This is a genomic window from Streptomyces sp. NBC_00400, from assembly GCF_036048035.1.
GTDB lineage: Bacteria > Actinomycetota > Actinomycetes > Streptomycetales > Streptomycetaceae > Streptomyces.
The window spans coordinates 4383088-4482500 of the sequence record NZ_CP107940.1; the positions used below are offsets into that span (position 1 = coordinate 4383088).

The 99413-nt window shown below is 72.2% G+C and carries 77 protein-coding genes, 8 tRNA genes and 1 riboswitch (2 of these 86 only partly in view); of the genes, 48 read left to right on the forward strand and 37 right to left on the reverse strand.

Annotated elements, in window-relative coordinates:
- The 13 genes from OHS81_RS19090 to OHS81_RS19150 form a co-directional block, all read left to right on the forward strand.
- Positions 1 to 182, forward strand: the end of a protein-coding gene (locus tag OHS81_RS19090; RefSeq protein ID WP_129295538.1) for a DUF2617 family protein. 340 nt of this gene lie to the left of the window's left edge; 182 of the gene's 522 nt are visible here — the last part of the coding sequence; its start codon lies off the left edge, out of view; it ends in the stop codon at positions 180 to 182.
- Positions 183 to 446: 264 nt separating this feature from the next.
- Entirely contained in the window at positions 447 to 2171 is a 1725-nt protein-coding gene (locus OHS81_RS19095) for a polyamine aminopropyltransferase (protein ID WP_328385943.1), read from the forward strand.
- Between the two features lie 184 nt (positions 2172 to 2355).
- The gene (locus OHS81_RS19100) at positions 2356 to 3327 is read left to right on the forward strand and encodes an SRPBCC domain-containing protein (RefSeq protein ID WP_328385944.1); all 972 of its coding nucleotides are present in this window, start codon (positions 2356 to 2358) and stop codon (positions 3325 to 3327) included.
- 144 nt (positions 3328 to 3471) lie between these two features.
- Complete coding sequence (locus OHS81_RS19105) at positions 3472 to 4335, forward strand: aldose epimerase family protein (protein WP_328385945.1); 864 nt, start codon at positions 3472 to 3474, stop codon at positions 4333 to 4335.
- A 121-nt stretch (positions 4336 to 4456) separates the two neighbouring features.
- Complete coding sequence (pyrE, locus tag OHS81_RS19110; RefSeq protein WP_088798586.1) at positions 4457 to 4999, forward strand: orotate phosphoribosyltransferase; 543 nt, start codon at positions 4457 to 4459, stop codon at positions 4997 to 4999.
- Positions 5000 to 5217: 218 nt separating this feature from the next.
- Entirely contained in the window at positions 5218 to 6240 is a 1023-nt protein-coding gene (gene fbaA, locus OHS81_RS19115) for a class II fructose-bisphosphate aldolase (RefSeq protein WP_328385946.1), read from the forward strand.
- Positions 6241 to 6448: 208 nt separating this feature from the next.
- A complete protein-coding gene (locus OHS81_RS19120) occupies positions 6449 to 8023 on the forward strand; it encodes an MFS transporter (RefSeq protein ID WP_328385947.1) in 1575 nt (524 codons plus the stop codon).
- 187 nt (positions 8024 to 8210) lie between these two features.
- The gene (locus tag OHS81_RS19125; RefSeq protein ID WP_328385948.1) at positions 8211 to 8624 is read left to right on the forward strand and encodes a DUF3151 domain-containing protein; all 414 of its coding nucleotides are present in this window, start codon (positions 8211 to 8213) and stop codon (positions 8622 to 8624) included.
- Positions 8625 to 8855: 231 nt separating this feature from the next.
- Complete coding sequence (locus OHS81_RS19130; RefSeq protein ID WP_328385949.1) at positions 8856 to 9764, forward strand: tryptophan 2,3-dioxygenase family protein; 909 nt, start codon at positions 8856 to 8858, stop codon at positions 9762 to 9764.
- Positions 9757 to 11067 (forward strand): kynureninase, encoded by a 1311-nt coding sequence (gene kynU / locus OHS81_RS19135; protein ID WP_328385950.1) that lies wholly within the window; start codon positions 9757 to 9759, stop codon positions 11065 to 11067. The genes OHS81_RS19130 and kynU overlap by 8 nt, the downstream gene beginning before the upstream one ends.
- Complete coding sequence (locus OHS81_RS19140) at positions 11064 to 11936, forward strand: alpha/beta hydrolase (protein WP_328385951.1); 873 nt, start codon at positions 11064 to 11066, stop codon at positions 11934 to 11936. The genes kynU and OHS81_RS19140 overlap by 4 nt, the downstream gene beginning before the upstream one ends.
- Before the next feature lie 115 nt (positions 11937 to 12051).
- Positions 12052 to 13371 carry a sensor histidine kinase gene (locus tag OHS81_RS19145; RefSeq protein WP_328391259.1) on the forward strand — a complete coding sequence of 440 codons (1320 nt, stop codon included), beginning with the start codon at positions 12052 to 12054 and terminating at the stop codon, positions 13369 to 13371.
- Positions 13368 to 14024, forward strand: a complete 657-nt coding sequence (locus tag OHS81_RS19150; RefSeq protein WP_030989251.1) for a response regulator — start codon at positions 13368 to 13370, stop codon at positions 14022 to 14024. Before OHS81_RS19145 ends, OHS81_RS19150 begins: the two co-directional genes overlap by 4 nt.
- A 316-nt stretch (positions 14025 to 14340) precedes the next feature.
- On the opposite strand, the gene OHS81_RS19155 is transcribed toward OHS81_RS19150, so the two are convergent.
- From OHS81_RS19155 to OHS81_RS19165, 3 genes are all read right to left on the reverse strand, one after another.
- On the reverse strand, positions 14341 to 14805 hold the full coding sequence (locus OHS81_RS19155; RefSeq protein WP_328385952.1) for a BP74-related protein: 465 nt from the start codon (positions 14803 to 14805) through the stop codon (positions 14341 to 14343).
- A gap of 324 nt (positions 14806 to 15129) precedes the next feature.
- On the reverse strand, positions 15130 to 16770 hold the full coding sequence (locus OHS81_RS19160) for an ABC transporter permease (RefSeq protein ID WP_328385953.1): 1641 nt from the start codon (positions 16768 to 16770) through the stop codon (positions 15130 to 15132).
- Positions 16767 to 17714, reverse strand: coding sequence for an ABC transporter ATP-binding protein (locus tag OHS81_RS19165; protein WP_328385954.1), 948 nt, complete (start codon positions 17712 to 17714; stop codon positions 16767 to 16769). Before OHS81_RS19165 ends, OHS81_RS19160 begins: the two co-directional genes overlap by 4 nt.
- Positions 17715 to 17807: 93 nt before the next feature.
- Here OHS81_RS19165 and OHS81_RS19170 point away from each other — a divergent pair, with 93 nt between their 5' ends.
- Positions 17808 to 18353: a GbsR/MarR family transcriptional regulator gene (locus OHS81_RS19170; protein ID WP_328385955.1), complete on the forward strand. Its 546-nt coding sequence runs from the start codon at positions 17808 to 17810 to the stop codon at positions 18351 to 18353.
- Between the two features lie 39 nt (positions 18354 to 18392).
- Here the strand turns inward: OHS81_RS19170 and OHS81_RS19175 are convergent, their stop codons facing one another.
- Positions 18393 to 19373, reverse strand: a complete 981-nt coding sequence (locus OHS81_RS19175; RefSeq protein WP_328385956.1) for a hypothetical protein — start codon at positions 19371 to 19373, stop codon at positions 18393 to 18395.
- 206 nt (positions 19374 to 19579) lie between these two features.
- Here OHS81_RS19175 and OHS81_RS19180 point away from each other — a divergent pair, with 206 nt between their 5' ends.
- Positions 19580 to 20866 (forward strand): adenylosuccinate synthase, encoded by a 1287-nt coding sequence (locus tag OHS81_RS19180; protein ID WP_086717212.1) that lies wholly within the window; start codon positions 19580 to 19582, stop codon positions 20864 to 20866.
- Positions 20867 to 20918: 52 nt separating this feature from the next.
- Here the strand turns inward: OHS81_RS19180 and OHS81_RS19185 are convergent, their stop codons facing one another.
- Complete coding sequence (locus tag OHS81_RS19185) at positions 20919 to 22754, reverse strand: serine/threonine-protein kinase (protein WP_328385957.1); 1836 nt, start codon at positions 22752 to 22754, stop codon at positions 20919 to 20921.
- 279 nt (positions 22755 to 23033) lie between these two features.
- Positions 23034 to 24719, reverse strand: a complete 1686-nt coding sequence (locus OHS81_RS19190) for a protein kinase domain-containing protein (RefSeq protein WP_443058729.1) — start codon at positions 24717 to 24719, stop codon at positions 23034 to 23036.
- A gap of 455 nt (positions 24720 to 25174) precedes the next feature.
- Here OHS81_RS19190 and OHS81_RS19195 point away from each other — a divergent pair, with 455 nt between their 5' ends.
- From OHS81_RS19195 to OHS81_RS19210, 4 genes are all read left to right on the forward strand, one after another.
- Positions 25175 to 25987, forward strand: a complete 813-nt coding sequence (locus tag OHS81_RS19195; RefSeq protein ID WP_328385958.1) for a VTC domain-containing protein — start codon at positions 25175 to 25177, stop codon at positions 25985 to 25987.
- A 188-nt stretch (positions 25988 to 26175) separates the two neighbouring features.
- The gene (locus OHS81_RS19200) at positions 26176 to 27543 is read left to right on the forward strand and encodes an aspartate aminotransferase family protein (RefSeq protein WP_328385959.1); all 1368 of its coding nucleotides are present in this window, start codon (positions 26176 to 26178) and stop codon (positions 27541 to 27543) included.
- Between the two features lie 162 nt (positions 27544 to 27705).
- Positions 27706 to 28383, forward strand: a complete 678-nt coding sequence (locus OHS81_RS19205; RefSeq protein WP_328385960.1) for a GntR family transcriptional regulator — start codon at positions 27706 to 27708, stop codon at positions 28381 to 28383.
- Positions 28384 to 28478: 95 nt separating this feature from the next.
- Positions 28479 to 29129: a hypothetical protein gene (locus tag OHS81_RS19210; protein ID WP_328385961.1), complete on the forward strand. Its 651-nt coding sequence runs from the start codon at positions 28479 to 28481 to the stop codon at positions 29127 to 29129.
- Positions 29130 to 29455: 326 nt separating this feature from the next.
- Here OHS81_RS19210 and OHS81_RS19215 read toward each other — a convergent pair whose 3' ends face one another.
- Positions 29456 to 30223, reverse strand: coding sequence for an SLATT domain-containing protein (locus OHS81_RS19215; RefSeq protein ID WP_328385962.1), 768 nt, complete (start codon positions 30221 to 30223; stop codon positions 29456 to 29458).
- A 443-nt stretch (positions 30224 to 30666) separates the two neighbouring features.
- On the opposite strand from OHS81_RS19215, the gene purD reads away from it, so the two are divergent.
- From purD to OHS81_RS19230, 3 genes are all read left to right on the forward strand, one after another.
- Positions 30667 to 31947, forward strand: coding sequence for a phosphoribosylamine--glycine ligase (purD, locus tag OHS81_RS19220; protein ID WP_328385963.1), 1281 nt, complete (start codon positions 30667 to 30669; stop codon positions 31945 to 31947).
- Positions 31948 to 32430: 483 nt separating this feature from the next.
- On the forward strand, positions 32431 to 34260 hold the full coding sequence (locus OHS81_RS19225; protein WP_328385964.1) for a hypothetical protein: 1830 nt from the start codon (positions 32431 to 32433) through the stop codon (positions 34258 to 34260).
- 362 nt (positions 34261 to 34622) lie between these two features.
- Complete coding sequence (locus OHS81_RS19230; RefSeq protein ID WP_328385965.1) at positions 34623 to 36104, forward strand: N,N-dimethylformamidase beta subunit family domain-containing protein; 1482 nt, start codon at positions 34623 to 34625, stop codon at positions 36102 to 36104.
- A 36-nt stretch (positions 36105 to 36140) separates the two neighbouring features.
- On the opposite strand, the gene OHS81_RS19235 is transcribed toward OHS81_RS19230, so the two are convergent.
- Complete coding sequence (locus OHS81_RS19235) at positions 36141 to 37040, reverse strand: LysR substrate-binding domain-containing protein (protein WP_328385966.1); 900 nt, start codon at positions 37038 to 37040, stop codon at positions 36141 to 36143.
- A gap of 101 nt (positions 37041 to 37141) precedes the next feature.
- Between OHS81_RS19235 and OHS81_RS19240 the strand changes: the two genes are divergently transcribed.
- Both OHS81_RS19240 and OHS81_RS19245 read left to right on the forward strand, forming a co-directional pair.
- Positions 37142 to 38467 carry an MFS transporter gene (locus OHS81_RS19240; RefSeq protein ID WP_328385967.1) on the forward strand — a complete coding sequence of 442 codons (1326 nt, stop codon included), beginning with the start codon at positions 37142 to 37144 and terminating at the stop codon, positions 38465 to 38467.
- A 140-nt stretch (positions 38468 to 38607) separates the two neighbouring features.
- Entirely contained in the window at positions 38608 to 39507 is a 900-nt protein-coding gene (locus OHS81_RS19245) for a phosphoribosylaminoimidazolesuccinocarboxamide synthase (RefSeq protein ID WP_328385968.1), read from the forward strand.
- A 101-nt stretch (positions 39508 to 39608) separates the two neighbouring features.
- Here the strand turns inward: OHS81_RS19245 and OHS81_RS19250 are convergent.
- The 8 genes from OHS81_RS19250 to OHS81_RS19285 all read right to left on the reverse strand — a co-directional run bounded on the left by OHS81_RS19250 (position 39609) and on the right by OHS81_RS19285 (position 44622).
- Positions 39609 to 39681 (reverse strand) — tRNA-Gly (locus OHS81_RS19250).
- A gap of 53 nt (positions 39682 to 39734) precedes the next feature.
- Entirely contained in the window at positions 39735 to 40364 is a 630-nt protein-coding gene (locus OHS81_RS19255; RefSeq protein ID WP_328385969.1) for a response regulator transcription factor, read from the reverse strand.
- Between the two features lie 189 nt (positions 40365 to 40553).
- Positions 40554 to 41819, reverse strand: a complete 1266-nt coding sequence (locus OHS81_RS19260; protein ID WP_328385970.1) for a sensor histidine kinase — start codon at positions 41817 to 41819, stop codon at positions 40554 to 40556.
- 36 nt (positions 41820 to 41855) lie between these two features.
- Positions 41856 to 42674, reverse strand: a complete 819-nt coding sequence (locus OHS81_RS19265; protein ID WP_328385971.1) for an ABC transporter permease — start codon at positions 42672 to 42674, stop codon at positions 41856 to 41858.
- Positions 42671 to 43765 carry an ABC transporter ATP-binding protein gene (locus OHS81_RS19270; protein WP_328385972.1) on the reverse strand — a complete coding sequence of 365 codons (1095 nt, stop codon included), beginning with the start codon at positions 43763 to 43765 and terminating at the stop codon, positions 42671 to 42673. Before OHS81_RS19270 ends, OHS81_RS19265 begins: the two co-directional genes overlap by 4 nt.
- Before the next feature lie 193 nt (positions 43766 to 43958).
- A tRNA-Gly gene (locus OHS81_RS19275) sits at positions 43959 to 44031 on the reverse strand.
- Between the two features lie 79 nt (positions 44032 to 44110).
- Positions 44111 to 44182 (reverse strand) — tRNA-Gly (locus tag OHS81_RS19280).
- 119 nt (positions 44183 to 44301) lie between these two features.
- Positions 44302 to 44622: a histone-like nucleoid-structuring protein Lsr2 gene (locus OHS81_RS19285; RefSeq protein ID WP_328385973.1), complete on the reverse strand. Its 321-nt coding sequence runs from the start codon at positions 44620 to 44622 to the stop codon at positions 44302 to 44304.
- 300 nt (positions 44623 to 44922) lie between these two features.
- On the opposite strand from OHS81_RS19285, the gene purS reads away from it, so the two are divergent.
- The 8 genes from purS (at position 44923) to purM (ending at position 53501) form a co-directional block, all read left to right on the forward strand.
- A complete protein-coding gene (purS, locus tag OHS81_RS19290; RefSeq protein ID WP_006604673.1) occupies positions 44923 to 45168 on the forward strand; it encodes a phosphoribosylformylglycinamidine synthase subunit PurS in 246 nt (81 codons plus the stop codon).
- Complete coding sequence (purQ, locus tag OHS81_RS19295) at positions 45165 to 45848, forward strand: phosphoribosylformylglycinamidine synthase subunit PurQ (protein WP_328385974.1); 684 nt, start codon at positions 45165 to 45167, stop codon at positions 45846 to 45848. The genes purS and purQ overlap by 4 nt, the downstream gene beginning before the upstream one ends.
- On the forward strand, positions 45845 to 48094 hold the full coding sequence (gene purL / locus OHS81_RS19300) for a phosphoribosylformylglycinamidine synthase subunit PurL (RefSeq protein ID WP_328385975.1): 2250 nt from the start codon (positions 45845 to 45847) through the stop codon (positions 48092 to 48094). The genes purQ and purL overlap by 4 nt, the downstream gene beginning before the upstream one ends.
- Positions 48095 to 48254: 160 nt before the next feature.
- Complete coding sequence (locus OHS81_RS19305) at positions 48255 to 48770, forward strand: ArsR family transcriptional regulator (RefSeq protein WP_328385976.1); 516 nt, start codon at positions 48255 to 48257, stop codon at positions 48768 to 48770.
- Positions 48771 to 48803: 33 nt separating this feature from the next.
- Positions 48804 to 49649 carry a M23 family metallopeptidase gene (locus OHS81_RS19310; protein WP_328385977.1) on the forward strand — a complete coding sequence of 282 codons (846 nt, stop codon included), beginning with the start codon at positions 48804 to 48806 and terminating at the stop codon, positions 49647 to 49649.
- A gap of 71 nt (positions 49650 to 49720) precedes the next feature.
- Entirely contained in the window at positions 49721 to 50518 is a 798-nt protein-coding gene (locus OHS81_RS19315) for a maleylpyruvate isomerase family mycothiol-dependent enzyme (RefSeq protein ID WP_328385978.1), read from the forward strand.
- A 318-nt stretch (positions 50519 to 50836) separates the two neighbouring features.
- On the forward strand, positions 50837 to 52396 hold the full coding sequence (gene purF / locus OHS81_RS19320) for an amidophosphoribosyltransferase (RefSeq protein ID WP_311625794.1): 1560 nt from the start codon (positions 50837 to 50839) through the stop codon (positions 52394 to 52396).
- Between the two features lie 34 nt (positions 52397 to 52430).
- On the forward strand, positions 52431 to 53501 hold the full coding sequence (gene purM, locus OHS81_RS19325) for a phosphoribosylformylglycinamidine cyclo-ligase (protein WP_328385979.1): 1071 nt from the start codon (positions 52431 to 52433) through the stop codon (positions 53499 to 53501).
- A gap of 173 nt (positions 53502 to 53674) precedes the next feature.
- On the opposite strand, the gene OHS81_RS19330 is transcribed toward purM, so the two are convergent.
- A complete protein-coding gene (locus OHS81_RS19330) occupies positions 53675 to 53926 on the reverse strand; it encodes a DUF3073 domain-containing protein (protein ID WP_030086208.1) in 252 nt (83 codons plus the stop codon).
- Between the two features lie 319 nt (positions 53927 to 54245).
- Positions 54246 to 55364 (reverse strand): Leu/Phe/Val dehydrogenase, encoded by a 1119-nt coding sequence (locus OHS81_RS19335; protein ID WP_328385980.1) that lies wholly within the window; start codon positions 55362 to 55364, stop codon positions 54246 to 54248.
- Between the two features lie 197 nt (positions 55365 to 55561).
- Between OHS81_RS19335 and OHS81_RS19340 the strand changes: the two genes are divergently transcribed.
- Together OHS81_RS19340 and bldC are read left to right on the forward strand one after the other, a co-directional pair.
- Positions 55562 to 56398 (forward strand): hypothetical protein, encoded by an 837-nt coding sequence (locus OHS81_RS19340; protein WP_328385981.1) that lies wholly within the window; start codon positions 55562 to 55564, stop codon positions 56396 to 56398.
- Positions 56399 to 56910: 512 nt separating this feature from the next.
- Positions 56911 to 57117, forward strand: a complete 207-nt coding sequence (bldC, locus tag OHS81_RS19345; protein ID WP_003949541.1) for a developmental transcriptional regulator BldC — start codon at positions 56911 to 56913, stop codon at positions 57115 to 57117.
- A gap of 529 nt (positions 57118 to 57646) precedes the next feature.
- On the opposite strand, the gene OHS81_RS19350 is transcribed toward bldC, so the two are convergent.
- The 3 genes from OHS81_RS19350 to hrpA all read right to left on the reverse strand — a co-directional run bounded on the left by OHS81_RS19350 (position 57647) and on the right by hrpA (position 62504).
- Positions 57647 to 57880 (reverse strand): DUF6274 family protein, encoded by a 234-nt coding sequence (locus OHS81_RS19350; protein ID WP_328385982.1) that lies wholly within the window; start codon positions 57878 to 57880, stop codon positions 57647 to 57649.
- Positions 57881 to 58199: 319 nt separating this feature from the next.
- A tRNA-Asp gene (locus OHS81_RS19355) sits at positions 58200 to 58274 on the reverse strand.
- Between the two features lie 111 nt (positions 58275 to 58385).
- Positions 58386 to 62504 (reverse strand): ATP-dependent RNA helicase HrpA, encoded by a 4119-nt coding sequence (hrpA, locus tag OHS81_RS19360; protein ID WP_328385983.1) that lies wholly within the window; start codon positions 62502 to 62504, stop codon positions 58386 to 58388.
- Positions 62505 to 62650: 146 nt separating this feature from the next.
- Between hrpA and OHS81_RS19365 the strand changes: the two genes are divergently transcribed.
- A complete protein-coding gene (locus OHS81_RS19365; RefSeq protein ID WP_328385984.1) occupies positions 62651 to 63757 on the forward strand; it encodes an ABC transporter permease in 1107 nt (368 codons plus the stop codon).
- A gap of 122 nt (positions 63758 to 63879) precedes the next feature.
- Here OHS81_RS19365 and OHS81_RS19370 read toward each other — a convergent pair.
- The 4 genes from OHS81_RS19370 to OHS81_RS19385 all read right to left on the reverse strand — a co-directional run bounded on the left by OHS81_RS19370 (position 63880) and on the right by OHS81_RS19385 (position 65975).
- Positions 63880 to 63953 (reverse strand) — tRNA-Phe (locus tag OHS81_RS19370).
- A gap of 4 nt (positions 63954 to 63957) precedes the next feature.
- A tRNA-Asp gene (locus OHS81_RS19375) sits at positions 63958 to 64032 on the reverse strand.
- A 48-nt stretch (positions 64033 to 64080) separates the two neighbouring features.
- Positions 64081 to 64153: transfer RNA gene (locus OHS81_RS19380), tRNA-Glu, on the reverse strand.
- Between the two features lie 82 nt (positions 64154 to 64235).
- Positions 64236 to 65975 (reverse strand): metallophosphoesterase, encoded by a 1740-nt coding sequence (locus tag OHS81_RS19385; RefSeq protein ID WP_328385985.1) that lies wholly within the window; start codon positions 65973 to 65975, stop codon positions 64236 to 64238.
- A gap of 120 nt (positions 65976 to 66095) precedes the next feature.
- Between OHS81_RS19385 and OHS81_RS19390 the strand changes: the two genes are divergently transcribed.
- The 6 genes from OHS81_RS19390 (at position 66096) to OHS81_RS19415 (ending at position 72278) form a co-directional block, all read left to right on the forward strand.
- The gene (locus OHS81_RS19390; RefSeq protein WP_311625801.1) at positions 66096 to 66446 is read left to right on the forward strand and encodes a metallopeptidase family protein; all 351 of its coding nucleotides are present in this window, start codon (positions 66096 to 66098) and stop codon (positions 66444 to 66446) included.
- A 141-nt stretch (positions 66447 to 66587) separates the two neighbouring features.
- Positions 66588 to 67259, forward strand: coding sequence for a hypothetical protein (locus tag OHS81_RS19395; protein ID WP_328385986.1), 672 nt, complete (start codon positions 66588 to 66590; stop codon positions 67257 to 67259).
- A 347-nt stretch (positions 67260 to 67606) separates the two neighbouring features.
- A complete protein-coding gene (locus OHS81_RS19400; protein WP_328385987.1) occupies positions 67607 to 69787 on the forward strand; it encodes a DEAD/DEAH box helicase in 2181 nt (726 codons plus the stop codon).
- Positions 69788 to 69965: 178 nt separating this feature from the next.
- Positions 69966 to 70038 (forward strand) — tRNA-Lys (locus OHS81_RS19405).
- Between the two features lie 457 nt (positions 70039 to 70495).
- Positions 70496 to 70873, forward strand: a complete 378-nt coding sequence (locus OHS81_RS19410) for a hypothetical protein (protein WP_328385988.1) — start codon at positions 70496 to 70498, stop codon at positions 70871 to 70873.
- A gap of 259 nt (positions 70874 to 71132) precedes the next feature.
- Positions 71133 to 72278: a PP2C family protein-serine/threonine phosphatase gene (locus OHS81_RS19415; protein WP_328385989.1), complete on the forward strand. Its 1146-nt coding sequence runs from the start codon at positions 71133 to 71135 to the stop codon at positions 72276 to 72278.
- Between the two features lie 106 nt (positions 72279 to 72384).
- Here the strand turns inward: OHS81_RS19415 and OHS81_RS19420 are convergent, their stop codons facing one another.
- Positions 72385 to 73581, reverse strand: a complete 1197-nt coding sequence (locus OHS81_RS19420; protein WP_328385990.1) for a DUF2332 domain-containing protein — start codon at positions 73579 to 73581, stop codon at positions 72385 to 72387.
- A 292-nt stretch (positions 73582 to 73873) separates the two neighbouring features.
- A riboswitch (cyclic di-AMP (ydaO/yuaA leader) is annotated at positions 73874 to 74020 on the forward strand.
- An 11-nt stretch (positions 74021 to 74031) separates the two neighbouring features.
- Here OHS81_RS19420 and OHS81_RS19425 point away from each other — a divergent pair.
- Complete coding sequence (locus OHS81_RS19425; protein ID WP_328385991.1) at positions 74032 to 75114, forward strand: M23 family metallopeptidase; 1083 nt, start codon at positions 74032 to 74034, stop codon at positions 75112 to 75114.
- A 195-nt stretch (positions 75115 to 75309) separates the two neighbouring features.
- On the forward strand, positions 75310 to 76266 hold the full coding sequence (locus OHS81_RS19430) for an aldo/keto reductase (protein WP_328385993.1): 957 nt from the start codon (positions 75310 to 75312) through the stop codon (positions 76264 to 76266).
- A 109-nt stretch (positions 76267 to 76375) separates the two neighbouring features.
- Here the strand turns inward: OHS81_RS19430 and OHS81_RS19435 are convergent, their stop codons facing one another.
- The 3 genes from OHS81_RS19435 to OHS81_RS19445 form a co-directional block, all read right to left on the reverse strand.
- On the reverse strand, positions 76376 to 76678 hold the full coding sequence (locus OHS81_RS19435) for a hypothetical protein (RefSeq protein ID WP_328391263.1): 303 nt from the start codon (positions 76676 to 76678) through the stop codon (positions 76376 to 76378).
- A gap of 89 nt (positions 76679 to 76767) precedes the next feature.
- Positions 76768 to 76977 carry a DUF397 domain-containing protein gene (locus OHS81_RS19440; protein WP_328385994.1) on the reverse strand — a complete coding sequence of 70 codons (210 nt, stop codon included), beginning with the start codon at positions 76975 to 76977 and terminating at the stop codon, positions 76768 to 76770.
- Entirely contained in the window at positions 76977 to 77822 is an 846-nt protein-coding gene (locus OHS81_RS19445) for a helix-turn-helix domain-containing protein (RefSeq protein WP_328385995.1), read from the reverse strand. The genes OHS81_RS19440 and OHS81_RS19445 overlap by 1 nt, the downstream gene beginning before the upstream one ends.
- A gap of 200 nt (positions 77823 to 78022) precedes the next feature.
- Here OHS81_RS19445 and OHS81_RS19450 point away from each other — a divergent pair, with 200 nt between their 5' ends.
- The gene (locus OHS81_RS19450) at positions 78023 to 78673 is read left to right on the forward strand and encodes an ATP-binding protein (protein ID WP_328385996.1); all 651 of its coding nucleotides are present in this window, start codon (positions 78023 to 78025) and stop codon (positions 78671 to 78673) included.
- A gap of 76 nt (positions 78674 to 78749) precedes the next feature.
- Here the strand turns inward: OHS81_RS19450 and OHS81_RS19455 are convergent, their stop codons facing one another.
- From OHS81_RS19455 to trmB, 3 genes are all read right to left on the reverse strand, one after another.
- The gene (locus OHS81_RS19455; protein WP_328385997.1) at positions 78750 to 80138 is read right to left on the reverse strand and encodes a YDG/SRA domain-containing protein; all 1389 of its coding nucleotides are present in this window, start codon (positions 80136 to 80138) and stop codon (positions 78750 to 78752) included.
- A 167-nt stretch (positions 80139 to 80305) separates the two neighbouring features.
- A complete protein-coding gene (locus OHS81_RS19460; protein WP_328385998.1) occupies positions 80306 to 81604 on the reverse strand; it encodes a PrsW family intramembrane metalloprotease in 1299 nt (432 codons plus the stop codon).
- A 28-nt stretch (positions 81605 to 81632) separates the two neighbouring features.
- On the reverse strand, positions 81633 to 82541 hold the full coding sequence (gene trmB, locus OHS81_RS19465; RefSeq protein ID WP_328385999.1) for a tRNA (guanosine(46)-N7)-methyltransferase TrmB: 909 nt from the start codon (positions 82539 to 82541) through the stop codon (positions 81633 to 81635).
- A gap of 752 nt (positions 82542 to 83293) precedes the next feature.
- Here trmB and OHS81_RS19470 point away from each other — a divergent pair.
- On the forward strand, positions 83294 to 84553 hold the full coding sequence (locus OHS81_RS19470; RefSeq protein ID WP_328386000.1) for an outer membrane protein assembly factor BamB family protein: 1260 nt from the start codon (positions 83294 to 83296) through the stop codon (positions 84551 to 84553).
- Positions 84554 to 84747: 194 nt separating this feature from the next.
- On the opposite strand, the gene lhgO is transcribed toward OHS81_RS19470, so the two are convergent.
- Both lhgO and OHS81_RS19480 read right to left on the reverse strand, forming a co-directional pair.
- Positions 84748 to 85968, reverse strand: coding sequence for an L-2-hydroxyglutarate oxidase (gene lhgO / locus OHS81_RS19475; RefSeq protein WP_328386001.1), 1221 nt, complete (start codon positions 85966 to 85968; stop codon positions 84748 to 84750).
- A gap of 211 nt (positions 85969 to 86179) precedes the next feature.
- Positions 86180 to 87628 (reverse strand): MFS transporter, encoded by a 1449-nt coding sequence (locus OHS81_RS19480; RefSeq protein ID WP_088798536.1) that lies wholly within the window; start codon positions 87626 to 87628, stop codon positions 86180 to 86182.
- 856 nt (positions 87629 to 88484) lie between these two features.
- Here OHS81_RS19480 and OHS81_RS19485 point away from each other — a divergent pair.
- Positions 88485 to 90584 (forward strand): asparagine synthase-related protein, encoded by a 2100-nt coding sequence (locus OHS81_RS19485; protein WP_328386002.1) that lies wholly within the window; start codon positions 88485 to 88487, stop codon positions 90582 to 90584.
- 56 nt (positions 90585 to 90640) lie between these two features.
- Here the strand turns inward: OHS81_RS19485 and OHS81_RS19490 are convergent, their stop codons facing one another.
- On the reverse strand, positions 90641 to 92719 hold the full coding sequence (locus OHS81_RS19490; protein ID WP_328386003.1) for a sigma-70 family RNA polymerase sigma factor: 2079 nt from the start codon (positions 92717 to 92719) through the stop codon (positions 90641 to 90643).
- Between the two features lie 441 nt (positions 92720 to 93160).
- Entirely contained in the window at positions 93161 to 94123 is a 963-nt protein-coding gene (locus OHS81_RS19495; protein WP_328386004.1) for a TetR/AcrR family transcriptional regulator, read from the reverse strand.
- Between the two features lie 499 nt (positions 94124 to 94622).
- On the opposite strand from OHS81_RS19495, the gene OHS81_RS19500 reads away from it, so the two are divergent.
- Positions 94623 to 95948, forward strand: coding sequence for an NAD(P)/FAD-dependent oxidoreductase (locus tag OHS81_RS19500; protein WP_443058859.1), 1326 nt, complete (start codon positions 94623 to 94625; stop codon positions 95946 to 95948).
- 308 nt (positions 95949 to 96256) lie between these two features.
- The gene (locus tag OHS81_RS19505; protein ID WP_328386005.1) at positions 96257 to 98074 is read left to right on the forward strand and encodes an ATP-binding SpoIIE family protein phosphatase; all 1818 of its coding nucleotides are present in this window, start codon (positions 96257 to 96259) and stop codon (positions 98072 to 98074) included.
- A 111-nt stretch (positions 98075 to 98185) separates the two neighbouring features.
- Here the strand turns inward: OHS81_RS19505 and OHS81_RS19510 are convergent, their stop codons facing one another.
- On the reverse strand, positions 98186 to 99413 hold the 3' portion of the coding sequence (locus tag OHS81_RS19510; protein ID WP_328391267.1) for an MFS transporter. 71 nt of this gene lie beyond the right edge of the window; the window shows 1228 of its 1299 coding nt (coding positions 72–1299); its start codon lies off the right edge, out of view; it ends in the stop codon at positions 98186 to 98188.

Here is a 99413-nt window from a genome sequence, read left to right on the forward strand (position 1 = left end):
CCGAGCATCCGCACGGCCTCGCCGGGACGTTCCCCGGCTCGCCGCACGCCTTCACGGCGATGCTGGCGCAGTGCCAGCAGGGGCAGGTGCGCTGGCGGACCTGGCACGCGTATCCACAGGAGGGCCGCTTGGTGGCCACGCGCACCCGGGTGGGCGTACGGGCGGCGGTCGCGGCGGTCTAGCCGGGGTGGGCGAAAGGGGCCGGTCCGGCCGGCGGGAGGGGGTGCGGCCGTGGGCGGCGCGAGGGGCGTACGGGCTGTGCGCCGGGTGCGTCGGTGTCTGGAGGGGCGCGGGCGGTGCCGGGTGCGCGGGCCGGCCGGCCGGTGTGGTGCGGAAGCGCACCGGGCGCCCTGTGTGAGGAGGGTGCTCCGGCTGGCGGGTGTGGCCGCAGACTGCACCCGTGTGGGTGACGGAGGGGCACGGAACCGTCACGTAGCGTTCACTTTATGATCGACCCGCCAGAGCCCGTTCTCACCGGCGCCCCCGGGCCGCCGGAGGCCATGACGCCGGCGCGACTGCCCGTGCCGGCCGGGCCCGGCCGGCTGCTCGTCCTCGCCGTCGTCTTCGTCTGCGCCGCCTGCGGCCTGGTCTACGAACTCGAACTGGTCGCGCTGGCCACGTACCTGGTCGGCGACTCCGTCACCCAGGCGTCGGTGGTGCTGTCCGTCATGGTCTTCGCGATGGGCGTCGGCGCGCTGCTCGCCAAGCGGCTGCGCTGCCGGGCGGCGGTCGGCTTCGGCGCGGTCGAGGCCGGCCTGGCGCTGGTCGGCGGCAGCTCCGCCATGGCGCTCTACGCCTGCTTCGCCTGGTTCGGCCAGTCCCGCTCCGCGCTCGTCGGCTTCTCCCTGGCCATCGGCATCCTGATCGGCGCCGAGGTGCCGCTGCTGATGACGCTGATCCAGCGGGTGCGCCGGCAGGACGCGGGCGGCGCGGTCGCCGACCTCTTCGCGGCGGACTATGTCGGCGCGCTCGTCGGGGGCCTGGCCTTTCCCTTCCTGCTGCTGCCGGGCTTCGGCCAGCTGACCGGCGCCCTGCTCACCGGCGGTGTCAACGCGGTGGCCGGCGGCGTGCTGGTGCTGTGGCTCTTCCGCGACGATCTGAGCGCCCGCGCCCGCTGGGCACTGCTCGCCGGCAACGCCCTGGTCCTCGCGCTGCTGGCCGCGGGCGTGCTGCTGGCCGCGCCGTTCGAACGGGCCGCCCGGCAGGCGGTGTACGGCTCCTCGGCGCGGGTCGCGGTGCAGACCGGCATCCAGGAGGTGGTGATGACCGGCGGTACGGGGGACGGAGCCGGTGCGGGGCAGGGGAGGAAAGGTTTAGGCGGGCCGCTGGCGCTCTATCTGGACGGCCGGCTCCGGGTCAGCGCGGAGACCGAATACCGCTACCACGAAGCGCTGGTGCATCCGGCGATGGCGGCCGGCCCGCACCGCCGGGTACTGGTCCTCGGCGGCGGCGACGGCCTCGCGGTACGCGAGATCCTTCGCCACCGCTCGGTCCGCTCGGTGACCGTCGTCGAACTCGACCCCGGTGTCCTGCGGCTCGCGCGCAGCGACCCCGGCCTCTCCCGCCTCAACCATCACTCGCTCAGCGATCCGCGGGTGCGAGTGGTGACCGCTGATGCCTTCGAGTGGCTGCGCCAGCAGGGCCTGCGCGGCCGCGGCCGGCGGCAGGCGCCGTTCGACGTCATCGTCTCCGACCTTCCCGACCCCGGGATCGCCGCGAGCACCAAGCTCTACTCACAGGAGTTCTACGGTCTCGCGGCGCGGCTGCTGGCACCCGGCGGGCGGCTGGTGGTGCATGCCGGACCGCCGGTCGAGCGCGCGCGCCTGTACTGGACGGTGGAGTCGACGGTCCGGTCGGTGGGCCTGGCGACCGTGCCGTACCGGCTGGCCGGCCGGCCCGCGTCGTTCTACGGCGGCCCGGACCGCACGGCCGCCCCTGTGGCGTCGGTGGACGCGGAGGTGCCTGCCGCCGCACCGTCGGCCGGCCCGGACCGGTACTGGGGCTTCGTGCTGGCCGCGCGGCACCGGCCACGGCTCGGTCTGGCGCCCGATGCGCCGCCGCCGGCCGGGCTCACCTGCGCGGAGCTGCAGGCCGGGCGGCGCGGCGAGGCACACGACCGGATGCCCGGGCTGCCGGCGTCGACGCTGATGCATCCGCGGTATCTCGACTGAGCGGACGGGGGCGGTACGGGCCGGGGAGGGATTGGTGAAGGGCCGGTGAGAGGCCGGCGAGGGGCCGGGGAAGGGCCGGGGAAGGCGCGGCGGAGACGGGTGCGGCGCGGGAGCCGGGGCCGCCGCGCAGAAAGTTCTGTCCGGGCGGCACGGGGTGCGGGGGTGCTGGGTAGGCTCCCATGTCATGGAGCATGAGGTGTACGTTCCGTTTCCCGTCGGGACCGTGCGGCAGGCGCTCACCGAGCCGGAGCGGGTGGCGCGCTGTGTCCCAGGAGTCCAGCTCGACGCCGATGCCGCCCCCCGGACCCCGGTGGGCAGGCTGCGGCTGCGTATCGGAAGCTCCACCATCACCTATCGCGGCACGCTGACGGTCAGTGCCGCCGCCGAGGACGGCGGGTCCGGCGACGGCGGGACGGGCGACGATGGCGCGGCCGCCGTGGTCACCGTCGAGGCGAAGGGCACCGAGACGCGGGGCGACGGGTCGGTGGCGCTGACCCTGACCGTACGGCTCTCCCCGGCCACCGAACCGGGTCCCGGGACGACATTGGCCTGTTCGGGCACGGTCCATGGCGACGGCCGGCTCGCCGAGGCCACCGACCAGTCCGCCCGGACCGCCGGCCGCCGGCTGCTGGACCGCTTCGCGGAGAACCTGGCGGCCGATCTGCGGCAGCGTCCGGTGGCGGGGCGGACCGGCGACGGCCCTTCGGACGGGGGCACCGCCGACGCGGCCGAGCCGGGGGTCTTCGGCACCGAGGTGCCGCCGTCGTCCCTGGAGCCGGGCGGTGACGAGGATCCGGGCGGTGACGAGGGCGCCGGGGATGCGGCAGGCCTCGGTGAGGCGGCGGGGGACGTCGGAGGTCTCGATGCGGGGGACGCCGAGGACGTCTTCCGCGCGGCGCACGACGGGCACCCCGAGCACGCCTACGGTCACGATCCGGACGGCCGCGCCCCCGCCGAGGCCGCACACGCCCGCCGGACGATGATCGGGCGCAGCGCGGAGGAGGTCGACCACGCCCCGCCGCGCGGGCGGTACGCACCGGTGCCCGCGCCCGAACCGCACGCCACCTCGGTGGCCCTGCGCTGGGCGGCGCCCGCCGCTGCCGTGGTGCTGGCATCCGCGGTGGTCGTCGGCCGGGTGCTGCGCCGGCGGCGCTGACTCCGTCGTTCACCGGCAGGCCGAGCGCCGTCCCGGCGTCCCGCGCCCCGGCCCGGCGTCCCGGGGCCCCACGCCCCGTCTTCGTCCCCGCGCCCCGTCCCGGCGTCCCGCGCCGGGCGCGGGCGCACCGTTAGGGTCGGTCCCGTGAGTACCGACAACACCACGCGGAACGCGGCGCCGGAGCAGGCGTCACCAGGCGTACGGCTGGCCGCCGGAGACACCGAAGTGACCGTCCGTCCGGACAACGGCTGCCGGATCGCCGGTCTGCGGGTGGGCGGTACGGAGCTGCTGCGGCAGGGTGACAGGTACGGCTGTTTCCCGATGGTTCCGTGGTGCGGCCGGATCGCGCACGGCCAGTTCCGCAACGGGGGCGAGCGGCACCAGATGCCCCTCAACGCCGCGCCCCACGCCATCCACGGCACCGGCCGCAACCTCCGCTGGCGGACCGCGCGTTCGAGCGCCACGGAAGCGGTCTTCACCTGCGACCTCGCCGATCCGGCGGCGCCCTGGCCGTATCCGGGGCGGGTGACCCAGCTCGTCGAGCTGGCCGCGGACGGCGGCTCGCTCACCCTCACCCTGTGCGTCGAGGCGACCGCCGACTCCTTCCCCGCGCAGGCCGGATGGCACCCCTGGTTCCTGCGGAACCTCGGCGAGGGCGGCGAGGACGCACGCCTGGACTTCACGCCCGAGTGGCAGGAGGAGCGGGGCGAGGACCACCTCCCGACCGGCCGGCGGATCCCGCCGCGGCCGGGGCCCTGGGACGACTGCTTCGGAATGCCGCAAGGGGTCCAGGCCACCCTCACCTGGCCGGACCGGCTGGAGCTGACGGTCAGCAGCCGCGGCGAATGGGTCGTGGTCTACGACGAGCAGGAGGCCGCGGTCTGTGTCGAGCCGCAGTCCGGCCCGCCGAACGGCCTCAACACCCTGCCGCGCCTGGTCACGCCCATCGATCCGCTGGAGATCTCCACGACCTGGAGCTGGCGGAGCCTGTCGCAGGGCACCGGCTGAGGGCCGGCACAGGACACCGCCCGAGGGGCGTCGTCGAGCGCCCGCCGCGGGGTGACGTGCGCCTGCCGCGGGACCATGTGCGCCTGCCAGGGGTGACGGGGCAGCCCTTAAGCTCGTGCGCATGAGTGACGACGTGCGCGGCGAGCTGCTGCAGCAGATCAAGGACAAGGCCGTGGTGCACGGCAAGGTGACGCTTTCCTCCGGCAAGGAGGCCGACTACTACATCGACCTGCGCCGGATCACCCTGGACGGCGAGGCCGCGCCGCTGGTCGGACAGCTGATGCTGGAGATCACCGCCGATCTCGACTACGACGCGGTCGGCGGGCTCACGCTCGGCGCCGACCCGGTCGCGACCTCGATGCTGCACGCCTCCGCCGCCCGCGGCGGCCGGCTGGACGCGTTCGTGGTCCGCAAGGCGCAGAAGGCGCACGGCATGCAGCGTCGTATCGAGGGTCCGGACCTCAAGGGCCGCCGGGTTCTGGTCGTCGAGGACACCTCCACCACCGGCGGCTCCCCGCTGACCGCCGTCGAGGCGGCGCGCGAGGCGGGCGCCGAGGTCGTTGCGGTGGCAACGATCGTCGACCGGGGTGCCGCGTCCGCGATCGCGGAGGCCGGAGTCCCTTACATCACCGGCTACCAGCTCGGCGACCTCGGCCTGAGCTGACCGCGGCCGAGGGCCGCGCGGAATCCGGCAGAAACGCGCTGAACTGCGGCTTTACCGAGGGGCGGCTGGTTTCACGTGAAACCGGCCGCCCACACTGCGGGACGGCCGGGCGCGGGATGTGGAGCAATTCGCCGAGTCTGGGAAGATGTGCTCGGCGAAGTCCTCGCCCCCTGGTCAGGGCCAAGAAAGCACACCCGCATACCTGAAGGAGCGGACAGATGCCCATCGCAACCCCCGAGGTCTACAACGAGATGCTTGACCGGGCGAAGGCAGGAAAGTTCGCCTACCCGGCCATCAACGTCACCTCGACGCAGACGCTGCACGCCGCGCTGCGTGGGTTCGCCGAGGCTCAGAGCGACGGCATCATCCAGATCTCCACCGGTGGTGCGGAGTTCCTGGGCGGCCAGTACAACAAGGACATGGTGACCGGCGCGGTCGCGCTCGCGGAGTTCGCGCACGTCGTGGCCGAGAAGTACGACATCACCGTCGCGCTGCACACCGACCACTGCCCCAAGGACAAGCTCGACGGCTATGTCCGCCCGCTGCTGGACATCTCCGCGGAGCGCGTGGCCAAGGGCCAGAACCCGCTGTTCCAGTCCCACATGTGGGACGGCTCGGCCGAGAACCTGGCCGACAACCTGGCCATCGGCCAGGAACTGCTCGCCAAGGCCGCCGCCGCCAAGATCATCCTTGAGGTCGAGATCACCCCGACCGGTGGCGAGGAGGACGGCGTCACCCACGAGATCAACGACGAGCTCTACACCACGGTCGACGACGCGCTGCGCACCGCCGAGGCGCTGGGCCTGGGCGACAAGGGCCGCTACCTGCTCGCCGCCTCCTTCGGCAATGTCCACGGCGTCTACAAGCCGGGCAACGTCGTGCTCCGCCCCGAGCTGCTGAAGGACCTGCAGGAGGGCGTGGGCGCCAAGTACGGCAAGGCCGCCCCGTTCGACTTCGTCTTCCACGGCGGCTCCGGCTCCACCCCGGAGGAGATCGCCACCGCGCTGGAGAACGGCGTGGTCAAGATGAACCTGGACACCGACACCCAGTACGCCTTCTCCCGCCCGGTCGCGGACCACATGTTCCGTAACTACGACGGTGTGCTGAAGGTCGACGGCGAGGTCGGCAACAAGAAGGCCTACGACCCGCGCAGCTGGGGCAAGCTGGCCGAGGCCGGGATGGCCCAGCGCGTCACCCAGGCCTGCGAGAACCTGCGCTCCACCGGCACCAAGATCAAGTAAGCGCGGCCGGCCGCACGGCCGGTCCCGCTGCGCACCAAGGCTCCGCATCCGCCGTGATGCGGAGCCTTTGGCGTGCCCGGACCGGTGCCTGCCGTGCGCCCGACCCGGTGCCTGCCGTGTGCCCGGACCCGTGCCTGCCGTGCCCGGACCGGTGCCTGCCGTGTGCGCAGGGCGGGCGAGCGGGCGCGGATACGGGCATGCTCGCGGTATGAGCGAACCGAGTGCGCCCGGCAGGGTCCGGCTGGCCTCGGCACAGGGCCGGTGGGTGCTGGCGACGGCCGTGCTGGGGTCCGGCATGGCGATGCTCGACAGCACCGTCGTCAATGTCGCCCTGCCCAGGATCGGCAAGGACCTCAACACGGATCTGGCGGTCCTCCAGTGGACCGTCACCGCCTACATGCTCACCCTCTCCTCGCTGATCCTGCTGGGCGGCGCCCTCGGTGACCGCTTCGGCCGGCGCCGGGTGTTCGTGATCGGCGTGGTGTGGTTCGCCGCGGCCTCGCTGCTGTGCGGGCTCGCGCCGGGCGCCGGGGTGCTGGTCGCGGCCCGGGCGCTGCAGGGCGTCGGCGGGGCGCTGCTCACCCCCGGCTCGCTGGCCCTGATCCAGGCCGTCTTCCACCCCGATGACCGGGCGCGGGCGGTCGGCGCCTGGTCGGGGCTCGGCGGTGTGGCCGCGGCGGTCGGCCCGTTCATCGGCGGCTGGCTGGTGGACGGGGCCGGCTGGCGCTGGGTGTTCTTCCTGAACGTGCCGCTGGCGGCGGTGTGCGTACCGGTGGCGCTGCGGCACGTCCCCGAGACCCGGGAGCGGGACGCCCGCGAGCGCCGCGGCTTCGATGTGTCCGGCGCGGTGCTGGGGGCGCTGGCGCTGGCCGGAGTGACCTATGCGCTGATCGCCGCCCCGGGCGGAGGCGCCGGGCCCGGCGTGATCGTTCCGGCGGTGGCCGGGGTGCTGCTCGGGGTGCTCTTCGTCCATGTCGAGCGGCGGCGGAAGGATCCGATGCTGCCCCCGGCGATCTTCGGCATCCGGCTGTTCTCGGCCGTCAACGCCGTGACGGTGTGCGTCTACGCCGCGTTCGGCGGCTTCTTCTTCCTCGCCGTGCTCCAGCTCCAGGTCGTGGTGGGGTATTCGGCGCTGCAGGCCGGTACCGCGCTGCTGCCCACCACCGTGCTGATGCTGCTGCTGTCCGCCCGCTCGGGCCAGCTGGGGCAGCGCATCGGCCCGCGCATTCCGCTCACCGTCGGACCGCTGCTGTGCGCCGCGGGGATGCTGCTGATGACACGGGCCGGCCGGGGCGCCTCGTACTTCGCCGATGTGCTGCCCGCGCTGGTGGTGCTGGGCGCGGGCATGGTGACGCTGGTCGCGCCGCTCACCTCGACCGTGCTGGCCTCGGTGGACGTGGACCGGGCGGGCCTGGCCAGCGGCATCAACAACGCGGCGGCGCGGGCCGCGAGCCTGATGGCGGTGGCCGCGCTGCCGCTGCTGGCGGGCATCGGCCCGGAGGCCTACCGCTCGGCGGACGCATTCGGCGCGGCCTTCCAGCGGGCCATGCCGCTGTGCGCGGGCATCCTGGTGATCGGCGCGCTGATCGCCGTGCTGACCGTACGCACCAATGTGCTGCGCGCCGCACCGGGCGCCCAGGAGCCCTGCCGGGCGGAGACGACCTACCACTGCGGGGTGAGCGCACCGCCGCTGGATCCGGGCGAGACCACGGTCCGGAAGGTCCAGCGGCTGCCGGGCAGCGGGGGACAGCCGGGCCGGCCGGCCGAGGGGGACACCCCCTAGCAGCCCGGGCCAGGCCTCCGGCCCCGTAACTGCCCGGGCCCGCCGACCGCCGGCACCCGCCCAGGCCGTCAGCCGCCGGTATCCCCACGCCTCCGGCCGCCCCTGTCCGCCCCTGTCCGCCGTACCCCAGGGTGCAAGATCCCGGCCGCCGCCCGCCCCGCCCCGGCGACCAGGCAGACTGGGAAGCATGGCCATTCACGAGAATCTGCTCGGGGGACCGCCCCCGACCCATCTGCCCGACGACCCGGAACCCCGCGAACTGCTCGCCTCGGGCACGGCGCCGTCCGACGTCGCCGCGAAGTACCCGACCTCCTCCCTGGCCTGGGCCCAGCTCGCGGACGACGCCTTCGAGCAAGGCCGGGTCGTGGAGTCGTACGCCTACGCCCGCACCGGCTACCACCGCGGCCTGGACGCGCTGCGCCGGGCCGGCTGGAAGGGCCACGGCCCGGTGCCGTTCGAGCACGAGCCCAACCGCGGCTTCCTGCGGGCGCTGCACGCCCTCGCCCGCGCCGCCCAGGTGATCGGTGAGCAGGAGGAGTACGAGCGCTGCTCGGCCTTCCTGCGGGACTCCTCGCCGACCGCGGCCGACACCCTCGGCTGAGGGGCTGCCACCGGTTCTCCCCGCAACAAGGGCCACGGCCCGCCCGCGGGGCAGCGCCGGGCAAGATCAACGGGCCGGCCGCGTGATCGCGGTCGGCCCTTGCGCGGTCGCTGCCCAGCACGGATCATTTCCAGTGGGCCGGGTGATCCCGCGCCCGAGGGGACCGGGGCTCCCGAGCCGACGAGGAAGGGGCGGACCGCTACCCGGTAGTTCGCACCTGAGGAGTCCCTCATGTCGCAGCCGTCTCCCACCGACCCCGTGAACAGCGCCTCGATCGCCCCCACAGCGGGTCCCGCAGCGGCCGGCACCGCCGAGCCCGACCCGCCGTTCGCCCCGGATCTCAGCATCGGCAGCAGCGGTACGACCCCGTACGAGGACTATGTCCAGGCGGATGTCCTCACCCACCTGCAGCACCCGCTCTCCGACGACCCCGGCGAGATGGTCTTCCTGGTCACCACCCAGGTCATGGAGCTGTGGTTCACCGTCATCGTCCATGAGTGGAGCACCGCCGCCGAGGCGCTGCGCCGTGACGACCTGACGGTGGCGGAGGAGGCGCTGCGCCGGTCCACCTACGAGCTGGAGGCGCTGAACGCCGCCTGGAAGCCGCTCGCCCGGCTGACCCCGGCGCAGTTCAACGCCTACCGCAGCGCGCTCGGCGAGGGCTCCGGCTTCCAGTCCGCCATGTACCGGCGGATGGAGTTCCTGCTCGGTGAGAAGTCCGCGTCGATGCTGGTGCCGCACCGCGGCGCCTCACGGGAGCACGCCGAACTGGAGAAGGCCCTCCAGGAGCCGAGCCTGTGGGACGAGGTGCTGCGGCTGCTCGCCCGCCGCGGCCATGCCGTGCCCGAGGCCGTCCTCCGGCGGGACCCCGCGCTGCGCTACGAGGCCGACCCGGCCGTCGAGGCCGTCTGGGCCGGGATCTACGCCGGGCCGCAGGAGTCCGGCCTCGTCCGGCTCGGCGAGGCGCTGACCGATGTGGCCGAGCTGGTCTGGCGCTGGCGCAACGACCACCTGGTCGCGACCTGGCGGGCCATGGGAGCGAAGATGGGCACCGGTGGCTCGGCGGGGGTGGCCTGGCTGGAGAAGCGGGCCCGCAAGAATGTCTTCCCGGAGCTGTGGACGGCGCGCAGCCATGTCTGAGACCCCGGAATACCCCGACCACACCGGCCTCCAGGAGCCGTCCGGCGCCCGTGAGCAGGCCGCGCGGGCCGCGGAGCAGGACGCCGCCGACCCGCTCGCCGCGATCCGTGACCGCTTCGTCCTCGACGCCGCGCCCGATCACGCCTCCGGCGACGCCGGGGTCTACCTGGACGGCAACTCCCTCGGCGCGCTGCCCCGTACGGTGCCCGGCCGGATCGCCGATGTCATCGCCCGCGAGTGGGGCGAGCTGCGCATCCGCTCCTGGACCGAGTCCGGCTGGTGGACCGCGCCCGAGCGGGTCGGCGACAAGATCGCGCCGCTGATCGGCGCGGCACCGGGCCGGGTGGTGGTCGGCGACTCGACCAGCGTCAACCTCTTCAAGGCCGTGGTGGGCGGCGTCCGGATGGCCGGCAAGGGCTGTACGGAGATCCTCGTCGATGCCACGACCTTCCCGACCGACGGCTATATCGCCCGGTCCGCGGCCCGGATGACCGGCCTCGCGGTGCGCCCGGTCGAGCCCGCGCGGATCGCCGACGAGGTCACCGAGCGGACCGCGCTGGCGCTGGTCAACCACGTCGACTACCGCACCGGACGGCTCAACGACCTGCCCGGCATCACCCATGCGCTGCACTCCGCGGGCGCGCTCGCCGTCTGGGACCTGTGCCACAGCGCCGGTGCGCTGCCGGTCGGCCTCGATGCGCACCACGTCGACCTCGCCGTGGGCTGCACGTACAAGTACCTCAACGGCGGCCCGGGTGCGCCCGCTTACCTCTACATCCGCGAAAGCCTCCAGGAGCGGTTCGAATCGCCGCTGCCGGGCTGGAATTCGCACGGCGATCCGTTCGCCATGGACCCCGCGTACGTCCCCGCCGAGGGCATCGCGCGCGGCCGGGTCGGCACCCCCGACATCCTCTCGCTGCTCGCCCTGGAGGCGGCACTGGAGGTCTGGGACGGGGTGTCCATCGAGGCCGTACGCGCCAAGAGCCTCGCCCTGACCGACTTCTTCCTGGAGTGCGTGAACGCCTACGTGCCGCCGGGCCGGGCCCGCTCCGTCACGCCGTACGACCACCGGCGGCGCGGCAGCCAGGTGTCGCTGGAGTGTTCCCCCGCGGCGGAGGAGGTGATGGACGAGCTGATCCGGCGCGGGGTGGTCGGCGACTTCCGCCCGCCCGACGTGCTGCGCTTCGGCTTCACCCCGCTCTACACCTCGTTCGCGGACGCGGAGCGGGCGGCGTGGGTGCTCGGCGAGGTGCTGAGGGCGCTGCCCGATGTCGAGTCCGGGGCGGCCGGGGCCGGCGGGTGAGCGCGGCGGACGAGGAGGCGGCGCTGCTGGGGCTGGCCCCGGTGGCGCCGGACCGGACGGTGGCGTACGGGCCGCATCCGGACCAGATCGTCGACCTGTACCTGCCGCGGGTGGCAGGCGGCGAGTGGGCGGCCGAGGACGCGCGGGCGGCCGAGAGCGCGCGGGTGGCGGACGGGGCGACGGCGGCCGAGGAGGCGAGGGCGGCCGACGGGGCACAGGCGCAGGCGGCCGGGCCCCCGCCGGTCGTCCTCCTGCACGGCGGCTTCTGGCGCGCCGCCTACGACCGCCGCCATCTGTCACCGCTCGCCGCCGCACTGGCCGGGCAGGGGCTGCCGGTCGCGCTCGCCGAGTACCGCAGGGTCGGTGCGGGCGGCGGGGCGCCGCAGACCTTCGACGATGTGACGGCGGGCCTTGCGGCGGCGGTGCGCGAGCTGCCGGGTGGCGGGGATCCGGTGCTGGTCGGCCACTCCGCGGGCGGCCAGCTCGCGCTGCTCGCCGCCGCCCGCCCCGGCACCCGCCTCTCCCGCGTCCTCGCCGTCGCACCGGTCGCCGACCTCGCCCGCGCCCATGCGCTGGGCCTGAGCAACGGCGCGGTCGCCGAACTGCTCGGCGACGGGCCCGGCCTCGCGGATCGGATCGCCGCCGCCGACCCGGCGTGCCACCCGCCCGCCGGCGTCCCGGTCACGATCCTGCACGGCACCGACGACCCGGACGTCCCGCTCGACCTCTCCCGCCGCTACGCCGCACACAGCCCCGGCACCACGGACCTGCACGAGCTGCCCGGCGTCGGCCACTACGGCCCCGTCACCCCCGGCAGCCCCAGCTGTCACACACTCTTCGCCCAACTGCGCCGCACCTGTAGTACTTGAGGCGGACCTCGGCAGATCCCCACTGGTGGGGACGCCCTGGGGCCCGTCGTTGCTTACCTTTGTCAGCGTGAACGACACCACCCAGACGCAGAGCCACCTGCGTTCCGAGGCCCGGATAGCCCATGGGGCGCTGCACCGGCTGCGCCAGGACCTGTTCGTCGGCGCCTTCGCCTTCCGCCCGATGCCGCCGCTGGAGGACGCCAAGGTGTCCCGGTGGCTGCCGTTCCTGCCGCAGCGGCTGCGGCACTGGGCGCGGTGGCTGCCGCACTCCCTCGTCGGCTTCTTCTCGGTGTGTGTCTTCCTGGGGACCTTCGCCGACAGCTCCGGGCCCGGCGCGCTGCGCGGCATCGTGGTCGCCGGCTTCAGCGCGCTGGTCGCCGCCGGGCCGCTGCTCACGCTCTTCCGCCCGGTGGGCGCCTACTGGCTGTCGGTGGGCGCGTTCGTCGTGTCGGCGGTCACCCACGCGGCCCTCGAGTCCCCGTTCGGCAGCGTCGTCGGGGAGGTGGCCTTCCCCGTCCACCTCGCCGTGATGGTCCTCGTGGTGCTGCGCACCCGGCCCCGGCTGGCCATCGAGATGTGGCTGGTCACCTTCGCCGCGGCGGCCGTGCTGACGGCGCTCCTCGGCATGGACACCGGCGATCTGCCGCCGGTCGCGGTGTTCTGCGGTGTGGTGCTGGTCTCCGCCGCCGCGATCCGCGCCTGGCGTGAGGAGCGCCGGCAGGTCGTCGAGACGCTGACCGCCACCGCGGAGGAGCGCTCCCGGCGCACGCTCCTGGAGGAGCGCGCCCTCATCGCCCGTGAGCTGCACGATGTGGTCGCCCACCACATGTCCGTGATCGCCATCCAGGCCGAGGCGGCGCCCTACCGCGTCAAGGACACCCCGCCCGAGCTCGCCACGTCCTTCTCGACGATCCGGGAGAACGCCGTCGCCGCGCTCGCCGAGCTGCGCCGCATCCTCGGTGTGGTCCGCTCCGCCGACCCGGACGCCTTCGCCGAGGCCGATCCGGAGGCCCCGCAGCCGACGCTCGGCAGCCTCGACGCGCTGCTCGCCAGCGTCCGCAGCGCCGGGCTGACCGTCGAGGCGGTGACCACCGGTGCGCCCCGGCCGCTGCCGCAGGGCGTGGAGCTGTCCGCGTACCGCATCGTGCAGGAGTCGCTGAGCAATGCGCTGCGGCACTCGCCGGGCGCCGCGGCACGGGTGGAGATCTCCTATGTGCTGGGCGGGCTGGGCGTACGGATCGTCAACGGTCCGCCGAGCCGCCTGGCCAAGCCCTCGCCGGGCGCGGGCCACGGGGTGCTGGGCATGCGGGAGCGGGTACAGATGCTGGGCGGCGAGATGACGGCCGACCACACCGAGGACGGCGGCTTCGAGGTCGCGGCGTTCCTCCCGGTGGTGCGCACGGCGGGCGAGAAAACGGTGGGGGGCAAGGCATGATCCGGGTACTGATCGTCGATGACCAGGTGATGGTCCGTGAGGGCTTCTCCGTCCTGCTCAACGCCATGCCGGACATCGAGGTCGTCGGGGAGGCGGTCGACGGCCGCCAGGCGGTGCACAAGGTCGCGGTCCTCAAGCCCGATGTCGTCCTGATGGACATCCGGATGCCGGAGATGAACGGCCTGGAGGCGACCCGCGAGATCGTGGCCGCCGACGCGGACGCCAAGGTCCTGGTGCTGACCACCTTCGACCTGGACGAGTACGTCTACCAGGCGCTGCGCTCCGGGGCCAGCGGCTTCCTGCTCAAGGACGCCTCGGCCGGCCAGCTCGCCGAGGGCGTCCGCATCGTCGCCTCCGGGGAGGCGCTGCTCGCCCCCACCGTCACCAAGCGCCTGATCTCCGAGTTCTCCCGTCTCGGCACCCCTCGCGCCCCCGCCCAGGAGCGCATCGCCGATCTCACGGAGCGCGAGACCGAGGTCCTGGTGCTGGTGGCCCAGGGCCTGTCGAACGGCGAGATCGCCGAGCATCTCGTCGTGGCCGAATCGACGGTGAAGACGCATGTCAGCCGGATATTGGTGAAGCTGGGGCTGCGCGACCGCACCCAGGCGGCGGTGTTCGCGTACGAGGCGCGGCTGGTGACGCCGGGGGGCTGAGGCCCGCGCCACGGCTTGTGGCGGGGGCGCACGGCGTGGGCCGCCGGCGGGCCCCGCCCGCCGGCGGCCCGTCACCTCAGGCCGTAGGGCCTGTCTTCAAAGTCCCGCCTGCCTCGCGGCGCCTGGCACGCCCGCTCGCCGCGTTGTCGGGATCTCCCCGGTACACCCAGTACCGGGAAGACCCTCCGCCTTGCGATCGCGCTCGGCATCCACGGACTTCATAAGGAGCCGAGACGGAGCGAGCGGAGCGAGTGAAGTGCACCAGACACCGCGAGGCCCGCCCTACGGGCGAACGACGCGACTTTGAAGACAGGCCCTACGGCTGCGGGACCTCCCGCACCAGCCTCGACGTCCACGGACACCAGACCAGCCCCGGCAGGAACGGCCCGCCGGCCTCGTCCAGATGCTCTTCGACATAGGGCGTGGTGGCGTCACAGACCTCGATGGCGAAGTCGAAGAAGTCGATGGTCTCCGGGCGGAGATGGAAGCTCCAGCGCCAGTTGTACGGGGCGGGGCGCTTCTCGATCCGGCCGACGACATGCGGTTCCGAGTGGGACGCGCCGCTCAGCAGGTCCCGGGCGTGCTGGATCTTGCGGGGGTCGGTGAGCTTGATGACGAATTCCTCGCGGGTGACGTCGGTCATCACGAAGTAGGCCGCCGACGCGTCCCCGGTGCGGTGTGCGGCGTCGCCCGCCTGCTTGCCCTGGGCGGGCCCGGCCGCCGCAACGGCGAGCAGTGCTGCCGCCGCCAGCATGCCGATCTTGGTGGTGATGCGTGGCATGAACCCCTCCGGTGCCGCGGGCCGTGGTCACGGCCGTGCATGCGGAAAGTAACGGCTGCGTCACTTATTGCTCCAGAGTTACTACGGGTTAACGCGCGAGCAGGTGAAATCGCGAAGAGTGACTGGCCGTCGGCGGATTTCTGTGCTCTGTCCACACCCTGTGGACAGCGCGCGCCACCGCGGGACGCCCACCCGGCGCCGTACGGCAGAAGGAAATCCGGCCCGGCGCCACGGCATACGCAAGTGCGCCGCCGGAGTCCGCTACAGCTCCGGCGGCGCACGGATACGGGACGGCCCGGCGCGGCAGGGCCGGCCGCCGCGGGATCAGCCGAGATCGCGCCGGCGCAGGCCCGCCAGGCCCACGAGGGCGAGGAGGGCGGAGAGAGCCGTCAGCCAGAGGAACGGGGCGGCGGTGACCTCCGCGCCGGGCAGCTTGGGGAGGTGGCTGTACGGGGAGAGATCCATGGCCCACCCGGGGAACTTGAGGGAGGGGCCGATCCAGCCGAGGGCCAGGCAGCCGCCGACCAGGGCCCAGACGGCGCCGGTGGCCCCGGGGAGCAGGCCGAAGGTGAGGACCGCCAGGCCGGTGAGCGTCCAGATGGCCGGGACCTGGGCGAGGGCGGCGGCCAGGACGGGGCCGAGTGCGCCGCCGAGGTCGCCGGACGGGAGTCCGTAGGCGAGGCCCAGGCCCAGGCCGCCGGCGGCCAGGATGACGACGGTGCCCGCGTAGGCGAAGGCCAGATGGCCGGCCGCCCAGCGCAGCCGCCCCACCGCGCCGGCCAGCACCGGCTCCGCGCGCGCCCCGGTCTCCTCACCGCGCAGCCGCAGTACCGCACCGGCCGCGTAGAGCGCCGCCACCATCCCGAGCAGGCCGGTCATGGTGGCCAGGAAGGCCTCGGTCAGGCCCTGCTGACCGCCCATCCGCTCGACGATCTCGCGGGTCTGCCGGTTGCCGCCGACCAGATCGGAGGCGCCCTCGGCGATGCCGCCGAAGACCCCGCCGGCGCACAGGAAGCCGAGGCTCCAGCCCAGCAGGGTGGCGCGCTGGAGCCGCCAGGCCAGACCGAAGGGGCCGCTCAGGGAGCGCGGCGCGAGCGCCGGTCCGGGGCGGGCCGGCAGAAAGCTCATGCCGAGGTCACGGCGGGCGGTCAGGGCGTAGGAGGCGACGACGGCCAGTGCGGCGGCAGCCAGGGAGAGCAGGGCGATCCACCAGCGCTCGCCGGCGTACGGCCGCAGGTTCTGCGCCCAGCCGATCGGTGAGAGCCAGGTGAGCGGGGAGGCGGCCGCGGGGTCTGCGGCGTCGCCCGCGGCGCGCAGCGCGAAGGCGAGGCCGAGGGCCGCGCCGGTCAGGCCCTTGGCGAGCCGTGCGCTCTCGGTCAGCTGGGCGGCGATGGCGGCCAGGCCGGCGAAGAGCAGGCCGGCGGTGCCGATGGCGGCGCCGAGCGCGAGGGAGCCGGCGCCCGGCAGACCGGAGGCGGTCAGGCCGCCCGCGATCAGCACGGCGAGCCCGGCATTGGCGAGCAGGGCCGTCAGCAGGGCCGCGGTCAGCGGTGCCCGGCGGCCGCTCATGGCGGCGGACAGCAGCTCCTGACGGCCCGTCTCCTCCTCCTCGCGGGTGTGCCGGACGACGATCAGCAGGCTCATCACCGCGGCGAGGACGGCACCGAAACCGGCCATCCGCCAGGCGACCAGGCCGCCGAGGGAGTCGCTGAAGACCGGCCCGTACAGCGCGCGCATCGAACCGTTGCCGTTCATCGAGGCGGCCAGCCGGGCGCGCTCGGCGGCGGTGCCGTAGACCGCCTCGAAGGACGCGCCCATGGCGGCGACGGCCGGCCCGAGGGCCAGCACCCAGGCCGGGATCATCACCCGGTCGCGGCGCAGCGCGAGGCGCAACAGGGCGCCGGTGCCGGCCAGATGACGGGGGCGTGCGGCGGGCGCGGGGAGGGCCGCGGCCACGGCGGTCATCGCGCGACCGCCGCTGCGCCGCGGGTGTCGTCCTGGTAGTGGCGCAGAAAGAGCTCTTCCAGGGTGGGCGGGGTGCTGGTGAGGCTGCGGACGCCGGAGGCGGTGAGCGAGCGCAGGACGGCGTCGAGCTTGTCGGTGTCGACCTGGAGCTCGACGCGGTGGCCCCGGCTCCCCCGGATCGGCCCGCCGGCCAGGCCGTGGACGCCGGGGAGCGCGGCCAGCCCGTCGGGCGGGCCGGCGAGTTCGGCGATGACCGAGGTGCGGGTCAGATGCCGCAGCTCTCCCAGCGAGCCGGATTCGACGGTCCGTCCCTTGCGGATGATGCTGATGCGGTCGCACAGCGCCTCGACCTCCGACAGCACATGGCTGGAGAGCAGCACCGTACGGCCGCGGTCGCGCGCCTCGGCGACACAGCTCTGGAAGACCTCCTCCATCAGCGGGTCCAGCCCGGAGGTGGGCTCGTCGAGGACGATCAGGTCGGCGTCGGAGGCGAAGGCGGCGACCAGGGCGACCTTTTGCCGGTTGCCCTTGGAGTAGGTCCGGCCCTTCTTGGTGGGGTCGAGTTCGAACCGCTCCAGGAGCTCGGCCCGGCGCGCGGCGTCCAGCCCCCCGCGCAGCCGGCCGAGGAGGTCGATGACCTCGCCGCCGGAGAGATTGCGCCACAGGGTCACATCGCCGGGGACGTAGGCGAGCCGGCGGTGCAGCTCGACGGCGTCCTGCCAGGGGTCCTTGCCCAGGAGCCGGGCCGTGCCGCCGTCGGCGCGCAGCAGGCCCAGCAGGACGCGGATCGTCGTGGACTTCCCGGCGCCGTTGGGTCCGAGGAAGCCATGGACCTCACCGGCCTCGACGTGCAGGTCGAGGCCGTCCAGTGCGCGGGTGCGGCCGAAGGACTTGTACAGGCCGTCGACCCGGACCGCCGGAGCGGGAGAGATTGCCTTGGTCATGCTTCGGAAAGTACGCTAGTTTCACAAATTTGTGAAGTTAAGAAAACGTATAAAGTTGGAGGGGCGGTTCTGATCAGGGGAGATGATGCGGACATGAGCGAGCAGCGACAGCACGGCGCGGGCCGGACCGCGCAGACGGCCGGGGACACGCGCGACGACGAGGCGGTCTCGCAGTTCGTCGAGCGGTTCGCGGCCCAGCTCGTCGATGCCGGTATGCAGCGGATGTCCGCCCGCGTCTTCGCCTGTCTGCTGGCCTCCGACTCCGGCGTGCTGACCTCCGCCGAACTCGGCGAGCGCCTGCAGGTCAGCCCCGCCGCCGTCTCCGGCGCGATCCGCTACCTCTCCCAGGTCGACATGGTCAGCAGGGAGCGGGAGCCGGGCTCCCGCCGCGACCGCTACCGCGTGCACAGCGACCAGTGGTACGAGGCGCTGGCCCGCCGGGACAACGTCCTCACCCGCTGGGAGGGCACCCTGCGCGAGGGCGTCGAGAGCCTGGGCGAGGCCTCCCCGGCGGGCCGCCGGATGAGCGAGACGCTGGTCTTCTTCGAGTTCCTGCAGGAAGAGCTCGCGGGGATGCTGCAGCGCTGGCGCGAGCACCGCGACCGGATGCGGGCCGAATACGACGACGCCGCCCGCTGAGGCACCGGGAACGCCGCCCGCTGAGGCACCGGCCGACGCTCACCCCCGGGGTAGCTGGAGCCGCCAGGCCCCCGGCTGCAGGGTCCAGGTACGGGTCCTGACCGGCCCGGCGACCACCGCGTCCGCCCGGTAGTGGAAATCCGCGCCGGACACCGTCACCGCCCGCGCCCGGGCCCGTACCGGCCGGCCCCCGCCCGGCCAGTGCACGACCACCTCGGCCAGCGCGTCATGGGCCCCGGGCCGCGGCCCGTCCGCCCCGGCCCGTCCGCCGGGCATCACCGACACCCCGCGCACCGGCCGGTCCAGATCCGCCAGCAGCACCCCGTCCGCCTCGATCCGCAGCCGCGCTCCGGGTACCCGTGCGCGCCGCCCGCCCAGCCCGGCGGCCGGCGCCGCCAGCAGCGCCAGCGCCGTACGGGCGGTCCGTGCGGCCGGCTGCCACCACGGCCGGTGCCCGTCGAGCCCGCCCGCCGGGCCGTCCGGCGCCTCCACGGCCTCCCGGGCCTCCCGCGGATCCGCCGGGGCCACCGCGGGGGCCGCCGCGGGCACATACACCCCGCCGCCCTGCCGGGCCGCCGCGCTCCCGCAGGGGATCCGCAGCCCGCCGAGCACGATGCCGTCGCTGTCGTCCGTGAGCAGGTCCCGCGGCCGCTCCCCGCCGTCCAGGACGGCGCGCGCGGCGGCCACCGTGTCCGTGGGGACGCCCAGCGCGCGGCTCAGCGCCACGGCGGCCGGAGCGCCCACCGGGACCATCGACAGCGGCACCGCGGCCAGCTCGCGTTCCTTGTGCAGCAGGCCCACCACGCGCAGCAGCGCCCGGTCGTCACCGATCACCACCGGCCGCCGGTGGCCGCGCCGGGCCAGGACCCGCGCGAATTCCTCCGGCCCCTCCGGGAGGCAGATTTTCGCCCCCGCGCCCGCGCACAGGACATCCTTCGCGATCCGCACGGACTCGCCGTCCGTACTGCGGGCGACCGGGTCGATGACCACGAGCAGGGGGTGCCCCCGAACGGAGTCCACGGGAAAGTGCCCAGAAGGCTGCGCCGACACCTCGGTCCTTCCTCAGGTAGCATCTCGGTGCAAGAGCCCCTTGCGCTATTGCGCCAGGGGCTTCGTCTATTCCGGGGCACCGGTCCGACGTCTCCAGCGATGACGTACGCGTGAACACGCACGCGGACGCCGTCCACGCACGTTGGACATGCCCCGCCCGGAAGGGGTGTACGCCTGTGCCCGCACTTGTGCTGCTCGGTGCTCAGTGGGGTGATGAGGGCAAGGGAAAGGCCACCGACCTGCTCGGTGGGTCCGTTGACTATGTGGTGCGCTACCAGGGCGGCAACAACGCCGGCCACACGGTCGTCGTCGGCGACCAGAAGTACGCGCTGCACCTTCTCCCTTCCGGAATCCTCTCCCCGGGGTGCACCCCGGTCATCGGCAACGGTGTCGTGGTCGACCCGGCGGTCCTGCTCTCCGAGCTGAGCGGACTCAACGAGCGCGGCGTCGACACGTCCAAGCTGCTGCTCAGCGGTAACGCGCACCTGATCACGCCGTACAACATCACCGTCGACAAGGTGACGGAACGGTTCCTCGGCAAGCGGAAGATCGGCACCACCGGGCGCGGCATCGGCCCGACCTACGCCGACAAGATCAACCGCGTGGGCATCCGGGTGCAGGACCTCTACGACGAGTCGATCCTCATGCAGAAGGTCGAGGCGGCCCTGGAGGTCAAGAACCAGCTCCTGTCCAAGCTCTACAACCGCCGCGCCATCGAGGCCGGCCAGGTCGTCGAGGAGCTGCTGGGCTACGCCGACAAGATCAAGGGCTATGTCGCCGACACCACCCTGATCCTCAACAAGGCGCTCGACGACGACAAGGTGGTCCTCTTCGAGGGCGGCCAGGGCACGCTGCTGGACATCGACCACGGCACGTACCCCTTCGTCACGTCCTCGAACCCGACCGCGGGCGGCGCCTGCACGGGCGCAGGCGTCGGCCCCACGAAGATCAACCGCGTCATCGGCATCCTCAAGGCCTATACGACGCGCGTCGGCGCCGGTCCGTTCCCGACCGAGCTGTTCGACGAGGACGGCGAGGCGCTGCGCCGGATCGGCGGCGAGCGCGGTGTCACCACCGGCCGGGACCGCCGCTGCGGCTGGTTCGACGCGGTCATCGCCCGCTACGCGACCCGCGTCAACGGCCTGACCGACTTCTTCCTGACCAAGCTCGACGTGCTCACCGGCTGGGAGCAGATCCCGGTCTGCGTGGCCTACGAGATCGACGGCAAGCGCGTCGAGGAGCTGCCCTACAGCCAGTCCGACTTCCACCACGCGAAGCCGGTCTACGAGACGCTGCCGGGCTGGTCCGAGGACATCACCAAGGCGAAGTCCTTCTCCGACCTGCCGAAGAACGCCCAGGCCTACGTCAAGGCCCTGGAGGAGATGTCCGGCGCCCCGATCTCCGCGATCGGCGTCGGCCCCGGCCGGGACGAGACGATCGAGATCAACTCGTTCCTGTCGTAGCCACGCCCCGCGTGGTCCCCGGGGACACCGCAGCGCACCCGCAGCCGCGCACCTACTCCGCCCTGGAGTAGGTGCGCGGCTGTTTGTCGGTGCCCAGGAACTCGCGGTGCAGGGTGCCGTCGCCGTTCAGGCGGAGGACGGAGCTGCTGCCCGGTGCGCAGCCGGGGGCGGGCCGGTCGACGACGGAGGGGCCGACGGTCAGGCTGCCGCCCTCCGCCGCGAACAGGTCGGCGTGCTCCGTGCAGCGGCCGCCGCGGCCCATGACGACGGTGGTGAGGACCCTGCTGCCCGCCGGGGCCTGTGTGAGGGTGAGGCGCTGGCTGCCGTAGCCGTCGGCGTCCGGCCGCTGCCAGGTGCCGAGGTAGCCGGCCGGGACGGTGGATTCGGCCGGGCCGGTGCGGTGCAGGGTCGCGGTGCGGCCGGCCGCCGCCCAGGCCAGGGTGCCGCCGTTGCCCGCTTCGAGGGTGTGCTCGCCGAGCGCGGCGCAGCGGCCCGCGGGGATCGACCGCACGACCGTGGTGTCCAGCCGGAGCACCGGGTGCCCGTCGTGCGCCGTGACGGACACCAGCTTGCCGTCGCTGCGGCATTCGTAGGTGGCGCCGAGGCTGGTGCTGTTGGCGACCACCTCGCCGGCCGTGCCGTTGGTGATCACGAACCGCCGCTGCTGCCCGGTGGGCTCCCCGTCCCGCAGCACCGGGCCCGACCAGGTGCCGACGAAGCGGGCCGGGATGTCGGACGCGCTCCGGTCGGCGCTCGCGCCGCCGCTCAGCAGCGGGACCGCGACGGCGGTGGCGGCGGCCGCGGCAACGGCGCCGGCGCCGGCGGTGGCGAGCAGGAGGGGGAGCCGGCGGGGGCGGCGGCGGGGCGCCGGTGCGGAGGGCTCGTCCGGGGGCGGCGGTGCGGGAGCGGGGGAGGGGCGGGTGGACGTGAGCGTCGGCGGCCGGCCCCCGGGCGGGGTGTCGGTGTCCAGGAGGCGTACGGCGTGCCGGCCCAGGCTCGCGATCAGCTCCGCCGGCAGCCAGGGGGCGGCCAAGGAGCCGGCGGGTACCGGCCCCATGCGGTCGGCGATCTCCCCGGGGGTGGGCCGCGCTGCCGGGTCCTTGGCCAGACAGTCCTGGATGAGGCCGCGGATGCCGTCCGGCGCCCCCGTCAGCTCGGGCTCCTCCTGGGCAATCTTGAACATCACCGCGTGGAAGCCCGAGGTGGAGCTGCCGAACGGCTGCCGCCCGGTCGCCGCGTACGCCAGCACCGACCCCACGCAGAAGACATCGCTGGCCGGGCCGGCGCGCTGCCCCCGTACCTGCTCGGGCGACATGAAGCTGGGCGAGCCGAGCACCGTGCCGGTGCGGGTCCCGGTCCGGTCCCCGACCGCGTCCAGGGCGCGCGCGATACCGAAGTCGATGACCCGCGGCCCGTCGATGGTCAGCAGCACATTGGACGGTTTGAGGTCGCGGTGCACCAGGCCGACGCCGTGGATGTCGCGCAGCGCGCAGGACAGCCCGTACGCCAGCCGCCGCAGCGAATACTCCGGCAGCGGGCCCGGGCGCCGGATGAGGCCGTAGGTGCCGCCGACGACCTCGCCCAGGGTGGGGCCCGCGATATATCCGGTGGCGACCCACGGGACCGCTGCGTCGGTGTCGGCGTCCAGCACCGGCGCTGTCCACCGCCCGCCGACCCGCCGCGCGGCCGCGACCTCGGCACGGAAGCGGTCCCGGAACTCTTCCTCCACGGCGAGTTCGGCCTTCACCAGCTTCACGGCGACGGTCCTGCCGCCCTCGGAACGGGCGAGGTAGACGCGCCCCATCCCGCCGCCGCCGAGACGGCTGAGCAGCCGGTAGTCCCCGATCCACGGCGGATCGTCGGCCGTCAGCTCCCGCAGGCCGTCCATCCGGGCGCCCTCCCCCGTCTCGTGGTGTGCCTGAGGCGCGTTCCGGCAGCAGGCGTGCTCCGAGCGTAGGCGGCCGCGGATCGCGTCAGGGCCGAGAGATCGTCACGACGGGGGAACAATCGGCGCCCGGACGGGAGCGAGGGGCGTGACGGGGCGCGGGAAGGGGAGCGCGGCCGAGCGCGTCCGCACGGGCCGTCTGCTTCTCCGGGCCGTCAGCTTCTCCGGGTTGTCAGCTTCTCCGGTTCTCCGGGCCGTCTGCGTCCCCGGGTCTCGGGGCCGTCAGCTTCTCTTGTCGGACGGCAGCTTGTGGTACGTCAGCGCCTTCCCGTCGTCGGAGATGCGGCGCAGCTTGCCGCGCACCATCTCCAGGGTGCTCGGCGAGCCCGGAGAGCAGCCGTCCGGCCCGGAGACCACGGTGGAGGGGCCGAGGCGGACCGGCGGCCCCGCATGGGCCAGTGCGGCGGCGAACTCGCAGCGGTAGTCCGCCCCGGTCGCCGTCATCGTCAGCACGATGTCACCGGCCTTGCCCTGCGTGAGGGTGAAGCGCCGGACCTCGTCGTGGGAGTCGCCCAGCGTCGCCTCCCACGTGCCCAGGTAGTCCGCGGGAAGCCTGCCCTTCGCGGACCCCGCCGTCCGCTGGGCGCCGGTGCCGCCCGCGTCGCCGGCGTCCGTCGACCGCAGGCCGCTGCCGTCCGCGCTCATCAGGGCGTACGCAGCGACCGCACCGGCCCCGGCGAGCACCAGCGCGGCCGCGGTGACCAGGGCGGCACCGGCACCGCGGCGGCGCGGCGGCCTGCCGGCCGGGGCGGGCGTCGACGCCGCGTCAGGGTGGGGTGCGGAGGTGGCGGGCGAGTACGCCGCCGGGCCCTGAGACGGCGGTGGCGCCGTCGCCGGGGCGCGGCCCGGTGCGGAGGGCGTGGGCACGACGGCGGTGGGCGGCTCCCCGTCCCGGGCGGTGTCCCGGTTCTGCGGGTTCTCCGCCGCCAGCAGTTCCACGGCGTGCCGCCCCAGCCGCGCGGTCAACGCCCCCGGCAGCCACGGCTCGTCGTCCGCACCCGGCCGGCCCCCGTCACCGCTGCCGCCCTCCGCCTGCGCCACCAACTGCGCGGGCGTGGGCCGCTGTCCGGGGTCCTTGGCGAGAGCGCCGGCGATCAGCCCGCGCAGTCCCTCGGGCACCGCGGAGAGGTCGGGATCCTCCTGGGCGATGCGGAACATCACGGCGTGCGCGACGCTGTCGGCCGTCCCGAACGGCTGCCGCCCGGTCACTGCGTACGCCAGCACGGCACCGAGGCTGAAGACGTCGCAGGCCGGGGTCAGCGGCGCGCCGCGCACCTGCTCCGGTGACATGAAGCCGGGCGAGCCGATCGCCCCGCCGGTATGCGTCACGCCGTGGCCGGCCACCGCTTCCAGGGCGCGCGCGATGCCGAAGTCGATGACCCGCGGCCCGTCGATGGTGAGCAGCACGTTGGACGGCTTGAGGTCGCGGTGGATGATTCCGGCGGCATGGATCGACCCCAGCGCACGGGCCAGCCCGGCGGCCAGGATCCGTACCGTCCGCTCGGGCAGCGGGGTGCCGCTGCCGCCGACGACCTGCTGCAGGGAAGGCCCCGCGATATAGCCCGTGGCGAGCCAGGGGGTCTCGGCCTCGGTGTCCGCGTCCAGTACGGGTGCGGTCCACTCCCCGGCGACCTGCTGGGCTGCCCGCACCTCCCGCCGGAAGCGCGCCCGGAACTCCTCCTCACCGGCCAGCTCCGCACGCACCAGCTTGACCGCGACCGTACGGCCGCGGTCCGAACGGGCCAGGAACACCCGCCCCATGCCGCCCTCGCCGAGCCGCCCGAGCAGGCGGTAGTCCCCGATCCGCGGCGGATCCTGCGCATCCAGCGGCATCAGCCCCGCCGGTCCGTTTGCGCGCCCCAGCAGCCTCTGCCACCCCTGTGGCCCCACATGTCCTGGCCGTTCCACGATCTTCCGCCCCTTCCCCCCGAATCCGCCCCCCGGGCGAGTGGGCGGGCCGCCTGTGCACACGTGCTGCCCGCGCCCCCTCCGCCGCGGTGAGGATACCGAGGGCGCCTTGGCCCCCGGCAGGCCGCGGGCCGTCATGCCCCCGCAGCCGGCGGTGTCCGGGGCACCGGCCGACTCTTCCCGCGCCGCCCAACTCTTCCCACGCCGCCGAGAGTTCCGGCAGCGCCGCCATGAACCGCCCGCCCGTGGCCGGGATGCGACGTTCCCGGATGTCGGTTTTCGCGTCCCGGAACTTTCCGACGGGCGAGGATCGTCGTACGCGTACCCCGACGCCCACCACGCCCACGGCGGGCACCGCGACCACCCCGCCACCGACCTCGGCACCACGCCCACGGAACAGCGCCTCCCGGCCCCGCACGCCCCCTCTCCCGTCCCTCAACCGCCAAGGAGACCGTGTGATTCCCGCCGTACGCGCCCTCGCCCGTGCCGCCATGGCCGCACGCCCGGTGCCGCTCGCCGACGTCCAGGCGCGGGCCGAACTCCTCGCCCGTTTCGACCGCCGCTACCTCGTCCCGGTCGAGGTCTTCGCCGCCTTCGCGGCCGAACTCACTGACCACCGCAGGCCGGGCGGCCCGTTCGCGGCGCTGTGCATCAACGGGCGCCGCTGGTTCCGCTACCGCTCCCTCCACTACGACACCCCTGACCTGCGTTCCTTCCACGACCACCGGCAGGGCCTGCCACTGCGCTACACGATCCGCGAGCGGCACTACGAGGACATCGGGGAGCGGCAGTTCGAGGTCAAGCTCACCGGACGGCGCGGCGAGACGGTGAAGCACCGGCGGCCGCTGCTGCCGGGCGACCCCGCCCTCGGTGCGGCCCCGCGCGGCTTCCTCGCCGCCGTACTGGACCGCGCCTACGGCCTTGCGGCCCCCACCGACCTCGACGGCGCCCTGGAGACCGACTACACCCGCGCCACCTTCGTCGCGGACGGCCTGCGCATCACCTGTGACGCCGCGCTGCGCTGCCGGGACCTGGAGTCCGGCCGCACGGTACGCGCCGACGGCGGGCTGGTCCTCGTCGAGATCCGGACTGCCGGCCGGCTGACCGACGCGGACCGGCTGACCGAGGCGGACCGGCTGCTGCGCGGCCACGGCGTCCGGGCCGCCGCCTTCACCCGCTACTGCGGCGGACTGTCGGCACTGCGCCCGGACCTGGCCGCCGATCACTGGCGCCACGCGGTACGGACGGCCTTTCCCACGGCCGCCTGACCCACCCGGCTGCGAGGCCACGGGCCACCGCAGCCGGCCGCCCGCGATTCTGGACAGAATGTCCGCGCGTCGTGGGTGGAGTCACACACAGTGTCGGTACCGCCCGGCGGACCGTGATCCCTACGCTGAGGGCGTTCGCCGCGACCGTCCCACGGCGGACCCGAGCGACCCGATCCGAGGTACTGACCGTGACCACGACGCCCTCCGCCTCCGCCGACCCGTCAACCGGCGCGGCCGTCAAGGCCGCCGACCGCGCGCACGTCTTCCACTCCTGGTCCGCGCAGGGCCTGATCGACCCGCTGCCGATCGCCGGCGCCGAGGGCGCGTACTTCTGGGACCACGACGGCAACCGCTACCTCGACTTCTCCTCGCAGCTGGTCAACACCAACATCGGCCACCAGCACCCCAAGGTCGTCGCGGCGATCCAGGAGCAGGCCGCCAAGCTGTGCACCATCGCGCCCGGATTCGCCGTGGACGTACGGTCCGAGGCCGCCCGGCTGGTCGCCGAGCGCACCCCCGGCGACCTCGACAAGATCTTCTTCACCAACGGCGGCGCGGAGGCCGTGGAGAACGCGGTCCGCATGGCCCGGCTGCACACCGGCCGCGCCAAGGTGCTCTCCGCCTACCGCTCGTACCACGGCGCCACCGCCACCGCGATCAACCTGACCGGCGACCCGCGGCGCTGGCCCTCCGACACCGCCTCCGCCGGTGTCGTGCACTTCTGGGGCCCGTTCCTCTACCGCTCGGCCTTCCACGCCGAGAACGAGGCGCAGGAGTGCGAGCGCGCCCTCGCGCACCTGGAGCAGACCATCGCCTTCGAGGGCCCGCAGTCGATCGCGGCGATCATCCTGGAGACGGTGCCCGGCACCGCCGGCATCATGGTCCCGCCAGCCGGCTACCTCGCCGGCGTCCGGGAGATCTGCGACCGCCACGGCATCGTCTTCATCCTCGACGAGGTCATGGCGGGCTTCGGCCGTACCGGCAAGTGGTTCGCCGCCGACCACTTCGGCGTCACCCCCGACCTGCTGACCTTCGCCAAGGGCGTCAACTCCGGCTACGTCCCGCTGGGCGGCGTCGCGATCAGCGCCGAGATCGCCGCGACCTTCGACCAGCGCCCCTACCCGGGCGGTCTGACCTACTCCGGCCACCCGCTGGCCTGCGCCTCCGCCGTCGCCACCATGAACGCGATGGCCGAGGAGCGGATCGTGGAGAACGCCGCCGGCATCGGCGAGCGGGTCATCGGCCCCGCGCTGCACGAGATCGCCGCGCGCCACCCGTCCGTCGGCGAGGTCCGCGGTATGGGCGTCTTCTGGGCGCTGGACCTGGTCAAGAACAAGGAGACCCGCGAGCCGCTGGTCCCCTACAACGCGGCCGGCGCGGCCAACGCCCCGATGGCCGAATTCGCCGCGGCCTGCAAGCGCGGCGGCCTGTGGCCGTTCGTGAACATGAACCGGACGCATGTCGTCCCGGCCTGCACGATCACCGAGGCCGAGGCCAAGGAGGGCCTTGCCGCCCTCGACGAGGCCCTGACGGCGGCCGACGCCCACACCGTCTGAGCCCCCCCAGGCGACGCCGCCGGGGGCGGAACCGCAGGTCACGGACGTGCCGTCCGGCGGACCGACGGTAACCTCGGGCGGCATCGCGGTGCGGCCCTCGCCTATCGTGGGCGGGGGCCGCTCCCACCTGCGCGGTCAGGGACGTCGAAGGAGACGCACACGATGGCCGCCGGCGGAGACAGCTCAGTCATACGACGCAGCACCCTGCGCCAGCAGATCGCCGACGCACTGCGCGACGAGGTCCTGGCCGGCCGGCTGCCGTCCGGCCACCCCTTCACCGTCAAGGAGATCGCCGAGCAGTACGGCGTCTCCGCCACCCCCGTGCGCGAGGCGCTGCTCGACCTCTGCGCCCAGGGCCTGCTCGACGTCGAACAGCACCGCGGCTTCAAGGTGCACGCCTTCACCGCCGACGACTTCCGCGCCATGGTCGAGGCCCGCACCCTGATCATCGAGGGCATCTTCCGCAGCGGCGCCGACCGTGCCCTGCGGGAGACCCCCGCCGAGGTGCTGATCTCCATCCGGCGCCGCGCCGACGAGGCCGAACGGGCCGCGCGGGGCGGTGACCTGGACGTCCTGATCGGCTACGACCTGCGGTTCTGGCGCGAGCTGAGCAGCATCGTGAACAACGCCTACATCAGCGACTTCCTGGACCGGATCCGCGTCCAGACCTGGATGTTCGCGGTGCCGCTGCTGCGCCGCGAGGGCGATCTCAAGGGGCATCTGTGGCAGGGCCACAGCGCGCTGGCCGACGCCCTGCTCCAGCACGACCTGCCGGCGGCCCAGCGGCTGATCGCCGAGTACAACGAGCACTCCCTCGCTCTCGTCGGAACGCGCGGGTAGCACTACGCTGTCCCGACCATCGGCCGTAATGGGCCGTACCCGTAGCTGTACGTGCGCCGGTGTCCCTGTCCCCGACCGGAAGCGAGCCCACACTCGTGGCATGTGACCTGTGGCTGGTACCCCTCGTCGATGTGCTGTGCCACAGCCCCGACAACCCGTTCTCCGAAGAGATCGCCGGCTACGACAAGGCCCTGACGGAAGCGGGTCTGCCACCGGTCCCGGTCTTCAGCTATATGCCCGGTCTGTCCGGTGACGTCGCCCCCGTCGCCGGCTTCGACTACGACGCACTGCACTTCCTGCGCCGCGCCTACCTGCTGCGACTGTGCAACCTGGAAGTGACCCCGGTCGACGAACTGGGTGGTGACTACGAGCAGTTGCTGGAGATGTTCGAGACCACCGCGCAGCAGTCCCATCTCGTGTGGCATTACGACCACGCCGGCGCCTACGTCCCGGTCGACTTCCCGCACCCGCTCGCCAACGACGAACTGCTGGAGGGTGGCGGCCCGCTGGGCTCCTCGCACGGTCTGCTGCGCGACCTCGAACTTGTTGCGCCATCCCTCGGTATCGATCCGGCCAATCCGCCGGCCGCCCCCGCCCCGCCGGCCGGCCCCACCTCCCTGGAGGAGCGGGCGGGCGCGGTCCCCCTGGACGACAGCCCGTTCGCCCGGGAACGGCACGTATGGCTCGGCCTGCACGCGGCCGCCACCCGAAGCCTGGGCCAAGGCTCCATGATCGTCTTCAGCTGACCCGCACCCACCCACTGACCGTCCCCACCCACCACCTGATCTCCACCCACTCACGGGAGGGGACGGGCCGGAGGGGCGGGGTGTCCGGACGTAAAGCGAAGCAGTCCGGACACCCCGCCCCTCCGGCCCGTCCCCGCACCCACAGCCCCGCGCAGCGGACCTGGCCCGCCGCAGGCGCAACGGCAGCAACCGCGGCGGGAAAGCCGACAACGGGCCGAGGCAAAGCGCAGCGAACCGGCCCGCCGCCAGGCGCAACGGCGAGCAACCCCCACGGCGGGACAGCCGGAAACGTGGGAAGCCAAAGATGGGAAGCCAAAGACAAGCGCTCAACGCGCGTCCGGCGGCCGCTGCCGCGGCATGTTCGGCCGCGCCCGCTGCGGCACCACAAACCGCCCCGGCGGCCCCGGCTCCTCCTGACGCGCTTCCACGGCGGCGAAGCCGCCCCCGCGCGCCGCGGCAAACCGCAGCGAATCGGCCCGGAAGTCCGCCATCCAGTCGGCCGTCTCGGCCCGTACCAGCTCCCCGAGGTCTTCGTTGAACCGCCGCAGCACGCCCAGACAGCGCTCGGCCGCCTCACCCGCCGAACCCTCGGCCGGCCCGAGCACCTCGCGCACACTCTCCACCGCCCAGTCGAACTGCAGCGCCTCCAGCCGCCGGTGAATCGCCTGGGCGGTCGCCAGGTCCCGCATCCAGCCGGCGGTCACCCCGAAATACCGGTCGCAGCCCACACACACCGCCGCCAGCAGCAGCGACAGAGCGCCCCAGGGTGCCCCGCCCTGCCGGATCCCGGCCAGATCCAGCAGCGGGAGCACCCCGCCCGCCGTCATCCCGGCCGCGGCCCCCACCCGCAGTATCCGCGCGCCGCGGCGTTTGGCCCGCCGGCCGCGCAGATACCAGTCGGCGCTGCGCAGCGCGCCCTCCTCGCACCAGAGATAGAGCGCGTCCAGGCGGTCGGCCGGCTCCCCCCAGTCGCCGAGCGGAAAGACCCGCCCCGCAAGATCCCTCCGGCCGCGGCCCCGGCTGCCGCTCTCCCGGGTGGGGCTGCTGCCACCCTCCCGAGGGGGCCCCTCGGGCTGCATCTCCGGATGACTCACCCGTGCACTCCCTCTCTGTCTCCACAGCACTCTGTAGCTCTCCACGGACACGTGCGGTGCGTGACGTATACGCGCAGTGCCCGCGTGACGTATACGTGCAGTGCCCGCGTGACGGACACGTGCAGTGCGTCCGTGACGTCTACGCGCGGCGCCTGCGTGACATATGCGTGCGGTACCTGCGCGACACCTACGCGCGGTGCCTGCGTGACATACGAGACGACCGTTGCGCCCGGCCCCTTCCTACCGCCGAACGGCTGGCGTCGGCCCCACGATCACGCTCTTTCCGCCCGGAAGTGGGGCGGGATCGGATATAAGGCCGCCGGGGATCTCACCCGAAAGAGTTGCCACCGCGGCGACGCACGGTTTCCGGCCGCTCCTGGCTCCTCCGCCACCCGGGCCCGGCCGACGTCCGGCCGCCCGGCGCTCTCGTCTAGGCTGCCACCGTGAAGGTCCTCGTCATCGGCGGCGGCGCCCGCGAACACGCCCTGTGCCGCTCTCTGTCCCTCGACCCCGACGTCACCGCGCTGCACTGCGCTCCCGGCAACGCCGGTATCGCCGAGGTGGCCGAATTGCACGGGGTCAACGCCCTCGACGGCGCGGCCGTCGCCGAACTCGCCGTCGGCCTGCAGGCCGACCTGGTCATCGTCGGTCCCGAGGCCCCCTTGGTGGCGGGCGTCGCCGACGCCGTACGCGACCGCGGCATCCCGGTCTTCGGCCCCTCGGCCCAGGCCGCCGAGCTGGAGGGCTCCAAGGCCTTCGCCAAGGACGTGATGGCCGCCGCGGCCGTCCCCACCGCCCGCAGCTATGTGTGCACCACCCGGGAAGAGATCGACGAGGCCCTGGACGCCTTCGGTGCCCCGTACGTCGTCAAGGACGACGGCCTGGCCGCCGGCAAGGGCGTCGTGGTCACCGACGATGTCGAGGCGGCCCGCGCGCACGCCCTGGCCTGCGACCGCGTGGTCATCGAGGAGTTCCTGGACGGCCCCGAGGTCTCGCTCTTCGCGGTCACCGACGGCAACGCCGTCGTCCCGCTGCAGCCCGCCCAGGACTTCAAGCGCGCCTACGACGGTGACGAGGGCCCCAACACCGGCGGCATGGGTGCGTACAGCCCGCTGCCCTGGGCCGACCCCAAGCTGGTCGACGAGGTCATGGCCACCGTCCTGCAGCCCACCGTCGACGAGCTGCGCCGCCGCGGCACCCCCTTCTCCGGGCTGCTCTACGCGGGCCTGGCGATCACCTCCCGCGGGGTGCGGGTGATCGAGTTCAACGCCCGTTTCGGCGACCCGGAGACCCAGGTCGTCCTCGCCCGCCTCAAGACCCCGCTCGCCGGTCTGCTGCACGCCGCGGCCACCGGCACCCTCGCCACCCTCCCGCCGCTGCGCTGGAGCGACGGCGCGGCGGTCACCGTCGTCATCGCCTCCCACAACTACCCGGACACCCCGCGCACCGGCGACCCGATCGACGGCCTTGCCGACGTCGCGGAGCAGGACGGCCCCAAGGCGTACGTCCTGCACGCCGGCACCAAGCGGGACGAGAGCGGCGCGGTGCTCAGCGCGGGCGGCCGGGTGCTGTCCGTCACCGCCACGGGCTCCGACCTCACCACCGCCCGGCAGCGCGCCTACCGCGCCGTCGGCCGGATCTCCCTGGACGGCTCGCAGCACCGCACGGACATCGCCGCCAAGGTCGCGGACGCGGACGCGGCGGCGGGGACACAGGGCGCGTAGGGGGCGCCTCCCCCCTGGGCCTGTCCAGGCCTGCCCCGCCGGTCGGGCCGGCGGGGCAGGCCGGTCCCGTTTTCGGTGGCCTCTTGGGTGACATCTCTCCTGGGGCATATGCCACATACCGTGACATATGCCCCAGGCCTCTCGGTGGAGACCGGGCCGAAGCGTCCACGGCCCATACCCGCCGGGCGCGGGTTCCCGGCTTTGCCCAAAGCCATTCCATCGAGTGACCGCACCAGGTATACGGCTGACGAGGCCCACACCCCCAACTAAGGTGCGGCGCAAGCGTCCTGTGGTCACCGGGCCGGAATCCGGCACGGCTGCCGCGGCGGCGTCCGGCAAGTGGCTCACCGGCATTGCGATGTCAGTGGCCGGTGCCACAGTGGTGGTGGAGTGCCCTCGCTCCACTCACCGCGCAATTCTCGTACGTCCGTCCCGTGTTCTCTCCGTCCGTCTCCATCAGGACAGCAGGGGGTGTACAGGCTCGTGGCAAGTCCGGAAACAGGCGTCCTGGCGGCGCGTGCCCGCGCCCTTGCCGTGCTGCGGATCCGCAGCACGGCGCTGGCCGTCGCGCTGCTGCCGGCGGCCGTGGCCGTGGTGCTGTTCACCGGCCGGGCGACCGGCCACCTCGGTGCGGGTGCCGGCTGGGATCTGGCCCGCTGGATCGCCGGCGGTCTCGCGGTGCTCAGCCTGCTCCTGGCGGCGCTGGTCACGGCCGTCGTCGCGCGCGCCAGACCCGCGCTCAGCCCGTCCGTGCCGATCTCCGAGAAATCGGCCCCCGATCTCTACCGCCTGGTCCGCGATCTCGCCGACCGCCTGGAGGTCCCCGCACCCTCGGCCATAGCGCTCACCCCGGACTGCGACAGCTGGCTGGAGGACCGTACGCACCGTGCCCACGGCCCGCCGCGCCGCGGCAGGGGAGCGGCGCCGCGCGAAGGGCGCCGGACGGCCGAGGCGCCGGTCCTGGTCATCGGCTCGCCCTTCCTGTGGTGGATGCGGGTCGCCGAGCTGCGCGCCCTGCTGGCCCCGGTCGTCGCCGGCACCGGCCCGTCCGCTCACCCCGACATAGCGGCCGCCCGCCGCTTCATCCGTGGCCTGGATGCTGCCGTCGCCGTATCGGCCCGCGCCCGGGGCCCGCTGCGCGCCCTCCCGCTCCGCTTCGTGGGCCGGGTGGCGCGACTGCTGCTGCGGGCCGGCCGCGAACACGCCACGATCATGGAGCGCGCCGTCGCCGCCGCCGCCTCCGAGCGCGCACAGACCGTCGACTACGGCCTGCGGATCGTTGCCCAGGAGCAGGTCGGCCTCGCCTACGCGGGCTGGGACCGGCTGCTGACCCGGGTGGCGCTGCCCGCCTGGCGGATGGGCCGCTGGCCGTCGCGGCTGGACGCCGGAGTGGTCTCCGCGCTCACCGAACTCTCCCGCCGCGACCGCCTGGCCAACGGCTTCGCCTCCCGTCTCGGCGAGCGCCCGGCCTGCGATCTCCTGGAGGAGCCGGGCGCCATCGACCGCGCCGCCTCCCTGCTGGCCGCCCGCCTCTTCCACGGCGGCCCGGCCGAGCCCGGGCCCGACTGGTCGCCGGTCGGCTGGAGCCAGTACCCGGAGGAGGTCGTGGACCGCAAATGGCGCCTGGAGGCCGCCCGCCTCCACCGCGTCCTCGACAACCTCCCGGCGACCCCGCTCCCGGCGGCCCCGCCCACTCCGGCGGCCCCGGACCCCGCCTGCGCCCCGCCCCTCTCGTACGCCCGCTCCTCCCCCCGTACGCCCGCGGGCCACCACCCGGCGGACCGCCCCGCCGTCGGCCCGTCGTCCGCCGGCCGCCGTGACGACCCGCCGGCCGCACCGGCTCCGGGCCCCACCCTGGCCCGTGTGATCGACCGGCTCGTCCAGGACGAGCGGGCGGGCGATCTGGTCGCCGCCCGGCTGGGCGCGGAGGTCGAGCGCGAGGAGCGCGAGGAAGCGGCCCGCCAGGCCGCCCGCTGCGGCGCGGCTCAGGACGCCGGCATCGGTGTGGCCTGGGGCGACGGCATGGTGTCCGAGGGCGGCCTCCCGCTGTTCCCGCTGCAGCCGCCCCGTACGGGCCGCGAACTCCTCGCCGACCACGTCACCGCCATGGTCTGCTGTGCCGCCGTCGACACCGCGGGCGCCGCCCCCGGCCTGGACTGGCTCGACGGTCCGGCGCTGCTGGTCGACGGCGCGCGCCGCGCCGACCTCGGCCGCCCGGTGCTCAGCCTGGTCGACGACGGCGACGCGGAGCCGCTTCGCGGCTGGCTGACGACGGTCGGCGTACGCCCCGAGAAGCCGGTCCGGCTGGTATGACCGGAACGACCGGGATAGCCGGGACGACCGGAGCAGCCGGAGCAGCCGGAACGGCCCGGGCAAGCGGAATGATCGGAATGACCGGAGAGCCGTGCTCAGGGCCGCAGGCAAAGCCGCGCTCAAAGCCGCACTTATCCGCCGGGCGGGGGCCGGACGCCTCGTCCCGTACCTCCCGCACCACCGGCTGAATGTTCCCTTCCAGTTCGCATTTCGGGGGCTGCACCCTCTAAATTCACGACGAAGGGTGACGAAGTGAGTGCGTAATGTGATGTGCTGAGGGATGGTCGGCCGGGTTCACCCGGCCGGACGCAGTAGCGGCTCGATCGGCTGCGGCCGATGGGGGATGTGGGAGGGGAGTGAAGGTGGCGACGGATCAGATCAGGCGCTGGGAGTCGGGTGCGCTCGCCCACGCGGTCACGGACCCGTTCGGGCAGGGCCCGCTGCCCTGGCTGCGCGGCAGCGAGAACTACTTCGACTCCGGCCGCATCATTCCCTGGTACGTCGACCCCGCCGTCGCCCAGGGTGCACTGCCGGTGCGGGACCCCGGCAAGCACAACGGGCCGCGTACCGCCGATGACGTCCACCGCCAGATCAAGGGCTTCGCCGGTCCCGGTGCGGTGGCCCCCGGCGAGGCCATCGACTTCCGCGTCTCGGTGGACCCGCCCCAGCCGTTCAACATCGACATCTACCGCATCGGCCATTACCGGGGCGCCGGTGCCTCCAAGATCACCAACAGCCCCCGCCTGGCCGGTATCGTCCAGCCGCCCCCGCTGACCGCCGACCGCACGGCCTCCTGCCACCACTGGTGGCTCTCCTGGCGCCTGCAGGTCCCCATGTCCTGGCAGCTCGGCGCCTATGTCGCCGTGCTCACCACCGCCGACGGCCGCTACCGCTCCCACATCCCCTTCACGGTCCGCGACCACCAGCCCGCCGACCTCCTCCTGCTGCTGCCCGACATCACGTGGCAGGCCTACAACCTCTACCCGGAGGACGGCCGGACCGGCGCCAGCCTCTACCACGCCTGGGACGAGGAGGGTGCACTGCTCGGCGAAGCGGACGCCGCCACCACCGTCTCCTTCGACCGCCCCTACGCCGGCGCGGGACTGCCCCTCCATGTCGGCCATGCCTACGACTTCATCCGCTGGGCCGAGCGCTACGGCTACGACCTCGCCTACGCCGACGCCCGCGATCTGCACGCCGGACGCGTCGACCCGTCCCGCTACCGCGGCCTGGTCTTCCCCGGCCACGACGAGTACTGGTCGGTGCCCATGCGCCGTACGGTCGAGCACGCCCGCGACAACGGCACCTCCCTCGTCTTCCTCTCCGCCAACACCATGTACTGGCAGGTCGATCTCTCCCCCACGCCCTCGGGGCCGGACGCGCTGCTCCACTGCCGCAAGCGGCAGGGCCCCGGACGTCCCGCGCTCTGGCGGGAGCTGGGAAACCCCGAACAGCGGCTGATGGGCATCCAGTACGCCGGCCGGGTCCCCGAGCCGGCCCCCATGGTCGTACGCAACGGCGGCCACTGGCTGTGGGATGCCACCGGCGCCCACGAAGGCGACGAGCTCCCCGGCCTGGTCGCCGGCGAGGCCGACCGCTACTTCCCGCGCACCAGCCTCCCCGAGCACACCGAACGCATCCTGCTCGCCCACTCCCCCTACCGCGACAGCGAAGGCGCCCGCCGTCATCAGGAGACCTCCCTCTACCGCGCCCCCAGCGGCGCCTGGGTCTTCGCCTCCGGCACCTTCGCCTGGTCCCCCGCCCTCGACCGCCCCGGCCATGTCGACGAACGCATCCAACGCGCCACCGCCAACCTCCTCGACCGCATCTGCAAACGCGACTGAGCCCACGGGGGCCCGCTACCGCGCGGCGGCCGCCCGTTACCGCGCGGCGGCCGGCCCCAACTCCCGTGCCAGCGCGACCGTCAGCGCCCGGAAGATCCGCACCTCCGGATTCGGGTCCCCGGCGCGAGTGGCGAGCACGCTCTGCGCCCATGGCGCATCCAGTACCGGTACGAACACCGCCCCCGGCCACGGGTAGTAGCGCGCGAACGACTTCAGTCCCGAGCCCGCTCCCCGCCCCGCCGCCACGCTCGTCAGCACATCCTGCGGGGTCAGCGCGTAGTCGAAGCCGCGCCGTTGGCCCTCGTTGAAGTACAGGTAATCGGCGAAGGGCTGCGGTGTGTGCGAGGGCAGCCGCAGATACGGCAGGTCGATGACGTCCGCCATCCGCACCCCTTCGTGCGCGGCGTCCGCGAGCGAGGACGCCGACGGCACCGCCACGATCCGCTGCTCGGTCGTCAGCACATCGGCCTCGATCTCCGCACTCCGGACCAACGGCCGCACGAACGCCACGTCCACCCGGTCCTCGCGCAGCGCACTGCAGTGCTCGGTAAAGGTCAACTGCACCAGCGACACGGGGACGTCGGGCCGCGCCCGGCGGAAGGCGCTGATCGCGGCCGGGGTCACCTCGGCCGACCCGTGCCCCATGACGCCGACCCGCAGTGGCCGGGCCGGTGCCGTCCCCTGTGCCGCGTCCGCCACATCGTCCATGGCGGCGTTGGCGGCGGCGAGCAGCGTACGGGCGTGGGAGACCAGCCGCCGCCCCGCCGCGGTCGGCGCCACGGGGCTGCGCTCCAGCAGGAGGGTGCCGAACTCCCGCTCCAGTTGCTGTACATGGCCGGTCACCGCCGCGGGAGACAGAAACAGCCGGGCCGCCGCCCGCCCGAAGTGCCCCTCCTCGACCACGGCAAGAAAGGAGGAGAGCCGCCGCAGATCCATGCGGTCCACGATAATTCCGGACGCGCGCCGCCACCGGGGGCCGTTCAGTTTTCCTGAACGGGGGAGGCGCCACGGCCCGCGCGGCCCGTACAAAACGTTCCATGACGACCACGGCACCTCCCGCCACCTCCCGGACCACCCACCGTCCGATCCGTCACCGCCACTGGCTGCGCACGGGCTGGGTGATGACCGCCTCGGGCTGGAGCGCCAATCAGTTCTCCGCCCTCCTCGGCGCCTACCATGCGGACCTCGGTCTGACCGGGGCCACGACCACCGCCCTCTTCGGCGTCTATGTCCTGGGCCTGATCCCCGGTCTGTTCCTGGGCGGTCCGGCCGCCGACCGCCGCGGCCGCCGCCCCGTCGTCTTCGCCGCTCTCGCCCTCTCCGCGCTGGCGACCGTGCTGCTGATGGCGGGTTCGGTGGCCACCGGCCTGCTGTGGCCCGGCCGCTTCCTGACCGGTATCGGGGCCGGCGCCCTGCTCAGCGCCGGCGGCGCCTGGATCAAGGAGCTGTCCTCGCCTCCCTACGACACCCACTCGACGGCCGGCGCCGCGGCCCGCCGTTCGGGACTCTTCCTCTCCGCGGGCTTCGCCACCGGGGGGCTGGCGGCGGCGCTGATAGCCCAGTGGGCCCCGGCGCCCATGATCACCGCATACCTGCCCCACCTCGCCCTCTCCGCGACAGCCGCGCTCCTGGCGTCCCGCGCACCGGAAACGGCCCGCACCGGCAGTCGGGGGGCCGGCCATGTGTCCGGCGCACCCGCACCCGGACCGTCCCCTGCGCCGCACGGCCCCGCACCGGAACCGTCCCCCGCCCCCGCCCCCGCCTCCGCCCCAGGCCCCGCCTCCGCCCCAGGCCCGGCCTTCCGCCGCCTGGTCGCCCCCGTCGCCCCCTGGGTGTTCGTCGCCCCCAGCATCGCCCTCGCCACCCTCCCCGGGCTCGTCGATGCGGGGCTCACCGGCTGGCAGACCGTGTACGCCGGGATCGTCACCGCCGTCACCCCCGGCGCCGGCCTGCTCGTCGCACCCCTCGCCCGACGCCTCGCCGCCCGCCACCGCATCGCCACCGCCGTGGCCGGACTCGCCGCCGTCATCGCCGGCCTGCTCCTCGCCGCCTTCGCGGTCGCCCGCATCCGGCCGGACGCCGCACTGCTCGCCGCCGCCGTCCTCGGCGCCGGATACGGACTGTGCGTGGCATACGGCCTCACCGAAGTCGCCGCCCTTGCGCCCCCGGACCGGCTGGCCCGCCTGACCGCCCGCTTCTGGGCCCTGTGCTACCTGGGTTTCTGCACCCCGTACGCGATCACGCTGCTCACCGGCCTGTTCGCCCCGGCCACGGTGCTGCTCGCGGTGGTCGTCCCGGCCGCGGTCACTCTCGCGCTGATCGCCCGCCGGGGTGCCCGCCAGGGTGCCCGCCCCACCGCCTGACGCCCGGCTCCCGCCGCCTGACGCCCGGCTCCCGCCGTCTGACGCCCGGCTCCCCGGCGTACCCGGCCCCCCGTCCGCCACCACCGGCCCGCGTAAGGGAGAATCGGTATGACTCCTGGATCAACCTACGCGGAGGAAGCGTGCCCGGTTTTGTAGAAAAGCCTGAGCCGGTGGAGGTTCCCGGGCTCACCCACCTGCACACCGGCAAGGTGCGCGACCTCTACCAGAACGCCGCCGGCGACCTGATCATGGTCGCCAGCGACCGCACCTCCGTCTACGACTGGGTGCTGCCCACCGAGATCCCCGAAAAGGGCCGCATCCTCACCCAGCTGTCCCTGTGGTGGTTCGACCAGCTCTCCGACCTGGCCCCCCACCACGTCCTCTCCACCGACGTCCCGGAGGGCGCTCCCGCCGACTGGGCGGGCCGCACCCTGGTCTGCAAGTCGCTGCGGATGGTCCCCGTCGAGTGTGTGGCCCGCGGCTACCTCACCGGCTCCGGCCTCGCCGAATACCGTCAGACCCGTACCGTCTGCGGCCTGGCCCTCCCCGAAGGCCTCGTCGACGGCTCCGAGCTCCCCGCGCCGATCTTCACCCCGGCCACCAAGGCCGCCGTCGGTGACCACGACGAGAACGTCTCCTACGAGGAGGTCGTCCACCAGACCGGCGCCGAGGTGGCCGCCCAGCTCCGGCAGACGACCCTCGCCGTCTACAGCCGGGCCCGCGACATCGCCCGCGAGCGCGGCGTCATCCTGGCCGACACCAAGTTCGAGTTCGGCTTCGACGGTGAGCAGCTGACCCTGGCCGACGAGGTCCTGACGCCCGACTCCTCGCGCTTCTGGCCGGCCGACCTGTGGCAGCCGGGCCGCGCCCAGCCGTCCTTCGACAAGCAGTTCGTCCGCGACTGGCTGACCTCTCCCGCCGCGGCCTGGGACCGTACGGGCGAGTTGCCGCCGCCCGCCCTCCCGCACGAGATCGTCGAGAGCACCCGCGCCAAGTACGTCGAGGCCTACGAACGCCTTACCGGCCTCAGCTGGGCGTGAGCCCGTCTCCGGCCCGGGCCGTACCCGGGCCGGAGAACAGGTGCCGCGCACACGAAAAAGCCCCGTCCGACATCACTGCCGACCGGGGCCTTCTCCTTCTGAGCGGACGACGAGGCTCGAACTCGCGACCTCAACCTTGGCAAGGTTGCGCTCTACCAACTGAGCTACGTCCGCATGCTCCGTGCACAGCTCCTGGAACCAGTCGCCGCCGCGCGGTGCGGGCACCACTATAGCCAACCTCGCTCGCGGGCGAGGCGCGCCGCGGCGTGACGGTTCTCCGCACCCAGCTTCGCGGTCGCCGACGAGAGGTAGTTCCGCACCGTCCCTGGCGACAGCGAGGCCCGCTCCGCGATCTCCGCGACCGGCACCCCGTCCTCGGCGCACTCCAGCACCTCCGCCTCCCGGGCCGACAACGGAGACTCCCCGGCACTGATCGCATCCGCCGCCAACTCCGGGTCCACATAACGGTTTCCGGCATGGACCGTGCGTATGATCTCCGCCAGCCGCTGCGCCGACACCGTCTTGGGAACGAACCCCCGCACCCCGGCTTCCAGCGCCCGCTTCAGATGCCCCGGCCGGCCATGGCTCGTCACGATCATGGACCGGCACCCCGGCACCTCACCCCGCAGAGATGTGGCCACTGCCACACCGTCCGCCCCCGGCATCTGCAGATCCAGCACCGCCACATCCGGCCCGTGCGCCCGGGCCATCGCCCGCGCCTCCGGTCCCGACGCCGCCTCGGCCACCACCAGCAGGTCGTCCTCCAACGACAGCAACGCCGCCAGCGCTCCCCGGATCAGATGCTCGTCATCCGCGAGCAACACCCGGATCACCTCGCCACGCACCCCGTCACTCACCCGCCGCCCCACCTCTCCGCCCACCATGAACCCCGTGCCGCCCCCCCGTGCCGACCCCCGTGTCGAGTCCTGCGCCGAACCCCCGCACCAGATCCCCGCACCGCAGCAATCCCCGCACCAAGTCCTTGCGCCGAACCCCTGCCCCCGCCCCGCGCCCTTCACCCGCGTCATCCGCACCCTCACCCCTCCCTACCCCGTCACCGCCCCCATCGGTATCGGCAGCTCGACCGTCAGACGGTAGGAGCCCTGCGGGACCGGGCCCGAAGCCAGGGTGCCGCCCAAGGGCTGCAGCCGTTCCCGCAGTCCCTTGAGGCCGCTGCCGGGCAGCGGGCCGCCCCCGGTGGTGACCGGCAGGTGGGTGGTGACACCGTCGTTCTCCATGGTCATCACGAGTACCGAGCGGTGCCGATCGATCAGCGTCCGCACCGCACAGTGCCGCACCTCGGCGGCGTGCCGCAGAACGTTCGTGGTGCCTTCGCGTACGACCCAGCCGAGCGCCGACTCCACCTCCGGCGGCAGCTGCGTCTCGTCCTCGCCCTCGATACGGCACTCCACCCCGGCCGCCCGCAGGATGGAGCGGGCCCCGGCCAACTCCGCCCGCAGATCGGCCTTGCGGTAACCGCGCACCACCTCCCGTACCTCGCGCTGGGACTCCTGGGCGATCCGCTGCACCTCCACCATCTGCTCCACGGCCTCCGGCCGCTCCCGCCGGGCGAGCTGGACAGCCAGCTCGCTCTTCAGGGCGATCACCGCCAGATTCCGGCCCATGACGTCGTGCAGATCCCGGCCGAACCGCAGCCGTTCCTCGGCGACCGCGAGCCGTGCCTCGGTGCCGCGTGCCGCGTCCAGCTTCCGGACCACACCGAGCATCCAGCCCGTGGGCCGCGCTATCACAAAGCTCCACAGGCCGGCGAAGACCGGCAGGCTCGCCATCGCCAGCGCCCCCAGCCAGGAGCCCGTGAGCACCCCGAGCAGCAGGATCAGCCCCATCGTGGCGGCGGCCAGCGCTGCCAGGAACCTCCGCTTGGACACCACCAGGCAGTGCGCCATGAAGAACGGTGTGAGGGTGGCGCCGATCGCGATGGGCACCGTGGCCAGATGTTCGCCATGGCCGAGGCCGTTGACCGCGATCAGCATGACCAGCGCGATCCCGGCGGCGAGCGTCAGCACACCCGAGACGAGCAGCAGGCCGCGCGGTGTCGCCCCCAGCTGCAGATAACGGTTCAACGCCCGGTTCAACAACGGGACGGCCAGCGCGCCCTGAACCACGTTCAGCCCACTGGCGACGACGGCCAAGGTGACCGGCAACGGGTTGCCGCCGGTGATGCTCATGACGGGCATCACCCCGCCGATCACGGGTAGCCAGGGAATGGCGTACAGCGTCCAGCGGAAGTACGCCTCGACCATGCCCACCTGGCTCCGCCGCCGCCACATCGCCCGTAGCTGTCCGATCATGCGCTGCCCGCCCCCGTTGCCCGATCTCCTGCGCCGTTAGCGCCGCGGCTCCCAGCGGAACCACCGCTGCACAGCAAACAGCGCGAGCCCGGCCCAGGCCAAGCCGGTGACCAGCTGCCCCACCGTCTCCTTGAGACCCCCGCCGCCGGTCCAGCCGCCGCGTATCAGCTCCATCGCAGGCGACAGCGGCAGGAATCCGAGGAACGCGGCGATCCGCTCCGGAAAGATGTCCAGCGGGACCATCACCCCGGACCCGGCCAGCGACAGCATGATGAAGGGCATCACGATCAGCTGAGCGGACTCGGTCGACCTCGCGAAGGCGGAGGTTGCCGCTGCGAGCCCGACGACCGTGACCATGCCCAGCAGCACTCCTGCGACCAGCAGGTGCGGTGCGGTGGGCAGGTCGGTGTCCAGCACCAGCGCGCCGAGGACGGCGAGAAGCACGCACTGCGCCAGCCCTATCAGCACCGAGGGGAGCGCGGTGCCGGTCAGTATTTCCAGATCCCGCAGTTCTCCGGTGCGCAGGCGCTTGAGCACCAGTTCCTCGCGCCGGGCGACATAGGCGGCGGTGACGTTGGAGTAGACGGCAAAGGCCAGAACGCAGCCGAGAGTGCCGGGCAACAGCACTGTGCCGACCGACAGCCCCGTGCCGGCCAGATTCATCGAACCGACCCCCTGCCGCATGGCGAACGCCATCACAATCGGGAGGAACAACGACGTGTACAGCGCGGACTTGTTGCGGACGAGAAGCGTCAACTCGGCCCGTCCCAGGGCGCGCAGACGGCCGGCAGTGCGGGTTTCCGCGGGAATTCTGCCCCGCTCATCGCCGACAGCTTGGCTTGTACCTGCACTCATGTGTTCTCCAGCCCCTTTGCGATGTGCAGAAATGCCTCTTCCAGGGACGCGGATCTGACGTCCAGTCCGCGCAGCGTTATCCCCTTGTCCTGCGCCCAGACCAGCACCTCCGTCGCGGTCCGCTGCAGTTCGTCCGTCCGCAGCCGGACCGTGCGCCCGGTCGTCTCATGGCCGATGACTCCCAGTTCCCCCAGCGGCGGGAGATCGCCTGCATGGAACCCGTCGGGCAGCTCGAAGGAGAGGTGCGAGGGATGCGCGGCGACCACGTCCGCGACATATCCCGCCGCCGCTATCCGCCCGCCGTGCAAAATCGCCAGCCGGTCCGCCAGCTCCTCGGCTTCCTCGAGATAGTGCGTGGTCAGCACGATGGTGGTGCCGGAGTCCCGCAGCTCGCGGACCAGCTCCCAGGTGGCATGACGCGCCTCGGTGTCCAGCCCGGTCGTCGGCTCGTCCAGGAACAGCACCTCGGGCCGCCCCAGCAGCGCGAGCGCGAGATCCAGCCGCCGCCGCTCGCCGCCGGACAGCTGCTTGACCCGGACGTCCTTGCGCCGGTCCAGTCCCACGGAGCCGAGGGCTTCCTCGACCGGGCGCGCCCCGGTGGTGCACCCCGCCCACATCCGCAGGGTCTCCGCCGGCGTCAGCTCGGCGGGGAATCCGCCTTCCTGCAGCATGACGCCGATACGGGGCCGCACCTTGTCCCGCTCCCGGAACGGATCATGGCCGAGGACCCGGATCCGCCCGGACGTGGGCGCGGCCAGCCCCTCCAGCAGTTCGAGGGTGGAGGTCTTGCCCGCACCATTGGTGCCGAGCAGCGCGAACAGCTCGCCCCGGTCGACGGTGAAGTCGATGCCCCTCACGGCCTCATAGCTCTCCTGCGCGCCGGACCGGCTCCGCCCGCCCGGCCGGCTGCGCCCCTCCGCCCGCCCTCCGGACTTGCTCCGCCCGCCCGGCTCGCGGGTCTCCTTCCCACGCCGCCCGGCCGCGCCGTAGCGCCTGCGGAGTTCGGTGACTTCGATCACGCCGACGCCGGAGCCGGTGCTCCCGGCGACGCCGCGGCCGGCCTCCGCGATGGCTTTCTCCCCGATGTTCATGAGTCCAGCGTTTCGCCGGATCGCGTTTCCGGGCAGTGCGTCCTGTCATCGCAGCCGATGACAAATGTCAGTTGCCAACGCCGGAAGGGAGGGAAGGGGGAGGGCGCGACAGAGAGGGAACGCGGAGGGTGCGACATGATCGCCGGAAAAGGAAGAAGACCCCGGTCGCAATGACCGGGGTCTTCTCTTTCCGAGCGGACGACGAGGCTCGAACTCGCGACCTCAACCTTGGCAAGGTTGCGCTCTACCAACTGAGCTACGTCCGCAGGCATCCACCCGGCTTTCACCGAGCGGCGCGACAGCTACTGTACCTGATCCCGTGACCGGGAACGGTCGAGCTGTCAGAGCGGGTGACAGGGATTGCACACTGCGCCTCCCTCTTGGAAAGAGGGCGCTCTACTACTGAGCTACACCCGCGTGACTCCGTGAGGTCCGGCCTTTCGGCCTCGCCCCTCGGCGTGTTCCAGACTCTAGCTGATCAGTAGGGGTGCTGTGCAAGTCGGCTGTGCCCGGGCCGGGGGACGAGCTGAAGTCGGTTAGTGGTTGGCGGTGTTGAAGGCCTCGTAGACCTTCTTGGGGATCCGGCCGCGCGGGGGGACGTCCATCTGGTGGGACCGCGCCCAGGCGCGGACGGCCGCGGGGTCGGGGTTCACCGCGGTCCGGTGGTAGGCCTTGCCGGACTTGGCCCGCTTGCGGCCGGCCTCGACGAACGGGGCGAGAGCACCGCGCAGTTTCTTCGCATTGGCTGGATTGAGGTCGATCTCGTACGACTTCCCGTCCAATCCGAAGGCGACCGTCTCTGCGGCTTCTCCTCCGTCGATGTCATCGGAGAGCGTTACTACTACGCGCTGCGCCACGGATATCGGTCCTTTCGTGGAGCGACCCCTTGTTGACGTGGGGTGATGCTCCGGATCCGGCTGATTGGGATCAATGCTTTTTCATTTGTACAGCGATGGGCATTGCATTGTGAAGCCCAGTTAATTTCGTCAGCGTGTCTTCCCGCAATCCGGACCCCGGATCTTTTCGAGAATTTTTCCTGAGCTGCACTCCTTCCGATACCGGACCGTGATCGGGCCACCCGCATATCTATGCGCGTAGATTTTCGAACACGGTACTGTGAGGACACCGCCTTACGCACCACACCACCGGGAGTGCCAGTGGCACGCGTCGTAGTCGACGTCATGCTCAAGCCGGAGATCCTCGACCCGCAGGGGCAGGCGGTGCAGCGCGCACTGCCACGCCTGGGCTTCGAGGGGATCGCCGACGTCCGTCAGGGCAAGCGTTTCGAACTTGAGGTGGAGGGTCCGGTTGACGACGCCGCCCTCGCTCGCATCCATGAGATGGCCGAGACCTTCCTCGCCAACACCGTCATCGAAGACTTCACCGTGCGGGTCGACTCATGACCTCGCGGATCGGAGTCATTACCTTCCCCGGCACGCTCGACGACCGCGACACCCAGCGCGCGGTCCGGGTCGCCGGTGCCGAAGCGGTGCCGCTGTGGCACCGCGACAAGGACCTCAAGCAGGTCGACGCCGTGGTGCTGCCCGGCGGTTTCTCGTACGGCGACTATCTGCGGGCCGGCGCCATTTCCCGGTTCTCGCCGGTGATGGAGACCGTGATCGAGCAGGCCAGGGCCGGTATGCCGGTCCTCGGTATCTGCAACGGCTTCCAGGTGCTCACCGAGACCCACCTGCTGCCCGGCGCCATGCTGCGCAACAACCATCTGCACTTCATCTGCCGCGACCAGAAGCTGCGGGTGGAGAACGCGGAGACCTCCTGGACCGCGGACTACGCGGCCGGCCAGGAGATCAGCATCCCGCTGAAGAACATCGACGGCCGGTACGTCGCCGACGAGCGCACGCTCGACATGCTCGAGGCCGAGGGCCGGGTCGCCTTCCGCTACCTGGACGGCAACCCCAACGGCTCGCTCCGCGACATCGCCGGCATCACCAATGAGGCGGGCAATGTCGTCGGCCTCATGCCGCACCCCGAGCACGCCGTGGAGCCGCTGATCGGTACGGGCCGTACCGACGGCCTCGGATTCTTCACCTCGATCCTGAAGAAGCTGGTCAACGCCTCATGACTCTCGACACCGTCAAGCACGCAGCCGAGACGCCGGACACCGACCAGCCGTGGGCCGAGCTTGGCCTGAAGCAGGACGAGTACCAGCGCATCCGCGAGATCCTCGGCCGCCGTCCCACCGGCGCCGAACTCGCCATGTACTCGGTGATGTGGTCCGAGCACTGCTCCTACAAGAGCAGCAAGGTCCATCTGAAGCAGTTCGGCGAGAAGGCCCCGGAGAACGACGCGCTGCTCGTCGGGATCGGCGAGAACGCCGGTGTCGTCGACGTCGGCCAGGGCTACGCCGTCACCTTCAAGGTGGAGTCCCACAACCACCCCTCGTACATCGAGCCCTACCAGGGCGCGGCCACCGGCGTCGGCGGCATCGTCCGCGACATCCTCGCCATGGGTGCCCGCCCGGTCGCCGTCGTGGACCCGCTGCGCTTCGGTGCCGCCGACCACCCCGACACCAAGCGCGTCCTGCCGGGCGTGGTGTCGGGCATCGGGGGCTACGGCAACTGCCTGGGCCTGCCCAACATCGGCGGCGAGGTCGTCTTCGATGCCTGCTATCAGGGCAACCCGCTGGTCAACGCCGGCTGCATCGGCGTCATGAAGCACGAGGACATCCACCTCGCCAAGGCGTCCGGCACGGGCAACAAGGTCATCCTCTACGGCGCCCGCACCGGCGGCGACGGCATCGGCGGTGTCTCCGTGCTGGCCTCGGAGACCTTCGACGACTCCAAGCCCACCAAGCGCCCCGCCGTCCAGGTCGGCGACCCCTTCCAGGAGAAGCTGCTCATCGAGTGCACCCTGGAGATCTTCAAGGAAGACCTGGTCGACGGCATCCAGGACCTCGGCGGCGCCGGGCTGTCCTGCGCCACCAGCGAGCTGGCCTCGGCCGGCTCCGGCGGGATGCGCGTCGAGCTGGACACCGTGCCGCTGCGTGACTCCTCCCTCTCGCCCGAGGAAATCCTCATGAGCGAGTCGCAGGAGCGGATGTGCGCGATCGTCGAGCCGGGGAACGTCGACCGCTTCCTGGAGATCTGCGAGAAGTGGGACGTCATCGCGACCGTCATCGGTGAGGTGACCGAGGGCTCGCAGCTGGAGATCTTCTGGCACGGCGAGCAGATCGTGGACGTGCCGCCGCGCACCGTCGCCCATGAGGGCCCGGTCTACGAGCGCCCGTATGCCCGGCCCGACTGGCAGGACACCCTCCAGGCCGACGACGCGGCCAAGCTGGCCCGCCCGGCGAACGCGGACGAGCTGCGCGCGCAGGTCCTGCAGCTGGTGGCCTCGCCCAACCAGGCCTCCAAGGCGTGGATCACCGACCAGTACGACCGGTTCGTGCAGGGCAACACCGTCCTCGCACAGCCGGAGGACGCCGGCATGGTCCGGATCGACGAGGACAGCAACCTCGGCGTCGCGCTCGCCACGGACGGCAACGGGCGCTACGCCAAGCTCGACCCGTACACCGGCGCGCAGCTGGCGCTGGCCGAGGCCTACCGCAACGTCGCCGCGTCCGGCGCCAAGCCGCTGGCGGTCTCCGACTGCCTGAACTTCGGTTCGCCCGAGGACCCGGCGGTCATGTGGCAGTTCGCCGAGGCCACCCGTGGTCTCGCCGACGCCTGCCAGACCCTCGGCACCCCGGTCACCGGCGGCAATGTGTCGCTCTACAACCAGACCGGCGAGGTGGCGATCCACCCGACCCCGGTCGTTGCCGTGCTCGGCGTGATCGACGACGTGAACCGCCGTACCCCGATCGCCTTCGCGGACGAGGGCCAGCTGCTGTACCTGCTGGGTGACACTCGCGAGGAACTGGGCGGTTCGGCCTGGTCGCAGGTGGTGCACGACCACCTCGGCGGTCTGCCGCCGAAGGTGGACCTGGAGCGCGAGCGGCTGCTGGCCGAGGTGCTGATCTCCGCCTCCCGCGACGGCATGATCGACGCCGCGCACGACCTCTCCGACGGCGGTCTGGTCCAGGCCGTGGTGGAGTCCTGCCTGCGCGGCGGCAAGGGCGCCCGCCTCGTCGTTCCCGACGGTCTCGACCCCTTCGTGCTGCTCTTCTCCGAGTCGGCGGGCCGGGCCGTGGTGGCCGTGCCGCGCAGCGAGGAGCTCCGCTTCACCGACATGTGCGGTGCGCGGGGGCTGCCGGCCACCCGGATCGGTGTGGTCGACGGCGCCGAGATCGACGTCCAGGGGCAGTTCAGCATCCCGCTGAGCGAGCTCAAGGACGCGCACGAGGCGACCATCCCGGGCCTGATCGCCTGAGACGGAGCCCGGGCGCCGCGCCGCGCCACTGACGGTCCGACGGTCCGTTCCCGCCATGGGGACGGGCCGTCGCCGTCTTCCCGCACCTGCTCGTACGTTCTCACTCCTTCCCGCACCGGCAGCCATTGCCATGAATTACGTCTTTACGTAATCTCTGACTATGGATCTGGAGCAGCGGCTGGCCGAGGTGGAACGGCGGCTGGCCGCGCTGGAACGGTCCGCCGCCCGCCCTCCGGTTTCCGCGCCCGAGCGGGAGCCGGACGAGGAGCTGTGGGCGCTGCGCGGCCTCAAGGAGCAGTGGGCCGAACTCGGCGCCGACAACGGCGGAGTGCTCTTCACCGGGGCCGTACGGACGCCTGCCGGGCTGCGCTACGAGTGGCAGTACGGCCTGGCCACCGACGTCCTGCTGGACGACGACTGGGCGGCCGCCGCAGAGTCGTTCGCCGCACTGGGCCAGCCCCTGCGGCTGCGGCTGCTGCGCGAGATCCTCGGCGGCCGCTGCACCGCCGCCGAACTCACCGAGCTCGACGGCACGGGCACGACCGGCCAGATCTACCACCACCTGCGGCAGTTGACCGCCGCCGGCTGGCTCCAGACGGCCGCCCGCGGCCGCTACGAGGTTCCGGCCGGCCGCGTCGTACCGCTGCTGGTGATGCTGACCGCCGCCGGGTGCTGACGCCCGGCCACACGACCTCACGGGGGAGACGGAATGAAGTCCACCACGGAACGCAAGCTCGCCAGGAACGCCGCACGCGCCTGCCTGCTGATCTTTCTCGTGATCGTCGTCGCGAGCTTCTTCGCCGACATTCCGTATTGGTGGGGCTGGGTTCCCCTGGGCCTCTGGATACTCATCGGGTTCGGGGTGAACCGCCGGGCGGCCCGCGCGGAGGGGGAGGGCGCGACGGGCCCGGCCCGCGAGCCGGTGGCGGTCGCCGCTCCGGTCGCCGGCCGCTGGAAGGCCCTCAACAGCCCCGCCGACAAGGTGCCCAGCCATGGCACACGGGCCTACGGGCAGGCGTACGCGATCGACATCGTGGCGGAACCGGAGCCGGACTCCAGGCCCGCCTTCGGCTGGTGGCCCCTGGTCCGCCGCAACGAGGACTTCCCGGCCTTCGGCGCGCCCCTGCTCGCCGTCGCGGATGCCACCGTCGTCCGTGCCGAGGACGGCAGCCGCGACCATCTCAGCCGCACGTCCTGGCCCGCGGCCGTCTACCTGCTCGCCCTGGAGGGACCGGCCCGCGCGCTCGGCGGCGCCCGCCCGTTGCTCGGCAACCATGTGATCCTCGACCTGGGCAACGGCGTCCACGCGCTCTACGCCCATGTCCGCCGCGGTTCGCTCACCGTGCGTACGGGCGACCGGGTGCGGGCCGGAGAAACCCTCGGCCAGTGCGGCGACTCCGGCAACAGCAGCGAGCCGCACGTCCACTTCCAGCTCATGGACGCCGCCGACCCGGTCACCGCCCAGGGCGTCCCGTTCACCTGGCAGGGCGTCGGCGTCCCGCGGGGCGGCGAGACCTTCGAGGCCGCGGCGCCGCGGACGGCACCGGCGAGCTGAACGCCGGCAGCCCGGCGGCCGTCTCGCGGATTCGGCGGCACCTGTCAGTGCCGCCTCGTAGGCTGACGGACATGCCTCCTGCCGCCCGGAAGCCGCGCCCCCGCCGGTACGACCCGAAGAAGACCCGCAGCGCCGTCACGGCCCAGCTCGCGTACGTCCAGGAGGCCGTACGCGCCCTTGAGCCGGGCCAGTTGGCGCTGCCGACCCGGCTCGGCGACTGGACGGTGCGCGAGCTGGCGGCGCATCTGTCCATGGCCGTGGGGAGCGTGGCGCGCAGTCTTGAGCGGCCGGTGCCGGAGCGGGCGGAGGCCACCTTGCCGGAGTGGCCGTCGGCAGCCGCGCCGCGCGCCTTTGACGTCGACGCGCGCACCCGCGCCCTGGCCGACGCGCACGACCCCGTGGAGCTGCTGGAACGCACCGCCGCCGAGTTCGCCGAGGTCGTCGAGCGGGAGCCGGACGACCGGCTGGTGCCGGTCCTGCCCGGCGCGATGCCGCTGGCCGACTTCCTCGTCACCCGCTGTCTCGAACTCGTCGTGCACACCGACGACCTCGCGGCGGCGACCGGCCTGGAGATCCCCTTCGACCGCCAGGCCCTGGCCGCCACCACCCGCCTGCTGGCCGACGTCCTGGCGGACCGGGCCCCCGGCGGTTCGGTGGAGCTGCGGATTCCGCCGTTCGCCGTGGTGCAGTGCGTGGCGGGCCCCAAGCACACCCGCGGCACCCCGCCGAATGTCGTCGAGACCGACCCGCTGACCTGGATACGGCTGGCCACCGGCCGTACGTCCTGGGCCGAGGCGCTGGACGCGGCGACGGTCAGCGCCGGCGGTGAGCGGGCCGATATCAGTGGGTATCTGCCCGTGCTGAGCTGACGGCGGCCGGCCCGGCACCCGCACCCGACGCGGGCGGCGCCCCGTCACCCCCGCTGATCGCGGCCGCGGGGGGCGTCGCGCATCTCACACGGAGCGGGACGCGCCCCCACACCGCAAGATCCACACGGCCGGCGCCGGGGACCCCGCACCCGGCGGCACGCCAGGTGAGCCAAGGGATCCGAGGTGCGCCGGGGCCCTGAGCCACCCGCCGCGAGGCGTGGGCACGTCAAGCCGTGCGGCCCCTCATTCATGCACTCATCCAGTTTCGCGGCCATCCCCGGTTCGGATGAATGCGCGACCTGCCCTAGACTCGGTGGCGTGCCACGTGGTGACGGACGACTCAACCACGACCTGCTCCCCGGCGAGAAGGGCCCCCAGGACGCTTGCGGCGTCTTCGGTGTCTGGGCTCCGGGTGAAGAGGTCGCCAAACTCACCTATTTCGGGCTGTATGCGCTGCAGCACCGTGGACAGGAGTCCGCGGGCATCGCGGTGAGCAACGGCTCCCAGATCCTCGTTTTCAAGGACATGGGCCTGGTTTCCCAGGTCTTCGACGAGACTTCGCTCGGCTCCCTCCAGGGCCATATCGCCGTGGGCCATGCCCGCTACTCCACCACCGGTGCCTCGGTGTGGGAGAACGCCCAGCCGACGTTCCGTGCGACCGCGCACGGCTCGATCGCGCTCGGCCACAACGGCAACCTGGTGAACACCGCCGAGCTGGCGGATCTGGTCGCCGCGCTGCCCCGCGAGGGCGGCCGGGCGACCCAGGTCGCGGCCACCAACGACACCGACCTGGTGACGGCGCTGCTGGCCGGCCAGGTCGACGAGGACGGCAAACCGCTGACCGTCGAGGAGGCCGCCCCGCGCGTCCTGCCGAAGGTCAAGGGCGCCTTCTCGCTCTGCTTCATGGACGAGCACACGCTCTACGCCGCCCGCGACCCGCAGGGCATCCGCCCGCTGGTCCTCGGCCGCCTGGAGCGCGGCTGGGTGGTCGCCTCCGAGACCGCCGCCCTCGACATCTGCGGCGCCAGCTTCATCCGGGAGATCGAGCCCGGCGAGATGGTCGCCATCGACGAGAACGGTCTGCGCAGCAGCCGCTTCGCCGAGGCCCGCCCCAAGGGCTGCGTCTTCGAGTACGTGTACCTCGCCCGCCCGGACACCGACATCGCCGGCCGCAATGTGTACCTCTCCCGGGTGGAGATGGGCCGCAAGCTGGCCGCCGAGGCGCCGGCCGATGCCGACCTGGTGATAGCGACGCCGGAGTCCGGCACGCCCGCCGCCGTCGGATACGCCGAAGCCAGCGGCATCCCCTACGGCTCCGGCCTGGTCAAGAACTCCTACGTCGGCCGGACCTTCATCCAGCCCTCGCAGACCATCCGCCAGCTCGGTATCCGGCTCAAGCTCAACCCGCTCAAGGAAGTCATCCGCGGCAAGCGCCTGGTGGTCGTCGACGACTCGATCGTCCGCGGCAACACCCAGCGCGCCCTGGTCCGGATGCTGCGCGAGGCCGGTGCGCTCGAGGTCCACATCCGGATCTCGTCCCCGCCGATCAAGTGGCCGTGCTTCTTCGGCATCGACTTCGCCACCCGCGCGGAGCTGATCGCCAACGGGCTGAGCGTGGAGGAGATCGGCAAGTCGCTGGGCGCCGATTCGCTCGCGTACATCTCCATCGACGGCATGACGGAGGCGACCACGATCGCCAAGCCGAACCTGTGCCGCGCCTGCTTCGACGGCGAGTACCCGATGGAGCTGCCCGACCCGGGGCTGCTGGGCAAGCACCTCCTGGAGTCGGAGACCGCGAGCGGGACCACGTCCGATGTGGACGGCGTCCAGACGCTCACCGCCGGGGTCGGCGGGGCCGACGCGCTGCGTCGCCCGTAGAGCTCGTTCACACACGACAGGAAAGTGCTCAGCCATGTCCGCTGAATCCTCCGGTGCCAGCTACGCCGCCGCGGGCGTCGACATCGAAGCCGGCGACCGCGCCGTGGACCTGATGAAGGAGTGGGTGAAGAAGGCCACCCGGCCCGAGGTCGTCGGCGGGCTCGGCGGCTTCGCCGGCCTCTTCGACGCCTCCGCCCTCAAGCGGTACGAGCGTCCGCTGCTCGCCTCCGCGACCGACGGCGTCGGCACGAAGGTCGACATCGCCCGCAAGATGGGCGTCTACGACAGCATCGGTCACGACCTCGTCGGCATGGTCGTCGACGACCTGGTCGTCTGCGGCGCCGAGCCGCTGTTCATGACCGACTACATCTGCGTCGGCAAGGTCTACCCCGAGCGGGTCGCCGCGATCGTCAAGGGCATCGCCGAGGGCTGTGTGCTGGCCGGCTGTGCGCTGGTCGGCGGCGAGACCGCGGAACACCCGGGGCTGCTGGGCGCGGACGAGTTCGATGTCGCGGGTGCCGGCACCGGCGTCGTCGAGGCGGACCGGGTGCTGGGCGCGGATCGTATCCGTACGGGCGACGCGGTGATCGCCATGGCGTCCTCCGGGCTTCACTCGAACGGGTACTCGCTGGTCCGCCATGTGCTGTTCGACCGTGTGGGCATGGCCCTGGACCGGGAGATCCCGGAGTTCGGCCGCACGCTCGGCGAAGAGCTCCTGGAGCCCACCAAGATCTACTCGCTGGACTGCCTGGCGCTGACCCGTACGACCGAGGTGCACGCCTTCTCGCACATCACCGGCGGCGGTCTGGCCAACAACCTCGCCCGGGTGATCCCGGACGGTCTGCACGCCACCGTCGACCGCGCCACCTGGACGCCGGGCCCGGTCTTCGACCTGGTCGGCACGGCCGGCTCGGTCGCCCGCCCGGAGCTGGAGAAGACCCTGAACATGGGCGTCGGCATGATGGCCGTCGTTCCGCAGGGTTCGGTGGAGGCCGCCCTGACCACGCTGGCCGACCGAGGCGTGGACGCCTGGGTCAGCGGCGAGATCACCGACCGCGGTGACCGCGCAGAGGCAGTGACCCTGACCGGTGACTACGCGAGCTGAGCGGACGGGCGCCTGCCACGGCCCCACCCGGGCCGGGACGGGCGCCGCTCTCCCCGGCGGCCGTCGGTGCGGCCGCCGCGCCCACGGTCATCCGGGCAGCACAGAACCCGGTCCGGGCGATGCCCAGGACCGGGTCCGTGATGCTGTTATGGGTGCCGCGAGCGCGCAGAGCGTCAAGCGCGACGACGCTGCTGGGACGAGTCGCCCTCGTCCTCTTCGTCGTCGTCGCTGTTGTACAGATCTGCGTACCGTGCGTACGGGTCGTCGTCCTCGTCCTCCTCGAACGGCTCGGCGTTCGGAGGCTGCTGGTTCGACGGTGATGCACCCAGCTCGTCGGCCAGTCGTGAGAGATCCGTCCCACCGCTGCTGTACTTCAGCTGGCGGGCGACCTTTGTCTGCTTGGCCTTGGCCCGGCCGCGCCCCATGGGTCGACCCCCTCAATGACGGGGCTCGATGGCCCCAGAGTCTTGACACGCGTTCATGGATCAGAGCGGGCTCTCGACAGAGAGACCGGCCCGTAGGGCTTTAACGGTACCTGCTTCCGCGGCCATACGGTACGTCGCCCGCATCACCCGCCGCTCGGCACGACCGGCAAGGCGCCCCGTCCCCGCTGGTCAACTGCGATTTTAACCTGTCCTGTACGGCGACCCGCCGACGGGTGGTGAGGGATGTCTCCCCCGGCCGCCCGTGGCGGGCCGCGTAAGGCTCTCTTTCCGGCCCGCAAGGGCGCATTTCCGGCCTGGGTCAGGGGCGCTGCGCCTCCGCCATGCGCTGCTCGGCCAGGCGGTCGGCGGCCGCGGCGGGCGGAATGCCGTCGGCCTTCGCGCGAGCGAATATCGCCAGCGTGGTGTCGAAGATCTTCGCCGCCTTGGTCTTGCAGCGGTCGAAGTCGAAGCCGTGCAGCTCGTCGGCCACCTGGATGACACCGCCGGCGTTCACGACGTAGTCGGGGGCGTAGAGGATGCCGCGGTCGGAGAGGTCCTTCTCGACGCCGGGGTGGGCGAGCTGGTTGTTGGCCGCGCCGCACACCACCTTCGCGGTCAGCACCGGCAGCGACTCATCACTCAGCGCACCGCCCAGCGCACACGGGGCATAGACGTCCAGGCCCTCGGTGCGGATCAGTGCCTCCGTATCCGCAACGGCCGTGACCTGCGGGTACTTGGCGCGCACCCGCGCCACCGAGTCGGCGCGGACGTCCGTGATCACGACCTCGGCGCCGTCCTCGAGGAGGTGTTCGACGAGGAGGTGGCCGACCTTGCCGACCCCCGCGATGCCCACCCTGCGGCCGCGCAGCGTCGGGTCGCCCCAGGCGTGCTGGGCCGAGGCGCGCATGCCCTGGAAGACGCCGTAGGCGGTCAGGACGGAGGAATCGCCGGCGCCGCCGTTCGCCGGAGAACGGCCGGTGGTCCACTTGTTCGTACGGGAGACGACGTCCATATCGGCGACGTAGGTGCCGACGTCGCAGGCGGTGACGTAGCGGCCGCCGAGGGAGGCCACGAACCGGCCGTAGGCGAGCAGAAGTTCCTCGGTCTTGATCAGGTCGGGGTCACCGATGATCACGGCCTTGCCGCCGCCGTGGTCCAGCCCGGCGAGGGCGTTCTTGTAGGACATGCCGCGCGACAGGTTGAGGGCGTCCAGCACGGCCTCTTCCTCGGAGGCGTAGGCATGGAAGCGGGTGCCGCCGAGGGCGGGGCCCAGGGCGGTGCTGTGGATGGCGATCACGGCCTTGAGGCCGCTGGCACGGTCCTGGCAGAGAACGACCTGCTCATGGCCCCCCTGCTCCGATCGGAACAGGGTGTGCAGAACGCCGCCGTCGTTGCCGGCGTGGGCCGGACGTACGTCAGTCACGGTGGTGACTCCCATAAGTCGCGAAGGGTGCCCTCCGACGGGTGGGGAGGGCCGGTTGAAAAGAGCGTAAGACCTGCGGGACCGGTTGATCGGTCGGGTGCCGAGGATCACCCTCTCCCGGGGGACGGGCATGGGACGATCTGGTCGTATCGCAGGCCGGCGGGGGCCTTCGGGATCTCCCGGCGGCGGACTTCCCCTTTGAAGGAGCGGGCGTGGCCCTGGCGTCGTCGGTGAAGGTCCCGTACATGGCATATCTACGGGTCTACGAGCCGCTGGCTGCGTTCCCCGAGCCGGAGCGCTCCCACTGGGCGCGCTATGCCAAACGGGAGGACACTCCCACCGCCCAGGACGAGCAGCGCCGGGCGCTGGCCGATCTGCTGGCGACCCCGCCGGTGCCGGTGCCGGTCCACGAGAGCGCGGACGCCTTTATCGCCGTGGTGAACGAGGTGACGTGTGTCTGCCCGTGGCGTACCCGGCTGCGGGGCTGGCAGGCCCTGGAGGCGCTGGACGAGCTGCTGCCGGCGTCGGTGCTGGATGCGGCGCTGCCCCCGGTGGTGCGGCTGCAGGCGGCCGGCGACTACGAGCGGTGGCGGGAGCGCAACCCGGACGCGAGGCCCTGGATCCGCGGCGCTGCCTGGCACGTCCCGGTCCGCTGGTTCGTGCTGTTCGACGACGGCGAGCGGGAGTACACAAAGGGTGACCAGGCGCTCGTGATGCGTTATCGGACGCCCATGGTGGAGGCGCGACGACGGGTTGCCCGGGGACTGCGCACGCTGCGCGACGCCCTGGAAGAGGGGCCGCTGATCGACGGCCTGGTAGATGTGGGGCGCTGGCTCGAGGAATTCCACCCGCGTTCGCTCGTGGAGCTGGACTACGGAGGGCTGGTGCACGCGGTGCCCGAGGAACAGCTCGCCGAGGACCGTTCCGCCGCCGAGGTGGCGGAGGGGCTGGCGGCGCTGCGCGACGGGGACGGCGAGCGGGCCGGGGTCGCGTACGAGAAGCTTTCCCAGCGGTGGCGTGCGGTGCGGGAGCGTCAGTTCTCCAGCTGAGTGCCGGTACGGTCCGGGGATCATGATGCGGAATGATTGCTTTCGCTTTTCGGCGTTCGCACGGTACGGGACGTAGGTCCTGATCCGGGCGATTGCCTCAAGCGTGACCTAAAGCACTGACTTCGGGTCTTGCTCCCAAGCCATACCCTCGTGCCAAAATAGGACAAGGAGCCCGACGTGGGCTCCTTCCGTCCAACTAAGGGCGGATAGATCGGTATTGCGCTCCTTGAGGGGTCTCGTGGCGTCTGTTCACGTTGTGACTGATCGTCACGGACGAGTGACTGTCCGCTATGGCACGGTCCATCGGCTTCCGCCGAGGTTGAACACCTGAGAGGGCAATTCCATCGGTTTGGCCGACGTGGCTGGACAGATGGTGTAGTTGTAGTGCCGAGGACAAGCCGTTCGTCCTATAACCGACTCGGCCCGCGTCCGCCATTTCGGGCAACGTGGGTCAAGGTGCAGAATTTAGAGGAAAGAACCGTGATGGTTCGGTTCTCCCGAGGAGGCCGCTCATGACCGCTCGCACCCCTGACGCCGAGCCGCTGCTTACCCCTGCCGAGGTCGCCACGATGTTCCGCGTGGACCCGAAGACGGTGACCCGCTGGGCCAAGGCAGGCAAGCTCACGTCCATCCGCACGCTCGGAGGACACCGGCGTTACCGCGAGGCTGAGGTCCGCGCACTGCTCGCGGGCATTCCGCAGCAGCGCAGCGAGGCCTGAACAACCGCATAACCAGGCCGTTTTCGGGGCCCCCAACCCGAAAATGCCTGCTTTGTACCCCTAGCTCGACCTGCTTCACCTTGCTTCATACAGCTTCATGTGACGCGGCGCCTGCCCCAACAGGCCCCACACCCGCCGCATCTTGGGTACGTCATCGATCGCGCTGGACTCCGCCGGGTCCAGCGCGATCTTTTTGTGTGCGCCCGCTCCAGGGCCCTTCGGGGCGGCCGGGTCGGCACGGCGCCGACAGCACCCCGGATGCCGGTCAGGGCGCCTTCACGGGTCTTGTGGGGGCCTCTGTGCGCGGACTCTGCGGGCTCGTTACTGAGCCGTTTACAGGTAGTGCAATTGCACATATTAAATTGACCGGTTGTATGGCGGGTGTAAGTTCCGCATCGCGTCAAACTAGTTCGGTGACACCCGTCACACTACGCGGCGCTTGAAGACGATACGTCCGCTGCGGTAGAGAACTTCTCCCGCCGCGCCCAACAGCCTGCCACCGTGCGTACGAGGGCGCAGGCGGCGTTGGTCATCCACCCACGGGACTTCCGTCCTCGGCCGCCTGCGGCTCACAGACGGCCGGCGGCGGGGCGGGGGCGGCCGCGGGCGCAGGAGCCGCGGAGCGGGCCGTGTGCGGCTCCATGGCGAGCCGCAGCAGCTGATGGCAGATGGGGCAGTGCCGCATCAAGTGGCGGTAGCGCGTGGCCGCCGACAGATGGGCCCGCAACAGCGCCCTGGTCTCGTGCCGTACCGCAGTCGTCATTGCGCATACCTCCCCGGCCCCCGTGCCCTTCCTCAGTGAGTACCGGTGGTACGTGCCGCAGTCAATACGGCGGGCAGCAATCCGGCTACGCACCGCATTCGGCCGGCGGAGGCAGGCGGCGGCGGAGTCGGACGGCGGAGCGGCCCGCGGCCGGTGGCCCGCGCGGGGCCCCGATACGGGCCGCAGGGGCGGGTCCTGACGGGGAGTGCGGTGACCGTCGTCCGGCGGTGGCCGCACACCGGGCGCGGACCGCTCCGGACCGAACGGCCCCGGACAGCAGAACGGCCCGCATCCGAGAAGGATGCGGGCCGTAACTATGCGGTCCTGACGGGATTTGAACCCGCGGCCTCCACCTTGACAGGGTGGCGAGCACTCCAAACTGCTCCACAGGACCTTGCGTTTCGCTTTCCGCTTGCGGCGGGCTGCGGAACAAGACTGTACAGCAGGTCAGGGGGTGCGGTCGAACTCGCTACCGGCGGCCCTGATTCCTGGGGAAGGACACCGCCTACGGCGCGGCGGCGTCCACCGCCTTCACGATCCGCTTGTCGGAGACCGGGTACGCGGTGCCCAGGGCATGGGCGAAGTAGCTCACCCGCAACTCCTCGATCATCCAGCGGATCTCCCGGGCCGCGGCGGGCACCGGGCGGCCCTGCGGGAACTGCTCCAGCAGCCAGGCGTATTCGTCCTGCATCTCCTTCACCTTCGCCATCCGGGTGCGGTCCCGCTCGGCGTGGGTGGGCAGCTGCTGCAGCCGGCGGTCGGCGGCCACCAGGTAGCGCATCAGGTCCGGCAGCCGCTTGGCGCCGTGCGCCGTGACGAAGCCCGGTTTGATCAGCGCCGCCAGCTGCTCCTTGATGTCCGTGAGCGACGGGAGCAGGGAGGGGAACGACGTCTCCTTCAGCCGGCGCTCGCACGCCTGCCAGGCGGCCAGCACCTCCTGGACCTGCTGGATGGTCTTGAGCGTGACGTCCACCAGGTCGGCGCGGACCGCGTCGAAGAGCTTGCGGAAGGACTCCTCGTCCCACGCCGGGCCGCCCCGGGCCGCGATCAGCCGGTCGGCCGCGGCGGTGACGCAGTCGTCGAAGAGTGCCCCGATCGAGCCGTGCGGATTACGGGACAGCGCCAGCTTCTGCTGATTGCTCAGCTTGCCCTGGGCGAACTTGGCCGGAGAGGACGGGATGCCCAGCAGGATGAGCCGGCGGGTGCCCGCCCACATCGCGGTGAGCTGTTCGGCCTCGGTGTCGAAGAGGCGGACCGCGACGCTGCTGCCCTCGTCGACCAGCGCCGGGTAGGCCTTGAGGGGCTGGCCCCCGCGCCTCGTCTCGAAGGTGCGCGGCAGGGTGCCGATCGTCCAGGACGTCAGGCCGGTCCGCTGCTCCGGGCCGGCCGGCGCCTGCCCGTCGCCCGCGCCGCCCTTGCGGTCCCCGGCGGGGCGCTCGGCGGCCTGTTCGAAGGCCTTGGAGATGGCCGCCCTGGTCTTCGGCTTGAGCTTCAGCCGCAGCGCCTCCAGGTCCTTGTCCTCGGCGAGCTTGCGGCGGCGCTCGTCGACCACCCGGAAGGTGATCTTGAGGTGATCGGGGATCTTGCCCGGGTCGAAGTCCGCGGCGTCGACGGGTACGCCCACCATCCGCTGCAGCCCCGCGGCCAGCGAGGTCGTCAGAGCGCCCTGCAGGGGGACCGTGGAGTCCAGGAAGCGGGCCGCGAAGTTCGGCGCCGGGACGTAGTTACGGCGGATCGGCTTGGGAAGTGACCGGATCAGCTCGGTCACCAACTGCTCGCGCAGGCCGGGGATCTGCCAGTCGAAGCCCTCGGAGGAGACCTGGTTGAGGACCTGGAGCGGGATGTGGACGGTCACGCCGTCCGCGTCCGCGCCCGGCTCGAACTGGTAGGTGACCTTGAACTTCAGCTTTCCCTGCCGCCAGGAATCCGGGTAGTCGTCCTTGGTGACGGCCTCGGCGGATTCGTTGATGAGCATCGAGTGCTCGAAGTTCAGCAGCTCCGGCTCTTCGCGGTGCTGCTTCTTCCACCAGGCGTCGAAATGCGCGCCGGAGACCACATCGGCCGGAATGCGCTGGTCGTAGAAGTCGAAGAGGGTTTCGTCGTCCACGAGAATGTCGCGGCGCCGGGCGCGGTGCTCCAACTCCTCGACCTCGCCGAGTAGTTTGCGGTTGTCATGGAAGAACTGGTGGTGGGTGCGCCAGTCGCCCTCGACCAGGGCGTTGCGGATGAACAGATCCCGCGAGGTCTCCGGGTCGATCCGGCCGTAGGTGATCTTGCGCTGGGCGACGATCGGGACGCCGTAGAGCGTCACCCGCTCGTAGGCCATCACCGCGGCCATCTTCTGTTCCCAGTGCGGCTCGCTGTACGTCCGCTTCACCAGATGCTGGGCGAGCGGTTCGATCCACTCCGGCTCGATCTTCGCATTCACCCGCGCCCACAGGCGCGACGTCTCGACCAGCTCGGCCGACATCACCCAGCGTGGTGCCTTCTTGAAGAGCGCGGAGCCGGGGAACACCGCGAACTTGGCGCTGCGGGCGCCCAGGTACTCGTTCTTGGCGTCCGTGTCCTTGAGGCCGATATGCGAGAGCAAACCGGAAAGCAGGGAGGTGTGGATGTGGTCCGGCGCCGCATCCTCCTCGCTGAGGTGGATGCCCATGGTCTTGGCGACCGAACGCAGCTGGGAGTAGATGTCCTGCCACTCGCGTATCCGCAGGTAGTTCAGGAATTCGCTGCGGCACATCCGGCGGAAGGCGGAGGAGGACAGCTCCTTCTGCTGTTCGCGGATATAGCGCCACAGGTTGAGGAAGGCGAGGAAGTCGGAGGTCTCGTCCTTGAAGCGGGCGTGCTGCTGGTCGGCCTGCTGCTGTTTGTCGGCGGGCCGCTCGCGCGGGTCCTGGATGGACAGCGCCGCCGCGATGACCATGACCTCGCGGACACAGCCGTTGCGGTCCGCCTCCAGCACCATCCGCGCCAGCCGCGGGTCGACCGGCAGCTGGGAGAGCTTGCGGCCGAGCGGGGTCAGCCGCTGCCCCTTCTGGCCCGGCTTGGGGGACTTCTGCTGGGTGTCGAGCGCCCCGAGCTCGCTGAGCAGATCGATGCCGTCCTTGATGTTGCGGCGGTCCGGCGGGTCGATGAACGGGAACTTCTCGATGTCGCCGAGGCCGGCCGCGGTCATCTGCAGGATGACGGAGGCGAGGTTCGTCCGGAGGATTTCGGCGTCGGTGAACTCGGGACGGGAGAGGAAGTCGTCCTCGGAGTAGAGGCGGATGCAGATGCCGTCGCTGGTACGGCCGCAGCGGCCCTTGCGCTGGTTGGCGCTGGCCTGCGAGACCGGCTCGATGGGCAGCCGCTGCACCTTGGTGCGGTAGCTGTAGCGGGAGATACGGGCCATGCCCGGGTCGATGACGTACCGGATGCCCGGGACGGTCAGCGAGGTCTCGGCGACGTTCGTGGCCAGCACGATCCGTCTGCCCGTGTGCCGCTGGAAGACGCGGTGCTGCTCGGCGTGCGACAGCCGGGCGTAGAGCGGAAGGACCTCGGTGAACGGCAGGGCCTTCTTGTTGAGCGCGTCCGCGGTGTCGCGGATCTCCCGTTCGCCGGAGAGGAAGACCAGGATGTCGCCGGGGCCCTCGGCCTGCAGCTCGTCCACGGCGTCGCAGATCGCGGTGATCTGGTCGCGGTCGGCCTCTTGGCTGCCCTCTTCCAGCAGCGGGCGGTAGCGCACCTCCACCGGATACGTCCGGCCGGAGACCTCCACGATGGGGGCGCTCGGCTTCGCCTCGCCGTCGGCGGCGCCGCCCGGCGGCACCGAGGCGCCCCGGCCGTCCCTGGCGTCCACGGCGGCGAAGGCACCGAAGTGCCGCGCGAACCGCTCCGGGTCGATGGTCGCGGACGTGATCACGACCTTCAGGTCCGGGCGCCGGGGCAGCAGCTGCGCCAGGTAGCCGAGGATGAAGTCGATGTTGAGGCTGCGCTCGTGTGCCTCGTCGATGATGATCGTGTCGTACTGGCGCAGCTCGCGGTCCGTCTGGATCTCGGCGAGCAGAATGCCGTCCGTCATCAGCTTGACGAGGGTGTCGCCGCCGACCTGGTCGGTGAAGCGGACCTTCCAGCCGACCGCCTCGCCCAGCGGGGTCTTCAGCTCCTCGGCCACCCGCTCGGCGACCGTACGGGCCGCGATCCGGCGGGGCTGGGTGTGCCCGATCAGGCCCCGGATGCCGCGGCCGAGCTCCAGACAGATCTTGGGGATCTGCGTCGTCTTGCCGGAGCCGGTCTCACCGGCGACGATCACGACCTGGTGGTCGCGGATCGCGGCGAGGATCTCGTCCTTCTTCTGGCTGACCGGCAGCTCTTCCGGATAGGTGATCCCGGGCACCGCGGCCTGCCGCTGGGCGACCCGCAGCTCCGCCTCGTCGAGGCCGGCGGAGATCTCGGCGAGCACGGCGGCCCGGGCCTCGGGCTTACGGATCCGGCGCGCGCCGTCGAGCCGGCGCCCCAGCCGCTGCTGGTCGCGCAGCATCAGCTCGGGCAGCCGCTCCAGCAGAGCGGTCAGGATGGGAGCGGGGGTGCCGGGCGGGGTGGAGACAGCGCCGTCGGGCAGGGCGGAGGCAGGCTGACTGGACATACGTCCCCCAGGATCTCACCTCACGTAATCGACTGGCGAACCATTTGCCCGTACGGCCGGATCATGAGCCCCCGGGCCGCCCCCGGGCCGCCGCATACGGGGCATCTGCCCGGGTATGCGCCGTGTCGCTGCTTTAGCGTGTCCCTATGGCTGATCATCGCGGCGATTCCGGCCCGCCCGGCGGATCCGCTCCGCACGGCGCGCACGGCAGGCCGCGGACCGGTGCGGAGAAGGGGGCGGCCGTCAGGTGGGCGGCCTTCAAGAAGTCGCCCTACTTCCCCGCGGCCGTGCTGATCTTCATTGTCGCCGCGGCGGCCGGTCTGTTCGCCGGCTCGTACACGTACGCCATGGCCAATCCGACGCCGCGGTCCATCCCGACCGCCGTGGTCGGCTCTCCCGACACCCCACCGGTGAAGGCCTTCACCCAGGGGATGGAGAAGGCGCTGAGCGCTTCGCTCCGGCTGACCGGGTACCGCACCTACGGCCAGGCCCGGCGGGCCGTCGACGAGCAGGAGGAGTTCGCGATCCTGCGCGCCCGCGGCAGGGGCGTGGAGCTGGATGTCTCCGGTGCCTCGGGGGCCACGGTGGCGCAGCTGCTGGCCCAGTCGGGCGCGAAGGTCGGCAGGGTGATCGGCGTGGACGTCCGGATCCGGGACATCAAGCCGCTGCAGAAGGGCGATCCCCGCGGTCTGGCGCTGTTCTACATCTCGCTGGCCGCGGTGATCATCGGCTTCGTCGGCGCGATCCAGCTCAGCGTCCACGCCCGCGGCCTGGAGCCGGCCGAGCGGATCGCCTGCACCGCGGTCTATGCGCTGCTGGGGGGCTTTTGCATCGCGGCGGTGGTCGACTGGTGGCTGGCTGCGCTGCGGCTGCCGTTCGTGGAGTCCTGGCTGATCCTGGCGCTGACGATGTTCACGTCCGGCATGGTCTTCACGATGTTCAACGCCCTCATGGGGCGCTGGGCGATGATCCCCACCTGGGGACTGATGGTGCTGCTGGGCAACCCCTCCTCGGGCGGTGCGGTCTCCTGGCCCCTGCTGCCGTCCGCCCTCGGCCTCGTCGGCCGCTGGCTGCCGCCGGGTGGCTCCGTCAACGCCCAGCACACCGCCGTCTACTTCGGCGGCCACCAGCACGCCTTCCCCTTCCTGGTGCTGGCCGGCTGGTCGGTGCTCTCGTGCACGGTGTTCTGGATCTGGCGGCACCGCCACCCGGGTGGCCGCGAGGAGGCGGTGGCGCCCGCCGCGGACGCGTGAGGGGGCGGGGCGCCGGGCGCCGGGCGGAAAAATAAAAGCCGTCATCGACATCGTCATCGACGGAATGGACGGACACGAAAAAGGCCCCGATTCGAGGAATCGGGGCCTTTTTCCAAAAGGTGTGGCTGGGGCCGGGGTCGAACCGGCGACCTATCGCTTTTCAGGCGATCGCTCGTACCAACTGAGCTACCCAGCCACAGCGGTCCTGACGGGATTTGAACCCGCGGCCTCCACCTTGACAGGGTGGCGAGCACTCCAAACTGCTCCACAGGACCTTGCATTGTGCGAAAGCGGCGTGAACCAGTCTCGCACACGGTGATGCGTGCCCCCAACGGGATTCGAACCCGTGCTACCGCCTTGAAAGGGCGGCGTCCTGGGCCACTAGACGATGAGGGCTGGTGGCCACCTTGGCGTCGTTACCGGCGCCGTCGGGGACGTGAGAAGCATATGGGATGGGAGGACCGTTCGCCAAAACGGTTTACCGGGGGCCGCCGGAAGGGCTCCTGGTCGGGCGCGGAAGCGGGCCGGACGAGGGCTCGGAAGAAGGTCCGGAAGAGGGTCCGGACGAGTGATGAGGGGAGCCGGACGGCGAGGGCGTGGCGCCGGGTTGGTTCTCGCGGGGGAGGTGGCGGCTGACCTCGGCCCGCGACAGGCCCAGTCCGCCGAGGGTGATCTCGTCCCACGCCTGCAGCCGTTTCGTCGTCCGGTCCAGATAGAGCACCGACGCCTCGACCGGTGCGGGCTTCTTGTTCTGCACCGCGCGCAGCCCGCCGCCGCCCGTGGAGCCCTCGACCATCAGCCGGGTGCCCTGGGGGAGCGTGGTGATCTCGCGGTGGTGGAGATGGCCGGCCAGCGCCAGCGGGGCCAGGCCGTCCGCCTCGGTCACGGCGGTGGGGTTGTGGGCCAGTGCGATGTCGACGGGGGTTCCGGCCAGCCGCTGGGTGCGCAGCGAGTCGGCGAGCTTGCCGCCGGCGGTGCGCTCGGCGGGCTCGCCGGCCGCCCTCACGGAGCGGTCCGGGGTGAACTGCGGGTCACCGACGCCCGCGAGGCGCAGGCCGGCGACCCGGGCGGCCTTGCCGTGGTCCAGGACGGTGACGTGGGCGCGGCCGGTCAGGTACTTCTGCGTGCCGCGCGAGTCGTGGTTGCCGCGCACCCAGACGTACGGGGCGCCGAGGGTGGAGACCGGGTCCAGGAAGTGGTTCTCGGCGGCCGAGCCGTGGTCCATGGTGTCGCCGGTGTCGATGATCACGTTGATCCGGTACTGCTTCACCAGGGAGGCGATGATCCGCCAGCCGGCGGGGTTGAGGTGGATGTCGGAGACGTGCAGCACCCGGATGGTGGTGGGTTCCGGCTGGTAGACCGGCAGCGTCGAGGTGGCGTCGTAGAGCTTGGTCACATTGGTCACCAGGCGCGCCAACTCCTTTTGGTAGACGTTGAATTCGCTGACGATGTTGCGGGCGTTGCCGACCACGGACGGGGCCGAGGAGAGCAGCCCGGAGAACTTCGGCTCCAGTACGGACTGCGGGTTCCAGGTGGCGTACGCGGTGCCGGCGGAGGCGGCGAGCAGGGCGAGTGCCAGCCCGCCGGCGGCCAGCGCGCGGCGCGGGCGGCGGTGGACGGCCAGGCTCAGCGCCATCGCGCCGGACGCCACGGCGATACCGGAGTGCAGCGCCAGCCCCAGGGCGCCGCGGGTGACGTCGCGGGTGACCTCGTCCTGCAGGCCGGCGAACCGCTCGGGGTGGTCGACCAGCGCCCGGGAGCGGACCGGGTCCAGCCGGTCGACATCGACATCGAGCGATACGGGCGCGTAGTGGCTGTTCAGTTCCAGGTCGCCGAGGGGCGGGACATCGATCCTGGTGCCGCCGGTCAGCGAGGGGCGCAGCGCCATGCTGGTGTCCATCGGGCCGACGGGGGCGTGGACGCCGCCGATCAGGACCAGCCCCAGCCAGGCACCGAGGACGGCCACGGATATCAGGCCGAGGGCGGAGCGCAGGGGGCGGCGCGGGGCGGCGCCGAGCGGGGTGGCGGAGGCCGGGTGGGCTAAGGAGCGCGACGGGTTGAAGACGGGCGCAGCCGGGGGCGTACGGCGGGAGCGGTAGGCGCGGCGGACGGCTGCGGGCAGTGCGGGTACGCCGTGGAGCCAGGTGAACAGCAGCCGGTGCGGCGGGTTGCGCGGGGTGTCGGGGTGCGGTGTCCGGGAGCGCGCGGCGCGGGCCATTGGTCCCGTATGCCCGGCCGGTGGCACCGCTATGCGGGGAGCGGTGGCCTCCGGTTGGGGTGCGGAGTGGCGGGCGGGACGCGACGATCGGTGTGGGTCCGGGTGGCGGAGAATGGTGGTGTGCTGGAAATGACGCGCGAGGAGTTCGAGGAACTGGTGGCCGAGGCGCTGGACCGGATTCCGCCGGAGCTGACCCGGCTGATGGACAACGTGGCGGTCTTCGTCGAGGACGAGCCCCCGGCCGGCGATCCCGAGTTGCTCGGGCTGTACGAGGGGACACCGCTGACCGACCGCGGGGAGTGGTACGCAGGGGTGCTGCCGGACCGGATCACCGTCTACCGGGGGCCGACGCTGCGGATGTGCGACACCCGCGAGGACGTGGTCGCGGAGACCGAGGTGACGGTCGTTCACGAGGTCGCGCACCACTTCGGGATCGACGACGAGCGGCTGCACGCGCTCGGCTACGGCTAGTACGGCCGGGGAGGCCTCCTGGCCCGGTCTGGGGCGGTCGGCGCGATCCGCCGGGTCCGGTGCGTGTCCTCGGGTGGGGAGCGGGAGTTGGGCAGGGAGTCCGTGCCGCTGTCCCTGCGCTCCGGATCCGGAGGTCCCGCCGTGCGCCCGAGCCCCTGCCATTCGCCCCTGACGCCGACACCGTCCCCGTCGCCGTCCGTCACCCCTGCCGCCTCGTCGCGTCCACCGGCGCGCCGGCGGCACTCCCGGGCCGTCGCCGCGGCCGTGGCCCTCTCCGCGCTGGCCGCGTCGCTGGCCGGCTGTATGAGCGTGAGCGATCCGGAAAAACCGAGACCGTCCGGCAGTACCGCGCGGCACGACGGGGAGGGCGGGCCGCCCGGCCCCGGCGGGGTGACCGTGGACGGCCGTGGCGGCGGGCCGCGGCGGATGGGCCATCACGGCGCCGGGCGTCCGGCCGGTGACGACGACAAGGCGAAGAAGAAGTCGGGGAGCGCCAAGCCGACGCCGTCCGGGCCCGGTGAGCCGTCCCAGCCCGTGCAGCCGTCGGGCCCCGAGCCGGGGGCGGGCGGTGTCCACGGCGGCTCCGACGGTCACGGCGGGCGCCCGGGACATCCGAAGCCCTCGCCGCCCCGCCCCGACGGCCCCACCCCGCCGGCCTCGCCCCCGCCCGGTACGCCCACCGCGCAGCCCACCCCGCCGGCCAGCAGCGCTCCGCCGCCGCCGAGCTCCCAGGCGTCCGGACCGTCTCCCGTCTCGCCGGTGTCGCCGGCGCAGTCGCAGTCGCAGCCGGATCCGTACGGGGAAGAGGCGTAGTCGTACGGGGAAGAGGCGTAGGAGGAAAGGGGAGCGGAGGGGCAGAGGGTGCGTAGGGGGCGTAAGGGGTTTGGCGGACAGGGGTGAGGGGTGCCGCCCGAGGTGTGCAGCCCGGCGCGGGCAAGGGGAATCACGGGGCGGACGGCGGGGGCCGGAAGGCCATTTGCCATCCGGGGGGCGGAGTGCGTATGGTGGTAGATCGTTTGATCCCATTTGCCCGGCGCCAGAACAGAAGCGCGCCGCGTGGCGCGTTCTCTCCCTTGCCGTGGCTGACCGCATAGAGGCGGTCGTGTGAAACACACGGAGTTTGGGCGCGTGCCGAGACTCCGGAAGGTTTCGCATTTCGCATGTCCATTTCCACTGAGCAGTCCGTCATGCCCGCAATCGACGAGCAGACGGTCCCCGAGGTGACGGCGGCCGACGAGGCCCCCGAGACCGACGCGGCCGAGGCCGCCACCGACACCGTCACCTTCGCCGACCTCGGACTGCCCGAGGGCGTCGTCCGCAAGCTCGCGCAGAACGGCGTGACCACCCCCTTCCCGATCCAGGCCGCGACCATCCCGGACGCGCTGGCCGGCAAGGACATCCTCGGCCGCGGCCGCACCGGCTCCGGCAAGACCCTCTCCTTCGGTCTGCCGACCCTGGCCACGCTGACCGGCGGCCACACCGAGAAGAAGAAGCCGCGCGCCGTCATCCTCACCCCGACCCGTGAGCTCGCGATGCAGGTCGCGGACGCGCTCCAGCCCTACGGCGACGTCCTCGGCCTCAAGATGAAGGTCGTCTGCGGCGGTACGTCCATGGGCAACCAGATCTACGCCCTGGAGCGCGGCGTCGACGTCCTCGTCGCCACCCCGGGCCGGCTGCGCGACATCATCAACCGTGGCGCCTGCTCCCTGGAGAACGTCCAGGTCGCCGTCCTCGACGAGGCCGACCAGATGTCCGACCTGGGCTTCCTGCCCGAGGTCACCGAACTGCTCGACCAGGTGCCGTCCGGCGGTCAGCGGATGCTGTTCTCCGCCACGATGGAGAACGAGATCGGCACGCTGGTCAAGCGTTACCTGACCAACCCGGTCAGCCACGAGGTCGACAGCGCCCAGGGCAACGTCACGACCATGACCCACCACGTCCTCGTCGTGAAGCCGAAGGACAAGGCGCCGGTCACCGCCGCCATCGCCGCCCGCAAGGGCCGCACCATCATCTTCGTCCGCACCCAGCTGGGCGCCGACCGCATCGCCGAGCAGCTCGTCGAGTCCGGTGTGAAGGCCGACGCGCTGCACGGCGGTATGACGCAGGGCGCGCGCACCCGGGTGCTCGCGGACTTCAAGGACGGCTACGTCAACGCGCTGGTCGCCACCGACGTCGCCGCCCGCGGTATCCACGTCGACGGCATCGACCTGGTCCTGAACGTCGACCCCGCCGGTGACCACAAGGACTACCTGCACCGCTCGGGCCGTACCGCCCGCGCCGGCCAGTCCGGCACCGTCGTCTCGCTGTCGCTGCCGCACCAGCGCCGCCAGATCTTCCGCCTGATGGAGGACGCGGGCGTGGACGCCTCGCGCCACATCGTCGGCGGCTCCGGCGCCTTCGACGAGGACGTCGCCCGGATCACCGGTGCGCGCTCGCTCACCGAGGTCCAGGCCGACGGTGCGAACAACTCCGCCAAGCAGGCCGAGCGCGAGGTGGCCGAGGTCACCCGCGAGCTGGAGCGCCTGCAGCGCCGCGCCACCGAGCTGCGCGAGGAGGCCGACCGGCTGACCGCCCGCGCCGCCCGTGAGCGGGGCGAGGACCCGGCCGAGGCGCTTGCCGCCGCGGCCGTCACCGCCGAGGCCGAGGCCGCCGCCGAGGCCGCCGTACCGGCCCAGGCCGGAGCGTCGGACGAGCGCCGTGACGACCGGGGCAACTTCGACCGCCGCGACCGTCGTGACGACCGCTCGGGTGGCCGTTCTTTCGACCGTGACCGTCGCGATGACCGTTCGGGTGGTGGCTTCAACCGCGACCGTCGTGACGACCGTTCCGGTGGCCGTTCTTTCGACCGTGACCGTCGCGATGACCGTTCGGGTGGCGGTTTCAACCGTGACCGTCGCGACGACCGTTCGGGTGGTGGCTTCAACCGCGACCGTCGTGACGACCGTTCCGGTGGCCGTTCTTTCGACCGTGACCGTCGCGATGACCGCTCGGGTGGCGGTTTCAACCGTGACCGCCGTGACGACCGTTCGGGTGGTGGCTTCAACCGCGACCGCCGTGACGACCGTTCCGGTGGTGGCTTCAACCGCGACCGCGGCGACCGTCCGAGCCGCCCGTTCAACCGTGACGACCGCTCCGGCGGCCGTCCGTCCGCCGGCGGCTACCGCTCCGGCGGCGGCGACCGTCCGTTCAACCGTGACGACCGCTCCGGCGGCCGTCCGTCCGCCGGTGGCCACCGCTCCGGCGGCGACCGTCCGTACGGCCGCCGTGACGACCACCGTGGCGCCACGACCGGCTCCGGCGGCCGCCGTGACGACAAGCCGCGCTGGAAGCGCAACGGCTGATCACATCCGCTGATCCGCAGGGCCCGTACGCACGCAAGTGCCGTACGGGCCCTGCGTGTTGAGGGGTGAGCGGGGCGCCCCGCGCGGTGCGCCGGCGGGCCCCGCGGCACCCCGCCGGGCAGCCCGATCCCTAATGCCTTCGGGCTGCGGCACATCCTCGGGCTATGCTGCTCGGTGCGGGCCATTAGCTCAATTGGCAGAGCAGTGGACTTTTAATCCATTGGTTCAGGGTTCGAGCCCCTGATGGCCCACAAAGGCGAAGGCCCCGCTGTCTGGAACGGAGTGTCCAGGCCGCGGGGCCGCTGTCTGTCCCGGGGCCTTGGAACGGGGTCTGCTGGGCCGCTGCCGGCCCGAGGGGCGGGCGATCATGCGAGGGACGTTCCCTGCACCACGAAGTCGTCTGCTGGCTCTCTGGATCGCGTCAATGGGCCGTCAAATCGATGTCTGGCGGACCCCATCTCGCGGCGTGGTCTGCCTACGTTGGCCGGGCGCACCGGTCATGTACGGCGTCACCATGGGGGACTGCAAGGGCGCACGAGCATTTTTCGCGGCACATGGCCCATGACCTGAAGAGCACGGTCGAGACCCAGGACCACGAGGTCACCCGGCTTGGCGACAACTGGACCGGCGCCGCTGCCGACGCCTTCCACACCCACTGGAAACACACCAGGACATCGCACGGGCGGCAGCAACCGGGCGATCGTCACCGTGACGTACTCCGTGGCCGTGCTCTCCTTGCCCCGTGCCCTCCCGGCCACCGCCTTCACCAGCAACCGACTGGTGCCGACCGGGCGGCAAAAGCGGCCCGCACTCCCGCGCACATCAGGCTGGCACAGGGACCTCAAAGAGATCGGCGCCCACCTCGTCCAGTGCTGCTCGGAGGATTCCGATTTCGCAGCTCTCCTCCACACGTCTGCCCTGGAGCGGGTCATGCACGACGCTCGGCTCGGGTGGCGCATCGAGGGGAGCCGCATGATCGGGTGGACGTACGGACGCAGAACCTACGAGGATCTCCTGTCGCTCGCCGAAACCGTCGCGGCCCCTATCGACGACTTCCCCGAACGGGCGTGGCGTTGGCCGGAGTGAGAAGGCCGGAGGTTCGCTGAGGGGCCACAGCCCTGAGGCAGGCCCCGAGCCCTCGACACGGTCTCTTCGGACCCGGTGACCGCGCCCGTCATGTCCAACCCGCAGGGGTGGGCGGCGGGGCCGGCCCCGGCCCCGCCGTGACCCATCCGGCCCCCGAGGATTCGCCGCGCGGCGCCGTAGCGGAAACGCTGGGGACGTCGACGCGGCCGCCACCTCGGTGCTCGTACGGACGGGCGGGAGTGGGAGAAGGCCGGTGCGGATGCTCCAGGACGAAGCGCGCCCCAGGGACGACGGAGGGCGGCAGGTGCGCCGCGGCCGGCGGCCGGAGCTGTCCGGCCGTCGATGGGTGCGCCTGCTTCCCGCCCTTCTGATCGCCGGGGGCCTCGTCGTCGGTGTCGTCACGCCGGCCGGCTATACGGCCGCGCCCTTCTTCTGCGCCGCCCCGCTGATCGCCGCGTCGCTCTCCTCCCTGCGCAGTACCGCCTTCACGTCCCTGGCCGCCGTGCTCGGCGAGATCTGGGCCGTCACTTACCGCGGCGCCATCGAGGACTACCAGGAGTCCGTGGCGGAGAGCGCCATGGTCTTCGTGGTCGCCCTGCTGGCCCTCGGCCTCAACCGGTGTGTCCAGAGGAGCGATGCCCACCTGGCCTCCGTACGGGACATCTCGGAGGCCGCCCAGCGCGCCGTACTGCCCACGCCCCCCGAACGGCTCGCCGGTCTCGGTGTCGCCGCGCGCTACGTGGGTGCGCGGGCGGACGCCCGGATCGGCGGCGACCTCTATGCGGTGCAGGACACCCCGCACGGTGTACGGCTGATTGTCGGCGACGTACGGGGCAAGGGGCTGGAGGCGGTGGAGGCCGCGGTGATCGTCATCGGTGCCTTCCGCGAGGCGGCGGAGCAGGAGACGACGCTGGAGGCGGTGGCGGGCCGGCTGGAGCGGGCGCTGCAGCGCGAGGGCGGACGGCGCGCGGGGCTCGACCAGTTCGAGGGGTTCACCACTGCCGTCCTCGCCGAGATCCCCGCCAACGGGCAGTCCGTGCTGCGCGTGCTCAACCGCGGCCATCCGTCCCCGCTGCTGCTCACCGTGGACGGCGGGCTGCGTGAGCTGGTGCCCGCGGTGCCGGCGCTGCCGCTCGGCATGAGCGAGGTGGCGAGCTGGCCGGACCGGTCGGACGAAACGTTCTTCCCTGCCGGTGCCCTGCTGCTGTTCTTCACCGACGGGGTGACCGAGGCCAGGGACCTGCTGGGCCGCTTCTACCAACCGGCGAGCAGACTGCGCGGCCGTCGTTTCCCGGGTCCTGACGCCCTCCTGGACACGCTCGTCGAGGATGTCGCACGGCATACGGGGGGCGCACCGGCCGACGACATGGCCCTGTTGGCGGTGCAGCGGCCGATGAGGGCGTAGGGAGAACGTAGGGAGGGCCGTAGCCCCGGCACACTCGTCATGCCCTGCGGCAGGCCGTAGGGAAGACCCTAGGGAAGGCCCTAGGAGTGGTCCCTACGTCAGGTCCCTACGCCAGGCCCTGCGCCGCGCCCTCCGTCCCCGGGAGCCGGTGCAGGCTTTCACCGTGCGGGCCGGTGAGCGCGACCGGGCGCTCGTCCAGGGCGAGGGTCAGCAGCCGGGCCTCGTCCGGGTGCGGCGAACGGTGCGCCGGTGCGGGGATCCAGGGCAGGACGGAGGGGTGCTCGTGGGAGATCCAGTGCCCGCCGCCGGGCCGTCCGCGCAGCAGCGACCGTACGAGATGCGCGAACTCCTCGCGGCGGGCGGGCGCGAGGTCGGCCAGCGCGGCGCTGTGGAAGATGACCAGCGTCGCCCCGGGCGGCGCCTCGGCGGTGAGCGCGGGCAGTTCGTGGAGCAGATCGCCGCGCACCAGCCGTGGCCGCGGCGCCGGCCGTACCGCCTCGACGGCTGCGGACAGCCGCGCGGCCCGCTCCTCGTCGCCCGGCCATACGAGCGCCTGCAGCCAGCGCAGATCGTCCGGGTCGGCGGCCGGGTCGAGCGGGTCGAGGCCGATGCCGGCCCGCCAGACGATCTGCGGCATCCGGTCCCGGCCGGGCAGCTCGTCGGCCGTCCACCCCGTACGGCACTCCAGCACCAGCGGACTCTCCGGCGCCCCTGCTTCCGCCCCTGCTTCCGCCTCTGTCTCCGCCTCCGCCTCCGCCTCTGCCTCGGTGCGACGGGCGCCGCTTCCCCCGTCGTCCCCGTACGGGCGCAGGTAGCGGTAGCGATAGCGGTCGGGATGCAGACACAGCCCCGCCGACGTGCCGACCTCCAGCAGCGCCAGCGGCTGCGGCAGGCGGGCGAGCAGCGGCAGCAGCGTCGCGCAGTGGGCCGGTTCATCGGTCCGGGGCGAGCGCTGCATGATCACCGCGCGCACCTCGTTCCAGTGCCGTACGGTCCACTCGCGCCAGCGGCCGTACGCCGTTTCGCCGCGCGGCCCGAGCTCGGCGTGCGGGCCGTCGAGATAGCGGACGGCGGCGAGCAGAAGCTCCGGCCGCTGTGCGCCGCCGGCCGGCAGCGACCCCGACAGCAGATCGCAGAGCTCCGGGTCCTGGCTGATCCGCGCGCTCAGCTCCTCATGCGCCGCGGACCGCCCCCGCGCCTGGCGCCAGGAGAACTCCCGGTACCGCTCCGCCAACCCCCATGTGCCGACAACGGCGCGCTCGACGTGACGGGTGTTCCCGGTGTTCCCGACGTTGACGGCCATGATCCGACGTTACTGCTCTCACGTTCCGTAACCGAGGGGCACCCCTCCGCATAACGACTGGTGCACAATCGCCGCGAGATCGTTTAGGAGTGGACGGTCAACTCGCCCGGTTTGTGGCCGTGCTGGCCGAAAAAGTCCACGCCAAAGCTCCTGCGAAGCCGCTACGAAATCCCGGGAAGGCTTGGAATCCGACTGCGTTCTCTATTACTGTCCGATAACGCAGCGCGGTCGTCCCAGCCGTCGCAAGAGGCGGCACCGTGCGCAGACGCCGAATCCCGCACGCGCTTTTCACGCACCTCCAGCACCTCGAACTGCACCAAGGGAACCGGGGAACCACTTCCTTGGGGTGAATCGGACGCTCTCCGCCAGCGGGCGCCCGTAGGAGACCTTCCTGCTCCGAACCCGTCAGCTAACCCGGTAGGCGAGAAGGAAGGAAAGGAGAGCGCCCCCGTGGCGTCCAACAGGCCTGCCCCCGAGGGTCCGTCCGCCTACGACCTCGATGACCGAGGTGCCTTCCCGGGCCCCGGTGATGCGGACAACATCAAAGACGGACCGTGGGAGGAATGGAATCCCACCGAGGATTCCGTCCGCTCGGTCCGCGGCAAGCACCGGGTGGCCAAGCAGCGCGGCGGCGGGCTCGCCCGCGGTGGCACGGTCCTGGGCGTCGGCGTCATCGCGGCGGTCGGTGCCGGCGGAATGGCCACGGCCGAGGGCCGCCCTCCGGTTCCGATCTCGATGCCCGACGTCGGCGGAATGGCCGACGACCTCGCCGACAAGCTGCCGGACGCCAAGTCGCTCCCCGGCGTCGGTGACCTCATATCGGACGCGGGCACAGACTCGGACACGGCTTCGGACTCGGACGCGGGCACGGCCTCGGACTCGGGCTCGGAAGCCGGCGAGGCGCTGCGCAGCCGCATCCTCCAGCAGGCCGACGCGCAGCAGGGCGCCGCCGAGCAGGAGGCCCGTGAGGCCGCCGAGCACACTGCTGTCCAGACGGCCGCGAAGGCAGCCGACGCCCACCAGAAGTCGGCCGAAAAGGCCGCAGCAGCCAAGAAGGCGGCCGAGTTGGAGGCCAAGCGCGAGGCCGAAGAAGCGGCCCGTCAGAAGGCGGAGGCCGCCCGCCTCGCCAAGCTGGCGAAGAACTTCATCGCTCCGGTCTCCTCGTTCACGCTCACCGCGAGCTTCGGCCAGGCCGGCGACCGCTGGGCCGCGGACCACACCGGGCAGGACTTCGCCGCGCCGACCGGCACGCCCGTCAAGGCCGTGCACTCCGGCACCATCACCCAGGCCGGCTGGGCCGGCTCGTACGGCTACCGCATCGTCCTCACCCTCGACGACGGCACCGAACTCTGGTTCTGCCATCTGTCCTCGATGGTGAAGACCTCCGGCAAGGTCAGCACGGGCGATGTCATCGGCCGCGTCGGCGCCACCGGCAATGTCACCGGCCCGCACCTCCACCTGGAGGTGCGCCCCGACGCCGGCGATCCGATAGACCCCATGCCGTGGCTGCGCGATCACGGCATCAAGGTGTGACGCATGGCCTTCAGCGTGTGACGCGCGGTCTCGACGTGTGAGGCACGGCCTCAACGGGCGTATGCCGGACGGAAGTTGGCGTCCGGGGGGGCCGGGGGGTGTCCCGGGGCGTCGTGGGGTGCCGGGAGCGTTCAAGGGGAGCGTTCGAGGGGAGCGGAAGGAATAACTCCGCTCCCCTCGACGTTGCCACCACACATGACTGCGACACACACCCCCCGAAATCGTCAGTCCCTCGGCTCGCTCTCGGTCTCCCCGCTGTCGCTCGGCGGCAACGTCTTCGGCTGGACGGCCGACGAGAGCGAATCCTTCGCCGTGCTCGATGCCTACGTCGCGGGTGGCGGCAACTTCATCGACACCGCCGACGTCTACTCGGCCTGGGTCCCCGGCAACAAGGGCGGCGAATCCGAGACCGTCCTCGGCAACTGGCTGGCCGCCCGCGGCAACCGCGACGAGGTCGTCATCGCCACCAAGGTCGGTGCCCACCCGGACTTCAAGGGCCTGTCCGCCGCCACCATCAAGTCCGCGGTCGATCTCTCCCTCTCCCGTCTGCGCACCGACTACATCGACCTCTACTACACCCACTACGACGACGAATCGGTCGAGGTCGGGGAGTTCCTTACCGCCCTCGACGACCTCGTCCGGGCCGGCAAGGTCCGCGAGATCGCCGCGTCCAACATCTCGGCGAAGCGCCTGGAGGAGTCCCTGGCCTTCTCCGCCCGCGAGGGCCTGGCCCGCTACGTCGCCCTCCAGCCGCACTACAACCTGGTCTCCCGCGACACCTACGAGGGCGAACTCGCCGACGCAGCCGCCCGCCACGGCCTCGCCGCGGTCCCGTACTACGCCCTCGCCTCCGGCTTCCTGACCGGCAAGTACCGCCCGGGAACCACCGTCGACAGCGCCCGCTCCGGCGGCGCGGCCAAGTACGCCGGCACCGACCGGGGCCGGCGCGTCCTCCAGGCCCTCGACACCGTCTCCGCCGCCCACGAGGCCGAGCCGGCCACCGTCGCCCTCGCCTGGCTCGCCGCCCAGCCCACCGTCGCGGCCCCCATCGCCAGCGCCCGGACGGTGGAGCAGCTGCCGGCGCTGCTGGCGGTGGGCGACCTGACGCTCACGGAGGCGGAACTGAGGCTTCTGAACGAGGCTTCTGCCTGAACCAACGGAGAGACGGGGAGGGGGCGGGTTCCAGGGAGTGGCGGGCCGGGGTGGCGGGCCTGCGGGCCACTCCCTGGGGCCCGCCCCCTCCCCACGCCCTGCTCCCGCTCTACTTCCGGCGGTCGACCGCCACCCACGACGCCAGCGCCACCCCACCCGCCACCGCAAACACCGAAGGCCAGGCCCCGATCTTCTTGGCCAACGGATGCGACCCGGCAAACGCCGCCATGTACGCCCCACTCAGCGCCGCCGCCGTCGCGTTCCCCGCCTTCTCCTGCCATCCCTTGCCCGCCACCGCCCCGGCCACAGCCGGCACCACCCCGCCAAGCGGCCGCTTCTTGGTCCAGCGGGCGGTGGCGTAGCCGCCTACCAGGCCGGTTGCTGCGATCACACTCGTCGGTACGCCGGCCATCACGGAAACCTCCACATCAGGGGACAACTGTGACGACCCTACGTGGAGAGTCCATGGGACTCGGACGTTGCTCTGTGTGATGCACCGCGCTAGGCGCGGACGTTCCAGTCCGGGTGCTGCACGCAGGCGACGAAGTCCTGCCATGCCCCGCAGGTGAAGTTGAGTATCTGGCCGCCGGGAACCTTCGTGTCTCGGACCAGGACGGTGGATCCGTCGGGTGTCGCCGTCGCTATGCAGTTGCCGCCAGAGCCGTTGCTGTAGCTGCTCTTGTGCCAGACGAGAGGCGCTGTGTGAGTCATCAGGTGAGTCCTTGCATCGCTTCGGTAATGAGGGCACTGGACTGTTGCGGACTCAAGGACAGTGCCCGCAAGTTGTCGAATGCCTTTGCATACTGCGCGATGTCGCTGGGTTGCTCCAGATAGACAGCATCTGTCAGGCCATCGCGATAGACGATGTCCGGGTCCTCTTGCTCAGGGAACCCCAACATCGTGTACGCCCCTGTTGCCGGGTAGCTACCCGAGTTGAACGGCAGTACCTGGACCGTGACGTTCTTCGATTGCGCCATCTTCAGCAAGCGTTCGAACTGGGCCTGCATCACCTCCCGGCTCCCGATCGCATGCCGCAAGACGCTCTCGTGCAGGATCGCCCACAAATCTGGTGCCTGAGGAGCGGTGAGGAGTGCCTGTCGCTCCATGCGCACGGCGATCATCTGCTCGACGTCGTCTGGACTTGGCTGGGCCGTAGCGTGGTGGAGCTCCCTGGCGTAATCCGCGGTCTGTAGTAGCCCAGGCACGAACTCGGCCTCGTAGGTCCGCAAGCTGCAGGCTGCCTGTTCAAGGCCGACGTATACGGAGAACCAGGTGGGTACAGCGCTGCCGTACGCGTGCCACCAACCCCGCATCTTGGAGTGCTTGGCAAGGTCCTTGAGGAGTTCGCGTAGCTCGTCAGTGGTGTTGTAGAAGCGGCACAGCGCCTCAATGTCTGACGGCTGGACGCGCCCTTGGCCGGTCTCCATGCGGTTGACCTTGGATCCGCTCCAGTCCAGCGACTCGCCCACCTGGTTGCAGGTGAGTCCGTGGTCCTCACGGAGCTTCTTCAGCTCGATCGCAAGTCGGCGACGACGAGCGGTGGGCGAACCGGCCACGGCAACTCTCCTTGTTTTGGCGGGCGTTCATTCTTGCTGCGAGAGCAGGTACGGGCCAATCACTCGATAGAGCGAATCCCGCTGTGCACATTGCATGAAGGGATACGCGCTGCCACTATCGCACCCAGAGGAACTGAGAGTCATCACCTGATGGCCAGACGTGACGTCGGGGTCGTGGGCAAGCAAAGGAGCTGGGCCAGATGAATGCCACCCACCGCATGTCGAGTACGGAGTGGGTCCACCCCTTCACCGCGAGGCCGGCAGGGGTGGCCGAGTTACGCCGTCTGACGAGCCTCTACCTCGAACGGTGGGGACTTTCGGGAGTGGTTGATGCGGCGCAGCTCTGCGTCAGCGAGCTGGCCACCAACGTCATCAACCATGTAGGTGAAGGGGCTGCCGCTGTCCTGTCGGTCATGGTGAGGGATGCGCATCTGCGCATTTCCGTTCGGGATGCGGAGAGTGGTCGGTTCCCAAGGCTCCTGGGTGTCGCGCCTACCTCGGAAACTGGGCGAGGGCTGGGCCTGGTGGCGGCCATGGCGGACCGTTGGGGAGTGACGGCTGCCGCGCACGGCAAAACCACCTGGTGTGAGATCAGTGCATCGTGCACGGCTCAGGTCCGAGGCGCGGACGGCCCGCAATCTCCGGGAGCAGAAGTACCCCCGTCCTCCAGTCAGGGCATGCCGGGTCGGGCAACCCAAGGACGGCCGCTGCACTTCGTTACCCAGGAGGCGGCGGCTGTCGGTCTCATTGCTGAAGTCCTTCGTTGGCTACAGGCGCAGGGGCGTGATCCCGATACGGTTCTCGACTATGCGCAAATGTTCTTCGAGGGTGAGTGCGGCGTCGCGGGTTAGGGGTGATGACGGGGCGGCGCTGATGGGGGCGTACCCCCTCTCTCGCAAATGGATGCCAGGGAGGGGGTATGGAAAGCTATTCGGTCGGGACGTTTATGTTTTCGTGGTGGTCTCGGTGATACGCGAGGTATTTGGCGTTTATGACATGTCCGGGGATCTCGCGTAGTTGGTAGGTTCGAGGTTCGGAGCCTCGTTGCGTAACGGAACGGTCATCGTTAATGATCAGCATTCCGAAGTCGAAGGCCGTGTGGTGGTTTGGGCACAGGCATAGAACGTTATCGATCTCATCGGGGCCGTCGTGCGGGTGACCGAGTGGCTTAATGTGTGCAGCTTCAGCGTAGGCGCCCGTAGGGGTTTCAATGCGCAGTCCGCATACTTGGCAAGCGTATGCGTGGATCTTCTTTACGTAGTCGGCTACCTTGGTGCTTCGGATGATGCGCTGGGTGGAGGTTTCCTTGCGGCCGGGGGTGGCATTGCCAGCCGGGAAGGAGCGCGTGATGTTCGTGGCGGCCTGTTTGTCGACGGAGCCGATGGCGCGGAGTCGATAGCGCCATACGAGGAAGTTCGATTCGCCGCGTTGGGACCAGCACTCCTCTACTCGGTAGAGGCCGTCGTACCGGAGTCCAGCAGCTGGCGAGTGTCGACGGTCACCGCCCGAGCCGCGAATCACGCGCACAGGTGCCCCAGTGGAGTAGCTGGTGACCAACGCTGCATTTCCTAGGGTCAGTTCCTGATCTTTGCATTGCTTCTTCGTTTTCTCGTCTCGCCCCCCTTGCCCCGTGTAGATTATTTCGTCGCCATAGTCTTCATCGTCTTCGTAACCTCCGGATACGACGATGGACTCGGCGCCGCTCGCTCGCGTTCCGCAGATTCCGGCCATGGTGGGACGGTGGACCCTTGCTCGTGCCAGTGTCCGCCGCCTCTTGAAGGTATCCCCGACGCGTACGTGGGGAGGGGCGCCGAATCCGTCAAATTCCTTCGCCGGGAGCCCTGCTTCCAGAAGCAGCAGATCAAGGCGATGGTCCTGGAAGTATTGTTCGTGAAGCAGCTTTACTGCATCCCGACACAGATCCTTATCTGAGGCGAGCTGTTCGTGCAGCGAGGTCTCCAGCCCGGCCTCGGGTGTTTGCTCGGCAAGCCATGTAACTGCGTCAGGATCCCTGGAGTCTGGTGCCTCGTCATTCGTGCCGAGAATCTCCCAGAAGGGGAATTGGTGCAACTCTAGAAAAGTGCTCTCGGGTGTCGGGTGTGAATCTATGGTGTCGTATTCGGTAAGCATGGCCCGAAGGTCTGTCTTTGCCTTGTTCCATGAGGTGAGGCGGTCTGCACCTTCGGCCGCACGGCTGATCGCCCAGAGGAGCGCGATGGGCTGATCCCTCGATGGTTCACCTGACGGGCGATGAAGAGGCAGGGAGGCAAGCGCCTCCATGAAGCGAGTAGCACGTTCCTGCTGGGGCTCGGACAACTTGGTGTTTCCCTCGATCTCAGGTGTGGGTGGACCATGCATAAACCAGGGCTAGTTGCCCAGTACAGATGGTTCGTACACCACTGTCGAGGGAGATAGGGGTCGTTGCGGACAGCGGAGCATCGGCCTGGGGGAGCGGTTGTGGTCGGGCCTGGCTAGAGCAGACGTCATCTGCTGCGGCAAGGCGAGTCGCCGGAGCCGCATGACTGCTCCCTGGTCACCCACGCATCCACCAACGCCGCCCGCCCCCACTGCTGGTAGTGCCGAAGATGCAGCAGCAAGTGCTGTTCCCGGCTGAAGAAGTCGGGTGCAGGTCCCAAGAGATGAGCCCGCCGCCGGTGGAACGAAAGGGTGGTGGCGACGGTGGCGTACTCGGTGACGGCGCGGGCGGCGGCGGGGCCCTGGGTGGTGCGGGCGATGTCGCGGGCCAGGGCGCGGGTTTTGAGGGAGGAGAGGGCGGCGGGCTCGGTGGGGGTGAGCCAGCCGGCGGTGATGTAGGGGGCGAGGTAGCCGCGCAGGGAGAGCAGTTCTTGGTTGCGGGCCCAGATCGCCAGCCAGGTGAGGGCGAGGAGGGCGGGGACCATGAAGAGGCCGTAGACGATGAGGAAGCCGGGGTCGCCGAGGGAGGAGGCGCCGTTCCAGATGGCGTGCAGGAGGACGGCGGTGAGGAGGCCGAGGAGGGCGAGCGCGATGCGGGCGGCGCGGCGGCGGGGGTAGCGGGTGGCGGCGATGCCGAACGCGAGGCCGGTGAGGATCGTGAAGAGCGGGTGGGCGAAGGGGGAGACGATGATGCGGAAGAAGAAGGCGCCGGCGGTGAGGGAGTCCAGACCGGAGTGGCCCATCGACTGGTCCTCGCCGAAGGCGTTGCCCAGGTAGAGGACGTTCTCGGTGAAGGCGAAGCCGGTGGCGGTGATCCCGGCGATGACGATGCCGTCCGTGACGCCGTCGAAGTCGTTGCGGCGGAAGCGGTAGAGGAAGAGGACCGCGGCGGCCTTGGCCACCTCCTCGACGACCGGGGCGATGACCGTGGCGCCCCAGGCCTCGGCCTCGGAGGGCGATGCCGAGGCGATGTTGGCGGCCAGCCAGTCGGTGGCGAAGCCGTTGGCGAGGAGCGCGACCAGGGCGGCGGCGCAGGCGCCCCAGGCGAAGGCGAACGCGAGGTTGCGCCAGGGCTCGGGCTCGACGCGGTCGAGCCAGCAGAACGCCGCGAGGAGGAGCGGCACGGGGAAGACGGCCAGGCCGAGGCCGACCAGGAAGCCTTCGGTGCCGGTCTCCTGGCGGACCATGCCGATGATGATCACGCCGGAGAGCGCGAGCAGCGAGATCAGAGCGACGGCGCGGAGGGTGGTGCTGTTCCAGGGGGCCGTCCGGCGGCGGTGCGCGGCCGCGTCCGCGTGCGGGTGGGGTGTGTACGGGGGAGGGGCGGGTGCGGACGGCGGGTGCGGGGGCGGCTGGGACGGGTACACCCGTCGACCCTAACGAGCGGCGTCCGCCCTACGCGTCGCGGCGGCGGAAGAGGAGGTCGTGGACGACATGCCCCTTGTCCAGCCCCTGGCCCTCGAACTTGGTGAGCGGACGGAAGTCCGGGCGCGGCGCATAGCCGGGGTAGAGGTTTTCGAGCGCCGGCTCGGCGGAGAGGACTTCGAGCATCTGCTCGGCGTACGGCTCCCAGTCGGTCGCGCAGTGGACGAGGGCACCGGGCGCGAGCCGGGTGGTCGCCAGGGCGATGAACTCCGGCTGGACCAGGCGGCGCTTGTGGTGGCGCTTCTTCGGCCAGGGGTCGGGGAAGTAGACGCGCAGGCCGGCGAGGGAGGCGGGGGCCAGCATCTCGCGCAGCAGGATGATGGCGTCGCCGTTGGCCACCCGGATGTTGGACAGGCCGTTCCGCTCCGCGAGACCGAGCAGATTGCCCTGCCCGGGGGTGTGGACGTCACAGCCGAGGATGCCGGTGGCCGGGTCGGCGGCGGCCATCTGTGCCGTGGCCTCGCCCATGCCGAAGCCGATCTCCAGCACGACCGGCAGCCCGCCGAAGAAGGTGTCGAGATCGATACGGGAGAGCCCGTCGATGTCCAGCCCCCAGGTGGGCCACAGGCGGCGCAGCGCGTCCGCCTGGGTGGGCGACACGCGGCTGCGGCGCGGCTGGAAGGAGCGGATCCGGCGCTCGTGATGCGAACCCGCGGGGTCGGCGGCGGGGCCGGTCCCGTCGGGGAACAGGGGCGCACCGCGGCGCGGGGTGGCGGCCGAGACGGCGGTGGAGCCGAGGCTGCGGGGTTCCTGCGCGTCGGCCCCAGGTGCGTCGGTCTGCTGCGGGGCGGCTTCCCGGGCGGGGGTGGCCTGGGCGCCGGCGGCCGGAGCGGCTGCTTCCGCGGCGGGGGTGGCGGGGGTGGTGAGGTTCTCGGACACAGTGCGTCGATTCTACGGGGCGCGGGTCCGGGGGGAGGGGAGCCCGGGGACCCCCTGAGGGTCGGCTGGGGACCGCCCGGAGCCCGTACGGGGCCCGACTGGAGCCCGTACGGGGCCTGACTGGAGCCCGTACGGGGGCCGACTGGAGCCCGTACGGGGCCCGCCCGGAGCCTTCGAGGTGCGTGGCGCGTACGGAAGCGGCGGGCCGGAACCTTCGTGAAAAGGGAGGTTGGCGCGGTGTGTAGCGGCGTGCATACGATGCGGCGCTGACGTGAGCAAAACAAATCAGGGGGTTGGTCATCGTGTCGCAGGGCGGCCAGGGGTACGCCGGGAATCCGCAGGGGCCGCAGCCGCCCGGCCAGGGAGCTCCGGGAGCGCCGCCCGCCGGCCCGCCGGCACCGGGACAGGCCGCCCCGCCGCCCGCGGGAGCGTTCGGCCCTCCGGAACAGCCGCCGACGGGTCCGGGGCAGGTGCCTCCCGGCCCGTACGGCGCCCCGCCCGCTCACCCCGGGCCGGGAGGCGCGCCGTACCCGCCGCCCATGGGCCGGCCCCAGGGGCCGCCCCCGCAGGGTTACCCCGCGCCGCACGGGGGCCAGCAGCCACCCCCGCCGTACGGCCAGAACCAGGGGCCGATGCCAGGTCAGGTGCCGGGCCAGGTGCCCGGCCAGGGACCGTTCCCCGGCGGCCCCATGGCACCCCAGTTCCAGGGCGGACCGGTTGGGCCGGGCGGGCCCAGGCGCAGCGGTGTGCCCGTGCCGGCCATCCTGGCGATCGTGATGGTCCTGCTGGTGGCAGCCGGGGTCGGCGGGTACTTCCTGTTCTCCGGGGACTCGGCCGACCCGGGTGCCGCCCGGCCCGCGAACGCCCTGTCGCGGAAGTGGGAGGCGGCGTCGCCCGTGTCCGAGCGCGAGGGCCAGAACGAGAACGGGCTGCGCTCGATGTGGTTCAACAACGACGACGTCATCTACGGCGACGGCGAGGGCGTACGGGCCTACAACCGCAAGAGTGGCAAGAAGAAGTGGACGGTCAAGACGCCCAAGGGCGCGGGCGAGGTCTGCGCGATGTCCGCGGAGCCCAGTGACGACGGTGTGGGCGCCGTGGTCTTCGACGCGGGTGGCGACGACTGCTCCTACCTCTCCGTCGTCGACACCGACACCGGCCGCACCCTGTGGTCCAAGAGCCTTCAGGACGGTGACACCGCGGAGCACCAGCCGCGGGTCGTGGTGAACAGCAAGGTCGTCGCCGTCACGATCGGCCGGACCTACGCCGGCTTCTCCGTCGGCCGTGGAGCGAAGGTCTGGGAGCTGACCGCGCGCGGTCACGATTGCACCAACTCGGTCGGGCTGAGCCCCCAGTACCTGGCGGTGGCCAGCGACTGCTCCGATGCGAAGCCGAAGAAGCAGCTGGCGCTCCAGGACCTGGAGTACGACAGCATCCATTCGACGGTCACGGGTGAGGACCACGCGATCGTGCGGACCCTGTCGGACTGGCCCCTGACGCTGCTGACGGAGAGCGGCAGCTCGGCCGATCCCGTGCACTACATCCAGACCTATACGGACAAAGGCAAGCCGAACCACACCTTCCAGCTCTCGGGCGAGCTGAAGGACATGAAGTTCGAGCCGCGCAACACCTACGTCGATGAGGACGAGCAGATTCTGGTGGCCGGTTACGGTGCCAACAACGGGCTTGCGGCGATGGACATGAAGACGGGCAAGCTGCTGTGGAAGAAGCGCGGCTCGGCGGCCATCGCCGGTGTGAACAACCAAGGCCTGATGATGGTGACCGATTCGCCCGACAGCGGCGCCTCCGCCGTGAAGGCGCTGGTGGTCGCGGTCGGCTTGCGTGACGGCAAGGAGAAGGTGAAGGGCACGCTCTACGAGAAGGAGCACAACCTGCCGGCCCCCAGCGATATGTCGCTGGGCTTGGACAGGGACAACATGCTCTTCATCCAGAGCGAGCGGCTCACCGACAACCGGCCGAGCGTGCAGGCCTTCGAGGTGCCGTTCGCCTGACGTCTCCAGGACACCGGTCGGCTGACGTCTCCAGGACACCGGTCGCCGCCACGGATCCGCCGCCTCTCGGCCCCGCCTCCTACGGGAGGAGGGGCCGAGAGGCGTTTGACGAGGGGCGGGCCGGGCGGATTCACGAGTTCACGAGGGAGGCCCGAGCGGCGTCGCTCACGAGAGAAGGCCCGAGCGCCGCTCTGTCATGCGCGGCTCCGCCCCAGCAGCCCCAGCACCCGCCGTGCCACCTCCCGCCCGATGGGGAGCGAGGCCGTGGCGGCCGGGGAGGGGGCGTTGAGGACGTGGATCATGCCGGGGGATTCGGCGAAGAGGAAATCGTCGACGAGGGTGCCGTCGGGGAGGACCGCCTGGGCGCGGACGCCGGCCGGCGACGGCACCAGGTCCTCCTCGCGGGCGGCCGGGAGCAGGCGGCGGACCGCGTCGGCGAAGGCGGGCCGGGACAGGGAGCGGTGCAGTTCGCCGGCGCCGTAGCGCCAGTGGCGGCGGGCTATCCGCCAGGAGCCGGGGTAGGCGAGGGTGCCGGCCAGCTCGGCGGGGCGGATCGTGCGCCAGTCGTAGCCCTCGCGGGCCAGGGCGGGGACGGCGTTCGGGCCGATGTGGACGGCGCCGTCGATGCCCCGGGTCAGATGGACGCCGAGGAACGGGAAGGCCGGGTCGGGGACCGGGTAGACCAGGCCGCGGACGAGCGGGGCGCGCTCCGGAGCGAGGGTGAAGTACTCGCCGCGGAACGGGATGATCCGCATGCCCGGGGCGTCGCCGGCCAGCCGGGCGATCCGGTCGCAGTGCAGGCCCGCGCAGTTGACCAGGGCACGGGCACGGTGGACCGTACCGTCGGCGCTGCGGACCGCCACCCGGCCGGGGCGGCGGCCGATGGTCGTCACCTCGGTGCCGTAGACGATCCGGGTGCCGGCGTCCTCGGCGAGCCGGGCGAACCGGCGGGCGACGGCCGCGAAGTCGCAGACGCCGGTCGTACCGACATGGATGGCGGCCAGGCCGTGCACCTCGGGCTCGTACTCGGCTATCTGGGCGGGGCCCAGTTCGCGCACCGGCAGGCCGTGTTCGCGGCCGCGCTGGATCAGGCCGTGCAGCCGCGGCAGCTCGCTGCGGTCCGTGGCGACGATCAGCTTGCCGGTGACCTCATGGGGGATGTCGTTCTCGGTGCAGAACTTCACCATTTCCGCCGAGCCCTGCAGGGCGAAGCGGGCCTTGAGGGAGCCGGGCGGATAGTAGATGCCGCTGTGGATCACGCCGCTGTTGCGCCCGGTCTGGTGACGGGCCGGACCCGGCTCCTTCTCCAGGACCACGACGCGTGTGCCGGGTGCGGCACGTGTGATCGCGTAGGCCGTAGAGAGCCCGACGATGCCGGCACCGATCACCAGCACATCGCAGTCGTACGCCGCCACTGCACCTCCCCAACCGCATGATCCAGGCTCGCCCGTCGCCGCGGACCTGCGCATCATCCGCATCATTGCCCGACGACGTATCCCATCATGACGCCCGGCACTGACAATGCCGATCGGACGGGGCGGGGTCCGGACAGGCCGGGGTGTGGACGGGCCGGGGTGTGGACGGGCCGCCCCTCCTGCCGGCCGACCCGCCCCGTACCGCCCTCGCCTAGGCCGGCGCCGCCAGCAGCGGTCTCGCCCGCTCCCGCAGCTCGACCACCCGGGGCTCGTCGCCGTACGGCTCCAGGCGGTGCAGCAGATCGCGGACGTACTCGGTGGTGCGGGCGGAGGAGATCCGTCCGGCCACCTCGACCGCACGGGTGCCCGCCGCGCAGGCCGCGTCCAGATTGCCGGACTCCAGTTCGGCGACAGCGGAGACGACCAGGCGCAGACCGTGTGAGCGGACGAACTCCTCGGTGGGACGGGACAGCGCCTGCTCGGTGAAGCGGCGCACCTGGCGGGGCAGCCGCAGATCGCGGTAGCACTCGGCGGCGTCGGCGGCGAAGCGTTCGTACGAGTAGAAGTCCAGCCACGAGGGGTCGGGGTCGCCGCCGCGGGAACGCTCCAGCCAGCCCTCGGAGGCCTTCAGCGCCACCTCGCAGGCGCGCGCCTCACCGGCCTTGGCCTGCGCCCGCGCCTCGACCAGGCGGAAGAAGCTCATGGTGCGGGCCGTGGCCAGGCCTCGGTTGCGTTCCAGGGCGGCCTGGGCGAGGTCGACGCCCTCGTCGGCGAAGCCCCGGTAGGTCGCCTGGAGGGACATCGAGGCGAGGACATAGCCGCCGAGGGGGACGTCGGCGGCCGCGCGGGCGAGCCGCAGCGCCTGGATGTAGTACCGCTGCGCGGCCTCCTGCTGGCCCGTGTCGAAGGCCATCCATCCGGCGAGCCGGGTGAGTTCGGAGGTCGCCCCGAAGAGCGCACGGCCCACTTCGTCGCTGTACGAGGCGAGGAGCAACGGGGCCGCGTCCACCCGGAGGCATTCCGGGACCATCGAGGAACGCCAGTCCCCGCCGCCGTATTTGGAGTCCCAGCGGCGCGCGTCCTCCGCCGCCTCGCGCAGCTTGCTGACGTCGCTGTGGCCGACGTGCTGCGGAACCCCGCCGTCGCCGGCCGCCGCGGCGTCCTTGTCCCGTGCCTCGGCCGCCTCCCGCGCCACCGAGCTGTCGGCCGGGGATATCAGCCAGCGCGAGGCGGGGGTGGCGTACGCGCTGACGGCGAAGGATCCGGCCAGGCTCTGCCAGATGCCGCCGCCGCCCGCCCGCCGTCCGGCCAGATCGAGACGGTACAGCTCGGTCGCGGAGCGCACCGCGGCGCCCACATCGCGGGGAAATGCCAGGCCCACCTCGGGCGCCGGGTCCGCGTCGGCCAGCCCGATCTCGTGCAGCGGAACCGGCCGGCCGAGCTTGCTGCCGATCGCGGACGCGATCAGATGGGGCGCGGCGCCCTGCGGCACCATGCCCTTGGAGACCCACCGCGCCACCGACGTCTTGTCATAGCGAAGCGTCAGTCCGCGCTGCGCACCGAGGTCGTTGACCCGGCGTGCCAGTCCGGCATTGCTGATACCCGCGAGGGCGAGAACAGTGCCGAGCTTTTCGTTCGGCCCGCGTATATCCCTGGACATGCGCACCCCTCGACAAGCGACGGCCGCCCCGGTACCCCGGGGCATGCGTCCACCCAGAGTAGTTCGCCGGATCCCGACCGTTAAGTGCCGGTGTCCCGGATGGCGAGATTCGTGTTCAAACAGGGGTGCGGGAATTGGCATGTGCTCCGGGTACGTGTGCCCGTGCGCCCGTTCGTGCGCGCTGGCCGCCCGTTTCCGGGAGCGCTTCCATGTCTTCTGCGTGGGTCGGCCCGCTGCACTGGATCCAGTGGGCTGGGGGATACCGTCACCTCAATTCCCCGCGGGTGACGGTCCGGTCCGGGGGGCGCAGCCCGCCTCCCGGACCGTCGCGCAGAGCGGCCGGCGGCCGGTCGCGGCCGGTCGTGTCACCGGTTGACGCCCTGCCCGCATACGCCAACTGGGCTGTGTGGTACGGACTTTGGCCGAAAATCGACGGGTGATGATTTCACGCCGCCGCCTGCTCGGGGTCGCCCTGGGGGCCACACGGGGGGCCTCCCGGGGCCGGGGCGGCGGAGTGCTCGTGCCCGGTGCGGGGGGCCGAGCCGGCACATCGCCCGTGCCCGGCGCGGGGCGCATTCCGCGGGCCGGCCCGCACGGCCGTCCCGCCGCCCCCGCGCCCCGTCCGCTCCGCCGTCCGTGGCCCGCCCGCGCGGGCCATGACGCCCCCGGGGACCCGCCGACGGCCCCTCAACCGGCGCACGCGGCGCGAACCGCCCGTATACAGGACCGCTCCGGCGCCTCCTGTGCGCCCCTGTCATGGCAGCATGGTCGCCACAACAGCTCGGCGACAGCCGGGCAATCCGCTGTACGGGGCGGCCGTTGGCCCCGGCGCACGGGGAATCGGGTGGAGGCGGCCATGCGCTGGTTGGTGGGGTGGAGCAGTGCCGCCACGGGGCCGGCCGGCACGGGGCCGACGGCGGGCGAGGAGAGCCGCGCGGTCCTCCCCGTGGGCGCCCAGCTCCTGTGGGGTGACCCCGATCCGCTCTGGGCGGTCGGCGACTGGCGGCCGGACGAGGTCCGCGTCGTACAGGCCGACGCCGAGACCCGGCTCGCGGTCTTCGGCGTCTGCGGCGCCACCGACGACCAGCTGCGGGTGGGCCTGTTCGCGGCGCGCGGGGGCGCACTGCGCCACCTCACCACCTGGCCCGGCAGCTACACCGCCGTCGTCCAGGTAGGGCGGCGGATCACCGTCACCGGCGACCTGGCCGGCGCCCGGCCCGTCTTCCACACCCCCTGGGCCGGCGGCACCGCCTACGCCACCGCCGCCCTCCCGCTCGCCGACCTCGTCGAGGCCGGCCTCGACATCGGCCACCTGGCCGCGCTGCTGGCCTGCCCGGACATCCCCGAGGCGCTGGGCGCCGGCACGCCGTACGAAGGCGTCCGCCGGATCCCGCCCGGCCACGCCCTGGTGCTGCGCGGCGGCGCCCGCGACGTCACCTCCTTCGAGCCGACCGCCTCGCTCGCCGTCGCCGCACCCCAACTCGCCCCGGAACAGGCCGTGGACGGCGTCCGCGACGCCCTGGTCGAAGCCGTCCGCGCACGGCTGGCCGGGCCCCGCCACGCCCCCGATCCGGACGGGCGCGACGGTCTCGACCCCGGACCGGTGCCCGGCATGGGGCCCGCCGAGCGGCGCGCGGCGCGCGGGGCGCCGGCCCCCGGTGTCGGCGCCGACCTCTCCGGAGGAAGTGCCTCCGGAACTCTCGCCCTCCTGGCCGCCGGTCTCCCCGGCCGGCCCGGACGGCTGGGCGGCCACGGCGAACGCCTCCTGGCCGTCACCTTCAACGACCGCGCCACCACGGGCGAAGGGGCCCACCACGACGCCGAGTTGGAGCGCGCCCGCACCCTGGCCGACAACCCGCGGCTGCACCATGTCGTCGTCGCGGCCGGCGAAGAGGCCCTTCCGTATGCGGACCTCGGCGCGGGCCCGCTCACGGACGAGCCGGGCCCCTCCCTCACCACCGCGAGCCGCCACCGCCGACGCCTGCTGGCCGGCAGCGCGGACCATTTCGTCGGACACGGCGCCCGTCAGGTCCTCGACGCGCACCCGGCCCGCCTCGCCGACCTCCTCATGGACCGCCGCCGACGCCATCTGCTGCGCCCGGTCACCGCGCTGGCCAAGGCCGACGGCCCCTCCGCACACTCCGTCCTCGTCCCCTTCACCGTCTACCGTGCCGCCCGCAGGCTCGCCCGTACGCCGTACCCGTCCGGCCTCGCCGATACGGCGCGGCGCCTGCTGGAGCGGCAGTTCGCCGACGAGCCGGTGGCCGGCGGGGCCGTGGACGCCTCGCTGGCCGCGCTCGCCTGGTGCGGTCCGGGGCCCGCGGCGCGCTGGCTCACGGGGGAGGCGCTGGCCGAAGTATCGGTTCGTCTCAGCGAAGCGGCACACCGCTCGCCCGCCGCCGGCCACCCCGGGGAGCGGCGGGCCCGCGCCGCGCTGGCCCGTCAGGCCGCGGACCACCGCGTCTTCGAGCAGGCCGCCGAGATCCGCAACCAGCGGCTGCACGCCCCCTTCCTCGACAACCAGGTGGTGCTCGCCTGCCGCGCGCTGCCGGACACCCTGCGGGTGCAGCCGGGGGCGCGGGCCGCCGTACTGCGCTCCGTACTGGCCGGGGCCGGCGTACGGGATCTGCCGCCCGGCTGGGGCGCCACCTCACACCTGACCCAGGCGGCCGCCGTACGCACCGGGCTGCGCGGCGCCATAGGGGACCTGGTGCAGCTCTTCGACACGCCGCTGCTGGCCGATGCGGGGCTGGTGGAGGCGCGGGTGGTCCGCAAGGCGCTGCGGTCGGCGGCGGAGGGGGCGGCGCTGCCGTTGGACGGGCTGACCGAGCTGGTCTCCACGGAGCTGTGGCTGCGGCGGTTGGTGGCGCGGCGGGGGACGTGCTGGACGGGGACGGGGGCGCCGCGCCAGAAGGCGGTCGCGGGTGGGGTCGTTCCCCGTGCGCGGCTGGCGTGAGCCGGTAGCCGGCAGCCGGTAGTCGTAGCCGGCTCGCCGGCGGCCGCCCCGGCCCCTCAACGACAGCTGATCGTCGCCTGCGCCCAGTCTCCCAGCGCCACCACGGCCACGGGCGAGACCGGCTCGCTCACCAGCCGCAGCGTCTTACGCCCCGTCAGCGGAACATGCACCGGCACCGCCCGCTGCCCGCCGTGCACCACCGCCGACCGCCACAGCCGCACCCCGTCCGCATAAACGGAGAAGCGCAGCACCCCCAGCCCCATACTGAGATCGTCGATGCCCGCCACCGCGTCGTACGCGGTGCACCGGCGGTTGAGGTCGATGGTCACCGAGGACTGCGCATGCACGCTCGCACCCTGCGCATACGTCGTGCCGGCGATCTTCGGTGACTCCCGCTGCCACAGCCAGCTGCTGCCGAGGGTGCGCACCTCCGGCTTGCCGCCGTCGCCCGTGAAGTCGTGGTCGAGCGCATTGAGCGGGTACGCGGTCGGGGCGGGCAGCGGCGGCTGTGGTGTGGGCTCCGGCGGCGTGGCCTTCGGCGGTGTGGGACCGGGGGCCGGCGCCGAGGGCGGGGCCGGGCGGGGCGTGGGCCGTGGCGGAGTCCGCGGCGGGGCGGGCGCCGGCTCGGGGCGCGAGGTGTGCGTCGGCGGCGACTTCGGGCCCGGCGTCGCGCTGTACTTCGGGGCCGGTGCGGCACCGGACGCCGGCGGCAGCGCCGACCCCGACGGCACGGACGACGGCCTCTGCGGCGCGGCCGGGGCCGACTGCGCGGACCCGGCCCGCGGTTTCGGTGCAGGCCCGGGCAAGCCGGTCAGCGCCAGCGCCAGCACCCCGCCCGCCACCACCGTCGCCCCCACGCCGAGACCGACCTTCACCACCGCGCCCAGCCCCTCACCCACGGCCGCACCACCGGAACCACCGGCCCCGCCGGCACTTCCCGCCGCACCGGCACCACCGCCGCCCGTGGCCGCGGAACCACCACCGCCCGCAGCCGCCGCACCGGCCCCCGTTGTGCTTCCCGCCGCACCGGCCCCGGCTGCCGCGCCCGCTCCCGCGACCCCCACCGCCGCGGCCGCCGCCTTGACGGCGTACCCCGCGGCGAACCAGCCGATGACCGCGACCGGCAGCAGCGCCCCGATCCGCTGATTGACGTCCTCGACCTCCAGCGCGGCCAGCCGGCACCGGGCACATGCCTCCAGATGCTTGCGCAGCCCCCGCTCGGCCCGCATCCGCAGCCCCCCACGGGCGAAGGCACCGAGCCGGTCGGCATACCGTGCGCAGTCGCCGCCCGCGGTCAGCGACTGGCTGACATGCGCCTGCAAGTAGGCCTGCCGTAGACCCTCGCGGGCGCGGTGCGCCAGTACGGCGGTGGCGTTCGCGGTCAGCCCGAGCAGCGGGGCGACCTCGCTGGGCGACTCCTCCTCGACCGTGGTGTGCCACAGCACCGTCTGGTAGCGCTCGGGCAGACTGCGGAACGCCTGCACGGCCATCGACTGCTCGGCCTCGTGCAGGGCGCGCACGTCCGCGCCCGGATCCAGGCTCTCCCGGTCCCCCGGCACCCCGGCCGAGGACACCGCGAACACCGCGAAGTCCTCCACCAGCTGCTCCCGCCGCGCCGTCTTCGCCCAGGCGGCGGCGACCCGCCGGACGGTGGTCAGCAGGTAGGCGCGCACCGCGGAATCGGGCCCCGCGCCGCCGCGTACCGCCTGCAGCGTGCGCGCGAAGACCTCACCGGTCAGATCCTCGGCGGTGTGCACGTCCCGGCAGCAGCTCCGGGCGTAGCGCCGGACCGCCTCGGCGTGCCTGCGGTACAACTCCTCGTACGCACTGTCGTCCCCGGCCCGCAGATTGGCGAGCAACTGGGCGTCGGACGGCGGGATTTCGCCCCCCTCAGGAGCAGCAGCCGGGCCCGCCCGGTGAGAACGCCCCCGCTGCGGCGGCACGCTGAGCCCCGCGCCCGCCGGACGACGGGCGCGATCGCACCGCTCAGCCTGCCCGTCGGCCGGGCTCCCCGCCCCCAACGGCCCGGCCTGGCCGGGGATCTGTCCGGACGGCGTGCCTTTGGTCTCGCCCACCCCGGTCCCGTCCGCCCCGGCCTCGCCGTCGCGCCGCCCGTCCCGCCCGTCAACACCCATCTTCGAGGCCCCCGAAGCCGCCGTCACACCGGAATACCGCGCCAGAGTGCCACACCGAACCCCCGCGGTTGAGGCTCCTGACCGCCATCCACTCATCCGGGGTGCGCACGCGGACGACCGCACGGACGTTCACCCGTACGAGCCATGCCGCGCATACGGGCCACACCCGCCGCGGGCCCCTTACGGGTATCCCTCGGAGCCCTCGTAAGGGGCCGTACGCCGCACGCCTCGTGCCCCGCACGCCCCGCACAGCCCCTACGGGCCGGGCTCCGCACATGCGCGGAGCCCGTACCCGCCCCCAAGGGCGCATACGGGCTCCGCAGCCGTATACGGCACCGTCCCGCGGACCGGCACCGTCCCGCGACCGGCATCGGCCGGCCGGCCGGCCCCGCCCGGTGAACCCGGCGGTCGGGCCCACCGGACGGCGCCGGCCGCCGGACCTCACTCAGCAGGGCGCGAACGCAGCCCCTCCAGCAGAATCTCCAACAGCCGCGCGGAGGCGGCCTGCTGGTGGCTGGGTTCGGGCAGCGTGGGCGCGCCCGTGGCGATCACTAACAGAATGTCGGCGACCGTCACATCGGCGCGCAGCTCACCCGCCGTCCGGGCCCGCTCCACGAGCCGCCCGACGACCTCCAGCAACGCGTCGGCGCCCGCCATCTCCTCGGTACCGGCATCGGCACCGTCGCCGGCCACGGCGGCCGGCGCGGCCCCGTCCACCGGGGACGGCCCGCCCTCCGTGGTGTCGCTCGCGGCGACCAGCCGGAGATCGACCGGGACCCCGTCCGTGCCGGGTGCCATCCGCTGCTGCGGCACCCGCGCCTCACTCAGGCCGTCCGGGACCCGGGCCTCGCTCAGCCCGTCCGGCACGCGTGGCCCGTCCGTGCCGTCCGCCGCCGGCTCCGTGGGCCGGTCGGCGTTCGCGCTCACCCGCAGAATGCCCGGCGGCAGCAGCCGTCCGGCACCCGAGGCGACCGAGGTCCGCAAGAAGCGGGACAGCGCGGACCATGCATCGTCCTCCTGGCCCAGCGCCGTACGCGCCTGGTCCGTCAGCCGTGAGGTCTCCTCCTCGGCTATCCGGCGGACCAGCACGTCCTTGCTGGGGAAACGGCGGTAGACCGTGCCGACACCGACCCGGGCCCGCCGTGCCACGTCCTCCATGGGCGCGCCGTACCCCAGCTCGCCGAACACCTCGCGTGCGGCACGCAGCACATGTTCCAGATTGCGCTGGGCATCCACCCGCAGCGGCGTGCTCCGACCCCCCGTCCCCGTGCGGGCACCGTTCCTCACACCGGTGGCGTTACCGGTGCCGTCGGTGCCGTTGTTGTTTTCCTTCACGCTCCCGGCGTCGTCGGCGGCATGCGCCACAGCGACGTTGGTCTGCCAATGAGAGCCCTGAATGTGCATAGTGATCCCCCGGTAATGACGTCTCCCCCCGGAGACTCCCCGCCCTGACAGTCAGGGCGTACCGATGACAGGGTGCACCCCAACGACATATGAACATAGTTGAGCCCGGGTCAAGAATGAAGGGGGCGTTCCGCGCAATGCGCCCCCCGATCGGACCAAGGGGGCTGATCCGCCCGGATCATGACCCCGTTCTTCCGCCGCCACCCACCCCCTGACCAGGGCACCTCTGCCCGCACGCGCGGAATATGCCGTTCCGTCCCCAGGGCCGCGACCGGTCATACATTTCGACGGGCCTGTGGACAAAGCCGCTCCGGCAGTGCGTCATGGAACAGTGCTGTGCTTTACCCGGGGGCGCAGCTCCCGAGGGTGCCGCGCCGCCGGCCGCCCGCCGGATCGGTGCCGCCCGGGCCTGGCCGACACCGCGAGGAGAACCTCTGTGAAGACTGTGTCCTCGAATGACGTGACGCGCATTCTCGTTGTCGGTGGTGGTTATGTGGGGATGTACACCGCCCTGCGGCTGCAGCGAAAACTGAAGCAGGAACTGCACCAGGGCACCGTCGAGATCATCGTGGTCGACCCCGAGCCGTATATGACGTACCAGCCCTTCCTGCCCGAGGCCGCGGCCGGTTCGATCTCCCCGCGCCATGTCGTCGTACCGCTGCGCCGGGTGCTGCCGCAGTGCAAGGTCGTCATCGGCGAGGTCACCGCCCTCGACCACGGCGACCGCCGGGCCACCATCACCACCCTGGCCGCGGAGGAGACCGGCAACGGCGCCGTCGAGGTGGAGTACGACGAACTGGTCCTGGCGCCCGGCTCGGTCTCGCGCACCCTGCCCGTCCCGGGCCTGGCCGATGTCGGCATCGGCTTCAAGACGGTCGAGGAGGCCATCGGACTGCGCAACCACGTCCTCGCCCAGCTCGACATCGCCTCCTCCACCCGTGACCCCGCGGTCCGCGACGCCGCGCTCACCTTCGTCTTCGTCGGCGGCGGGTACGCGGGCGTGGAGGCGCTGGCCGAACTGGAGGACATGGCCCGCTACGCCGTCCGCTACTACCACAACATCCAGCCCGAGGACATGAAGTGGATCCTGGTCGAGGCGACCGACCGGATCCTGCCCGAAGTGGGCCCCGACATGGGCCGTTACGCCGTCCGCGAGCTGCGCGCCCGCAATATCGACGTCCGGATGGAGACCCGGCTGGAGTCCTGTGAAAAGCGGGTCGCCCGGCTCAGCGACGGCTCCCGCTTCCCGACCCGGACCCTGGTGTGGACCGCGGGCGTCAAACCGCACCCCATCCTGGCCGCGACCGGGCTGCCGCTGAACGCCCACGGCCGCCTGCAGTGCACCCCCGCGCTCCGGGTGGACGGCGTCGAGCACGCCTGGTCCGCCGGCGACGCGGCCGCGGTCCCCGACCTGACGGCCGCGCCGCCCGCCAAGCCCGACGAGCCCCGCGCCCTGTGCGCCCCCAATGCGCAGCACGCCGTCCGCCAGTCCAAGGTGCTCGCCGAGAACATCGCGGCGGTGGTACGCGGCGGCCCGGTCCAGGACTACGCGCACAAATACGTCGGCTCGGTGGCCTCGCTCGGCCTGCACAAGGGCGTGGCGCACGTCTACGGACGCAAGCTGAAGGGCTACCCGGCGTGGTTCATGCACCGCGCCTACCACCTCAGCCGGGTGCCGACCTTCAACCGCAAGGCGCGGGTGCTCGCCGAATGGACGCTGGCCGGCCTGTTCAAACGCGAGATCGTCTCGCTCGGCTCGCTGGAGAACCCGCGCGCCGAGTTCGAGCTCGCCGCGGGCACCGGACGGCACAACGAAGCCAGTTGACGCGCCGTACCCCGAAGAGGTGAGTGCCGCCGGCCCCCGGGCGGCGGGATGTTCCGGAGCGCGGAACTCCCTCCCGGCACCCGGGCGTCTGACGGATGTCCGTCCGGTCGGCCACACTGGACGTGTGACCATGGGTGGGCTCGTATCTGCAAAGAGTGACAATCACGAGGATTCTGGACGTTTGCTGCATTCCGCAAAGGGGCGCCGAGAGTGTCCCCAGCCGACCTTTCCCCGGCCGCCGGCCGGGAGGTCCCGCCATGCCGGCGGCCCGATCCCGCGCGACGACGCGAAGTAAGAGGTACCCCTCCGTGATCTTCACGCGCTGGAGCGCCAAATTCCCCGGCACCCAACGGCGTGCCGCCGCGCGGTCCGACCGCGCCGCGCCCCGCCCCGCGTCCGGCACGCCGGCCGCACCGCCCACCGCGGCCCCGGCGCCGCCCGCCGTGCCCGCGGCGGACGGCGGCACGCCCGCCGCACCGACAGCTGCGACCACGGGCTCCGTCCCCGCGGCCCGCGCCGAGCACGCCGAAGCCTCGGCCACCCGGGAACCCACCCCCGTGGCCCTGCCGCCCACGGTCGACGCCCTGTCCGTCCACGACATCCTCGGCACCATCCCCGCCCTCGTCGCCGTCGTCTACGGCCCCGAGCACCGCCTCGCCTACGTCAACGGCGCCTACGCCGGCGTCTTCGGCCCCCGCCCGGCCGGCCACACCGCCCGCGAAGCCCTCCCCGAGCTCGGCACCCTCGGCCTGCTCCCCCTGATGGACCAGGTCCTGCGCAGCGGCAAACCGCGGACGGTCAAGTCCCGCAAGGTCCCCGGCGTCGCGGGCGGCGACCGCACCCGCGACGGCTACTACACCTTCACCTGCACCCCGATCGAGGTCGCGGCGAGCGGCCCGGCACCCGACCCCGAGGTCGCCTGCGTCGCCCCGCACAAGGGCGTCCTGGTCTTCGGCGCCGAGGTCACCGACCAGATCGAGTCCGCCGAGCGGCTGCGCGCCAGCGAGGCCCTCCAGCGCGAGGCCGCGGTCACCCTCCAGCGCTCCCTGCTGCCCCAGGAACTGGAGCAGCCCGACGACCTCCGCGTCGCGGCCACCTACCAGCCCGGCGGCACCGACGCCGCGGTCGGCGGCGACTGGTACGACGTCATCACCCTCGGCGCCGGCCGTACGGCCCTGGTCATCGGCGACGTCATGGGCCGCGGGGTGCGCGCCGCCGCCGTCATGGGCCAGCTGCGCACCGCGGTCCGCGCCTACGCCCGCCTCGACCTCCCGCCCCACGAGGTCCTGCAGCTCCTGGACGGCCTGGCCGCCGAGATCGACGCCAGCCAGATCGCCACCTGCGTCTACGCCGTCCACGACCCGAACGAGGGCCGGCTGGTCTACGCTTCCGCCGGCCATCTGCCCATCCTCGTACGCGACCCGGACGGCACGGTCCGCCGCGCCGCCGAACCGACCGGACCGCCCCTGGGCACCGGCGGCTGGCTGCACACCTCCGGATCCGTCCCCCTGGGCCCCGGCAGCAGCGCCGTCCTCTACACCGACGGCCTGGTCGAGCGCCGCGACAAGGACATCGACCACGGCGTCGAGGCCCTGGAACGCGCCTTCGCCGGTGCCGCCGGCGCCCCGGACATCGTCTGTGACCGCCTGCTGCGCTCCCTGGGAATCACCGCCAGCCACGACGACGACGTCGCCATCCTGGTCCTGCAGCACCCCGAACGGACCGGCCACGACGCCGAGCTGTTCCACAACGCCGCGCTCGAACTCCTCGGCGGCACCGAAGCGGCCCCGCGCGCCCGCGCCTTCGCCTCCGGGGTCCTCGCCTCCTGGCGTTTCCCGCCCGAGCTGCACGACCTCGGCGTGCTGGCCGCCAGCGAACTGGTCGCCAACTCCCTCCAGCACGGCACCCCGCCCATGCGCCTGCGCCTGCGCCGCACGGACCGCCGGCTGATCGTCGAGGTCACCGACGGCGACGACCATCTCCCGCGCCGCCGTCGTGCCGAACCGGCCGACGAGGCCGGCCGGGGCATCTCCATCGTGGCCACCATCGCCTCGTCCTGGGGCTCCCGCCGCACCCCGGGCGGCGGCAAGGCCGTCTGGTGCGAATTCGCACTGCCCCGCGGATAGCCGTATGCCGCCGGCCCCGGTCCGATCGGACCGGGGCCGGCGGCATGAAGACGCGGACCTCTTACGGCACCGGGCACCGGGTACGGGGGCACCGGGCACCGGATGCGGGGCTCAGGCGCCGCAGGCCACGGCTTCCGCCTCGGCCGGCACCCGCGCCGCGGGCAGGGAGGCCACCGCGCGGTGCGGATTGTCCTGCGCCGGACGCAGCATCCGCCCCAGCCACAGCGACAACGCCGTGATCCCCAGCGCACACACCACGAGCATCCCGATGTACGCCCCGTACATCCCGTGCCCCACCATCAGCGCGCCCACGGCCGGACCGAGCGCCAACGCCAGCTGCTTGACCAGCGCGAACGCCGAGTTGTACTGCCCGATCAGGGAAGCCGGCGCCAGATCGGCCACCAGCGGAGCCACCGTCGGCGACAGCATCGACTCACCGATACCGAACAGCGCATACGTCGAGATCAGCAGCGTCGTCGCCACCACCTGCGCGCCGTGCACCAGCCCGGACAGCCCGGCGGCTATCCACGCCACCGTCCAGACCACCCCGACCAGCGCCATCACCCGGCTGCGCCGCCGCCGCTCGACCAGCTTGAGCACCACGAACTGCGCCGCCACGATCGCCGCCGTATTGGCCGCGAGCGCGATGCCCAGGCCGGCCGGCGGTATGCGGGTGACCTCGGTCGCGTAGGCCGCCAGCCCCGACTCGAACTGTCCGTAGCAGGCGAAGAACAGCACGAACCCCAGGACACACAGCCACACCATCCGCCGGTCGGCGAACATCGCCCGCCAGGCGCCCTTGGCCCGCTCCTCGGTCGGCACCGCATCCTCGACCTTCGGCGACCGCGGCAGCCGTACGGTCGCCACCGCAGCCCCGAGCACCAGGAACATCACGGCCTCAATGGCGAACAGCCGCACAAAGCTCGACGCATGCGCCTCGTCGACCAGCAGCCCGCCGACCAGTCCGCCGACGCCCAGCCCCAGGTTGTTCAGGAAGAACTGGGTGGCGAACGCCCGCGACCTCGTCAGCGTCGTCGAGCACCACACGATCATCGTCGCGAGGGCCGGCTGAATGACCGCTATCCCGGCACCGAGCGCGATGGCCGACGCGATGACCAGCGGCTCGGTGGCGGACAGGCCGATCCCCAGGGAACCGACGGCGGCGGAGACCGTGCCGACGACGGCCACCGGCAGCGGTCCGCGCCGGTCGATGGCGCGGCCGGTCAGCGGCAGGACGACCAGCGCGGCCACCGCGAGCAGGGCGAGCACCGCACCGGCAGTGCTCGCGCCGAGATCCCGCACCTTCGCCACATAGACGTACAGATACGGAACGGTGAAG

Bases quoted from the DNA above. Each gene is read 5' to 3' on its own strand.
- OHS81_RS19490 (WP_328386003.1), bottom strand. From the start codon at position 92,719: ATGGGTGTTGACGGGCGGGACGGGCGGCGCGACGGCGAGGCCGGGGCG.
- OHS81_RS19400 (WP_328385987.1), top strand. From the start codon at position 67,607: ATGTCCATTTCCACTGAGCAGTCCGTCATGCCCGCAATCGACGAGCAG.
- OHS81_RS19310 (WP_328385977.1), top strand. From the start codon at position 48,804: ATGAAGTCCACCACGGAACGCAAGCTCGCCAGGAACGCCGCACGCGCC.
- OHS81_RS19155 (WP_328385952.1), bottom strand. From the start codon at position 14,805: ATGCCACGCATCACCACCAAGATCGGCATGCTGGCGGCGGCAGCACTG.
- OHS81_RS19260 (WP_328385970.1), bottom strand. From the start codon at position 41,819: ATGATCGGACAGCTACGGGCGATGTGGCGGCGGCGGAGCCAGGTGGGC.
- OHS81_RS19130 (WP_328385949.1), top strand. From the start codon at position 8,856: ATGTCGCAGCCGTCTCCCACCGACCCCGTGAACAGCGCCTCGATCGCC.
- purQ (WP_328385974.1), top strand. From the start codon at position 45,165: ATGACCTCGCGGATCGGAGTCATTACCTTCCCCGGCACGCTCGACGAC.
- OHS81_RS19440 (WP_328385994.1), bottom strand. From the start codon at position 76,977: ATGACTCACACAGCGCCTCTCGTCTGGCACAAGAGCAGCTACAGCAAC.
- OHS81_RS19435 (WP_328391263.1), bottom strand. From the start codon at position 76,678: ATGGCCGGCGTACCGACGAGTGTGATCGCAGCAACCGGCCTGGTAGGC.
- OHS81_RS19365 (WP_328385984.1), top strand. From the start codon at position 62,651: ATGGCTGATCATCGCGGCGATTCCGGCCCGCCCGGCGGATCCGCTCCG.
- pyrE (WP_088798586.1), top strand. From the start codon at position 4,457: ATGAGTGACGACGTGCGCGGCGAGCTGCTGCAGCAGATCAAGGACAAG.
- OHS81_RS19305 (WP_328385976.1), top strand. From the start codon at position 48,255: ATGGATCTGGAGCAGCGGCTGGCCGAGGTGGAACGGCGGCTGGCCGCG.
- OHS81_RS19165 (WP_328385954.1), bottom strand. From the start codon at position 17,714: ATGACCAAGGCAATCTCTCCCGCTCCGGCGGTCCGGGTCGACGGCCTG.
- OHS81_RS19095 (WP_328385943.1), top strand. From the start codon at position 447: ATGATCGACCCGCCAGAGCCCGTTCTCACCGGCGCCCCCGGGCCGCCG.
- kynU (WP_328385950.1), top strand. From the start codon at position 9,757: ATGTCTGAGACCCCGGAATACCCCGACCACACCGGCCTCCAGGAGCCG.
- OHS81_RS19150 (WP_030989251.1), top strand. From the start codon at position 13,368: ATGATCCGGGTACTGATCGTCGATGACCAGGTGATGGTCCGTGAGGGC.
- OHS81_RS19495 (WP_328386004.1), bottom strand. From the start codon at position 94,123: ATGCACATTCAGGGCTCTCATTGGCAGACCAACGTCGCTGTGGCGCAT.
- OHS81_RS19185 (WP_328385957.1), bottom strand. From the start codon at position 22,754: ATGGACGGCCTGCGGGAGCTGACGGCCGACGATCCGCCGTGGATCGGG.
- OHS81_RS19240 (WP_328385967.1), top strand. From the start codon at position 37,142: ATGACGACCACGGCACCTCCCGCCACCTCCCGGACCACCCACCGTCCG.
- OHS81_RS19350 (WP_328385982.1), bottom strand. From the start codon at position 57,880: ATGACGACTGCGGTACGGCACGAGACCAGGGCGCTGTTGCGGGCCCAT.
- purL (WP_328385975.1), top strand. From the start codon at position 45,845: ATGACTCTCGACACCGTCAAGCACGCAGCCGAGACGCCGGACACCGAC.
- hrpA (WP_328385983.1), bottom strand. From the start codon at position 62,504: ATGTCCAGTCAGCCTGCCTCCGCCCTGCCCGACGGCGCTGTCTCCACC.
- OHS81_RS19420 (WP_328385990.1), bottom strand. From the start codon at position 73,581: ATGGCCGTCAACGTCGGGAACACCGGGAACACCCGTCACGTCGAGCGC.
- OHS81_RS19125 (WP_328385948.1), top strand. From the start codon at position 8,211: ATGGCCATTCACGAGAATCTGCTCGGGGGACCGCCCCCGACCCATCTG.
- OHS81_RS19330 (WP_030086208.1), bottom strand. From the start codon at position 53,926: ATGGGGCGCGGCCGGGCCAAGGCCAAGCAGACAAAGGTCGCCCGCCAG.
- OHS81_RS19485 (WP_328386002.1), top strand. From the start codon at position 88,485: ATGCGCTGGTTGGTGGGGTGGAGCAGTGCCGCCACGGGGCCGGCCGGC.
- OHS81_RS19450 (WP_328385996.1), top strand. From the start codon at position 78,023: ATGAATGCCACCCACCGCATGTCGAGTACGGAGTGGGTCCACCCCTTC.
- OHS81_RS19415 (WP_328385989.1), top strand. From the start codon at position 71,133: ATGCTCCAGGACGAAGCGCGCCCCAGGGACGACGGAGGGCGGCAGGTG.
- OHS81_RS19100 (WP_328385944.1), top strand. From the start codon at position 2,356: ATGGAGCATGAGGTGTACGTTCCGTTTCCCGTCGGGACCGTGCGGCAG.
- OHS81_RS19315 (WP_328385978.1), top strand. From the start codon at position 49,721: ATGCCTCCTGCCGCCCGGAAGCCGCGCCCCCGCCGGTACGACCCGAAG.
- OHS81_RS19160 (WP_328385953.1), bottom strand. From the start codon at position 16,770: ATGACCGCCGTGGCCGCGGCCCTCCCCGCGCCCGCCGCACGCCCCCGT.
- fbaA (WP_328385946.1), top strand. From the start codon at position 5,218: ATGCCCATCGCAACCCCCGAGGTCTACAACGAGATGCTTGACCGGGCG.
- OHS81_RS19335 (WP_328385980.1), bottom strand. From the start codon at position 55,364: ATGGGAGTCACCACCGTGACTGACGTACGTCCGGCCCACGCCGGCAAC.
- OHS81_RS19430 (WP_328385993.1), top strand. From the start codon at position 75,310: ATGACTGCGACACACACCCCCCGAAATCGTCAGTCCCTCGGCTCGCTC.
- OHS81_RS19480 (WP_088798536.1), bottom strand. From the start codon at position 87,628: ATGTCCAGGGATATACGCGGGCCGAACGAAAAGCTCGGCACTGTTCTC.
- OHS81_RS19500 (WP_443058859.1), top strand. From the start codon at position 94,623: ATGTACACCGCCCTGCGGCTGCAGCGAAAACTGAAGCAGGAACTGCAC.
- OHS81_RS19120 (WP_328385947.1), top strand. From the start codon at position 6,449: ATGAGCGAACCGAGTGCGCCCGGCAGGGTCCGGCTGGCCTCGGCACAG.
- bldC (WP_003949541.1), top strand. From the start codon at position 56,911: ATGACCGCTCGCACCCCTGACGCCGAGCCGCTGCTTACCCCTGCCGAG.
- OHS81_RS19385 (WP_328385985.1), bottom strand. From the start codon at position 65,975: ATGGCCCGCGCCGCGCGCTCCCGGACACCGCACCCCGACACCCCGCGC.
- OHS81_RS19170 (WP_328385955.1), top strand. From the start codon at position 17,808: ATGAGCGAGCAGCGACAGCACGGCGCGGGCCGGACCGCGCAGACGGCC.
- OHS81_RS19270 (WP_328385972.1), bottom strand. From the start codon at position 43,765: ATGAACATCGGGGAGAAAGCCATCGCGGAGGCCGGCCGCGGCGTCGCC.
- OHS81_RS19235 (WP_328385966.1), bottom strand. From the start codon at position 37,040: ATGGATCTGCGGCGGCTCTCCTCCTTTCTTGCCGTGGTCGAGGAGGGG.
- OHS81_RS19205 (WP_328385960.1), top strand. From the start codon at position 27,706: ATGGCCGCCGGCGGAGACAGCTCAGTCATACGACGCAGCACCCTGCGC.
- purM (WP_328385979.1), top strand. From the start codon at position 52,431: ATGTCCGCTGAATCCTCCGGTGCCAGCTACGCCGCCGCGGGCGTCGAC.
- OHS81_RS19265 (WP_328385971.1), bottom strand. From the start codon at position 42,674: ATGAGTGCAGGTACAAGCCAAGCTGTCGGCGATGAGCGGGGCAGAATT.